The sequence below is a fragment of the Paenibacillus luteus genome (assembly GCF_006542765.1).
Taxonomy (GTDB): Bacteria; Bacillota; Bacilli; order Paenibacillales; family Paenibacillaceae; genus Pristimantibacillus; species Pristimantibacillus luteus.
On record NZ_SKCD01000011.1, the window covers coordinates 667,290 to 782,632 of the forward strand.

Consider the following 115,343-nt stretch of genomic DNA (forward strand, 5'->3'; position numbering starts at 1 on the left):
TGATCCTAACCTGTCAGGGTTAATTGCCTTCATCGTTTCCTCTGTTAATAGAACCGTCACACCCAGTTTAGCAGAGGCCTTCTCCAAATCCAGCGTTAACTGTACATGATTGGATACTACACTGCCCTCCATCCGCTGTTCTTCACCAATAATCCCTAACATAACATCACCAGAATGAATGGCTATGCCAATATCGATCGGTTCTTCCTGGTTACGTATTCGCTCTGCATTATAGGTTTCTAACGTTAAGCGAAGTTGAAGCGCTGCTCTCAGTGCCGCACTGGTCTCATTCGGGAACATGGTAAGCATTCCTGGACCGAGGTATCGACTAGTGAAACCGGCATGTTCACGTATGATCGGCCCAAATTGCTTGAGAAATGAATTTATGAACTGAAAATTCTGCTCTGTAGTTAATTTTGCAGAGAATTCATTGAACTGACGCATGTTACATACCATGATCGTCATTCTGCGATTTTGCTGTTCACCAAGCTTAATTTGTGTCATATTTGTTTTTCCCAATACTTTTAGAAATTGCTGTGGTACAAAACGGAAGTAAGAATTGCTAAGCTTAGTCATTTCATTAATATATTGCTTAATTGAACTTGCCATCATGTTAAAGCGTTCACCTAGCTCCTCAACCTCATCACGTGTTCGAATCTCTACCTTGACATCCCATTCTCCGCTGGCAATAAGATTCACATTAGAACGAAGCGTTCGTATGGAGGACAGCAGGTATGCCGTCATGATCGTAATCACAATTAATAGAACGATACCAATTAATACAAATATTTGAATAACGTCTGATAAAATGCTCATCGTGCTTTTCTTAATTCCAATCATATCTTTGCCTGTTTCGTAAATCCCGATAATATCTCCGTTGGAATTATAGAGCGGCCCTAGCGCATACATCCATTCTCCGCCAGAATCTTCCCACTCACCCAGTATGATTTCACCTTTCTCAAGCACTAAACGGTTCTCGTCATTGAGTTCGAAAGGCTGAAACATAGTTACACTATCGTCATCATCCATAACAATATAGAGTTCACCGTCAATATAGCGGTAGATTGTATTATACAAACCATCACGATCAGCACCTGCACGAGAAAACACTTCGTTTACTCTTTGCTTAATCGTTATGTAATCCTCACTTTTATAATCTAATGGTGAGTTTAATTTTTCTAAGTAATCGCCATCTACTAGATATTTGCCATTGCCTGCAAGCAGCTTCAACTGCTTATAGGTATCATCCTTCATTTCTAGGGCGAATGAGGAGTATACCGAATAGGATAAGCCCCCCATTGAAATAAGAACAACAGGCAATATAACGGCTAATTGCTTTAATAATAAAAACATCTTGCGTTTCATGATATCCACATAGATAAAGCGTGTAGTGTAAACAACCACCGCGATAAGTACCAATAGAAGCAGCCAATAACCGATCCGTTGTGCAATCACTAGATAGCTATAACGATAGGAGTCTTGTACATCAACAATGGCACCTTTCGTGTTAAGTTGGATCACCTGATCGGAAGTGGAAACCATAATATGATCTTTGTCGATTGAAATATGGGTAAAATCAGACCATTCTATCTCAGGTGAGCGCTCAACAAGCATATGAAGTGTCAGTACATCTTCAACTGGATTCCCATCAACAGAAGTATTCACTCTCTTAATCGCACCATCATGATAATCAATAAAATAAAGATTAACATCATCCGCTGTCACAATTCCGACCGGGAAATTAAACTGCCCCTCCAGCGATTGCGGGTACAGCTTAGCGATCTCGCCATTTGTTACAGCAAACAGGAGCCCTCTCTTTGATGTGAAATAAAATTGTGATTCCTGATTTCCCGTTAATTCATTTAAATAGCGGTCCTTCGGCAGTTCGACCGTTGACATCGTTTCTGGCGTTGCAGTCGCAATTGAGTTCCCATCAAGCAAAAGCTTCAATAAGGAAGCTGAGCCTTCCTCTTTCCGGAAAAAAAACAGCTCATTGTCTTCGATAGATAGTGATTGTAGTTTACCGACACGAAGCAATTGATCCTGTTCTTTATAATCAATATTATAAAGAATGCGAGACTTAGAGCCATCTGCAGATATTTGGACAATTTGCTCTCCCGACACTTTCAAACCATAAGAATCCAGGACAGTAATTATAGCGTATGCATTGCCCTGACTATCGGCTGCGATAGAGTTAAATAACTGTACCGTATCGGCTTGGGTATTTTTGCTGCTGATATAAGAATAAACCATTTTCCCGTCTTTATTGACTTTATGGATAACCTTCTTGGAATCTGTAATTGTATATAATGATCCGTCTGTATCCGTCGTTATGCGAGAGATATTAGAGTAAGCTTCTTCTGTCTTAAAAGGCTGTAGTGTCCATGAATCTCTCATGACGATCAATAAGATCACTGCAATCATGATCAAGCTAAACAACATCACAAACTTCGATCTCAACATAATCTCTCCATTCGACTCCCGGGTTTTCATTCACATTAAGAAATATATGGATTTTGTATATCTTCATATATTTTACTATAAAAATGTCGTCTTGTGTCTGATCACGAGATATTTATTGCCGTATATTAGCAAGAATAGTAGAATTAAATCAATTCGTGTATGAAGGGTGATAATAATCGGACAAATCGTTTGTGCAGGCGCGAATTTACAATGCAGCTTCGGGGTAGCACCCAGTGTATTAATGGTGTTACCCATGAATCGAGTGATGACCGCATTGCCCATTGCTAATATTATGGATAATAAGCCTATGATGAATATTCTTCCATTTGGTATGTGCAATTCACTAGCTAATCCTATGGTTGCAGCTGCAACAGCAGCAGCATTAGGCGTATTGACTCCTATGCCCTGCATACCTGTAACGTCTGCTCCATGGTTTCCCGGTTCCCCCACCGTTATGGTTGCGAATATGCCAGCCTTGAATAATACTTCCAAATGCTTATGTAATTGGGGCGGAACGATTCAAGTCATGAATCCAGGCCAAATGACCATCCAGGTTCCATAGTCAACCACTGTCAGTTCCGTATTTGGTGCTGCAGCCAGAATCAATGATCCTACAAAGGAGTCGTGTTTCTTGATCGAGAAAATCGTCAAACCTTTTATTGCTCCAATTCAACGTAAAATATTAATGCCTCTCAAAAGGGCGAAAAACTGGCCAAAGCTGCTTGCAAAATGGTTGAAGAAAAAGTTTAAGGATATTTTGGGCCAAAAGGAAATCACTAAAGCGAGCTACATTCCAATTGGAAATTATTACGTTTCAAAAAAACTCATTGTGATCATCATCTTAGTCCTGCTCATTTGTTACTTCTTTCTATTCATTCGCCCTCCTAAATTCATAAATAAGCTATTTAATCGCAAACCTGCTATTTCCGTTACTACAAATGGAACTGCACCAAGCTACTCTGGAGCGGCAAAGCTGTTCGATGAAAATAAGGTTTTGCTCTATGAAGGGGATTTAGTGGGCGGTCTATATGAGGGGAAAGGGAAGCTCTATCAAGCGGTTGGAGTTTTATTGTATGAAGGTGACTTTGTCGGTGGGCAATACGCAGGCAACGGCAAACTGTTCAGCAAGGAAGGATTACTGCTCTATGAAGGTGCCTTTGTGGATGGCAAATACGATGGAGCCGGCAAGCTCTACACTGAGGATGGTACGCTTCTGGAGCAAGGGACATTTTTGCAAGGCGTACTTATTCAAGGAAGTCAATATCAGTCGGATGGCACTCTGAAATATACCGGTGCTTTAGCTGGTAATGTTTACGAAGGAGAAGGCACTCTTTATTATCCGAATGGCAAAATGCAATATCAAGGCGGCTTCAAAACTGGCGTTTCTCATGGACAAGGACGCTTATTTACCAATAATGAGGAGCTTATCTACGAAGGCGGCTTTGCAAATGGTGTTTATGCGGGCGAAGGCACACGATATGAGGGTGCTAATATTATCGTTTATCAAGGACAGTTTCTTGCCGGAAACTACAACGGTGTGGGCAAGAAACTATTTAAGAATAACTTTATCGAATACGAAGGTGAATACAGTAACGGAAAGCGTTCAGGAACAGGAACCGAATACTTTGAATCTGGCAGCGTGAAATATAAAGGCGAGTTCTTATCAGATCGTTATCATGGCACTGGCACTCTGTTTGACGTAAACGGCAATATGATCTACAGTGGCGGCTTTCTAAGCAATGAATATCACGGAAATGGCGAGCGCTACAATGTTGAGGGATTGCTTGAATACAAGGGATTCTTCGTTCGAGGATTGTTAAATGGGATTGCCACCTGGTTCAAGGATGGTACTCAACCCATCTATATTGGTTATTTCAAGTCGGGCAAGCTCGATCTCACCGCTTATATGGAATTATCCTCAATAGGACGCGAAGAGCTACTTGGCAAACCTACAGGAACAGAGTTGATATATGACACTTTACCAGAGGACCTTTTTGATACGATAGATAGCGGAGCCGAAGTCTTGGAAGATACGAATTTAGAAGGCACTAATACAGGAGATACTTCCTTAGATGGAGCAACTGTAGAGGAGATAGCGCCTGACTTAGAAGCCACTCCACGAAGCGGCACTTTAAATCTTCGTTATCAGGAGTTGGGATTGATGTTTGTTTCTAGAATGGAAGACACCAGCTCTGAGTTTGCCGAGCTGATAGAAATTCATGTGAATAGCAGCAAAGTTCTCGACACACTATTCAAACAGCTAGAAGATCAACTCTCAACTGAACCAGCAAGCATCAAAAAAACAAACAGTGAGCTAGATCGTATTTACACCTGGAATAATTTTGTTTATACCCTTACGGTAAATCAGAATAACGAAGTTCAGTCAGCCATAATAACAAGGACGGGATAACTCCCGTCCTTGTTTTTTTACTGCCTATGCTGTTGTGGTTGCTGCGCTGTTTATTCCATTTTCAAGCTCTTCTAAGGCAAGCTGACCAGAACCGTTGTCCTCGAGCGCCTTCACTGCCCACCAGCGAATGCGAATGCGAATACGCTCTGTTTTTTGATGAACCCGTATGCCGATCCGGAATGTACCCTTCTTCGAGTCCTGTATGAAGCCAATCGAAATATTGGGATAATTCGAAGTAAACTCACTGCCAGCGAAAACATCCTGCGCACCTGAATAAATAAGATTGCTGCGTTTCCACATTTCTGGAACCGGAATGTCGGAGGTTTCCTGCTCATCGGAAATACCCGCGGTCAAGAAAACAGCTGCGCCGATACCTAATCCATGCTCAATTTCTTCAGAGTAGAAGTTCTTCTGACGACGTTGATACCACTTCTTCAGTTCTTGAGGGACGATCGAAATTTCCGTAATTCCAGCTGATACCTGTTGCTCTGGCGGTAACGGGGCCTCAGGACCAAGCAAAGAGATAAACTCCTGCTTAATATCCGGAAAAGGAGAAACAGGCGCGAGAACCGATTCTTTCACTTCTGAATAGGCAGTAGCATTCTTGTGGCTAATATCATCTTTCTCTGCAGCGGAGATCAGCTTATAGAGCATCGTAGGATTAATGACGTAATCGTTGAATGGCAGCGAGTCTACACTATCAATGACATAACTTGCACCCATTTGCAGCAGATTGATCTTCGCAAGATACAAACATGGTTCAACGGGAGTTTCAATCGCACGGTCCAGGGAGCGAGAATAGAAAGTATCTAGAATCCGCTCCTGTGCAGGCTCTTCACTTACTTCGATCGTTTGCTTGATATGTGATAGTTCATAAATCAACTTATCGCCGATGACTAGTCTTGCCGTTCCTGCTTTAGCTGCAATGGAGGCATTTTGTTTAGATTCTCCTACTGCTAACGGCAGCGCCCGCAAACGGATCGATTTCAAATAGCTCGTGGCCGCGCCGTCCGTAGGCTCAGAGAAAATGAGCTTTTCGTCTCCCTCTACCGATTCTGCTTGCACCATCTCCAGTTCATATTCAAACGAAATATGAGGAGTCTGCAGCGTCTTCTCTATGCTAAGCTTCAGCTCAAAGCTTTGGCCGGGTTCAATATAACGTGGCACGCTCTGCAGCACGCGTACTTGACCATCGTCGTACCAGATCGATGTATCCTCAATTAAATAATCATATTCCTGCAACGCAGGTGCTGGTGGCTGCTCACGAACGAACAAGCGATAGCTTTCCAAAATACGATTATGCTCGCTTACATCCTCACTGCCGCCTGAGGCCCCAGCTACGGTATGTACCGGCTCTTTGCCCTTTTCATTATACTCCAGACATAGGTACACATTTTTGGCATAATCATTATTCAGAAAACCATCGACATTAGAGAGCTTAACGGTTAGAGGCGAAGGAACGATGATCTCGCGTCCCATTTGGTCCAGCGCCGCTCCGGTTTCGATTGAGATGGATTTATCATCAACAGCAACGACTTGCAAACCGGCAATAACACCGCTTCCGAACAACAAACGATTCGTTAATCGACGTTTATCAGAGAAATAAGTCTGCTCTGACATAAAATCTCTAACGGTTAATAGCTTCCCATAAAAGTACCGATTGCGTTCAAATGGTATATACCTCGATCTATTCATCCTAATTTCCTCCCTATTCTCACTACTCCAAACGAGAATCCAAGCCTAGTCTTGTATGTTGGTCGATCCGATTATCTTGCCCTACATCGATGGTAATGGTATGATGCGGCATCGATGACCGTCCGTCCAAATGAAGCAGGGTTGGCTCAGACAATACCGTATTCATACCGAGATAGGAGTGCAGGTCCATGTATACCCAAGGTTGTAAAATAATCAACTTACACGTTGCAAAAACGGGTTTATAAGCTTCAATAAGCTGCTGCAGCGTCACTCTTCTCATTTCTGTATCCGCGTGCTCAGCCTTTACGAGCACATTGAAGACATGAGGATCCGCCGCATATAGTCGATCAGCTACTTCACCTAATTCCGGATTTTCCTTGAGCGGCTTAACCTGCTCATATTCCAGAATAATCGGCTTCTCTCCCGTATAGATCGAAATTAACGTCTCCATCGCAAATTTCGTTCCGCGTAAGTTGTATAAGGTTGGCGCTACCTTCAACAGCTGCCTTAATTGCTCCTCAGACCAATAATCCTCTGCGTTAATGCCAAGCCAGCCTAACAACCAACGCAGCGATGACCCCGAAGCGTTATTTGCTTCAAGTGTACGTGTGACCTGTCCAATCTTATGATCGGTATCCTCAATCATGGTCTGGAAAATACTCAAATAACGAGCCAAGAAGTCCTTTGAGCGTTCATCCCGCTGATAGATCGACGGGAGGTATTCTAAGTACGAGCTTCTTGGAAAATGGATCTCCAAGCTCTGAATTACCGGGGCATGCGGGGCTGAACCAATCAATTCGATAAACAGCCATAGATATCGGCCTTTTGTTTGAATCAAAAGCGCATCCTGCGGATCCTTGAGAGGCTTAGACCATAATGGAGATAAGGATGCGAGCTTCGTTTCTGGCGGAATTTCCTCGTTCGAAACATATTCATCGAGATCGACATGGTCCTGATCCATAAAAACCTCGCGTTGATCCGAGGCATAATAGCGGATATTGATTTGAGTATCATTTTGCTGATTCGCTTCAAGCACCAGCTTATGCCATTCCATCTCATATACACCGCTATCCAAGCCATCGCTAAGCCATACCCCCATTCGAGAGCCAAAGGCTTTCCAAATGGCGGTTTCAGATATAGGCTCGATCTTGTAAACGCTTCGTTGTTCCGAATTCCAGATATATAGGCACTGCTTGCCAGGAAACAATGCATTGCCGCTTGCGCCGCTTGCGAAGCCTCTTTTCACAATCTCGCCGCTTTGCAGCACTGCAATGAGAGAGAAGCCTTCACGGGTACGAAGCAAGCCCCAGAACGTATCCAATCCACTGTAGCATAGAGAGACCAATTCCTCTGCTATTGGGTCAAGCGGTAACGAGAATGGCGTGACCACGTTCGTTAACAAATTTAAAATCATGATCCGCTGCGTCTTTTTATCGAGCAGCCAGCACTGCTGCTGGCTCCCAAGTGTCAATTGGTAGCGATGATGTTGACGAGCTGCTCCCTCTTCATCAGCTAGCTCCGTTCCATCTCCAAACCAGGGAAGCGGTATACGTACCGTCGGAAGTCCTGCGGGGTCAAACCTAAGCAGCTGCACCTCACGCTCCTGCCCAATCGTACCAATAACCAGCAATCCATCATCGTTATCTGCAATGATTGCTTCCGCATGAAAGATCTCACCGTACCAATCCTTTGTTGACCACCTGATTTGCGCCCGATCGAGTGACATTGCCTGAATGACGCTACTTGGTCCATCAAGAATCACAACTACTGAATTACCAGTAATAGCTATTAATGTTGGGTGAAGCTCATCACTAGTTTCAAGCTGTATAATATCCTCCACATGCGTACTGGCTAAGTCCTTTCGCCATATCATCCCTGCGTTATCCAACATAAACCATCTTCCATTTGGATCGACCACTGTATCGATAAGCTCTCCGGAAATTTGCGGGTGAGTGAGCTCAAAACGATTCAAATGACGATATACTTTTTCACGTACAATGGTTAGACCATCCTTCATGCCTTCAAGCTGATACGAAGTACCTCGTCTCCAGTCGGGAGGCTTGCGAAATGAGAAAAATTTAGGATTACTCATATCTCATTAACCTCCTATCCATTCGAAATGATGAATTCAATATCGTGATCGCCCGAGATGGCAAGCCCATTTGGCGGAATTCGAATATCCCCGCCTTCTTCATGATTCACATTTCTGCCTTCTGCCTTGAGCCATACGTCTTGAATATATTGGACACCCGGAACACGGTGGACGATGTCATATACGTCACTTTTATAAATCGATTTACCAAACTCCCAACCCGTGGCTGCATCATCGCCATATGGCTGCAGCCACTTGCTTAGCATCTGCTTCACATCATGCTCTCTACCCTCATAGCGAGGGTGGACGACAATGATCGCTCTCACCGTTACTCTTATATATTCCGGCGGTATAACATGAAGTGTCGTCGTGAGCAGGCGATAAGGCTCAAGATGTGTCCGTATGGTTTGAATCATGCCAATACTTGGACGCGGCAAAGGCTTACGGCTATAAGGCACAATCACTAATGAAAGATGACCAAACGCGCGTTCCTTGGGATAATTTTTGATTGAAGTGTTATATCCAGGAATCGCTTTGACCCGAACAGTGCGCAGCCCTGGTATTTCCATTGCTCGCTTCTCCATATCCTCAGCTGTAATCCCGCACTTCGGATCGACGACGCTCAGCTTCGCTCGATGCATGGCTTCATTCAGTGTTTCTGCCTCCGCACCCCCATATGCGGGATACAGGTTCGTCACATGCAGAGGATAATTGAAAAAATCAAACTCATGAATCATATCCTCTTTAACATTGCCTGCAACGCCCGTTCCTGTGCGGTAACTAATAATCCTAATATTAGGAACGGGGGAAGCCGGCGGAGCCACGCCATGTACACCATCTGAGAAACGAATAACTCCCTCTGCCTCGTCAATGACATAATGATGGCAATCTGCGGTTGACTCATCGAAATCCCAGACTCGTTCCCAGTCATACCAGACCATGGCACTCTGGTCCTCTGCCAGCCAGCCTACCTGGATACGAAGCATATCAGGTAGAAGCTGTTGAATAGGAAGAAGAAACTCTTGTCCAGAAATACCTGTTCCCGTACCCAGATAGATATGTTCATCAAAGCCCTGTGACAAAGCAATCACCCGTATGCTTTGCTTGCCTAAAGGCAGCTTAACATGAGCTTGAAAGGTTACAAGCACTCGATCAACAATAAGCTCCGCCTTATAATCAGACTCCAGCACATCTCTCCAGCCACCCGCAATTCCAGCTTGCTTAAACTGAACCGTGAGCCTTCCTTGTTGAAACAGCGCATGTTCAAGCTCAATATGCGGAGCTGCCGCTGCTTCAGCCGGAATGGCCGTTGGTGCCTCCTCTAGTCCATCAAAACATTCCGAAATACATAAACTCTGTCCCTGTTTCGCGAATACCTCATTCCACACGAGTCGCCGAATCCGAGGAGGATCATTGTATTCCCCAGCTCTCAGTACCGCTCTAATTTTCCGTACGGGCATCGCCCCTTGCGGAATCGTGAACAGAATAGGGCCACTCTGATGCATGCCATAGGTCTCATCGCGTTCTAGCATGACTGGAATCCAGCTTCCTGAAGGGCTTTCTTCTCCGTCTTGCTCTTGCCAATAGCTCCATTCCACCTTGCCCGAAGGAGTAAAATGCTTATATCTGGCAGGTATTCGATGCTCGGGATTTTGATCTTCTAATTCAATCCATAGCGATAAGGGCATAGAATGAGGCAACCCTTTTAATAAAGTGATAACTATACTCGCCCCGATATCACCATTCTCACCGAATGGAAAGATGGTGACGCGGCCCGAGGTCATATCGTCATCGACGATAACGAAATCTCCGTCAATCTTATGTAATGAAACCTGCTGCTCCGAGTCAGGCAAGACAGAAACAGCGCGTACCGTTTCGAAAGGAAGCTCACCCACGCGCAGTAAGGTACCAAATGGGATGAGAATTGGCTCGGATGCTCCCGAAAAACTTAATGACGTTGTAGATGGCACACGATCCTTTGGCGTTTCGCCCAACAGCTTTAGAAATTTGCGATCATGATTCAACGTTAAACGATCCAATTGAAACTGCTGCATTTCAATATGCCAAGCCAGCATTTCTAGTAGAGTAATCCCTGGATCATGCGCATTTTCATCGGTCCAATCAGGAAATATGCCGGGAATAAGGTCACGCGCTTCACGAACAAGCTGTTCGAAGTTCCGGTCGTCTAGGTTCGGTAAGGGTAACATGGCTCTTCAGCTCCCTTCTATTTGTGCAACTCTACTATCAAGCGATGCTGTCCAGGCACGACAACGCTATGAGGTAAATCTACTATTTTTTCCGGATTCCACTCGACCCGTTCTCCATTTTCAACCTTATATACATCCAATGATAATTGTGGAATATGTACGACAGGTCCTACGGATTTCAAAAGAGCGTAGAACATCGAATGGTGCACAATCTGACCGATATTCCAGCCTTTTCCATCCGCGTTTCCCGTTAATGTATCCAAAAATTGATTCAATTTGCGTGTCAGCTCTCGTTCTACAGGTACAACATCATCCATATTTCTAACCCATACCGTTGCTTGTATGCCAATTTCAAGCAAGGCGGGCTCCATAACCTGCAAATTACCGAAGAAGGCGATATTAGAGGCCGTTTTCTCGAGTAGACTTGCTTCGACCTGACGCTTAAGCTCTTGAAAATGTGCGCCATTCCCTATCCCCGATTTTGGCAGAACGACAATAGAGAGTGTACCTATTTCCTTCTCTAGTTTTACATTCAAATTAGGCAAGCATTTAACCTTAGCCACATTAGGATGTGCTTCACGTGTCAGCCATTCGAAATCCTCAGCAATGACAGCGCGATTGCGATGAGTAAAGCGTTTCGGACCACGGACAATGGCTTCTTCCATCGTTCCTGCATCACAGCCACCTGCAGCAGCATATAAATTGGTAACCCCTTCAATAAATGCAATGGAGCTTTGCAGCGTATTAATCGCACCTGCAGGCACATTGCCCCGTTTGCCGCCGCCGCTAGTATAGGTCACACGCACGAGATCCACGCCTGTACGCGGCAGCGCTTTGCCTAATTTGCCATTGCCGAAGCTTAATCTGCCTGTTGCATGATCTATCATGTAATGCCGGTCTGAAGATCCTGAGCGCAAAAATTGCTCTACACGCCGATAACAAACCCATACACGTAAAATTTCTTGCTCTGAATCTTCCATAATATTCAATTTAATCCCTGTTTCTTGTAATAGCTCAATCTCATTAAGTGTTAAATGCTCGGTCTCATCGACCCATACTTCCTCTTCAAGCACGGGAGTGGAAGCAAGTACATAATATTCTGAGGTTTGTTCTTGAGCTGTATCATAAAATTCCATCTTTCGAGGCAGCTCGTGAACAATCGTGTGCTGTTGAACAGCTAACGTCGTATTTAATGCCAAATGCAGTACCCTTGGCATAATCATCGATTCCGAATCCAGATTATAACGGCCATCGCGGTTAACCGCACGAATCCAATATCTTTTCTTGCCAAAGTAAATATCATGCGCAAAATCCTGTGGACCAACAAACTGTATATCACCGCTTCGAGTAAAGCCATTCGTATCATCAGCTACTGCTAAGGGTGCCCAGATGGACGTGCCTCCGACACTCTTTAAATACTCCCACTCGATAAAAGGAACATCACTTGCCGTCACCTGACGCTGCTTCAATACGACGTATAAATTAATCGGTCCACGCTGAGGAGGAATGTCAAATCCGAGCCATACCGCAGGCGCTTGGCCTCCAAGGGATAGGAACGGTCGAAAAGGCATGCCGCCTGAATTAATTTCGTTGGTACGATCCTTCAAATCCAAATTGTTTATTGTTAATAGCTTCTGTGGCGAAAATAAAGGTTGCTCATAGCCAAAGCGAATGCGCAGTCGATGAATCGCTGGCGCATAGTAGATGGCATTCGGAGAATAAGCATTATTAATTTGAACGATTCGACCACGAATCCAGTAATTCTCCTCTGCATTGACGACAATTTCCTCTATATCCTCTGGACATACAAAGGTTAGCTCCCGTTTAGCGATTCCATCCCATGGTTTATCGAACATTTTTCTTGCTTCTGGATCGATGGGCAGCATCGCCCATGAACGGCCATTCCAATATTCCCATTGAATGCTTGCTATCGTGACTACATCAGGGATATCAACCTTATCCACGATCTCACGCTTCATCACAGGCTTCCAATTAATGGCTCTAGGCATATCCGGATACAGACGATGCTGTAGAAACTCGGCATCAAAGCTCAGCTTAAGCTTTGCGCCTCTTTTCGAAAAGGCTTCTTTGTTAGATACATAGAACAAGCCGTATTGAGCGAAGAAATCACCGAATGGCTCGCAGCCATTCTCCGCATTCAATTGAATATCGTTGAAATATAATCGATCAGGTATAATCCCATCATCGTCTGTTGCTGCTGCAAATTCACTCTTGATTAGCATTCGCTCGAATTGTACCTTGCCAAGCTCCGAAGCACTCGACTGCTCAGCTAACGTAAACGCTCGACAGCGTATCCAATACCCTAATGAATCGTGATACTCAAACGGGTCCATCCGCTTATGGTTAAGCTTAATAAGACGAATGACTGAGCCTTGCCCATACACACGATCGAACGCATGCCAGGATCCGTCGCTATAATACTCCCATTGCACCTTTTCAATGTCTGAGAGCCATTTTACCGTCTCCATAGCTGCCCCTTCATGCTGTGCATGAAAAAAAGTGAATTCGAAAAAAGCAGGATGCTCAATTAAAAAAAGAAAATTATGCTGGATATAAAAGGTGTGCTCCTGTAAATTTTCTCCCTCATCACCAAACAGTGCATAGCCCTGTCCATTGCCAGAAAGCGAAGAACCATCCGCACTGAGGATGACAATTCGATCTCGTTTCGGGCTAATCGCTAATATTTCAAGCAGATTTGCAGTTGTCAATAATATGGTACGAGCCGTCTCGAATCGAATAGGCTCCGTCTCTCCCGCTATATCGGCCGCTAGCTGAATTCCTTTTTCCACTAGGACTGGCTCCGGTGTACCTTCGACCAATTTAAACGTAACCTGGGCCATTGCCGGTCTTGCAGGCGCAAGCTCAACATTGAAATGGTTCAAGAAAGCTAAAAAGCTTTTGTAAGGGACTTGATTTAAACGCTTAATATTCCCCTCAAGCAAATGAGTGAACATCAAAGAAAGGGCTGTACCCGGATCTGGTTCCTCGGGCCGAAACCGCCACTCAGAGGTATAGTAGGGAGCTATCTTCTTAATCTCTTCAATTAATTGTGCTTGGGTTCTATCATCAATTATTGGGGAATGGTTTCTTGGTTCCATCCCAGAGCCATGGTTAATCATTGATCTCTCTCCGATGGTTTAATTTGATCCTTCATATAAATAGAAGGGATAAACCTGATTAAATAGGTTGTTCGTTGTTCTAACCTCATACTGTACATGAATCAGCAGCTTCTGCTCATTCGCTTGATCACGTTCCACGGTAACCTCTACCTCATGCACACGAGACTCCCACATGCGTATGGATTCTTCTACTTCTGATTCGATTAAACGTAATGTCGTGTCATCATTACCTTCGAACAAATACCGATCAATCCCACAGCCATACTCTGGGCGCATAATTCGTTCACCCTTAGCCGTCCAAATGATGATTTTTATGGCTTCTGCAATATCTTCCTCGTATTGCGAATGCTTAATGCGGCCTGTAAGCTCATCCACTTCGATTGGAAACTTCCAGCCACGGCCCAAAAATTCCTTAGACATAGCAAGTCCTCCGAACCTACTTCATTAATTAATTTTTACGATGGATCCTTTAATCGTAATTAGCCCATCGGATTTAAGATTCAAAGCTGCTGATGCCTTAAGATCGAGTGTTGCAGCTGCTTCGATTGCAATTTGAGTAGATTTCAACTTAATGGCTTTACTGCTTTCAATGGTGGCGTCTCCCTTATTGTTGATGACAATTTTGGTCGTACCACTTTTCACTTCTATTTCATTGCTGGAGCCGCCCTTTATTGTAATGATTGTTTGACCATTTTGCTCCTGCAGCTTAATCGTATCGTCCTTCTCCGAAATCTCCAGCTTTTGCCCTTTTTTGGTCTTCATCGTAATCTTGCCGTTCCCATCCGTATCATCAAACATCATCTCATGCCCAGCTCTTGACGTAATTTTACGGATATTATTTTTTTCATCCTTGCCAGAGGGCGGTGGTCCTTGTTTGTTCCACAAGCTGCCAATCACGATCGGTTCACGAATATCTCCCATTTGAAAAGCAACCAGCACTTCATCGCCTACCTCTGGCAAAAATAAAGTACCACGCCCGCCACCAGCCATTAATGTTGTCATTCGTGCCCAGTCGAGGGCATTCTTATCGTCAAGGATCGGAATTTTCACCTTTACGCGTCCCAAGTTTTCCGGGTCTTTATTGTCCGTAACAATCCCCACGTATACACCATGAACGAGCCCTAGCAATCGGTCATTCATCGAATTAAGTGATTCAAACATTTCATTCATGTCTACACCGCATTTCCCTGCACCCTGAACTGGGTTGTATAACCAGATTCGTCTATCGTATGGGTGGCGCTTTTTATATAATAAGGCTGGTTTAAACGTTTACCGAGTCCATCTAGCTTGATATATCTTCCAGCACGAATCTCAGGAAGCCCCAGACATTCCGCATTGCCAGAAAGCAGTCTCATTGCCCGTTCGTCCATCGCTGCTTCAGCCTTTTCTTTTGCATCTTGAGTATCTTCTGCATTTAAATATAGAAATTCCTCGAAATCGCCTAATGGTTTAAGCAAATCGGGACCTGTCTTCGAATTTGAACCAATTTTACTGACAGAAGTAGAGGAAGCCTCGATAATCTGTTGATTTTTTGCATCCCAGCTTTTTACTGTAACCTTAGTCACCTGATCTGAGATGTTCTGTTCTAGATTAAAATGCATTAAATGCTTTCCCCATGACAGTGTCATCAACGGAGTCTTATTTACGTTCTTCTTTCGAAAATACAATGTTTTGCCTACAATATAAAATTCATAGTTTAAGCTTTGGGCTAAATCTTGCAAAAATTGATAGTCATTTCCCGGTTTTTTTGGAAAGCTTGGTATAACCTTTGTCGTTGCATCGATGACGAAGCTGTTTGCTCCATATTTTTGTCCGAGCTCTTTTACAACGTCTGATATTTTTTTGTTAGACCATGTTTTCGCATTGCGGCCCCTCATCATTTTGAAAGATAAATCCATTCCTGTTACTTTTAACTTTGGTGCTTCTCCCCTTAGAAACTCTATATCAACGGAAGTAATGTAGCCAAAAAACATAGGAGTCATCCGATCGGTATAGCCCATATGAACCTCAATCGAAGTTCCAAGCACTAATAACTGATCCAGCCATTGAAAGTCTCTGCTAATCAAGTTATAAGCATTAACGATCGTAAAGGTGATTGTATCCGATTCTTGTGAGGTTGTAGTATCAACGGATAACGAATGGATCGCCATGCCCTCGCGTACTGCATCCTTATCATTGATAAGCAGCTTAAAGCCCGGTGCAATAAACTTCCGATATTTCGTTTCAAGCTCATCGAAGGTATGCTTTTCAGTTCCTAATTTCAAATTGCTCATGGTCGATATCACTCACCTTATCCATACAAGCGTGGAATCTTAATCACTGTCCCCGATTCAAGCCGTTTTGGATTCTCGATGCCGTTGGCACGAGCAATTTCCCTCCACATTCCCGGATCCTCGTATTCCTCCGCAGCAATATGCCACAATTGATCTCCTTGCTTGATCATTCGTTGCTTGGTGCGGTCGGCAGATTGACGAGGAATATGCTTAAATTGCTCTGTGATGCTCTGAACTGCTTTGAATGTAACATTCAATGTAGCTCGTACCGGAATTCCTGAATCAAGAAACATGGTATACTTCTGGGACACCTTCTCAACAACGCCCTTAAACTGCAAGGTTCCCCATACAAATTTACATAGTGGCGGCGCGTGCAAATCCTTATCCACATCCAGTAAGCCAGCTATTTGAATCGTATGTTTTCTAACATCCGTTCTTTTCTCATAGGAATCAAAAAACAAATCCATATTCAACGTCGTAGCTTCACCACTAATAAATTGTGCGATTGGCTGAGATAATCCTGGAATCGTCTGCCAAGAATATTGATTCGAGGATTCCATGACATACTCGTTCGGATTAAACAATACATCTATACGTTCTGTATTAGGTCCATAATGGACCAAGATCATTGCTTTCTTAAGTGCCACCTTTAATCTCACCTCTATCTATATAAAAATAGGACTAGTGCCCTCTTCGCTGCTGTTCCAATCGAATGCGGCTCGAAAAATCCCTATACATTTGATCCGTTAATCGTTTCATATCCAAGCTTGGCTTGGACCATTGTACCTTCGCCTGATTCAGATCGCTTTCAACCGTTCTAATCGCTGACTCCAAGCTTTTGATGATTTCCTTCTCCGGTGCCTCTTTGGGTGCCGGCTTTATCACTACCTCAAGAGGGACAGCCTTCATGGGCTGCATCTCCTTGGTGAGAAGGGTCGATCTAACCTTTAGCCAATCCATTTCGCGCCGCGCCGTGGGAGATGCTTCACCTCTCTCAACAAGCTGATACCGTTGCAAATTAACCAACGCTTTATGATTCTTATTTATTTGGCTGAGGACCTGTGTATGATTCGTTGAACTCGTAATATTTTTTGTAATCCGCTCATTTATTTGATTCGTTATAAGAATTGAGTTGATCCTATTCGTCTCGTTATTCGTACGACTCACAACATGGCTCACTTGATTAGTCACATTACGTTGTCGATGCACCACATTCGCTACTTGGTGCTTATCATTCGGTTGATTCAGCTCTTTTTTTTGATTCGATATATCCGTTTGATTCGTTGTATGTGTATGAATAATCGTACGATTACGATTCGTTAATCGAATTTGATTCGTCAAACGTGCTTCATTCGTTACGTCATTCGTCCGATTCACGATATGGCTGATCTGGTTCGTCTCATTCCGTAGTCGACGCACAACATTCGCTACTTGCCTATTTTCATTCGTTCGTTTCAGCTCAATAGACTGATTCTGGTTATGTTTCTGATTCGATGTTTCTATTTGATTCATCTTAAACGTTTGATTCGTTATACGATGTTGGTTTATCACTCGTGCTTTATTTGTCACGGTATAGGTAACATTATTCATCCGATTGAGGACTTTGCTGATTTGGTTCGTCTCAATCCGTAGTCGACGCACCACATTCGCTACCTGTCTCGTCTCATTCGTTCGAATCAGCTCATTAGACTGATTCTGCTCATTCTTTTGATTCGTTGTTTTTGTTTGATTCGTCTTAACCTTTCGGTTCGTTATACGCACATGATTCGTTAAACGAGCTTCATTCATTACGTTATTCGTCCGGTTCAGGACATTGCTAATCTGGTTCGTCTCATTCCGTAGTCGACGCACCACATTCGCTACTTGTCTCGTTTCATTCGTTCGGTTCAGCTCATTGGACTGATTCTGGTCATTTTTTTGATTCGTTGTTTCTGTTTGATTGGTTGGTCCTATTAGATTCGACTGACGGATTTGATTTGATATACGATGTTGGTTCATCACTCGTGCTTTATTCGTCACGGTATACGTCACGTTATTCATCCGATTCACAACAAGGCTCTCTTGGTTCGTCTCGCTCAGTTGTCGACGCACCACATTCGCTACCTGTCTCGTCTCATTCGTTCGATTCAGATCACTAGATTGAGTATGGTCATTTTTTTGATTTGTTGGTTCTATGTGATTTGTTGGTTCTATGACATTCGTCTGGCGAGTTTGATTCGTGATACGATGTTGGTTTAATACTCGAGCTTTATTCGTCACGGTAAAAGTCACGTTATTTACCCGATTGAGAACATTGCTGATTTGGTGCGTCTCATTCCGTAGTCGACGTACCACATTCGCTACTAGTCTCGTCTCATTCGTTCGATTCAGCTCGATAGTCTCATTCTGGTCATTCTTTCTATTCATTGGATATGTATAATCCGTTTTAACCGCTCGGTTCGTTATGCGTACATAATTCGTCAATCTAGCTTCATTCGTTACGTCATTCGTCCGATTCAATATATTACTGATCTGATTCGTCTCGTTCCGTAGTCGACGCACCACATTTGCTACTTGCCTAATCTCATTCGTTCGATTCAGCTCAATAGACTGATTCTGGTTAGTCTCCTGATTCGTTGTTTCTGTGTGATTCATCTTAAGCGTTTTTTTCGTTATACGATGTTGGTTTATCACTCGTGCTTTATTCGTAACGGTATAGGTCACGTTATTCGTCTGGTTGAGGACATTGCTGATCTGATTCGTCTCGTTTCGTAGTCGACGCACCACATTCGCTATCTGTCTCGTTTCATTCGTTTGATTCAGCTCATTAGTCTGATTCTGATCAGCCTTATGATTCGTTGTTTCTGTTTGATTCGACTTAATCGTTCGGTTCGTTATACGCACATGATTCGTCAATCGAACTTCATTCGTCATGCTATTCGACTGATTCACAACATGGTTTACTTGGTTCGTCTCATTGCGTTGTCGACGCACCACATTCGAAACCTGCCTCTTCTCATTCGTTTGATTCTGGTCAATAGGAAGATTCTGGTCAATCTTTTGATTCGTTGTTTCAATTAGATTCGTTTTACGAGATGGATCAGTTTGATTTGTTTTGCTAGATGAATTTATTATTCGATGCTGATTCAACACTCGTGCTTTATTAGTCACAGTATACGTCACGTTATTCGTCCGATTCACAACTTCGCTTACTTGGTTCGCCTCATTGCGTTTTCGACGCACCATATTCGCTATCTGTCCAGCCTGATTCGATTGTTTCAGCTCATTAGTCTGATACTGGTCATTCTTTATATTCTTTGTATTTGTTGTTTCTGTTTCTATTGGATTTGTCTTAATCGTTCGGTTCGTAATACTTACATGATTCGTCAAATGAACTTCATCTGCCACGTTATTCGTTCGATTCACAACATTACTCACCTGATTCGTCTCATTACGCTGACGACGTATCACATTTGCTACCTGACGCTTCTCTCTGCTTTCAACTAGCACATGCGTCTGATTTGTCGTACGGTTTTGATTCGTTAATCGAACTTCATTCGCCACGCTATTCGTCCGATTCACAATATTGCTCACATGATTCGTCTCATTTAGCTGACGACGTACCACATTAGCTACCTGACGCTTCTCGCTGCCTTCTTGAACCTCAAGCACTTGCTGTGATGTCAAATTTCGACGCTTCACATTCCGATTTTCTTCAAGCATACTTGGAAGACTAGAATGCTGGATCCTCTCCAGCGTTCTTGTACTTTCTACGAAATTAGCATGTCGCCTAATGCTCTCAGGAACGTTTAAAGCCTTCTGCACCTTCTGCCTTTGTGGCAATCGGGAGGGGGAGGGGGATTCTGAACTAATTAACGTAGGCGATAAGCCTGCTAACGGCAGCTTTTGCATCTTAGCAAATTGTTGTTTTACAGTCTGAAGCGTGTTTATGATTGCTTGCAGATGTAAGGGTACGCGAATACGATTGATCGGAATTACAATACCTTGCTTCGCGGATCGTAGATCCACCTGTGAAAGCGCTGGAATCCTCACAGGAACGCCCATTTGCAACGCTTTATCTGCTTGCACTCTCCTACTTGGAAGCAATGGCTCCGCTTGTTTGCTTCCTTCTTTCAACAGCACCGTTATCTGTCTATCCTGACGGATCATCGACGTTGAAATAGCCCCATTGATTCGTTGAAAATCCGAATTTAAATGAATGATCCGATTCATTTGGGTATGAATATAGGTCAATTTAACGTGCAACGGCATCACTGGATACGTTCGTGAAATCGATATTTGAATGGGACGATCTCTGAATGCAGCTTTCCGAGCACGAGACGACTCCACATGCACCATACCGCTCCGATTAGTGGATTGCCCAACAACCCATCCATATTTCATCGATAAACGATCTGCAAAAGTGCCGTCTGTCAACCGAATCGACTTTAATGGATTAGATGATTTCATTGCGTTGGCAACCCCCTTACCTACTTATCAAGTATGCTATTACAACATTTTAAAGCCATTATGTGTTAACTCTATTTGCTCCACAGCAACTTCACTAGCCGTTGCATTCATCTCAGGGCCCGTCCACTTAGTTGGGTAAGCATCATAGAAATTCCAACGTCGAAATTCCTGATCGCGCTCATTATACAAAATAATGGAGCCGCTTTTCCGCACGATTTTGCCCTCAATGACATCGTAATACCAATTCCATAGCTCATTCGACAGGGTCATCCCCCGCTTTAACGAAAGAGGTACCAGCTTAGTTCGAGTAGGTAAACGATGAACATATTGATTCAAACCGCCCTCTGCTACTTCTTCCACCTCTGTCTCGACACTAAGCCCACTTACCTCTGAGAATCCTGCGACCAGCATACCGTCGAGCTCAACCATAAAGCGATACGCCCCAACAACATATGGCCGTACTTGATCTGTTCGTTGATTCATGTGAGATCCCCCCTACTTAAATACATCGAAAGGATTGTGTCGATCTGGCTCGTCACTCATCTTTCGATTAATCTTCGAGATTTCCTCACACCACTTGCGGCGTTCGCGGTGCTCCATATCCATAATGACATCATGTGACCAGTGGAAGTAGTAAGCTATAAATCCGGTTTCTTCATAAAGACGACTCTCCGGATATAAGCTTAAGCCCCTTCCATCTCGGATAAAAAAGAGATATCCACCTCGTGTTCATGCTCACACTTAGGACAAATGGCTTTTACTGACAGCTTTTCTGTCTCATTGATCTCACGATAAAGGTTTTGCAAAAAAGCTAGATCCGCTGTAAAAAGCTTTTCTATCGTCTTGGTATCTACAGCACGCAGATCGCCTAGCTTAGTAATAACACGTGCTAATAAAATAATAGTCAGATAACCTGGATTTTGTTGTACGCGCTGATCTCTCATGGGTAGAATCTCATCAGCAGCCGTTGCCAATCTCATCGTACCTCTGCGATGCAAATTCCCATTTTCATCTACATATCCTCTAGGCAACTCAAACTCATATTCTGTTTTGAAAGACATGATGTCACTCCTCTTTACTTTATTTATTCCAAAAAAAGATAAGAAACGGACGAAGGAACAACGATAAATAACGTTGTTCCCCTGTCCTATTTATTATTGTGTACGAAGCATACCTTCATGAGCCAGCTCTAATAGCTCAATTGCGACTTCAGATGCAGTAGCATTAAAATCTGGTGCCGTGTATTTGGTTGGCCATGCTTCAATAACCTGCCAAGTCGCTACATCTTCGCCCTCTTCATCGATGGCAATAATAGTAACTGTTTTTCTCTCAACATTGCCTTCTACAACACAATCTTGGATCCACTCGAATAGATCCATCGTTTCAGTAGCGCCCCATTTCAAAGAAATGTTGCCATACTTAGCAAGACCAGGTAGTTTCCGTGGAGTAATAACATCCGTACCCTCTCTGTACTCAATAACATCAAGTGACGCATCAAAACCAGATACTTCGCTAAAGCCTGCTTGCTCAATGCCTTCTACCTCTACACGAAATCGAAACTTGCGATATGGATCATTACGTTCGCCTGCCATAATCTATACTTCCTCTCCCATCAATTAGATTAATTATTATTGTTCATTGGTTTTTTGAGTAATGCGGAAGACAACGAACTCAGCTGGCTTCACAGGTGCGATACCGACCATACAAATCAATCGACCATTATCAATATCATCTTGAGTCATGGTGTTACTGCTGATTTCGATATAGAACGCTTCACTTGGAGATGACCCTTGCAACGCGCCACCTCGCCATACACGAGTAAGGAATGCATCAATTGTGCGATGCACGCGAGCCCATAGACGCTCATCATTCGGCTCAAATACAACCCAGTTCGTGCCAGCCTTGATCGATTCCTCTACAAAAATAAAGAGACGACGAATATTAATATATTTCCAAAGCGCATTAGATGAAGTTGTTCTTGCTCCCCAGATTCGAATCCCTTGTCCAGAGAAGCTGCGGATCAAATTAACACCTTTCGGATTCAATATATCCTGCTCGCCCTTGTTATACTGAACATCAAGACCGGTTACGCCGCGTACTACCTCGTTCGCCGGTGCTTTCTCCACGCCGCGAGTACTGTCACTTCGTGCATACACGCCAGCTACGGAGCCAGATGGAGGAACAAAAATATTACGTTTCTCTAGCGGATCAAACACTTGAAGCCATGGATTGTACATTGCTGCATAGCTCGAGTCAAAAATATCACGATGCGTAAGTACGTCCTGCACCTTTGTTTTCTCTCTAGGAATATCTAGAATAGCAAATCGACTGCCTAGATTTTCACAATGTGCAACGAGTGCCAACTGAACAGCAGGTTCTGTAACCCCTGGAACAGAGATAATGCTTACTTGATCATTATCAACAAAGGCTTGAATTCCAGTACGTTTACCAGGACCGTTATCCTCACCAACATAATTGGAGACACTAATACCTTCAAGTGTTCCATCCGAACCACCAGCAAGTGAAACTGTATATTTGGCAATATCATCAAAGAGCGCAGCGACACTGCCTTCACCAGCAGCCTGAATCGTAATCAATGATGAGCGTGAAGCTGCTTTGTCAACATAATTTGCCGATAGTGGATTGAATGAACAGTTTTCGAAGGTTTCCGCCTCGTCTCCATAGGAAACATGTAGCGTAAATTCCGAAGTAGCAAGCACTTTCACTGGCAGCAATCCATTGTCCACAACTTTACCTTCAAGTGGGCTTTCAAGCTCAATCACTTGATCTCGAGCTTGAACAACTCGTCCAGTTACTTTGTTGCTTCCATTAAAAAATGTAACCTCATCGCCTTCTTGAAAGCCGTTACTATTTTTAACACGATATTTGCCTTCGCCAAGATCCTCAAAAATTTGTGTTTTTGCTTTGCTGGAAGGCACACAAGCGATTCTCATTTGATTAGCCCAAGCACCTGAATTTTTAGCAGAAATGTTGAAGAACTCGCCATCATTTGTGGCAACTGCAGCATCAGAAGGTGCAACCCTCATAATAAAAGCCTGTGAGCCGCCATTTACAAAAAACTGTTCAACAGCATAAGCCAAAAAGCGATAGGAGCCAAATTGATTATCTGATAAATAGCTACCATAATTGCGTTTGAAATCATTCATACTTGTAATAAGCGCCGGTAATCCTTCTACAGGACCACGCTCAGCAAGACCAATGAAGCCTGCTACACTCGTACTAACTCCCGACAGCGGTTGACCTGCACTATCAAATTCCTCCACATATACACCTGGTGAAAAATATTCAGCCATTTTGTTTACCCGACCTTCTTACAGGAAAGATCTCCAAGCATCGTTCCAGAAAATCGGTTCCTCCTTTCAGAATGTAAAATTATGCAAGATCGACTCATAGCATATGATTCGACCGCAGCAATTAAGATAACTAGCTTTGTTCTACCTTCAGATGACGTTCGCGAACTCGTGATACACTCTTCGTTCTCGTAGAATCCAAATAAACAGGACCTATCTTATAGCTGAGCGATAACTTATAGGGGAGGCTTGGAAACAAGCTTATCGCTGTTTCCAGTGGTATTTCTTCCTTCACGATTCGGTAAGCGCCATTCGTACCTGCCAGCGAGCCTACCAAATCCTCCCCCTTAAGAATGTTATGATCATGAAGCACCTGCATCATTTTCCCCATGATTCGCTGCTCATCTATTGCTCGAGTCAGCACATCAGAGGCAGAATGTGCCGTAATGAGATAGGATAGATCTAGTGCGATTGGAGGATATCTCATCCGGTCGCCTTGATCAATCAAGTCATTGCTTCTAAAATCTGTATTCTCTTTAATTTCATATAAATAAAGGCTCAAATTCATATCACCCTTATCGCCGGGGTGAGCAAGCCCAACCCCATCCGTATGAGCGATTAATTCAGGAACCAGTTCCTCACGCAGCACCTTAACCAGTGACAACCCTATATCAGTAACAACAGAATAATCTGCCACTCATTTTACCCCTTCCAAAACTCGGCGTAAGGACCTAAACGGTCCTTGAGCAACAATTTACCTGTTTTCTTATACTCTTGAATAACACTTTCAATCATATGCTTCATAGCTAACGACGTTCCTTCACTCACAGCAAGATAGGCTGCAGTCAAGATAACGTTCTTTATCGATCCGCCAGCAAGCTCGAACGTTTGCGACAAGAAGGCATAATCAATTTCCTCAGATGGCACCTGCGATGGAATCGCTGAACGCCATAGCTGCTCCCTCTGCTCCGCATTTGGAAATGGATACTTGATAATAAATTGGATCCTTCTCGTAAAAGCATCATCCAAATTTTGCGCAAAATTAGTGGCAAGTATCGTCAGACCGTCGTATTCTTCCATCTTCTGAAGCAGAAACGAAGTTTCCATATTGGCATATTTATCATGAGCGTCCTTGACCTCAGATCGTTTGCCAAAAAGGGCATCCGCTTCATCAAAGAACAAAATAGCACCACTTAACTTCGCTTGATCAAAAATATCACTCAAATTTTTCTCAGTCTCGCCAATGTACTTGCTTACAACTCTAGACAGATCTACCCGATACAGCTCGGCTTCCATTTCCTTCGCCATAACTAAGGCAGACATCGTCTTGCCTGTTCCCGGAGGTCCAGTAAACATCATGCTGATGCCTCTGCCGTAAGGCAGTACTCGATCGAAGCCCCAATGATGCATGACCGTATGGCGATGCTTAATTCGGTTACATGCTTGCCGCAATAATTGCAGCGTATCATACGGAAGAATCAGATCCTCCCACCTAAATTTCGACTCTACCTTTGCGGCTTTGTTTTGCAGTTGATGATTTGTTAATTGATAAGCGGATTGGTGCAGAAGCTTAGAAGGAGAAGCAGCCGCTTGAGGCATGAATGACGCTGAATCTTGCCATTTCTCCAGCTTACGGGCCTCTTCAACGGTAGTGATCATTTGACCTGAGGTAAATCTGAACTTCCCGGCCAGCTGACTAACCTCATTAGTAGTTACTAACCAATGCTTCTGCGTTAACTGCTCCCATAACTTCTGGCTTTGTTCAAGATCGGGCATCGGGATAACGATATTCACCCATGTCGTATCCGGCATTCTGATCGGCGGTTTAACTAGCTCTTCGCTAAATAGAAATACGATACCCGTCCAATCTAGCAGCCTCTCAAACAACCATTGCTTTCGCCTATCATTCCCTGTCGTGAGGCTCTGAGTTGACTGCAGTGTATGTATTCGGTCAAAGGCTGGAATCGCATCTATAAGTGCAGCTTCCATTAGTACCTGATCGATGACCTGTCTAAATGCATCTTGTTGCTCCGGTGCATGCGATAGATCAAATTCCAAAAGAGGGCGATTTAATATTTTTGAAATATGTCTCGCATGAAACGTTTTACCGCTTCCAGTTGGACCTTGAAGTACCCATATTAAAGACGTCATACGAGAATCTCTATCGGTCATATACTTTTGCATATGGGTATGAATATCTTCATTGATAAGCAAAGAAGGCAGCTCCTGATGATTAGCACACGAATAGTTCTTTAGTGAAGCTAATGCTCCATCATAACGCCATTCAATACCTAATAAGAAGTAAATCAACCGCGGTTCGAGACGAATTGGCTCATTTAGCAGTGAGAAGTGTTTCAAATCATTTATATTGGTGTAAGAATTGAAGAAGCCCTTCATATAGCTGTTCGAGCTTGTCATGATCTCATAAGCATATTTACGTTCAGCTAGCGTCGTACAGCATAATCGAAGCATCAGATCCAGTGTCAAATGTTGAATGGTCATATCATCCTGCAAATAGGCATACAGCTTTAGATACTTACGGTTGACATGTGGAGCAATTGCAACAATCAGCAACCGAATATCAAGCTCATTTAATCGAAAACCAGTTTTCAGCAAATCAATTGGCAATAAAGTATGCTCTTGTCTGCTCTTCTGCAATCTTGCAGCAACGCGTGTCTTAAGCTGATGCAGCAGCAGCTCCTGTTCAGCTGTATGCTGTAAGACTGGTTCATCCTTATCCAGTAAAGCTTTAGCTTCCGCCACACTGAAGTACATGCCTCGAAAAGCATCTACGGATACGGCTTCTTCCTCTGTAGAGAGCATGCGCTGCATCTCAAATTCAAGTAGGACATCGAGAATAATAAGCTCGTCTAGTAAATAGTCTTTGGGATGCTCATATGCATCAACCATTGAGGTCAAATGAAGTATATTATCCATCTTATTGAATCCCACTTATCTTCATCTGGTTCTTCGGGATCATCACACCCCACTTCTCAATTAATCATTTAATTCTTTCATCTTTCATTTTCACATGATGCCTCGAGTTTCGCAACCTTTTTTGTATATTTTTAGCTAATATTGTCGTTATGTGCTAAGTATTTAATTATCATCATAGCAATATCGTCAGATTGTGCGTAATAATTAGAGAATAAAAGCACTTCTTGACGCAATGTCTCCGTAATAATCGCAGGAGATTTATCCGTTATGTGCTGCAAAGTTTGGCGCAATCGTTCGGTACCAAACCATTCCCCATTTGCATTTTCCGCTTCCGTTATTCCATCGGTATACAATACTATCGAATCGCCTGAATGGAGCTGAATCTCGCAATCTTTATACTCCGTATCTGAGAAAATACCAATCGGCAAGCTCTTCACACCATGTAATTCACTAATCTTATCCCCAGATAGTACATAAGGCGTACAATGCCCACCGTCACAATAGCTCATCTTTCCGGTTTTTGTATTCAGTATCGCAAGGAAAATGGTAGCAAACATCGTTGAATCCTCCGTACTTATCTCACGATTGATCTGCCCAATAATGGTCGCGGGAGAATGATTCCCGCTTGCTTTGGCCTTAATCCAAATCATAAGTCCAGACATAAACAACGCAGCAGGCATTCCCTTATCCGATACATCACCTAAGCAAACGAGCAACCGATTCTCATCCAGCTGAATAAAATGATAGAAATCCCCGCCGACCTCCCGTGCCGGAATGAGGCATGCATTTAAATCGATTTCCGCAGTCCTTAGTACTTCACCTGGGAGAAAACTGTGCTGAATTTCCTTCGCAATTTTCATTTCGCTTTCCATACGCTCTTTCACTGCGGTCGTTATACGTAAATTTTCCATCGATTCAAGCAGTGCTTCATAAAGAAGCATATTTTCAAGTGCAATCGCCGCTGGTGAAGAGATCATCTCTAACAAACGAAGATCCTGTCCGTTGAATGCTCGTTTCCCCTTTTTATTGATCACCTGCAGTACACCTAACGTTTTACCATTGGAGCGTACAGGTACACAGATCATATTGCGTGTTGGAATTTTCACTTTGGCTGATACTCGATTCGACCATCGCTCATCCTTGCTAACATCGGCAATGAGCACGGATTCACCAGTTGAAGCAACCAATCCAGCAATGCCTTCCCCAGCTTTCAGTCGAATCTGTTTAATCTCGTCATTCTTTTCTCCCGTTGCCACTTCAAAATATAATTCTTTCGTTTTTTCATCGACTAAAATAATAGATGTGCCTTCAGCGTGGAGAGTACGAGCCGTTGTTGCCATAATAATCTCCAGCAGCTCCTTTCGCTTAATGGTCGAGCTCAAACGCAAACCTATATCCATTAAGGTAGTTGTTCTACTCCGCTCTAAGTTCAACTTCCAAATAACAGCCAGAGCATAACTTAAAGCAGCGCCAAGCAATGCGATCGCTATTATGATGAACACTGTACCACTCCTCTTAAAACGTGCAGACTATGCTCGAATGAATTGCAATGCTTCTTCTCGCGCAGGGAAGATTTCAAAGATTGTGGAAAACCCTGAAATTTGAAATACTTCCTGCACATTCGCATTCAGTTTGCATAGTGCAATTTTACCGGCAATCGCTCTCGTTTTTTTCACAGAAAGCAGCATCACTCTAAGACCGGCACTGCTTATATACTCTAGCTCGCTCATATCAAATACGAATTGCTTCATCCCCTGACCAAGCAGCTCCAGAAAGCGTTGTTCAACTTCCCCCATCGTCGTTCCATCCAGTCTACCTGATAGGCTGATGATACTGATTTCATCTTGTTGCTCGACATTAATCATCATTAAAGCTCACACCTTCCATTTTGGTTCTCTCACTACATTCTTTTATAAAGCTTCAAATGATTGCATTCATCAATTCTTTGATAAGTGCAGCAGTCCATAAGCTCTTTCATCAAGTAAATGCCTAGACCGCCAATCTCTCGCTCTTCAGCAGATAGAGCAACATTAGGCGTTTCCTGTCGTAATGGATCAAAGGCTGGCGCATAATCAATAAAATAGATTAAAATCTCATCATCATCGCTGTTATAAGAAATCTGAAAGTGAATTTCTGACGAAGATTGCTTTTCCTTTGAAAGCTTCTGATAGCCATGGGTGATTATATTTATGAACCATTCTTCACACACAAGCTGCAGTTGCAGCATTACTTCCTGTGAAATCTGCTGCTCATCGCAAAATAAAGCGATATGTTGCCTTAATTGATTCCAGTGCAGCAAGTCCGATGAAACGGTGACAAAATGTCTCCTCATGATCATCACAACTCCTATCCGAGCTTAAGCAGCATATGCTCGAGTGATCTTAATCGCTGACTGATGGAGCGCAGCAGGCCTATTCCAATATCTGGATACAAACGCACTAATCGCGCCGCTTCCACACCTTCAATTTCTAGCACTCTTGCATCATCGAACAGCACTTCTGCCGATACGAGTGATGGAAGATCATCAAATAGTCCGGCTTCGCCAATCGTTTGCTTAGAACCTAAAATCCCAATCGTTCCTTCTGTACCATCCTCATTCTTGCCGCTGACTTCCACATGGCCTTCAATAATAATGACAATCGCTTGGCTCGCCTCACCCTGCTTTATTAAAAATTCACCATCATGATATATTTTTTCATGTGCAATGCTAGCTACTCTTCCTAATTCCTCAATGGAAATCTCTTGGAACAACGAAACCTGCTTCAAGAACACAATCTTATCCAAAGCGCTTAAATACTCCCAATTATTCATTAACAGCGCTCCTCCTTCCACCGCTCCTGATTTGACTGCTAATGCTTGAAGCCAGGGGTCCGTCACTTCCCCCTCAAAGCTCTCGATGCTTTGCTTTCGGGTACCTTTCCCCTCTGTATGGGATCGTTCACGATAAAACGCAAGCAGCGTCGAATCCAGCTTTGAATTACCCAAGCCCTCCGACAGAATTTCCAAGCCATGATCGCGGATTTCTTCATCGGGGTCCTCTACCGCACGTCGCAGCTGCGGGATCGAACGCTCATCACCAAAGCGAATCATAATTGTCCAAATCGTATCCAATATATACGCCGTCATTTCCTCAACCCTTGATTTTGCTAATCCCGTCCATTCTTGCTTGTTCATCGCTTCAATTCGTGCTGTTACCGCATGACTTGCAGATAACGCTTGAAGCCTCTGTATACAAGAGGGCACGACGATTTCCCTAATCTCTTGGTCCGAGCCAATGGCATTGGCTACCGAAACCGCCGTCCGCCAAATCTCATCATTAGGTGAGGATATAAACCGAACCAATTCAGGCATGCCCGCAGCTCCACCCTCGATTAATGCTTCCTCAATAGCGAGCCGAAGCTCCTTGTCAGCACCAACGAGCAGTTCCATTAAGCTGGAAACAACCTCGCTGCCGCCCATTTTCCCCATCGCGCTTACCGCATTAAGCTTAACGATTGTTGTCTGAGACAGCAGGCACATCATGACATCAAAATACAAGCTCTGCAGCTTGCGTTCTCCGATAATTTGCGAAGCAAGAACCGCCGATTCCATACCCTCTCCCAGCATTCTACGCAAATCATCAAGCAATACTGAGCTTTCCTCCATGCTTCTCCACGCTTCCGCTTGAACGAGCATACTCTCGTCTGTGCGTGCTGCTTCCATTGAATTATCTAAGCTTGCTGCTGCAGCACTGTTAGTTGCAAATAACTGACGATAAGCAATCGCTCGTACGTTCTCATTACGATCCTGCAGCAGCTCTTCCATCGTTTCCGAAGCCAATTCCCGCCATCCATCCGGATGGATGGCGGCTATCCCAAGCGCACGCCGTTCATCGGTATGCAGCTTGACATATTCCCATAACGACTTGCTAAAAACATGGTCTGGCTGGCTCGACAAAAGCTCAAGCGTAAACCGCTGTACAGTCTCATCTGATTGCTTCAATTGTTCCATTAAAGAACGCCGTACCCGATCATGCTTCATAGATTCTAGAAATTCACTCAAAAAGTCCTTTGCGGCATCTGTACTGACCTCCAAAAAACGAACGAGCTCTTTAATATACAAGTGACGAGCTCCCCATGCTAGCATAACTAGCGCCACAGCTAAACAGGTTCCGATCACGGCTTGCCACGTCAAGGAAATACCGACTTCCGAATGCAGCATAGATACTAGAGATCCAAGCAAAATCCCCGCTGAAGCGGCAATCCCCTGAGCCGTATAACGAAAGCCATCACGATGCTGAATCGGCAGCATTTTGAAAAAGAATTGATAGCTTGGTTCAGCAAAATAATAGAGCAGCAAATAAATTAGACTATAACCAATTGAAACAACAACAAGAGCCATCTCACTGCTTACTAGAAAGCTAACGAACAGAAAACAGCCCAGAAAAATAATCGTAATAGCGAAAATGGTATTGCTCGCGCCTAACCAGTCCATTAGCCTCGTTGCAAAAAGCTGCAAGAGAAGCGCTGCACAGAATAGAATAATAACCATCAAACCATAGAAGGAGGTTAATTCTGCCTCCGTGGCAAATACCTCCTGTGCGGATGTGAAATATTGATATTCGATCAGAAAGTACACCGCTGGCATTAAGGTCATAATCCCAATGACCGTTAACAAAAACGGCGAGCGAAGCGTTTGCTTCAAATAATACAACGAGGAGACGGTATCCTTCACTTCATTTTCACCGCTTTTGTTAAACGTCAACGGCAGCAAATACTGCTTAATCGAGCGCCAAAAATTAGGCAAGCCTAGCATCAATAAAACGGCTGCAAGCATATAAAGCAGTTCTGGTCCAAGCAGTGGCGCTAACGTGCTCGATATTACGCCTGCAATGATACCGCCAACAATGGCCGCCAAAACGAAGATTGGCATGACCCGCTTCGCCTGCTGTGTAGGGCATAAATCGAAGGCTGTACTCCACATCAGCAAGGTTTGCTGTCGAACGACAAAATTCGAGGCTAAAAACAATAGGATATAAAATCCAATCCACTGAATTCCTGCAAAACGAAAAATAAGCAGAACAATCCCATTAAGCAGCCCTATTGAAATAAAAAAACTATAGAGCCCCAGCATAAATTTAGGCTTAGCAATTCGCTGTGAAAAAAATGAAAGAAGCCATCCCTCCAAAGGGAGAAGAATCGCTTCTATCAAATACATCATGGGCAAATACTGCGTACCTATGCGACTATTGAAAATAGCCATAAACGACGTGTAATTGATCATCTCGGAAATACCCGCAAGAAAAAACACGGTTCCCATGACCCATACCTTCCGCCTATCTTCGTATCTTAATTGAAATAATGTTTGTATGCCTGTCAGCACTCGCAGTTCCACCTTGTAGTCAATTATTGAGACGAGCGTAATTGATGTGCGATCATTTCCTGAGTCGGTGTAGGCTTTTGGGCCGATAAGCCCAGTTTCTCCATTAATTGAATAAATGCTTTCTCTTTTTTTGTAACTCCTCGTTCAAAAATAAGAGAAACCATAATGGTAAGTAAGTAAACGTAGCATTGCCTTGTGGAAGAATAGCCATAAGCTTTAAGCTGTCGTTTACGAGCTTCCTCACGAGCCTTAGGAGGAAGGCTCACATCTAATTTCAAAAAACGATCGACAATGAGCTCGGGGGTTCCAACGGCTGATACCGATTTTTCTTTTGAATTCACGCTCGGTATAGCTTTGATTCCGAACAGTAGCCAATTTAACTGTTCATGGTCATCCAGCATTTTTTTAATATCAATTTCGGCATTCGCTTGCTTCTCCTCGCCACGGCCCAGCAGCTCCAATCCTGAAGCAAAGAAATCTCCATCTTCCTCAAGCGCCAACTCTTCTTCTTGCTCTAATTCAGTTTCTTCCTGATCTAGATAATGCTCTACTGACAGCTCGTCAGTGATGTCCAGCTTGACCTTCTCAGCTTCATTCAGCGCCGAAAGCATTTTCCCCCAATCCACCCATTTTTTCAATAATATCGTTATCGACATCGTTTTCGTAAAATCAGCAAACAGAAGCTTACGGCGATTCATCATTTTGTGAATGGCAATCTTCTTCTGTGGGATAGACAGCATCTCAAATCTTCTCATCAGCTGTGCCTTGCCTTGCTTATTCGCTTTATAATTAAGCCACAACACAATATCTTTATAAGGTGTGAGCAATCCCGTTACATCAACGGTTCCCACAGCTGCCTGAGCACCTGACTCATTCGCTGTTCCCTCTAATTCCGGCTCATCAGGCTCTAGTCTTACGCCTTCAACATTAGTTACGCCAGCAAGCAGACGCTCCCAATTCATTGGAGCATCCATTAAAGCCTCTAATCGTTCCATAGAGCCTGCCATCTCTAGCAATACAGCTTGCCTCTGAGCTGGAGATAACATTTCAAACTGTCTCCATAGTACTTGCTGATGTTCTTGAATGGCTTCTCTCTCCAGCCATTTGATTAGCCTCTCATAAGATGTTTTCACACCCTTGGATGCCTCGGTTGAAGCTTGCTTGCCATGAAGGGCATGTACCATTTTCCCAGTTGCTTGATTGCCATAGCTCTGCTGCAAAGACATCGCCCTCGTCCTTGTCCCATGCTGCCCATCACTTATATGTTGTTCTTTTATTGACGACTGCTGCCTCAATGCTTCTCGAGATTGATTTGCTTGTGCTGGAATTTTCATCTTGCGTCCCAGTGCCATAACATTCACCTATAAGTCAGTCCATCGACTAACATCCTCAGACAGAAGTAAAAACGAATAAACGGATAAAATATTCCTAAGACAATAATTCTACCAAAATCGACCTTTTCCTTCTTATCTAGTCATAAAAGCCTAAGAATCTACGATTTGCAACAAAAAACTTACAAGTATTTCCGCCTCATGTATAATAGAAAAGACTATTATTATGACTAATGAATCATATTATTCCTGCCGGGAGGATCAGTTATGTTTTTTTCCAAATCCAAAGCGAATAATGAACAAGGAAAAGATAATGCGGCAGCACCAAAGGCCAGTCAACAGCAGGCGCCTGCTACTGCCGTATCGACTAATACAAGTACTACAGCTACGATGCAGCAATCCATCGGCAACCAAGCGGTAGCCCAGCGTGCACAGCAAACTGCCCCTACTGCTCAAACAAGTACTTCAGCTCCAGAAGAACAAGAAATAGCTTATGTTGATCAGCAACAGATAGATAATCTTTATTCCGAAAAGCTATACGAACCTATTAAGTTAGCTGTACTTTTGAAATTTGGCGTAGGTCGTGGAGAATGGAGACGCTCCGATGAACTCAATGCATTTCGACAAAAACTCAAGGATGCAGCTAGAGCCCAAGCCAACGATGATATTACCAATGAAATCTCTAACCACCAAGAGTTGCAAAGCAAAAGCAAGATCAGCCAAGCCTATACTGGCATGATTGCAAATAAGGAAGCTCATTCTTTAGCTAAGGGCTCCGTAAACTCCATTATGGAAAAAGAAGCTTTGAAAATTGTACAATCAACTCTTCCTGCAGATCCAACGAAGCAAAAATTAAAACTAGCCGCGCACAGTGCTGCAAAACAGCTCTCTAGTGCCAAACAAGTGAAAACGGACAAAATACGAAAAGCCGCACTAACCGGCGCTCAGACGAAAGCGCTTGAGATACTAAAGCAAACTGAAAGCATGGCCGTAAATGAAGCACGCACCATTGTAAAGGGCGGTAGTCTACTCGGAAAACCTGCCCCAACCAAAGATCTTAGTACAGATGTGAGAACACAGGTTACGGATGATAAAATTGCAGATAAAGCAATCAAGCAGGCAATAGAAAGCGACTCACTGAACAGCGGCCTTGTGAAAATTGGCAGCTTCGTTGATCTGGCAGTACCCAACGACGGAGATTCAGGAGCTTTTGAATTTGAGTTAAAAATCCCACTTGGCCAATCGGGAGGTTACGCCATTATTAGCTTTGGAGCTGAAGCTGAGCGTGACGATGGCAATTTGACTGTTAGCGCACAGATTGGCTTTGGCGTCGGTGTTAAAACACTTGGCTTGGATGCTAATTTCCAGTTAGGCCTTTATCTTGAGGCGCAAGCCGGCAATTCAACCTCTGTCATGAATCTAATTTCCTACGGCATGTATCGTCAAATGAATAGTGTTGCACCTAGTGCAGCTGAAAGCATTTGGGGCCAAGGAGGCAAATCAGGTAAGACTGAATTAGAAGAAGCAGAGTTATGGGCATCCGCCATAGAAGCCCAGGATATGGAAGGCGAAAATTTTGTTGACGTCGGCACATACAAGAAGCTTTCTGCAGAATTTGAAGCAGGTATCGTTGGGGTGTCTCTCAGTGCCGGCAAGAAAAATTTGACCCACTTCGATAAAGAAACCATCATTGAAAAAACCTTAGACAGTTTTGGAGAAAATACGAAGATCGATCAATTAAAAGAAAAAGCACAAAGTTTAGCTAAACTTGAACAGAGGAAGGTATATGAGGCCAGCGGTGAGGTTGAGTTGGATTTGGGCTTTGGAAGTCTTAGTCTTTCGGCCGAAGGCTCTCATACCCGTTTTGGCGGAAAACCACTAAACCTTGAGATATCGATAGGTGCATCTATTCCATTCCAATACGGCGAAGAATCAGCTAAATGGGTATCCTATATGAGTAAAATAGGAACACCTGCTCTTGGTTTGCTAACGAACATAAGCAATGCACTTACCCGAGACAAGAATAATAATACACCTGCTGCAAATGGTGGTGCTGCAACGGAAGCTCACAACACAGATGTTCGGGATACGGGGACTAAAATGGATGTGGGCAGCGATGCTATGGTCCTCCTTCCACAATTTGATGGAATCGGTAATTCACTAGCTAAGCAAATTCAAGAAGTCGATGTTGATACGGGAGAAATAGAGAACAAGATTGTAAGCTCCTCCACTACAGAACTCACATTGAATTTTGAAAAAGAATGGGATAGCGCTGGAGTAGCAGGCGACTGGAAACTAGCAGTGGAGCTTGGTCAAACCAAAAGTTTCGAGGTTGATGCTGGAATTGTTAAATTTTCAGTAGAAAAAACAAAAAGACTGGCTGAATTCGGAAGAGAAAAGAAGGATGGCGTTAAGCAATTCACCGGCGGAATCCTAGGCCGCTAGTATCAGAAGCTGAAAGGAGCTAACTGAAACCATGAGTATAAATAAAATAGATGATCATTCTAGTATCAAAACCAATATTCCTATCCTCTTCTCTTCCTGGAATGGGGCAACGGTGACCGTTACAGTTACACGATTGAAATACCAGCATGAACAAGAAGCAAGCTGCATCATTACTTTCACAGTTCCTGCTGATTTGATGAAACAGCTGGTTGAACAGCAATGGTTTAATCTACTGCCATATGCCATAATTTCGCAAGTGCGATTTAATGAAAAAGATAATATCGAGGTTCGCGCAATACTGTCTCCAGCGATCTCCAATCAAATTGCTGCTAGAAACGGTGACGTGGAAACGATACTTGCTGCGCTGCTGCCTGATGCGATATCCGGAACGCAAATAGCCGACCTTGCCAAATCAGAATATTGGTTTGTCCTTGATGCCAAACAATCTGTCAGCCTACCTCCTGTGTTAGGACAATCCGGCATGCTTCGCCAAGGATTTAAGACCATATGGACCGAAAGGCTGATAAACAAAGGAACGCCTTCAGATCAAGTGGAAATAACTGCCGAAATTGACCTAACCTCACAAGTCGAAGCTTTCTTGCAAGCTAATAGCCTAAAATACGAATATTTTAGTGATCGTATTATTCGTCTTCAATTTAACAGCCCTGAAGGCGGTACTTGGATTGGCTTAATACGTATCGAGCCTGAGGATGATCTTCTTGTGCTCTACTCCGTCTTTCCTGAACAAATTCCTGCTCTATTGCGTCAAGGCATTTCCCTTCAGCTTATGGGAGAGAATTACGATTTGTTGAATGGTGCCTTCGAGTTGGATCAAGAAGATGGTGAACTTCGCTTTCGTTCTTCCTTGATCTGCACGACGGGCTGGAATGAATCCAACTTCACCATGCTTCTAAACGACCAAATACAAAAGATGGAACACTACCTGCCTATCGTTAATCAAATCATTCATGAAAACTAACTAAATAGCCGTTTAAGCAAAGCAAGCCCTTTCCATATAAGAATGCACCCCTAAGGTACCATCCGTTCCCATTTGGGATTTTCCGGTGTCTACTGTTAGGGGTGCATTTCACATTTGGCCATTGAGCTTTTAATTTAAGCAGCTATTCTCTTAATTCGGTGAGTACATCGTGTCCTTATCAAAATAATATCGCTTGAAATTGTTTATATGGCTGAAATAATACCGTGAGACTCTAATCACGCGTTTGATGTTCAAGTCCTTTTTATACCAAATGGATTTGAGCACTTTTTTCTGCTTGTACAATTTATTAATTTCATCGGATAATCCCTGTTCCGTTACATATTTTCCTAATACGACTTTCGGAACATTTGTCCAAAGGGCTGTTTTATCACTGTATACGCAGTCTTCGTCTTTGCCGTAGACAACATTATCGATCAACGCAGCAATCATGTTAAGTCCTGCTGCCCTAACAAAAAAACTGCTTCTGCCAAGTCGCGGATTAATTTCGAACAACATATACTTGCCTGTTCTAAAGTCATATTTCATATCGATATTGGAAAAACCGACATAGCCGATTTCTTCAAGAAATGCCTTTACCTTCTGATAAATGTCCATATCAAAACGACTAATAATCGCAGCGTAATTGCCAAGTGTTTTCGGCGCATATTCCTCAAGCACCGGCTGGCCGAGACACATCATTTTCACTTTTCCGTTGTCGTCCGAGTAGCTATTAATGACTCGCATCGAGCTATCTCCACCAGGAATAAATTCTTGTATGATTAACTTTCCTTTATAATCGGAAGCATTCATGTTTTCGACCATCGTTAAATACTCATCCTTGGTGTTAAAGAAAAACACCTTCTTTTTGCCTTCAAAATGACAATGCAAGTATTCGTAGGCATTGCTATTTTCCGGTTTTACGACGATGGGATATTGAAAATCCATTTGCTCCAACGCTCTTTCGCGCTCATGCGGCTCGGAAACAATCGTTTTGGGATAATCGAGTCCATGTTTTTCGCATAGTTTATAGAATTTATCTTTCGTATCAAACGTATCCAGCAAAGTCTCGGAAATAAAATGATTCGCGATGAGTCCTTTGAATTTGCTGTAATGCCGCGACAACATGCCAGCATAGTAGTCCGAGCAAGGAATGACGACAAGTTTTCTGTTCGGAGCGCTGTGTTTTTCTAATATGGAGAGCAGAGCACTTGGGAATACGTTCTCATTGTCAAAACGATCGATTTGAATAAGATCAAACAATTTGCTGTTCATGGTTGGGATTAACAGCCGGCTGCATAGCAGCAGCGGCTTGATATGGTATTTTTCATTAATAAGCCTTACATTTCCATATGCATTTTCATCGCTGCCAAGTATAATCGGTAAAAAATCGTAACTATTCATGTGATCTCCTCGTTTAACCAATTCTATATTCATTCTTCTTATTATATCAAAAAATACAGATGATCGTATGGAAAGACTCCCTTCTTTTTTATTTTTCGACATTATTGCATGATAAGTCACCAAAGAAGCGCTAAATTAGCCATCAAAAAACCACCTGGAACGGTGGCTCACGATTTATGGATTGTTCTAATCATGACTTCAGGAATGAGCAGCATAGATGCCAATGGTATAGCTGTCAGCGTAACCCAAACCCAAACCTAATATCCGTTCACTAATAAAAGTGATAAACCGATATTAAGATGTTCGATTTCCTATTAATTTGGATGCTGGCAAAATACCAGCTTTGGCGATTCCGCTCATATGATTCCCATCAACGGTAACTTCAAATTTCAAATTTAAGCGCATCAGCTTCGTAATTCGAAGCGACCAGGCAAGCTTATTGTTTGTATTCGAATAACTGTTCCACTGCATGTACAATACGCCGGCCAAGCTCGCGTTCCACCAAGTGTAAGGAAACATCGAGTCCAGATGTTACGCCGCCGCCTGTCACCAGATTTCCATCATCTACCACGCGCGCCAGGATCGGCACAGCTCCAGTTGCACCAAGCAAATCCATTAACCGCCGCATACCGTGGCGACAACGACGTCCTTAAGCGCGAGTGCTTGTCCAAACAAAGCTGTTAATGGTGTATTCATACCTCTACTCAAAATAGCAGGAATCGAATCAACGCCATCTCCATCCACTTCACCTGCTGCTCCGGGCACGAGGATAATGCCCGGAACTGCCGGGTTCAGATACTCGGTCGCTACAATTTTCAACCCGCTAATACCGCTAGTTACATGTCTCGGCCTTTCTGCGGTAACTAGCTCTACGCTTACTGCGTCTTCGACGTACATTGAAGTGGCGTGAAAAACCTCGAGATCCGTTTGTTCCAACCGAAAAAATGGTAAACTAAATACGAAAGTGGGATAGTATGAACGGATTAAAAACGATACTCGTTGTAGACGATGATTTAAGTATTGTTGAACTATTGAGGGACTTTTTAGAAAATGATCATTTTCATGTGATCACCGCCTGTGACACCTCTGTAGCATGGGCATTGTTTCAAAATATCTTGTATATTGCATCGTTCTTGACATCATGATGCCGGGGCAGGACGGATTTGACTTATGTCGACGGATTCGGAAAGAGAGCAACGTTCCGATCCTTTTCTTAAGTGCTCGCAGCGATGATGTGGACAAGATTAGAGGGCTGACTCCTGCGTCCAATCAAGAAATTTACCGGTCTAACCCGAAGTCCCACAGCTCTATTTCATCAAACTCTGAAAGATTTTCTGTCTTAGAGAATGGCCGTATCATGGGAAAGTTCGTCGTTTATATGCCAGAGTCAAAAACAGTTCCGTTCATTTCCATGATTTTTGGTTTGTTTTTGGCATTCTTTATTATTGGTATCGAAATGCGCAGACTTCTTCTCAAGCCACTCGAGAGGATGAGCCTCGCCGCAAGGCAAATTGCAGCAGGAGATTGGGATGTGCAATTACCCGAATCCCGAATTTCAGAAATCGCCAAGGTACGCGATGGATTTGAAGTTATGGTGAACGGCCTTCAAACCTCTAATCAGAAGCAAATGCAGCTGGAGATAGAGCGACGCTTCTTCATTGCGGCTGTCGCACATGATCTGCGGACGCCTTTGTTTGCATTGCGAGGTTACTTGGAAGGGCTGGAACAAGGCATTGCACAATCGCCAGAGAAAACATCAAAATATTTGACCGTTTGCAAGGAAAAGTCGGCACAATTGGACCGGCTCGTCGAGGACCTCTTCACATTTACGAAGATGGAGTATTTGGAGGAGGAACTGCACAACAAGACCCTTGATCTAACATTCGTCATCCAGAAGTCGATTGACAGTCTAAATCTGTTAGCTAGACTAAAGCACATCTTAATATCCTCACATCTAGCTGTCGATTGCATGGTTAGCGGCGACAAGCATTTATTGGAACGCGCCATCAATAATTTGTTGGAGAATGCCGTTAGACATACGCCTTCCAATGGTGATATTGAAGTTCAATGCTATAAAGATGGCAGTAAGGTCATGGTTACGATACGTGATACAGGGCCAGGTTTCACTTCGGAAGAGCTGCAGCGCGTGTTTGAGCCTTTATACTGTGGCGAAATATCCAGAAATCGATTAACCGGTGGCAGTGGACTTGGATTGACGATTTCACAAAAAATTATTAGGTTTCATAAGGGCGAGCTTACAGCTAAAAACCATTCGGATGGCGGGGCTATACTGTCTGCATGGATACCTGCATCCTAATTTTAATATAAAAGCGAACTTAGACCAGGAGGATATGAATCACATGAAAAATTTCCATATTGCCATACCTACTCCATTTCAAGAAAATGAGAGCTTATATTTGGAGGGATTCGAGCCAATCGTCCATTCGTTGAGTGAAAAACAGATCGATGCTTTGCTAGTTTCAGGCTCCACCGGGGAACAACATTCAATGAGCATTGAAGAACGACTGGAGATCATAGACTATTTTAATCAGAAACAGTTCTTAGGTGTCGAATTCATTTTTGGAGTGGCCTCCGTAAGAACCCGAGATGCTGTAAAATTAATTCAAGCGCTTGAAAATTCTGTTTTTGATATCGTCATGATCGGATTTCCGCCCTACATTAAACCAACCCAGCAAGAGGCTATCCTCTATGTTGATGAGCTGCTTAAGCATACGACTAAAGATATCATTCTTTACAATAATCCATCCCGAACAGGCTTTGATCTGAGCCCGGAAGCTTTGCATGATTTATTAAATAGACATAATAATATATTAGGTTTTAAAGAAGCCGGAGACGTTCATCGCCATAAAGATACGATTTTTCCCAACTCGTTTGTTCGGTTCGCCGCAGGTGATCTAAATCTAGTCTCCAATATATCCATAGACGGTTGTAATGGCTTGTCCAGTATGGTGGGAAATGTGTTCCCCCAGCAAATAAAACAAACCTTTGATGCTCTTCTCGAAAACAGACCCGTAAACACTGAAGAACTCGATCAGATGGTTGCTACGGTTACAAACGGTCAGACTTTAGTGAATATAAAAAAATATTATAACCAATTGGGAATGGGAACTGGAGGCTGCCGTTCCCCTCTAGGGACTGAATGATAATCAGACGCGGTCAGTAACCAAACTCTGACAATATCAACTTTGTTTTTTCTAAGAAAATTGTAAAGTGCCCTCTTTTCCTGCTCGTTATAAGATTAAGCTGATTGGAACCAAAATGAAGCGGTACAGGAGTTTATTCCCGTACCGCTTCTTCTCATCCTATACCGCTAGCCTATGGCGTTACCCTGATAGAATCCAGCAGCATGTATGTGCCCGATTTCTTCACGGCCTTGAGCGTATGGCTGCCATTCGACAGGCCTGTCGCCTTATAAACGACCTGATTGGTCAGCCGCGTCGGATTGGCTGTGTTGACCGTGGTCTGTAGCACATTATCCAAATAGATGTCCACGTTGCCTTGCGAAACGTCCTTCTCCGTAATCAATTCCACACCTGTTCCGGTGAAGGCGAATTGAAAGTAGTCGTTATTCGTCTGGGTGAAGTGGACGTCGTTGTTGAAGTCACCGAACCCGCGGTTGCCGTTCAGCGACCATGAGCCCGTATAGCTAATGCTGGCATCGGTATTGTTGTACTGTTTCTGATTGCTCTTGAACCGCAACAGATCAAGCAGCATGTACGTGCCCGATTTCTTAACGACTTTGATGGTATGCGAGCCGCTTGCAAGTCCGTTGATGCTATACACAGTTTGCGCGGCTAACCGCGTGGCGTTGTAGGTGTTGACAGTTTGCTTGAAGACGTTGTCGATGTAGATGTCGATGTTGCCTTGGGAAGCCTCCTTCTCGGTGACGAGGTCGATTCCCGTTCCGTTAAACGTGTATTGGAAATAATCGTTGTTCGTCTGCGTGTAGTGGACGTCATCTTGATAATCGCCGTAGCCTCTGGCGCTGCTCGTCGTCCACGTACCCGTGAACGATACTCCGGGATCGGTATCGTTCACGAGAATTGGCGAGGGCACGCTGAATTGCAATTTGTCGACTAGCATGTAAGTGCCCGATTTCTTGACGGCTTTCAAGGTATGGGGACCGTTGGCGAGACCGGTGATGCTATAGACGGTCTGCTGCGCCTGGCGGGTCGTGTTATAGGTATTAACCGTTTGTTTGAAGACGTTGTCCACGTAAATGTCGATATTGCCCTGAGAGGAATCTTTCTCCGTAATGAGATCAATGCCCGTGCCTTGAAAAGTGTATTCGAACGCGTCGTTATTCGTCTGCGTGTAGTGGACGTCGTCCCCATAGTCTCCAAAGCCCCGGCTGTGACTGCGCTGCCACGCCCCCGTGTATTTAATGCCGGTGTCGTCGTTGTTGGCGGTCACGGAGCCGCCCGTAGCCGTGACTTTGAGCAGCCTCGAAGCATGCGCAGGCAAATTGACTGAGCTATAACCGGTATTGAACGACCCTAGATCGCTATGAGTCCACAAATCCCGGACGGACGCGGCGCCGTTCAGGCCGATGTCGCTCCAGTTCACATTAACCGTCGCGGCGGCACTGCCTAGATTAAACAAGCCCACAGTATACGTGCCATCTCCGTTATTGGCGTACCACGCCTGTTGATTCGAGGCGGTGGATACCGGATGGGCCGGCCTGCCCGCTTGATTTACGGCAATAACTTCGTCATTCGTCAGCAAGGAGAGTCCGAAAGCGTCCAAATTGGTTAAGTCGTTGCCCGTGTAGAGCTGCGCCGATGACATCGCCCATAATGACATGGCGGTTCGCCGTTCGTCCTGCGTCATACCGTCCATGGAGCCGTTCCCGACGTTGAGAGAATCGAAGTCGTTCCAGCCGCCGGGTCCGGCATCGCGCCACCAAATCGCTGCCTTCGGGAACAATCTATCGATGTTCGCCCAAGCCGTCAGGGCGGTGTTGGTGCAATAGCATTCAACGTCCCAATCCACACGCCAGCCGTTGGCATATTGCTTCCACGTGTCGACGTAATTGTGGTCCAGCGCCCAAGAAAGCTCGAACCAAATGTTGTGCGCGCTCAGCGCCTGCGACCAAGCGGCGACGTCGCCTCGCGCGTCAATTGAAGTGTCGTTATGACCGGAACCCGGTGTGACGCTGTCGAATTTCACGAAGTCGACGCCCCAATCAGCGAAAAGGTCGGCGATCGAATTAATGTAGCTCTGCGCGCACGGGTTTCCGAAATTGATCTTGTAGCCCAAATTCCAGTAGTCTGCCGTCCTCAGCGGCTGGGCGACGATGTCCTGCATCGAACATCCGGCTGCGCCGTAGATCGGCAGATCGTCGTTATATGCCTGCGGAGAAATGCCCGGAATCATATAGAGTCCAAACTTTTGGCCGTTCGCATGCACGTAATCGATTAGCGCCGTAAAGCCTCCCGGATACAGCGTGGTGCTCGGAACCGGCCTGCCATAGCCGTCGATGCCGCCGTTCCAGCCCGCGTCGATATTAATGTAATTGTAGCCGTACGACTGCAGTTTCGTATGCATAGCGTCGGACTGCGCCTTGATCTGCGTTTCGTTGATCCAAGTGGGATTGCCCGAGTACACTTGCATACTATAGCTGCTCCAGCCCATGAGAGGCTTAAGCGCAAGCCCGTTGTTGGCCGCGTTCGCGGTCTGTTTCCCTGGGATCACGAAGCCCGCGAACGCCAGCCATAATGCAAATGCGAGATAGCCAGTTCTTCTTAATGCCGTCTTCATCAATTCATCTCCTTTGTAGTGGACATGCGCGAAATCAAGAGTGAGCGCCGCGGGCGCGGAATGGTAGTAATACAGCCTGTGTCATGGTAGCGCTTTCTTTGATTCGATCATAGCGGGTTGCAGAAGCCGCGAACAAGGTACAGTTAAGCGCTTTCAGGTACAACTTTCCATTTCCACGAGAAATTCGACCTTTTAGGCGGGATGTGTCGGACGAGATCATAGATGCATTTCATCACTGGGACTACGACATTTACTCATTTCCCGGTCTTATAACTCGTTCTAGTCGTACTTGATGCTGCGATGCTCTGCTATCGCTGAACGTGCCAAATAACGACTAATATACTTGGCCGCTCCTCACCATTTCCCCTTTCTTTAATTTCAATAGAACTATCCAAAATTATCAATTTTTCATAATATCCTAATCAATAAAAAAAACCACCAAAAAGGTGGACAGCACTCTACTAGAGTTCAAAAGTTTAAATGGGAGTGCTGTCCTCTAGGTTAAAGAAAAATGGAGCTGCTGCTACGATTGACAATATGTTTTCACAAAAGTTACCCGTTAACTTTAACAAAGATTTAATCTATATTTTTTCTTGTTGTTCATATGTTTCCTTCAGTCGTTTTATATCCGCTTTAGGAGGAAGACCAAACATACGAGAGTATTCACGACTAAACTGGGATGCACTTTCATAACCCACCCGATATGCAACCTCAGTGGCATCCGCTGACTCCATTAGCAATAGGTTCCGGGCTTCTTGCATCCGAAGCTGCTTTTGAAATTGAAGGGGGCTCATGGCAGTGGTTTCTTTAAAATGTCTGTGAAACGAAGAAATGCTCATACTAGCGAGATCAGCTAGTTCTTCAATTTTTAATGGTTGATCATAATGTCCGATGATTTGGTCGATTGCCTCCTTGATGCGGTAGCTGTTGCTGCCTTCCATTGCAATTTGTGCAAGTGCAGCTCCATACTGACCTTGAAGGAGTCTATAAATGATCTCTTTCTTATGGATGGGAGCAAGAAACGGAATATCTTGTGGCGAGTCGAGCAATTGAACCAAGCGAAGTACGGCATCTAATATTGATAATTCGATCTCCGCGACAAACATAGCTCGTGAAGCATTATCCTTTAAATTTGTATGGAGCTTAGCGTCTTTTAAAACCTCTAAAATTTCATTTTGGCTAAACTCAAACTTTAAGCTTAAATATGGAGCATCTGGCGTTGCCTTAATAACCTGCCCGATCACCGGAAGGTTCATGGATGTTATTAGGTAATTGGATGGGCCATATATTAGTCGTTCCTCCGCTAGATAGAGTTCCTTTAGCCCATGAGCAACAAAACAAAAGGATGGATTAAATACTTTGTAGGCTGGTTCATCTATCTTGTCTGTACGGATTAGAAACAGAGAAGGAATCGTTGTCTGCCATACACCTGATTGTTTGCAATGACGCTTAATCAATCTGGTGAGGTTATCCTGTTGAGTCATTATTTCTTCTAACATAGGCCACTCCTTGTTGCTTTTATTTGTTTTATTATAGCCATTAGTTTGCTAATAAGGAATGCCGATGAGAGGATTAGGCAATCATTTAAGACGAATTAGATATCCGTTTTATATTCAGAAAAGCATAATAAAGTCATCCCAAAAAATATTGCTGTTAAATCCTCGTTTTTTGGGGGGTGGGAAAATACAGAAGTATGAATGCGATGTCCTATTGATAAGTAAGTGCTTAGAATAAACATTACTTTTGTAAAGCTCATGATTATGAATAAGCGCAAAACGAGTTACGAATAATTATAAATAACTGGAGGGTTTTAGATGCAAAAGGTAGTGTTAAACAATGGTGTTGAGATGCCTATACTCGGCTTTGGTGTATTTCAGATTGCTGATCAAATGGAGTGTGAACAAAGCGTTTATGACGCTATAACGGCAGGCTATCGGCTGATTGATACAGCTGCCTCCTATTTAAATGAAGAAGCTGTTGGCAGAGCAATTAAACGAAGTGGCGTAGCAAGAGAAGAATTATTTATCACTACGAAACTTTGGGTTCAGGATGCTGGTTATGAACATACAAAAAGAGCATTCGAAAAATCGCTGGAAAGACTGCAACTGGATTATTTGGACTTGTATTTAATTCATCAGCCATTTGGTGATGTTTACGGCTCATGGCGTGCCATGGAGGAATTAAATCGTCAAGGTAAGATTAGGGCGATTGGCGTGAGCAATTTCCACTCGGACCGTCTTATCGATTTGATCATTCATAATGAAATCGTTCCTGCCGTAAATCAGGTTGAAACCCACCCTTTCAACCAGCAAATCGAAAGTGCAAAATTCATGCAAGAGAACCATGTCCAAATCCAATCCTGGGCACCTTTTGCTGAAGGGAAAAATAATTTGTTCCAAAATGAGATATTGGCATCCATAGCTGAAAAGTATAATAAATCCGTTGCTCAGGTCGTTTTACGTTGGTTGACACAAAGAGAAGTCGTTGTAATTCCGAAGTCTGTTAGGAAAGATAGAATTACTGAAAACTTTAATATCTTTGATTTTGAATTAGGGAAAGAGGATTTGGATACCATTACTACATTAGATACGAATCAGAGCTTGTTCTTTTCACATCGAGATCCTGAAATGGTGAAATGGATTGGTACACGTAAACTTGATATTTAATCATTACGATTATGAGGCTGCAGCGACAAACTAGCTGCAGCCTCTTGCCATTCAATTAGCACAATCAGCCCGTGCGTATTATGCCATCAACTTAATGGAGCCTTATACGGTAGTAAATGAATACTAAAATAGCCACCTCGAAAGGTGACTAGGAAAACTTGTCTTAGAGCGGAAATCGATCAGAATTGAAACGCTTCACCTAATTTTCATTTTACTTTATTTGCTTCCGCGTACTGCTTGTCATTTACAGGCTCAAACCATTCGGTTTCTGGTTTGCTTGGGTCACCTGTCGCTGCTAAATGAACAAACCATGAGTCATCTGCAGCACCATGCCAATGTTTCACCCCGGCTGGAATGGTTACCACGTCCCCTGCTTTTAAGCGTTTTGCGGGTTCATCTTCTGATTGATAGTAACCTTCACCCGCAGTAACAAACAATAATTGTCCTCCTGCATGAGAATGCCAGTTATTACGGCAGCCTGGTTCAAAAGTTACGTTCCCGACGACATTGGGTCCAGATGTGAGCATTTTTAAATAACTTTTTCCAACGAAAAATTGAGAATATGGGTTTGGTTCTCCTACATCAAATAAAATGGTTTCTTTCATGTCATTGATAATCATAAGCGTTGTCCTCCCTTAGTCCTTATAAATTTCTTTTGTGATTCCGTTCGCTTTCTCCTTAAGCATGTGGCCTTGTCTCTATGTGATGAGTTCACTATAAACCTTAAAGTGCACTTCAACGCAAGAGGGAAATCCTAAATGTCTATTTGGTGTTTTTATACAGATAGACATGTATTATGCCCTTGTTCAATTCAACTTTCCTGCCAGTTAACTCAACGAGCCTGCCGTTCTATGCCGTCAGGCAGATGAATGATAATGTTATTCTTCAATCTTAAACCATGGACCAGAAGCTTGAATGATGCTCCAAAGTTTTTCCGGAATCTCAAGCTCATTCACCTTGGAGGCTTTTATAACCGTTTGGATTTCAGACTCTTGTCCATTTTGAACCTTTTCAACCCAGTCTGGATCTGTAATTAACGAGTGTCCAATCACAGCTAGGTTAAGATTTTTATCCAATGCTTTAGCAACATCATCCGGCGTTACCATAGAACCCGCCGCCATTACTGGCACCCGGCTATTTACTTGTTCAACGATCAACTCAAGATACGTCTTTTCATCTTGGCTATCGACTGGCTTTGAAGAAAGAGCATCAGTTAGTGAAGCATGAACATAATCAACACCCGCTTCAATCAGTCGGTCAATCAGTACGTAGGTATCCTTCATTCTTAAACCGCCTTCTTGATGTTCGTCAGGAGAAAATCGGTAGCCGAAAATAAACGGTTTTGTAGTATGTTTTTTAATGATGGTTTTCATTTCCTTAATAACTTCCATTGGGAAACGCAAACGGTTTTCTAGTGATCCTCCCCATTGATCCTCACGTCTGTTGAAAAAAGGAGAAAAAAAGTTTTGTAGTAAAAATCCATGCGCACCATGAATTTCAACGCCATCAAACCCTGCTTCAATGGCTCGTCTTGTTGTTTCTCCAAACGCATGAATTACTTCCAATATTTCATCGTGCGAAAGTTCCCTTGGCAAAACGGAAGGAGCAAATCCAGTAGCTTCCGTCTCTACAGCGCTGGAACTTACTACATCTCCATTTGGTGTAAGATGCGGCAGTGCTTTGTTTCCTGCGTGAAAAATTTGAAGGACTACAGGGGCTCCTCCGCTTTTCGCGGCATCTGCCAATTTTCGTAAACTTGGAGTAAATTTATCATCATAAGCTGCAAATTCATTCGTAAAACCTATACCATTAGGTTGGACATGCGTGCATCCTGTTATAACCAAGCCTACGCCTTTAACTCTTCTTGTGTAGTATTCCACTTCAGCATCTGAAATCGTGTAATCGTCATTACTGGCCCAAGTGGTCATAGGGGACATAACAACTCTATTTCTAAGGGTCATTCCACTTTTGAATGTGAAGGATTCAAACATGTTGCTATATTTTGTATACATCTTCTAACCTCTTTCTAATTATCATTTATGAATTGTAGTAATTGTTGTCTTAAGTTAACCCGTTTATTCGCTTTTCTAAAGGGATCAACCAAAAAAACCTCTATTCTTTGTTTAATAAATGGGAATGACAAAGGAGATTACCAGTTGATGAGTGCTCGCTACATTGGTACAATGACATCATAAAGTATTCGAGTAACTCGAAGTCAATAGCAAGGAGGTTCGAATTTTTGAATCAGACAGAACATAAACCAAAATATACAATAAAAGATGTATCTGAAATAACAGGCCTGACTAAACATACGATCCGTTACTATGATGGCCAACAATTAATACCTTTCGTTTCGAGAGACGGCAGAAACAATCGCTTATTCTCTGACCATGATTTGGATTGGTTGCGAATGGTTCATTCCTTTCGTATTTCAGGATTGCCGATTTCAGAAGTCAAATATTACATTGCTATGTGTTTACAAGGTGATGAGACGATTCCTGAAAGGGCTGAGCTTGTTGCAAAACAAGAAAATGAACTAGAAATGAAGATTCGTGAGTATAACCTTCAATTAATGCACATAAAAGAGAAGAAGGCTTACTACGAAAGTGTCTTGGCTGGTCAATTGGAAGATACCTGGAATCCAGTCAACAATAACCCTGAATGTGGGGAAAAATACGTTATACCGGAACTTATCAAATCAGCATCAAAAATTCATGATTGACCTCAGAAAATAGTCTACGACTTCGAGTACACTCGAAGTCAATTTTTTTGTCTATTTAATTTTGACGGATAGTGCACTAACCAGCCAGTTCGTATTATGAGTTTAAGTTCAATTGAGTCAAATTCCTTTGATGATGAGCAACAAGAAAGGCCGCAAGCACCAATAAAAGTGCTTGCGGCCCAACCTTCTAAGATTTAATTAATCACACTTCAAACCGCATCGCCAGCCTGCTGGCTAGTTCATCATCGGAGAGCGGATTACGGTGTGTATTCTCCAAATAAATATATTTCTCGGTTTCCGGCATCAAAAACTCCTTATACCAGAGAAAGAAATCGGGACTGTCGCCATGCATACGGAGCCAGCGACGAAGCGTGTCCATGTTTTGTACCGTACTTGATATATTCGTAAGCCAGTCCGCGTTAAAAAAGTGAGCCCATTTCCCATGCTCAGCTGCACGTAAAACGGCGAGACCTTTTTCATATTTCCACATCGCTTGAGATGCATAGACGAACGCTAGCGGATGGTTACCCTCCCGATAAGCGGCATAAGCTTTTCCCAGTCTGTCGAAGCCCTCGCATCCTGACAGGTGAAGCTCTACATGCAGTTGCAAGTGATCCTTAAGCCGAAGGCGATCCTCTTCCGCAAATCCAAGGAGCAAACTTTCAATCCGCTCGTTTAATTCGACCCATCCTGGAATCGCATCGGCGCACTTCTTGCTGAACCACTCCACCTGTTTGGAGAAATCAACCTCGCCCGTCGCCCATAACAAACGTTCAAGAGGCTTATGCTCGCCTAAGCCTTGAAGCCAATGTCCCACGATTTTACGGGCCGGATGGTGATAAAACTCATCTCCAGCCCGGTCGTCTATGTGTGGACCGTATGGAATGGTATGGTTCGCGTAATCACGGTATAAGTCAGCGATTTGAAGCGTACCGGACGGATACATTCGTCTTACAAACGAATGAAGATGCTCCTCGACATCCACTTTCCCGCTCGACCAGAGCTCGCTCAGTATACTCAGTGTATAAATATGCGGACGGATATTGCCGCTATTGACGAGCACATAACCGTTTGCCCCTACCCGGTACGCCTCCTCAACTTCTTCTTTGATCAGATCGGCCGAAGCAGGAAACATGGTCAAATGGTTAGAAGCCTGAAGGTCATGGAACGTGACATGATAATAAATGCCATGCTTGCCTTTATCCGCAAGCCCCGGTAAAGACGGAATTCGCAGGTTCTCGTTTCCGTTGCGACGGGAAACCATTTTTCCGTATCCGTTGTCCGCCCAGATTTTAATAATCTCGTCCGGAATTTGAATATGTCCAGCTTTGTACAGCTCTGCGATCTCCCCATAGAATGCTACGCAGCATTTCGGATCAGCTACTTTGCTGCGAACCATCTCGTACTGCCTGATAACCACGCGGCTAATCATAGCGCCCCGCTTCTCCGGCGTGTCAAACGCTGGGTCCTGTGCCCAGAATGGCTGGTCACCCTGCCCCCGAAACGAGAGTACCCATACGATGTTGCGATCCTTTTGCTTCTCAATCGCTTCCTCCCATAATGCTTCGAACAGCTCGGGATTTTCTTGATAGCTTGCCTTCTGGCCGGGATAGGCTCTGAGGAACATCTCTGCTCCCAGCGGCTCGGCATGATGATGCGTCACCCATAATCCCATTTCCTCAGCTAGATCGGCATGAATGCCTTGTTTGGGCAAATCAGTACCAGGTATGACCATGTTCCCTCCGCAGCGCAGCAGCGCTTCGAAGACGGGCTCCCATATGTCGCGGGTCGGCGGATATTGTTCCTTCCATCCGATCAAGCACACCTCATCGTTAACGAACCAGCCGCGGAAACGAACGCATGGTTCAGGCGAATCATAATCAACAGCAGAAATTTCGATGTGAATACGTCGCTCCGGCGGGATATCCGCCCAGAACCAGAACGGATCTACACCGAGATGCCGCTCGCTGAACGCAAGCATGCCGTATACTAATCCAAGATCGTCAGGCGCAGCAATGTGAAGCACCGTTCTGGCTCCGTCCTTGACGAAGCGGAAGCAATAGGATTCCGGTATATCCGGGCACCTGTCCTCGGGCACGGTATAACGGAAAATCACGTCGGCCGGCTCCGCATCTCCCCCCGCAACAATCGAAGATTGACCAAAAATTTGCTCGTGATCCCTTTTTACCATTCTCCACGCATGCCGAATAGGGGACGACGGATTCAACGGCAACTGGTAAACTGAATTGCTGTCAATAATAAAAGTCAACGTCAGTACCCTCCTTTTACATTAAAAGTAAACCTATACATACAACAGCCTGTCTTGGCTAAATACCGCTTTAAGACACACGATCGCATAAAGCCGTTTCATCAGCCGTACGTATCGGCATCCGGATTTCCAGCTACCTCCGTACTCTTACGGCTGACGAACAATGTCTCTACGTATTCCTCAGTCCAAGTAGCCTGCGGTATAAATTGTTCTGAGTTGCAATAATGCAGCAATGAATAGAGCAGTTGCTGCGCTTCGGGACGATCCTGTTGGCTCCATAAATCAATGGAGCAAATCATCAGATTTCCATTGCCTACCTTCGCTTCGAAGAGGATTCCCAGCTTCTGCTGTCTTGCCACATTATCGATTACTTGAACGATAGGTCGATAATCCGGTCCCGCCTCGTCCAGTACGATGGCTCGGGAATTTTTCATCAGATGCCACCATTGCCACTCCGCGTGCGATGAAGTTGGGAAATCTGATAATGAGGGATGAGCAGGATCACAAAGAATGCCCAGCGTCCCTGGCGGATCATATTTCTTAAACATCGGATAACACCAGAAATCAGGGATAAACGTTCCTTTGGGTCCATGTCCGAACGAAGCGTGTGCTGATGGAATTAGCAGCACATTCCTTCCTTGCTGCAGCGCATTTAGTGTCCATATATCGAAAGCGTCCGAGACGAAGACACCCGTTGGGATTTGCACTTCATGTCTGTCGGGATACACCCAAAGCGCGTATTCATTACAGTATGAAGTCCCTTCGATAGAAACCCGCAGAACCCACTTCTCGGCATTCTTGGTAGGCGGGACACGCAATTCTATGGTTCCTGCTACCCCAACTTCCCCTTGCGAGATCACGACGTTCGGAAAACGACCACCCGTGACGTGTCCCTCATTCTCGCTTTTGATCGACCATTTCACTGTATGATCCGCTAGCGTAGTTGGACCGTAATTAGCCACCTCAATCCGTGCTTCAATTCGTTCGCCTTCTGTCCACACATAGCTCTTTAACCGTACCAACGGAACAACTTCGCTGCAAAAGCGTTTCCACTCCTCAGGCTCGATGATTCCCTTCGTATCCATAAAAGAATCCAATATGCCGACGAACGCACCGCCTTGGCCTGGAAAATCCTGCAAGTCCAAAAGTTGGAAACCAGCCATACCCGGTGTCCTCAATACCGCTTCTATTTCCTCTCGATAACATAGGCAAGCGAGCTTTCCGGAGGCAGCTTGGAAATCACCAGCTTGAACTAGTAGGCCCGATTCAACTGCTTGATCTCGAAAACGAGCGAGAAGTCCAGGTTCCAATACCCCACTGTACTTGCTAATCTCTGCGAAGCTCGGATGAATTTGAAATTGCCCTACTTCATGCCCGATAACCGGAAAAGGAAGATGTGAAATTTCTTCCTGATAGTCTTTCCTGCTAGATGGCGGACTGTTGTTAATAAAACCTCGCGTCGAATGAGGGGTCGCTCCACGTACATGTTTTCCACCGTAGCTGGATTTCTTAACATTCCATGTTCCCTCTGTCCAAAATGTCGTCCAATAATCGGAATTGCGTGGCGCTTGAGCTTGAATGAAGAAGTTATTCGAGCCGATTGCGTAAAGCTTGCTAGGATCATAATGACGAGTTTCCTCGACGAGAAGCTCCATACGATTGAGCGAACCTGCCAATTCATTTCCCCAAGCAAACATGACAAATGACGGGTGACTTCCATATGCACTAAGAATCCGAAACGCTTCGTCCGTGAAATATTGCCATTCGTCATCGTCCTCAAATGCTGTGCCCGGATTCCAAAGCGGAAGCTCCGGCTGAAGGTATATGCCAAGATGGTCAGCAGCCTCGAAAGCAGCTTCCGGCGGACACCAAGAATGGAAGCGATAATGATTAATACCATATGATTTTGCCGTTCGGAATACATCCATCCATGACTCAACATCCATAGGAGCGTACCCAGTTAACGGAAACACGCATGCATCGTGTTTGCCGCGAAGCATCGTCTTCTTGCCATTGACCTCAAATTGCGTTCCCTTTACGAGAAAGGTACGTATGCCGAATGGATAAGTCTGCGCATCAGCAACGCTTTTCCCCCCTAAGCTTCCCTCCAACGTAAGATGGAGACAGTATAACGCAGGATCGAATTCGTCCCATAATCGCAACCGTTGATCTGCTTGAATTGTGAATTCCACTTCTGTTTCCACGGTATCTTTAGGCATAGTAAAAGAAATCGAATGCTCCTCGACTTGCAGATTTCCGTTGATATCCATTATTTGAATCCTGATTTGACCCGCAGCGTCGGTGCCTGCCGTTTTGCGCAATAGAACCTTCCCAATAACCGTTCCATCTGTTTGTGCATGCAAACGTACATGCTCCATATGGATGGGATCAACAGCAATCAATTCTATCTCGCCTAAAATACCGTTCCAGTTCGTCTGTGTATGGTCGGTTGCCATATGTGAATTGCTTATGCTGCTCCACGCCATGACTCCGGAGCGATTGTCCACGGTTACAGTAATGACATGTTTTCCTGGTCCTATAAAATGACTAATATCATACACTTGTGCCGTCGACAAGGAGTTGGAAGTTCCAACCAGTGTACCGTCGATCCTCAGCTCTGTTTCGCGCGTCCGCTCCATTCTGAGTAAAATCGATTTACCTAACCAACCATCAGGAATAATGACCGTCTGCTCATAACGCGCCCGCCCCTCGTATGCATGTCTCCGGGTCAGACGATCCGTGGAAACTTCCGGCGTCGGTCCTAAGCCTTGCTCGTCAAGCGTTCCGGGGAGCACAATTTGTGTTTGGAATGTGCCGACGTTTTCACCCCAGCTATCCAACGAGACATTCCATATGCCATTCAGAGATATTTTTTCACGCAAGCTGTTTTCCATCATGATCAACCTTTCAACCCCGTTGTGCTAATGCCTTCCACGATGTAACGTTGGAAAACAAAAAAGACGAGAATAGGTGGAATCAAAGAAAGAGTAGCCATCGCGAACATTGCCGACCAATCTGTACCTGAGCTTGGGTCAGCGAACAGCCTTAAAGCAACGCTAACCGTATACAGCTGAGGCTTTCCTAGATAGATCAACGCACCAAAGAAATTATCCCATGACCAATAAAATTCGAAAATGGCGGCCGTCACCAATGCCGGCTTAATGAGCGGGAGAATGATCCGAGAGAAGATTCCAAATCTACTGCAGCCGTCAATCTTTGCCGCTTCGTCAAGCTCATACGGTAATGTACGTATAAACTGCATAAGTAAAAAGACAAAAAAAGCAGACCCGAAGAAGGACGGAACGATTAGCGGAAGAAATGTATTCACCCAACCCATTTGATGAAAGATGATATATTGCGGAATTTGAACAATCTGTCCTGGCAGCAATAACGTCAGCATGACGGTGCCGAACCAGAAACCTTTAAACTTGAATTTCACTCTAGCAAATCCGTATGCGACCAGCGAACATGAAATGATGGTTCCTAGTACGGCTGTACATACGATGATTATTGTATTTGTAAAAAAAGTCCCGAACGTAATCCCTGCGAACCCTCTCCAACCGTTTGAATAATTGGAGAAATTCCAAACTTCTGGAATAAGGGAGTGCGCACTAACGAATACTTGAGAACTGTCCTTAAACGAGCTCGCTACCATCCATACGATTGGATACAGAGAAGCAACGCCGATTACGATACACATGAATTGAATCGTTAGCTTCCCCCATGAAAATGTAGATTGTCTTATCATAGCCTTTATCCTTTCGACTCGTAATGAACCCATGCAGATGACGATTTAAATACCAATGCTGTTAAGATGGCCACGATCACCAGTAAGAAGCAAGAAAGCGCAGCCGCATAACCCATGTTAAGAAACTCAAATCCTTGTCGGTATACATGGAGCTGATAAAATAAGGTGCGATCCAGCGGACCGCCGTCCGTTATGATTAAGCCTTGTGTAAATGTCATAAATCCGCCAATGATCTGCATGACGAGATTGAACAAGATAACCGGTGTCAGGAGCGGAACGGTAATTTTGATAAAACGTTGAAAGGCATTCGCTCCATCTACTACCGCTGCCTCATAATAGGATTCCGGAATGTTTTTAAGTCCTGCCAGAAAAATAATCATTGGAGAACCAAACTGCCAAATCGCCATCAGAATAAGCGACCATAAAGCGGTATCGGGATGCGCGATCCACGAAACGTTCGGCCGAAATCCGAATACCGCCTCAATAAGCGCGTTAACGGCTCCGTTTAATCCAAACAGTTGCCCCCACATGACAGCAACCGCTACGCTTCCCCCAATAATCGAAGGGATGTAAAACGCGGTTCGATATAGACCAACATTTTTAATTTTCATATTTAGCAGTAATGCAATCAATAACGCAAAGATAAGACGAAGAGGTATAGCCGTTAGAACGTAGACGAAAGTTACTTTTAGACTGGTCAAAAACTTGTCATCTGCTGTGAACATGTGAATGAAATTATCTAACCCTGACCATTTAGGAGAGGATAAGAGATCATAATCAGTAAAGGTAAAGTAAAACAAGCAAGCGAACGGGATCGCCGTAAATGCGACAAAACCAATAATCCAAGGCAAAATAAACAGGTAACCCGCCCCATTCTCATTGCCGCTCGACCTTCTAATTTGTTGTGCCATCATTGTCACCATACCCATCTACGGCCGATTCCTTGAATGAATCCCAAGAAATCGGCCGCTGTGTTTATTATTGCTTATTTTTTGCGACGATTCCCGCGGCATCCTTCTGAAGTTTCGCATAAGCATCTTGAATCGAAATCTGATCAAACATGATTTGCTGCTCCATATCGATCATTAAGGCATCGATTTCCGTAGCACCCGCAGGCGCAGGAGGATCGAGCGGACCACTGTGCTCGGCAACGATATCCATGTATTCAACAACAGCCTTCATTTCAGGCTCAAATTGTTCTGCCAAAGAAGCACGAACTTCGCTCGTAATCGGCATGCCGCGATTCGCGTTCAGCACTTTGTTCGCTTCGATATCATTTACAAAGTAACTAATGAACTTAGCCGCAGCCTCTTTATTGGCGGATTTAGAAGAGATGGAGAAGTGTAAGCCCGGGCGTACATCCATCGCTTGATCTGAATTTGGACCAGGCATAAGAAGCATTTTAAGCGGTCTTTTAGCCGCTTTCACTATTCCAGGATATTGATTCGTGTAGGCGACCATAACAGCCGATTGGCCTTTTACGAGAAACGACTCCTCCGGATTTTTCACCGACAATGAGGCGTCCATTTTCGGAATTAGTCCCTCTTTCGCCCATTCTTTTCTGTAGGTAAAGAAATCCGTATATACTTTCTCGTCGAAGCCGATTCCCGTTCCTTCGGCGTTCACCGTCTGACCAAACTGACGAGCGTAATACGGGAACGCAAAAGCTATATTGAACAGATCGTCTGCGCCATAGGAACCCGTAACTTCCTTCAATTTTTTCAAGTCTGCATAAAGCTCTTCCCAACTGGAATATCCCGTTTCCGGTACGGTAAGACCAGCTTTTTCATAGGCAGCTGGATCTACAATCAAGGTCCTCGCGTTGACTCCAAGCGGAATACCATATATTTTGCCATCAGTCGCTTTCCCGCCAGATAGCGTGCTTTCTCCAATATTGGATACGTCGATAATTCCGCTCTCAATGTACGCATCCAGTGGTTCTACCAATCCTTTATCCATAAACTGATTGGCATCGCTAGCGCCTACATAAAACTGAAAAATATCAGGCATATTGTTGGAAGCGGCAAGCAAGGTCAGCTTCTGATAGTAACCATCAAAGCCTTGATATTCGGGTGAAAAGGTTACTCCCGGGTTCGCTTCGCTGTACATATTTAGAACCTTGGACGTAATGTCATGGCGGTCTTGGTTGCCCCACCAAATGACACGGAGATCCGTCGCTTTGCTGCCATTATTTCCTGTATCTTTTACTGTCGATGCCGGTTTTCCATTCGAATTACCATCCGAACATCCCGCAAGGGCAAGTATACAGGCTAGAGCCAAAAGCATCATTCCTGAAAAGCGTTTGTTCATTTTTTTTCGCGCCCCTCTGTTTAAATTATTATGATCGATGAACGGATTTGCATTTCCAGGCCTGGACATACACGAATCGCTCTACTTATAAAATACATCCTACGAACCATCCGCGATATGGAAAAAATAGAGGTTATTCTTGAAAAAATTCTAGCATTATTTCTTCATCCCTAATCATTACATGTTGTTTTTGTTTGAGCCTATATACTCCGTAGGCGTCATTCCTGTATATTTTTTGAACACCTTGCTGAAATATTGGGCATCTTCGGGATAACCCGCCATTACGGCAATATCATATACTCTTAGCTCGTTTTCCTGCTTCATATATCGCTTCGCAAATTCCATTCGCAAATGCACAAGATAATTCGAAAATTTGCTCTCCGTCTTTTTTGCGAATAACTTCCCAAGGTAGTCCACATTGACATACAGAAGTTCGTTTGCAATCCACTTTAAGGACAAATCTGGGTTGCTTAAGTTTTCATCAACAATGCGCAGGACAGATTCAATTAAATCATTTTGCTTCTTCACGACTAGTCCTGAATTGCGCTTAGCAAGCTCAACTGCTATTTCCTCGAGATAATGAAAAGCACCGCGCAACGACGGCATCGCATACAGATCCGGAACCTTCGAGACGAACTCGTCCAAACCTTCCTCCGATTGTCGAATCGCTGTCAGAAAGAGATCTAGGCAAAAGTTTTTGGCCTCTTTCATATCAAAAAAGTCCAGTTCAAAGCAGCCAACAGCATGTGTGATCGTTTCCTTAACCATCTCAAGGTTGCCAGATCGTACGGCTATTGCCAATTGCTCCGTCAATATAGCTGAATCAAAAGGAAAATTCTGTTTGGCTATCAATACATCCTGTGGCGTTACAATATATCCTTCCTGAAACGTAGTCCCGAAGCTTAAACAATATTTCACGCTTTCGTACATGCTCCGAATGTTGTAGAAACCGCCTTCTTCGCTAATTGACGCAATCAGCTCAAGCTTGTAATAGGTCTTGTAGACGGACTGAACCTCTTTGACCTTCTCGGAAATAGGTAAAAAACCATCTGCGCTAACGAGCAGTAGAATTTGATCATGAACAATCGTCGTCAAATACACCCCTTCCTTCTCGAATACTTCTTCCGCAATATTTTTAAGTGCAAACTTTTGAAAATACTCAGTCGTTTCTTGAAAGGTAAACAGCACCAATTTGAACATTTGTTGCCGGATCATGAACAAATCCATAAAATAATCGCAGTCGTGCTTATTGTAAATACCGGTCAAAACCATGTCTCTCAGCAACTGATCCTTCACATGAGGCAGCACCTTGCTGAAATGACTTTGCAGCCGTTCATAGAACTGCTGTTTGTCTGCTCTTTCTTTCAGTTCCGCAACAACTTGCTTCAGCACCTCCAAGATCTTCACCTCGTTGGATGGCTTCAAAAGATAATGCTTTACGCCATGCGTCATCGCTACACTTGTATAGTCATAGTCTCCATACCCAGACAAGACAATGTATTCCGTCTGTGGAGACTCTTCTTTCAGCAATTCAATTAAACGCAGTCCATCCATAATGGGCATTCGGATATCGGTGATGACAATATCTGCTGGGGCCAGCCTGAAACGCTGGAGCGCATCCTCCCCATTGCTCGCAGTGCCAAGCAATTCAAAACCGTGTTGTTCCCAAACAATTAATTTGGCAATACTATCCCTTGCAAGTTTTTCGTCGTCAACGATAAGCACTTTATACATGGTTGCCTTCCCCTTTCGGTAGCGTAATACGAACCCGCGTACCCACCAAGAGGGTACTCTCGATCTCAAAATCGAAACGCTCGCCATAAATACTCTGCAATCGGTCATGAATATTTTTCAGACCGATTCCCGTTCCTTTTGCTTCAATGTTAAATTTTCTCAGTGCTTCTAAGTATGCCTTGTCCATCCCTGGACCATTATCAGAAATAAGGAAGGTCAACTGCTCGTGAGCTTCGTCCTTTTCCACTTTTATTGCAATTCTGCATACGTCCGCCATTTGGTCAACGGCGTGATGAATTGCGTTTTCGACAATCGGCTGCAGTGTGAACTTCGGAATCAGGCATTCCAAAGCATCTTCTGGAACATCTACATCGAATTCGATTCTCTCCGCGTAACGTACCTTCTGAATATACATGTAACCTTCTATCAGCTCGAGTTCCTCTCGAATGGTAACCATGGTCCGTTTATCTTCAATGGAAACTCGGAAAATTCGGCTTAACGACTCCACCATCGTTGAAATGACTTCGTCATTATTCACTCGTGCCATCCAATTAATAGAGCTTAGTGTATTATAAAGAAAATGCGGATTGATTTGCGCTTGTAAAGCACGGTATTCCGTGTCTTTTATCACAATTTGTTTTTTATAATTTTCGTCAATAAGCTGTTCAATATTTCGAATCATATTCTGAAATCTTTTGTGTAGATAGCCGATCTCATCCATTCGCGGCATGGAGTTTGTCTCAAGAGAGGATACACTCCAATCACCTTTCTCCACATTCCGCATTTGCTGTGTTAGTGAAACGATTGGCTTGGTCAGCGTTCGCGCGAACATATAGCTGATTGCGGAAGCGACGACTACCAGAATGGCTACAATAGTGACGATGGTGTTTCGCACTGCCTTCCTCTTTTGAAAAATATCGTTATAAGGGATCAGGCTAATATATTTCCAACCTGTTGAGGAAGATCGCGTATACGCTAAGAAATACGTTTCCCCATCAAAGTTATGCAGCAAAAACCCATGATCACCTTGAAAAGGGACGGTTTCGATAGCAATGTCCTTGAATTCTTCTCCACTGGGACGATGCAGCAGCACACCCGAATTCGCAATCACAAATAATTCAGCAGCTTGGTCCATCGATGGCCGGAAATGTCGTTCGACTAATCCTTGGAAATCAACCCGAAATATGAGGGTGCCCAGCGGCTCCAGAATCGGGTCAAAAATAGAACGGATTTCTCTGGCCGAAATCAGCTCATTTTCCGATTCAAGCCATACCCCTGCTCCCTCGCGGAGATGTGCTTTGCCAACAATACCCTGAATTTGCTCCTCGTCATTCGTTACGTTATTTTGACCGACAAAAAAGTTATACCCTTCATTATTTAAAAAACGGATGGAAGCGATGCTCTTTTCCGTTAACATGTACTGAAGAACTTTACTTTTAAAATCAGTCATTCTGCGTACCCGCTCATATGACGATAGGACTCCGCGTATATTGATTAATTGTTCTTGAATCCGTGAATCCAGAGCCATATTCATGGACAGCTTCTCGATATTCCCGATCTCATTCTCAATCCCCGAGACGGACAAATTCATAGCGCGCGAGGCATGATCATACAGCATTTCATCATAGGTTTTAAAGGATATTGTCATGGCCACAACAAAACCAGTACACACAACAATGGTAAGCAGCAGCATAATCCCAATTAATTTATGCTTGATTTTCATGCGGTTTATCATCTTTATCATGTCATCTTCCTCCGAATCTTCATAAACCTAAATGAAATAAGTTCGTCATTCCTCCTTCATTTTGCTGATTCCCCATCGTAACTATACGTTAATTCGAACAAAACCGATAACGCTTTCATTCAATCATTTGTCTGTCTATTTGGTTTTCCTAGTATGATGTCGCTATCTGAAACTTGTCAACAATAATCCTCGTTTGCCTTCAGTATTCGCACGCCTTCACTGTCGTTGTATTGATAACTAAATACATCAAAAAAGCTTTCAGCTGTGATGTGCTGAAAGCTTTTTTTACTAATCATTTATGTCGTTCGTTGCGAGCTTGATATTAAAATGATATGTTTATACTATAATGTAAATTTTCCAGCTACGAGAGCTAAGCTTAGAACGTTACAATTACTTTACCTTGCGAATGGCCAGTAGAGACTTTAGCCAATGCCTTGTTGATGTCATTAAAATGATAAACGGAGTCTATTGAGGGCTTGATGTTTTTTTCTTCAACAAGATTAGTAACCTGTTGTAACTGACTTCCATTGGCCTGCACAAATATAAAACGATATTCAATTTGATGCTTGCGTGCCAAAGAATCGATGCGGTACCCAACTATGCCAAACAATAGTCTTTTCCATAATGGAAAATTTCGTTCAACCGCAAAGTGATAATTTGGTGAAGCTTTCAAGGATACTAGTTTCCCTTGGGGTTTTAAAATACTCATTTCGGCCTTAATCTCTACGGTTCCCAAGGTGTCGATCACATAATCAATATCAGATAGAACGTCAGCATAGCTTTCTTCTTTATAATTGACGAATTGGTCTGCGCCAATCGACACGGTGCGTGATCTGCCTCTTTCGCTCCCACTTGTGATGACATACATCCCCATTGATTTGGCAATAGGAATTGCCATTGCACCAAAGCCTCCCGTTCCACCAGGAATGAACAGCTTTTTATTAGGCTGAGCATGAAGCATATCATGTAAAGCTTGATATGCCGTCAAAGCAGTGAGCGGTACTGCCGCTGCTTCAGTAAACGACAGATTTTCAGGCATAATGGCTATTGCCTCTTCCTTCACCGCTGCATATTCAGCAAAAGCTCCAATTTGGTTTATGGGCAATCGCGTATAAACGTGATCACCAACACTGAAATTCACTACCTCTTTTCCTACGGCTTCAATAACGCCTGATAGTTCATTTCCTAAAGTTAATGGGAATTCATAATCAGAAATCATCCGAACACTGCCATTTATAATTAGTATATCTAATGGATTTACTCCCGCAGCTTTTACATTAATAAGAACCTCTTTGTCATTGATTAACGGTATTGCCGTCTCATTCAGTTCCAGTTGAACTTTTTTTGAATACTTTTGTAATTGCGCTGCTCTCATGCTTAACCCTCTTTCTATGAATAATCAGTGCTCGCGTAAGATGAATGGCGTACAATTTAAAATTGCACGCCATTTTCTCCTATAGCTATTGTTACCTTTCATGAGAAGACAATTCGTTCATCGTAGGGTAATCCGTATAACCTTTGCTTCCCTGTCCAAAGAATGGTGTAGGATTCGCTTCATTCAATGGTGCACCTTGTCGAAGGCGTTCCACTCCTTTTCAAATGATATGTCCTGTCAATCGCATACATATTACAGCCCTTCAAAGATTGGATAGATTTGTCCTCTCAAATTGAAATCATAGTTCTGGTCTACGATTCCTACCACTTCGTTGCTATCAAAAAGATCCAGCATAAAGCCCGCCATTTGCTGAGCGGTATGATACTTAGGTAAGTTGGCTGAGTAATCAAAATCTTCAACATCGATTGATTTTTTCACAAATTCAGTTTCCGTGATTGCTGGTGCTAGAATTTTAGCCTTTGTTTTCGCGCCTTTCAGTTCGAGTTCTTTTGCAAGCCCTTCTGTGAAGGCACTCACATAATATTTAGATGCAGAGTAAGCAACACTACCGACAGCAATGACATATCCAAGTGCTGATGATACGTTAATTAATTGCGTACCTTCTACGTCAGCATAATCTCGAACATATAGTGTTGAAAGGATGGTCAAGGATTCAATGTTAACACGTAACATCGTTTCGACTTTTTCCAGATTCTGCTCAGCTACGAAGGAACCTTCACCAAGCCCTGCATTATTTACCCATGTCTCAATTTGATATTCCTTTAAATCGTTATACAATGAGTAGACTTGTTCCGTAACGGACAGGTCGTTTGTACGAATCACAACATCTAGATCAGGATGGTTATTTTGGATCGTCGATTTAAGCTCTTCTAATTTGTCCAATCTTCTGGCTACCAAAATCAAATTTTTCCCACGTGCAGCAAACGCTAATGCTGTCTCATATCCAATGCCGGAACTTGCTCCTGTGATTACGGTGTACTTCATATTACTCTCTCCTCCAAAAAATCAGAATTATTTGTGTAAAAATTTTAGAACGATCGTTCTAAATTGGATGAAAAAAAGATAGCTCTGACTTGCTTTTACTATATCATTTCTAGAACGATCGGTAAAGAATAATTTTATTAGGATCACATCCTACCTATACGTAGTAAATGATCCCTTTATCTATTGTTCGCCTTTTTTTATAGTATTTAAAAATGACACTGGTTGTAACTTCGGTCAGTCTATTACAGCCAGCGTCGTATCAACAATATCCTTTAGCTTTTGTTGATCCGTCGTGGTCTTAACCAATATGCGTAGTCCCAACCAAGCATTCATTAAAAAGTGAGACATAACCTTAGCTTCAAGGTTAGCCCTGATTTCACCGGTTTGTTGCCCTTCCTGAAGAAGTTGAGTCAAAAACACTTCAGTCTTGAAATAACTATTCTCGACCAAGGATGCAACATCCGGATCCAATACGCCCAATTCAACACCTGAATTCACTAGTAAACAACCCAGAGGTTCTCCTTCATTTCTCAAAGTAAGTTCAAACATTGCCCGGATTATTACCTTGACCGGCTTTTGCTTTTCAATGAGGAATCTCATTTTTTGGCTTTGCTTTGCTTCATACCGTTCGAGAGCTTTCATAAACAAAGCATGTTTATCCCCAAATGTATCATAGATACTTCTCCGATGAATGCCCATGAAATCAACTAATTCCTGCATTGACGTTTTCTCATACCCTTGTGTCCAAAACAATTGTATTGCTTTATCCAATACTTCATTAACTTCAAATTCTTTGGATCTTGCCATAGTCATCACCTCAGACAATCATTATACATTGAAGTGAACGATCAGCAAACCGAATGTGTAAAAACAATCTGATCAGGAAGATCCGTATTGTTGGGTTACCCAAAAAGATACCTTTGGACCGTTTACGATGCATCGCCCCATTAACCAGCATTTCTAAAATCTAGTGGTAGTGTCAAGAAAAATTTAAAATTCCCCTCTATATGATTGAGCTTTAAGGATCCTCCATGTAACTCAATGATGTTTCTAGCTATAGAAAGACCTAATCCTGCTCCAGTCTGAATGCCTTCTGTACTGCGAGCATGGTCCACTTTATAAAAACGGTCAAACAACTTCATTTCTTGTTCCGGTGTGAGTGGTTTCCCTTTATTTTCGATCGTAATCATAATGTTTGATTCGTTCGAATTTATGTTAATACTAACGGTTCCTGGCTTGACTGAGTATTTAAGTGCATTCATAAGCAAATTATCAATGGCTCTGGCGATTTTTTCACTGTCCACAAATGTGTATAAGGGGAAACCCCCTATTTTTTTAACAATACTTATTTCGTTTTCTTGTGCAATAGGCTCAAATTCAAAGAGCAATTGTTCAAGGAGTTTATTAACATCCACATTTTTAAGCTCTAAGCTTGTTTCATTTGAAGTAAGTCTGGTGTACTCAAATAAATCATCCAGCATGCTCTTTAAATGAACAGCTTTATTATAAGTGTTTTGTAGAAATCTTTTATATTCATCTTTCGATTGAAATAAATCGTTTCTTAATAGTTCAATGTAGCCAATGATACTAGTAAGAGGCGTCCGCAAGTCATGTGATATACCCGTTATCAATTCCATTTTGGATTTTTCGGCTTCCCGTTCTTTATTAATCTGTTGCTGCAGACGTTCTGCCATCAAATTGATGTTCAACGCAACTCTGCCGAGTTCATCTTTTCGAACGACTGAAACCCGGTAATCTAAATCTCCTGTAGCAATAATTTGAATTCCTCGCTCCAATGTAATTAGATCAGCTACTATCCGTTGTGTCAAAACAAAAAAGGTTAAAACAAAGAAACCTGTAAATATCGGAATCGTTAGATGTCCCATCATATTATTCAAACTCTGATCAATAAGGTAAACACTATAGTGAACGATCTGTGAAAGAATAATGGCAATAAAGAAACTAAATACAGAATTCATGATGATATTAATCTGAATTTTACTTGTTCTTTTGTTAACCCTTTTAATCAATTTTATAGCCAACTCCCCATACGGTTTTAATATATTGAGGTGCTCTTGGTACTTCTTCTATCTTCTCTCTTAAGTTACGGATATGTACCATCACTGTATTATCTGAATAACCATAAGGTTCTTTCCATACGCTTTCATAAATTTTTTCTGAGCTAAATACTTGTCCAAGGTGACTTGCTAGCAATTCTAAAATGTCAAACTCAATTGGAGTTAGCGCGATATCGTTTTCCCTCAACTTTACGGAATGTTTACCTTTATCGATAATGAGGTCTTTGATATGGATAACCATTTGGATATCTTGTTTACTTTTCATCATACTTCTCCGAAACTGAGCCTTGACTCTTGCGAGTAATTCCATGGGATTAAAAGGCTTAATCATGTAATCGTCTGCACCTATCGTAAGGCCAGTAATCTTGTCCATGTCCTCCTGTTTAGCCGAAAGCATAATGATCGGAACGTCTGAGAACTCCCTTATTTTAAGACAAGTGTGGATACCATCTAATTTCGGCATCATGACATCCAATATGACCAATTGGACTGAATTTGTTTGAATTGCCTGTAACGCTTCTATTCCATTTGTTGCTTCACATACAGAATACCCTTCATTGCGAAGATATACATGCAGAATATCTCGAATCTCTGAATCATCGTCTACAACAAGGACTGTATTCATGAATAATCACTCCCTGCTTTATTGTTATCTTTGAGCACTTTACGACAAGTATAAACGAAAGCTGGCGGGAAATTGAAGGGGACAAGCCCAATATTTTCTACTACGAACTTATCGGATAAGCGTTTTTTCATCTGAAGCGAATATTGAAAGGCAACGAACAGTCCTCCGGGTTTTAAGGCCTGATAAACTTGGTCAAGCAATATTTCTCTTATATCCTGTTTAAAATTAAAAAAAGGCAATCCACTAATAATACAGTCTAATTGTTCTATACCATCACCATTTATAATTTCAACTAATTGACAGGCATTAGGATGACAGTTGAAGTGAGGATAGTCTTTTTTTAAATTCCTCCTCATCGTTTCATCCATTTCAAACAAGAAAACTTTCGTGTTTTTTAGGGAATGTTTCTCGATTGCACCTGTGATTGCTCCTGTACCAGAGCCAAGTTCCGCCACAGTACGTACTTTGTCCCACGAAATAGCATTAACCATTTTGCCTGCCAAAAACCGGGAACTCGGAACTATGCTGCCAACCTGTTTAGGCTGTTGAATAAAACTTTGCATAAACTGTATATAATGATTCATACTCACTGATTACACCTCATTTTATTTTGCTTATTTTGATTGATTTCATTCACTATCTATCATTCAGAAAATTTTCTGGGTAAAAATCCCGATAACAAAAAAAGTCGCAGTCCACAATAAAGCGCTGGAATAAGATATGAGAGCAAACGTTTTAAACTTCACATTTCCAAGACCCACAAGCATAGGCATGATATACCTGACTATTGGCAAAAAAAATCCAATCACCATTGCCCAGTTCCCGTGCTGCTGTAAGATAGATTGAGCCTTTTGAAAGTGACGATTCCTAGTTAATTTTCCATTGAAATGATTTCCAAATATTTTTCCTAGAAAATAAGATACGGTTACCGCTATTAGCAGTCCCAATAATATAACTGAATAAGTAATCCAAGGATTTAAAGTACCCTTGCTGCTCAAAAAGGCGCCAGTTAGTATCGTTATTTCGTTTGGTACAGGGATACCGAAAGGACCAAGGGAAAAGGCAACAAAAAACATAAAATATCCATATTGATCAACTAATTGCATAATAGTATGACTGAACATGTTGATCCTCCTCATTTCGAATTCATAGATGAAGAATACCAGTTAAATCTAAGCTCCCTATGAGGATTTTTCTAAAGAAATTCTGAAGAAAGGTTGCTGTGAATGAAAAAAAGCACTTCTAAATCAGGAAAATAAACCTGATTTGAAAGTGCTTCAAAAGTAATGTTAATAAAGCATGTTTTTGAGATGGACTAGCCAAGGAATTCCTCCAACAATAGCGTGCAATCGTTTTTTGAAATCCACGTCGTCTGTCAGAGTAATCAAATCTCTTTCATATACATGTTCTGATCCTGCAATCGAATCAGCACTTTGCCAAAACGTCCGCCTTCCTGGATGACTACTTTACCGGATGGATAGGCTTGCTCCAAATAGTCAGCAATTATTTTCCGATTCCGCTCATCTATAGGAAGACGACGATGTCCAAGCCAAGTTATCGCTTCCTGCAACGCCGCTTCCCTGGAGACTTCCTTCGTTTTCGTTTCCCTTGTGATTAGCGTTTCGTATGCATAACCTTTAAGATACAGTAGCTGCAGCAAGTACCCCATTTCTGAATGTTGCGCATGGAAGGGCTTACCGGTGACGAGCGGCCAGATTTCATTCACTAGGCTGTGTTCCGCAGGACTTACCGGCATACTGATATAACAAAACTTTCGAGCACAATGGAGTAGCTTCTCTACGCTATCCCAATTGTGAATGATTGGGCACATCGAGGCAAAGACGAGATCGAATTCCTGATTCCAGCCTTTCGTCTGCAAGTCAATACCTTCAAACGGTTCGCGTACAATCTTCATCTGGCCATCATCGAACTTCGAGATATTTTCTTCCAATAATTCGACCAGCGGGGGAGAAGTCTCTACGGCGGTTACACGGGCCCCTCGCTCCGCAAACGGCACTGAGAAAACGCCCGATGCGGCGCCAATATCCAGCACAGAGGTGTTTTCGAACTGAACCCCTTGTCCTTCAAGCCAGTTCATAATTCGTTTGGTTCGTTTTCTTCCATCTTCGCTAAACGATTGTTCGTTGAAGATCTTGGCCTTATGGTCAAAAGATCTGGTAGGATCGATTCCATTCATTTTCATCTTATTGAGCTTCAGAACGGACTCGTCTTTCCACGCTTTTTCCCATATGGCTGCATTAAAAAAATCGTTCATGTGTATTCCCACGCTTTCCTTATGGTTTTTGGATTCTCCTAAACGAACGACCTGATTCATCCTTCCGCCTGTTCATGCTCCGGCGATTTCCCTTTACGGAGGAACAAACCGAGAATGAGCGCACCGAGCGCAATGACAACGCCGACCCAAAAAGCGCTATTTATGCCATTTGCAAGCGCTTTGACTATTTCCCCTGGAGAATGCGGGTCAATCGATCCACTCAAGTAATGTTTCTGTCCATTGGACATGATACTGATGTACAAGGCAGTGCCGATCGCACCGGCTACCTGCAACAGCGTGTTTAAGATCGCCGTCCCATGCGGGTACAGATGGCGCGGCAACTGGTTGAGCCCAGCCGTCTGTGCAGGCATCATCACTAGCGCGACACCGATCATCATCGCGATGTACACAGAGACTAGAAAACCGGTACTCGAAGTTTCGTCGAATCGGGTTAACAGCCACAACGAAACAACCACAATGATAAGCCCGGGGATGACAAGTACGCGCAGTCCGAATTTATCGAACAGCTTTCCAGCGACCGGAGCCATGATCCCGTTCACTATTCCTCCGGGAAGCAAGATCAAACCAGATTTGAACGCCGTCATCAGCAGTACTCCCTGCATAAACAACGGAAGCATGATCGCCGTCGAGAAAAACGTCATCATAAGCATGACGAGCAGCACTGCGACAAGCGAAAATAACGGATATCGGAATGCCCGTAAATCCATGATGGGCTCTTTTAACAACAGTTGCCGCCAGACGAACAGGATCAAGGCGGAACCGCTCGCCACAATCGTCCAGATCACCTCCGGCTCTGACCAACCGTTTACCCCAGCCTTGCTGAACCCATAAACGATTCCCCCGAAGCCGATCGTCGACAACAAGATGGATAAGAGATCTACTCGCGGTTTGGTGACTTCCGACACATTCTTCAAGACAGCCGCTCCTATAATAATGGAAAGCACCGCAAATGGTATTACAAGGTAAAACAGCCAGCGCCATGATAGCCCGTCAACGATTAAACCTGATATAGTGGGACCAATCGCCGGCGCGAACATGATAACGAGTCCGAACATCCCCATCGCGCCTCCCCGCTTTTCAGGAGGATACATAACCAGAATGGTGTTCATTGTAAGCGGCATCAGCATGCCGGTACCTATCGCCTGAATAATCCGCCCGACCAGCAACACGCCGAATTCCGGTGCAAGCGCTGAGGTGACCGTACCGACGAAGAACAAACTCATCGCCGAAAGAAACATTTGCCGAGTCGTGAACCATTGCTGCAATACCGCGGTCACCGGAATAAGCACGCCTACGACGAGCATGTAGGCGGTAGCCAGCCACTGAGCCGTCGCTGCAGACACGCCAAACGATTTCATCAATTCGGGAAGGGCATTGCCCATTAGCGTCTCGTTCAATGCGGCGACGAACATACCGATAATCAGAGCAAACATGATTGGACCACGCTTCATATTATTTAAATCGATCATTTGTTTCTCCCCCAAGCTACTGCATTTAGTTCACCAGTGATGACCGCGGCGGCAAATGCACCGTTCGAAGCCGCAGCAATGGCCTGATGCATTCGCGATGCTGCATCTCCGGCACTAAATACACCAGGAATGTTCGTTTTTCCGAATTGATCGACGACGATTCCCCCCCATTCCGTAATCTCGCAACCGATCATTTGCGGCAAATCTGATCCTGTAACCAGATCCGGTTTGAAAAAGATCCCTGTGCATGGAATAGTCGTCCCGTCTTCAAGAATGACTTCCCGAACAATCCCTCCGCTAGAGTCAATTTGAATGATTGGCGAGTCGAATAGAGGCACTTGATTCCGCTGGAATTCCTCCCGCTCGGCATCAGTCAGTTCATCAGGTCCATTCGTGCAGACGGTAAAACGATTCGTCCATCCGGATAGGAGTGGAGCAAGGTGCATAAGCGTTGTTCCCTTATTAATGATGACAAGCGGCTGATCCCTTAATTCCCAGCCATCGCAAAATGGGCAGACGAAAGCGCTCTTCCCGTATACTTCCGCCAGTCCCGGAATAGTAGGAGGTAGATCCTTCATGCCAACGGTAAACAATATTTTCTTGCTTACAAAAGTTTGTCCTTGCTCCGTCTCGATTTGAAACCAGCCGTCGGTTCCCACGATCGACACCGCACTATCCGTAACGAATGATACGGCAGGATAGGCGCTGATCTCTTCCTTTGCAATTCTCCGAAAGTCGCTTGGACTGATCCCATCGCGGGTAAGAAACCCGTGAACCTCGCGTGTCACAGCGTTGCGGGGACGGCCTGCATCGATCACCGCAACTGTTTTCCTTGCCCTCCCAAGTACCAGTGCAGCGTTCAGCCCAGCCGGTCCGCCACCAATAATTGCCACATCGAGAAACTGTTTATCCATTTTAATTTCACCCTCCATAGGTCTTTAATATCCGTAATTAAAACAAAAAAACACTAGTTTTCTATTTTATATGGATCTACAATATCCATAATTAGAATACAAGAAGTTCATCACTTCTTGTTTACCTCGTGACTGCAACGCTTGTACGCCTCATCCAATACCGACTGAATCGTATGTTCTCGCAAGTATTGGTGCAAATGCTGTTCAGCGCCATACATAACTTTCTCAACTAAACATTCGTTTTTCCCCTGATGTTTCTGTTCCCGTTGTGCAGCCCCCTCTTTCGCTAACAACTGGTGCTGCCGCGAACTCGAATTCGAACATTCGAATAACTGCTGCCTTCCTTCAATCACTTGAATCACATCTAAGAACGTAATCTGATCTGCCGGTCGTGCAAGCTCGTAACCACCGTTCACCCCTGGCGCAGCACGTACGATTCCATCCTGCCTCAACTTGGACATGATTTTGGATAAATAGCTTTCCGAAACATTAAGTGCCCCAGATAATCCCTTGATCCCGACGTTGTTGCAACGCTCCGATTGTCCCAGATGAATTAAAGCGTGTAGGGCGTAATCTGTACTTTTGGAGAACTGCAAATATAAAACCTCCCTTCTCAATATCACCACTATTACAGACCTTCGTTATCCATAATATCTGATTTAATAATAAAATGCAATGACATTCTTGATTATAGCTTCACTTCAAATCGTGGACGAATCTGAAAATCACAGCAGCAGTGGTCGTCTCACTCTCCTTATATTGAAAAAGTGAAAATTCATGCAATGATTCATGTTATCACAGAGGATGAGTTTCCACGAATTTGCCCACTATATAATCCAATATTATGATGTCGTGAAACGCTTTCCACCACAAATTCAGAATAGCCCCTTTTTATAAACAAAAATAGCCTCCACCCGCCATGGTACAGAAGTGATTCAGCTATTTTCGAATACATTCTCGGTTTGGCTCCGCCAAAACGAATGGCGCTCAATTCAATTAAAAAAAGCCACATTTAAAGGTGGATAGCACTCAAAAAGAGTGCAAAAGTATAGATAGGCTTGGAGAGTCCTTATCTTGTAGTTTTTTTGAAACTAGCCTTTGACTGCTCCTGCTGTCAATCCGCTTACTATAGATTTCTGAGCAATTCCAAAAAAGAGGTATATCGGGATCACTGAAACGATTGCCGATGCATTAGTCTAGTAGAACGTTAAAATCATTCCAAGTCCACATCATTTGCAGCTACCTAACAAGCACAAAAAAAGAGCCGCTCAAATGAGCGGCCCTTGCTAGTCTTTCGTGGATGATGAAATTCCCCCGTCACCGGAATGGAAGGCCGGGGCAAACTCTTTTATTTATTTGCCAAGAATGCTGCAACCTCCGCCAGACGCGTAGCGAAGCCCCATTCATTGTCGTACCAAGTCGCGACGGATAGGAGCTCTCCTTCCACGTGGGTGAGCGGCAGATCGATGATTGATGTATGCGGATCGCCTATGATTCGCGACGAGGCCCATTCGCCCTCAAGTACATCCATGACACCTTTTAGGTCGCCTTCTCGCGAGGCACGGCGGAACATATCATTCACTTCCTGCACCGTGCACGGCTTCTCCGTGATCAGATTTAACTCGGCGATACTGCCCGTGCGGGTCGGTATGCGGTAGGCCTTCCCCGTAATCTTCAGGTCCGGCCAGATGAACTTAAGCGCCTTGGCCGCGCCTGACGATGACGGAATGATGTTCTCGGCCGCCGCCCAGGAGTCCCTGCGGTCGCGCATCGGCTGATCCGTCAACGATTGCGTATTGGTATAAGAATGGACCGTGGAGAACAGTCCGTATTTGATCCCGTAGTTTTCTTTGACCAGCTTGACGACGGCCGCGAGGGCGTTAGTCGTACAGCTAGCCATGCTGATGATCCGGTGCTTGTCGGGATCGAAGCTGTCAAGGTTGATCCCCTTCAGCAGCACGGCATCACAATCATCGAGGGTTTTGCTCGGACCGCTGATAAGGACGCGCTTCGCGCCGCGATCCAGATGCACCTCAGCGACGGAACGGACGACAGCGCGACCCGTGCAATCGACGACGAGGTCCACGCCGAGCGCTTTCCAGTCCGGCACTTCCTGCGAGGAATTGATATAGAGAATCTCACGTCCGCCGATGACCAATGCTCCCTCTTGGGCGGATACGTCCTCATGCCAACGCTTATAGTTGGAATCCACTTCGAATAGCGCGGCAAGCGTGCCCTCCTCCTTGATATCCGATACCGAAACCGGAACGAAGAGCTTGTCTTGAAGCGCGACGCGCAGCAGTACTCTGCCGATGCGGCCAAAACCGAAAATCGCAATTTTACCCATATTTCTCAGCCTCCATTTGAATAATGTTGTCGACGGGTATAGTGTACACTATTTCTTTGCCCGAATTCCAACGTTGGCCTTAAACTTACTTTCTACGTAATTCATCCCGTGCAAGGGCATGCTCAGCTTTTGACAAAGTGAAGTTGCAACAATAAAAATAGCACTAAGCCTTGATTGTTTTGGTCATAATGATATCCCTTTGTTCTTCATCCCTCTTATAGAAAGAGTCGACTCCTGTCTATGCCATCTTTCCCTTACATAAATTCTTTCGATTTCAAACGAAGTATGGCCCATTTTTCATTCCAATGAGCTATTCGATATTTCTTGTTCTAATTATTTGAAGTTAAATGCTTTTTCCAAGTAAGTATTTATTTTCCCACAATACTCCAGTACCATTCTGCATTTCCCTGATTTTTTGCTGCAGGTTGAAAATCGTACCCACTTCACTTTCAGAGAATAATCTAAACTATCGGTCGTATTAAAGTTCCATAAACTCTAATTTTAATTTTAACCATCCCATAAACGTAAGTTCGCCCTAAACAATAAGCTGACATAGTCAGAAGAAACCCTATGGTTATGCCCTTAGACATTACCGAACTCATGCGTAAATTGACTTAGGATACACTTCAATGACTATCGTTGAATTAATCTACTGAAAATGACGGTTCACTTCATGCTGCTGGCCCTCACTTCAAGTACTAAATTAACTCACCTTTTAATAAAGATACCAAAATTAATCGGCATTAACTTTCTCCCAAATTAACTGGGGAATTAGATCTAACCAGCGAATCATTTTTATTTCAGGGTCCATTTTAACATTACCCATGCTAACTTCCTGGTTGAAAATAAAGTAATCAGGCTCTCTATTCTTATTATTCACTAGCCTAAAGTCATACCAACCCGTTTCATAACTATTGTGAATAACTACATATTGATTTTCCGGTATATTTACAAATACTATTTCCGTAACATCCGGTAATCGATCTTCTGAGGTGAAGATAATAAATTCATCATTCGCTGATAATATTTGATGTAGATTAAACAGGTTTACCTTAAAACATAACTCTTGCACTAATGTGTATCTAGTAATATTCATATTTTAACGTTAATGGAATATCTATATTTGCATGTATCGTTGATCAAAATTATACCATCTCTTACATTTGATTAGTCCAATGTACTTCATATTTAGTGAAGTTTACCAGGTTCCATTTAAACCATAATTTTTTTCATTTTTCAAAAAAAATCAGAAAATATGTTTATTCCAAAATCAAACAAAAAGAATGAAAATTTTGATGGAGTCCTTAGTGAGGAGAAATTCACTCTAGATAGGAAGAAATACATGAAATCAGATAAACAAATTCAAATGTAGAAAAATCGAGGTACCTTTTCTCAAAAAAACCACCCAAAAGGGTGGCCTGCACTCATGATGGGCACTATTGGATTAGGAAAGGAGTGGAGAGTCCTATCCTGAATCTGTAGGTCTAAGTATACATTATATATCAAGCTGCAAAAGGGGTTTTCGGCCTTACTTACCCTAGTGCTTAATAGGTAAACCCATCTTGCAATGTTCACGATTCTAATCTACATTACTTTTGTTCTAAAAGTTCTTTATTAATGCATACATCTCACTCACGTACCGCCTAGAACACGTATCCATATGCTCAACATCAGCCGAGTCATTCAATAGCAAGTTAATTTGTCTTGGATATCAAATACAAGAAATATGGAGTGCTCAGGATCGTGATTACAATACCGGTCGGCACATCGGCTCCAAAGCTGACTGTGCGCGTAATGGTATCGGCCAGCAAAACAACGACAGCACCGATCAAGCACGATGCAGGCAACACCCATTTGTGGTTTATTCCCACCAGTCTGCGTGCCATATGTGGTGCAATCAGGCCGATAAAGAAGAAATTTCCACCAAGCGATACACTTCCTGACGCCAGAGCAATCGCAGCGATCGCAAGGAGCAGAAACTCCCGCTTGACCGACACACCGAGGCCCGTCGCCACCTGATGTCCAAAATACAGCGAATCAAGCAATCGCGATTTATAAAAAATATATAGGGAAAACACAAAAATCCACGGTGCCAATATCATCAGATAGCGCCATTCAGTTCCCCATAAACTTCCTGCACTCCAGCGCAGCACAAAATTCAACTGATTTTCATCTAACTTGAGCGTCAGAAACAGGCTTGCCGCGCCAAACCCGCTGCCGAGCGCCACCCCAGTCAAGATCAGACTCGTTGGGGAGCTTGGTCGTCGGCGCCGATAAGCGAGCAGAAAGATGAGTGCTGCCGATGTCAGCCCACCAACAAAGGATAATACTGGCATTGCAAAAGCAGCAGACATTCCTTGCGTCGAAAACACCACGATGTATAACAGTACAAAAAGACCAGAACCAGCGCTTATCCCCAGTGTGCCAGGGCTTGCCATATCATTTCGCAACAACGTCTGCATTACGCACCCGGCCAAACTCATACCGATACCTACTAGTATGGCGAGAATGATTCGAGGCAATCGGAAATCCATCACAACGGTCTGTTGACGATCTGTCCCGCCACCTAGCATAACCTTAAGCACTTCGAGCGGAGTTAAGCTGATTTTCCCGGAATTGATGCTCATTACGGCAAGTACAAGCAGCATCGCCGTTAAGCACACAAGTACATAAATCGCCCGCCGCTTTCTTCTTATTACAACCGTCATTCCATTTTCCCCCTTTGCGTACGAACGAGGTAGAGGAAGTACGGCACGCCAACCACGCCAAAAATAATGCCAAGCGGGGTTTCAAACGGCTTGTTGATTATGCGGCCAATCAGATCTGCCGATACGGTTAGGAGAGCGCCATAGACGGCAGATGCGGGAATAATGTAACGATAATCGACGCCGACCCAGTATCGTACCATATGCGGCACGATTAAGCCGACAAAACCAACCGGTCCGATTACGATAACTGCCAGTCCAGTTAACAATAGTACGATAATTGTAGCGGCTCCTTGGACAACGCGGGGACGCAGTCCAATACCGCTGGCAACTTCTTCCCCAAGGCTTAAGATTGTAATTGACGGAGATAAGGCAAGAGCAGCCAGCAAGCCAACTGCAAAAGCAGGCGATATGATTAGCAGTTCATTCCATTTGGCTCCCGCTGCACTGCCAGATGTCCAGTATACCAACGACTGTCCAATATTATAGCGGATCGCCACATACTGACTGAATGCACCAAATAGCATCGATATCGAGATACCGGCCAGCACCAGCCGCTGCGGCGTTATCCCTCTCTTCCCCAGCGAGGCAATATAGTAGGTCATAAAGGTAGCTATTCCTGCACCTAGAAAAGCGAACAGCATACGTTCGCCATAAGTGCTGCTAGGTATGAAAGCCATACAGATGGCGATGGATAACGTTGATCCTGCACTAATGCCCATTAGTCCGGAGTCAGCTAGCGGATTACGAGTCGTGCCCTGCATCACAGCTCCACAGATAGCCAAGCTGCAGCCTGCAATCAAGCTAGCCAGCGTCCGCGGTAATCGTAAAGTTTGGACGATCTGGTGATCTATAACATCCGAATCATAATGAAAGACAGCATTCCAGGCAATGATCAAGCGCATATCGGCTGCACCAAAGGTAATTGACAATGCCATTATTAGTATTAGCAGAACCAAACCTATAATGATACAGATTGCGAAACTACCCGACCACTTTCTACGTTCTCTCTCGGGATTTTCAACTTGCATGTGCAATAGTTCCTTTCCAAATCAGGACTACTTTTTTGCGATCGGCAGTTCTAACAGCGTGTCTACAAAAGTATCCAATGAAATCGTACGGCTAGCATAATCATAGTCATTTAAAGTGTCAGTAGTTGAATAGAACGTAATGTTTTCTCCCATTACCGCTGGGATCGTGTTCCATATATCAACCGAGGAAAGTTTCTTTTCAAGCTCTTCTACATTTGGTTCAAAATTCGTATAGGCTATAATATCTGCCTCGTTCAAGTATTTACTAATCACTTCTAATGAAATTGGCGCATAAAAACCTTCCGATTTTGGATTTTCTCTGTTGAAAAATTCTTTTTCAACAATCTCAGGAGCTTTCATACCCAGATCTTCATAGATAATTCCTCTAGTTTTATCTCCTTGTAATCCCGGAGTACCTTCTTCAACACCTTGCAAAAATACGATTTTCTTATCATAAAGGCCGGCATCCACAAGACGTTGCTTTGCGGCTTCGACTTTTGTCGTATAGTCAGTAATAAATTTCCCAGCCTGTTCAGGCATTCCGAATACCTCTCCGAAGAAAGTCATCCTCTCCTCTAATGTAGACATTTCATTATAAAAAATCGTAGGCGCTATTTTACTCAATTGCTCAAGCGAAGAGGAGGACCAAGTAGGAGAGCCAATAATTAAATCAGGCTCAAGGGCCATAATGCCTTCCAAATCATCACCCGGAACAACCTTAGCATCTGCGACGAAATGTCCCCATTGTTGTCTCCATTCATCTGGCCGCATTGATGGATCACCATATTTATCGACGCCAACTACCGTTTTTTCAAACGGCAATATATCTCCAACATTATTACCCACTAAATAGACGATACGCTGCGGATTAGCAGGTACCTCCACATCCCCATGCTCTGTTTTCACAATACGTGTCTGAGCCACATCCTCTGCCCCTTTTTCTTGTGGAATAGCTGTTTCTTGATTTTGCGATTGGGCAGGCGCCGAATTTGGCGTGGCTGGAGCATTCGACGAACACGCCGATAATAATAGCATCAAGCTCATCGCAGCTGCCAGAATAATTTCCTTGCTTCTTGTCTGCACAAACATGTTTAACTCCCCGTCTCTCTTAGAATGGACTACTCTGTCTAGTCCTCTCTCATTGTAGTGACGTTGATAATTGTTATCAATATCATTTTTGGTAATGTTATCAATCATTTTTCTTCTATATTCGCTTGGCGTCATTTGAAAATATTTTTTAAACATCCGGTTCAAATTCAGTTCGTCTGTAAAGCCGCAGCCAATAGCAACTTCCTGTATCGATACGCTTGAACTCTGCAAGTAACGTTTAGCTGAATCCAATCGGCTCTCATTCAAATATTCTTGCAAGCTTTTATGTTCTCGCTTCCTAAACAACTTGCCAAGCAAACTTCTGCTAATTGGCAGCATTTCTGAAAGTAATTGAATGGATACTTGCTCGGTATAATGTTGATCCAAATATTGCTTGGCAAGTTCCACATAATCAGGCTCAAAGTAACGGATATTTCCCTCTTCCAACTCCTTGTATATCTCATAGATAAGTTGATATAGAGTAGCTTTTGCATAAAATTGATTTAGTGCGGACACTTGATTCCAGCGCTCATACATGCTCTGAAACTTTTCTATGAAGAAAATGGGGTTTGACGGTGAAAACCCAAAAACCTGTATAAATGGGTTGATGTTCTCTAATAAGCGATAAATGTCTCTTTTGTAAAAAGGCGCCGTTTCGGCTTTATATATCACCATATACATCCCCAGGCTTGTGCCAGTAGGGTGAATCGATAGCTCTGTTCCCTTTCCTCCATGAAAAATACCAAATCGTCCAGACTGGTAGGAGGTATGATTGAGTTTTATGCTTGCTGGCCCACCCTGGGTATAAACAAACATATTGGTCGGCATCCTGTAATTTTGCAATGGGGTGTCTGGATGAAGCATTTGGTAACGAACATCTATTAGTGATATGGATGAGCGTGCCCATATCCGTACGGCAAGATTAATCATCTCTTTTGTAAAATGGTTAGTAAATTCCGGATCTTGTGGCACCAGTGTTCTCTCCTTTAATCGTCGTCATATTTTCAGCGTATACTAGTTGATTATGATAATCAATATCAAATAAAATTGATTCATTTGGACACTTTTAATGTCATGTAAAATCCGCTCACTTTGCTTCCTACATGATTCGTCGTAAGGCATTTGGAAAAAACGTACATTCGTCACACTTCCATTTGTTTTGATTGCTCGGTTTCAAGAATGAAACTCCCAGAACTCGACTGGCGCGCCTAACGTACAGCCTGCGAAACAGGCCAGCATGGCGCCTTCCAACTTATCCTTATTGATCGCCATATCAAGCGAATCCCACAGTCTTCTTGGCTCATACCTACGAAGTGATTGAATGGCCAAAGTTCATTCGGCTCCCTGGAACAGAAAGTTGCTGCATGAAAAACGAAACGGTATCCTGCAGGTTGCAAGATACCGTTTCGTTGGTGTGTTTAGTTGCCGTTATATGCAGTGTTCAGTGCTTCAACAACCGCTTCTCCGCCTAGCTTCTTGAATTTTGTTACATACTCGTCATAGGCTGACAACGGCAGCGCTCCTGTTATCATTTTCAGGAAATATTCGTTGCGCAGATCAATCAGCTCCTGATTCGTCTTGTCGACCAATTCGACCGGCGGAACAAGATTTACCACGTTTTCGTGTTTAGCTGTTTTATTTACAGCCTCGAAGTAAGGCGCAAATCCCTTCTGCTCAAGGCGCTGCAATCCAAGCTCAATCGTGTCGAACATATTGTAATATACGCGGTAACGGATATTCTCCTGCTCAAGAAGCGCGACAATCTTGCTGTCCTTCAACTCGTAATGCGTGCCTTCGAGGCCGAACGAGATCAAATTGATGATTTCGTCATTCGTTACTTTGTTCAGGAATTGCATCACTTCCTGGGCATGTTTACTCGCCTTCGGAATCATAAAATATTTGGCAGTTGTGGAGTTGCGGGAGAATCCTGCGGCACCGTTATCGCCAACCGGTGGCGCCATAAATACCATCTCTGCACCAGGCTTCTTCTCCGCCAACGCTTTGCTGATCGATGGCTCTTCGTACCAGCCCACCGTACTCATAGCCGCTTGTCCGCTAACCAGTTTTTCCTTCAAATTTTCGGATTTCGATACAATCGATTCTTGATCGATCAGCCCTTCTGCATACAGTTTGTTGGCGAATGCCAGGAACTCCTTAGCGGCAGGCAATAGCGGCGTATACACTACCTTGCCATCCTGCTGGACATAATCAACCGGCGGATAGAACATGCTTGCGATGGCATCCAGGGAGGATAATCCTTGCGCCAAATTGGCGGCGTACGGAATGATCGACGGGTCCTTCGCCTTCAATGCCTTTAGAGCTTGGTAAAACTCCTCTTGCGTCTTGATCTCGCCAACACCAGCTGCCGCAAGCAGATCTTTCCTTGCGAGCAGTCCGTTGACTGCACTGGAGAAATTGACCGTGCGGACCGCGTAAATTTGGTCTTCGAAGGTAGCCGACTTCCATTGTTCCTCCGTCAATGTGCTCTTAATATCGGGTCCGTCGGATTCGAGCAGATCGTTCAGTGGCGTCAGCAAACCTTGCTGCACGAAGTTTCCGAAAATCCCTTTGTTACTCAAGATGATCAGATCCGGCGTGTCTCCGGAAGCCATAAGCACGTTCAGCTTCTGCCTGGCCACTTCAGGGTCCTTCGGCATCAGCTCCCATTGAATATCGAATCCGGTCCGCTCGCGAAGCTCATTAATAATGACGTTGTTATTCACATCGGAACCTGCCGGAAATTCCTCCATATTGTTCTCGCCGAGAATACGAAGCGTTACCTTCTCCTTCGGCGCTTTCGTCGCCGCTGTTGTTGGAGCCACCGATCCGTCCGCTACCTTGCCATTGCCAGCATTGTTTGTATTGCCGCAAGCTGCCAATGCACTTGCTGTCAGCATCAGTAGAAGCAGGACAATACCCATTTTCTTTGTTTTTTTGTTCATACCCATCCCTTTTGACCTCCCACAATTTTTTTGTTTGCTATAGTCAGCCTTTGACGGCGCCAAGCACCATACCTTTGACAAAGAAACGCTGCAAGAACGGATACACGATCACGATTGGTAGTGTAGCCGCTACAACCGTTGCACCTCGAATCGCTTCCTGCGGCACGTCGGCGCTCGACAGCATATCGATATTGCTCGTTGCATCCGACACGCTCATCAGCATCTCTCTCAGAAACACTTGCAGAGGCAAACGTCCACTATCGTTAATGTACATTAACGCATCGAAGTAGCTATTCCAATATTCAACCGCGCAGAAGAGCGCTATAGTGGCGATAACCGGATACGCGAGTGGAATCATAATCTGGAACAAAATGCGTAGGTTGCCCGCGCCATCCATCTTTGCAGATTCCTCCAGGCTGTCAGGTATGCCGAAGAAGTACAGCCTCACAATAATCATGTTAAATGGACTGACAAGTGACGGTAAAATAAGCGCCCATAATGAATTCAACAAACCGAGTTCTTTTACAATCAGATACGTAGGAATAATACCCGCACTGAAGAGCATGGTAAATACGTACAGCATCATAATCGCCTTGGCACCTCGCAGCCTTGAACGTGACAAGGCGTACCCGGTGAATATCGTCAGCAGCACGTTGAGAATTGTACCCAACACCGTGATGATAACCGAATTTTGGAAGGATACCAGAAATCTCTTGCTATTCAACACAACCTCATATGCGTCCACATTGAAGTTGATTGGCCACAAGAACACGTCTCCTGCCAGTATGCTCGCTTCATCGCTGAACGACTTGGCCACAAGATTCACGACGGGAATGAGACAGATCAGAATGACGAGCAGCAACAAAATGTAGTTCATAACGGAGAACGCGGTTTCTCCTTTGGTTTGCAGCTTAGTGTTCATTTATGCAGTCTCCCCTACCATAAGCTTCTCTCGCCGAATTTCTTGCTTAACTTGTTGGCACCGAATATCAATGCCATGCCAATCAAGGATTGGAAGAGACCAATCGCCGTCGTGAAGCTGTATTTCATCTGACCAAGCCCAATCCGGTATACATATGTTCCGATAACATCGCCTACACTGTATACGAAAGGACTGTATAACATCAGCACCTGCTCTAGGTCGTTGCCAAGTGCCGTTCCGATGCGCAGCATAATAATGAAGACAATTACACTGCGAATGCCTGGCAAGGTGATATGCCAGATCTGTCTCATCTTGCCCGCTCCGTCGATCTTGGCCGCCTCGAACAGCTGCGGATCAACGGCCAGAATCGCCGAAAGATAAATAATGGAGGACCATCCGGTTTCCTTCCAGGCTGACGAAGCCACAAGCACTCCCCGAAAAAACCGCTCGTCCGCGATCATCATGATATGACTCATACCAAAGAAAGCGAATACATTTTTGAGAATACCCGTTTGTGGCGACAGCACATTTATGAACACCGCGCTAATGATGACCCATGACAAGAAATGTGGCAAGTAAGTAATCGTCTGCGCAAACCGCTTGAACATTAGATTCCGCACTTCATTAATCATTAGCGCCAGCAGAATAGGCAACGGGAATTGAAAGACCAGCTTGTAGAAATTGATAAGCAATGTATTCTCCAGCACGCTGTAGAACTTGGGGGCCCTGAATAATTCCTCGAAATGCTTGAACCCTGCCCACGGGCTTCCCCATATGCCGCTGATCAGATTAAAGTCCTTGAAGGCGATCACCACGCCGTACATCGGTAAATATTTGAAGAGCAGCAATGCGGCCAAGCCTGGCAGCAATAGCAGGTACAGCACATAATCTCTCTTCAGATCCAGCAGCCACCGCGCGCGCGTGTGATGCGCTCTCTTCTGTGTTAACTCTACTTTCTCCATCCTCTGCATACCGCAACATCACCTCTTTCGTATGTCCGTTATCTACTTCCTATTGTTATTGTAAGAGTTCTGTGGAAGAACGGAAACGGGACAGAGTTACGGTTAGGTGGCTGTTATTACGCATTTGCAAGCGGTTACAAGGTTGTGGCATTTAACGCTTTATGATTTACAGCACAGTTTCAACGAACAATAACGTATCGATATGTTGATTTAGATTCAAAACATTCAAGACCATCGTCAATGCCTCTATACGAGTTATATCACGGATCATTCATTTAACTATGTATCCACTTTCAGTAGATTAAAGGGAAAGAGAAAAGCCCTGTTAACAGGGCTCCTCTACAATTTGGTAATCATTTCATAGATCCAGGACCTTCTCTGTATCCAATATAAGCAGAAGTCTTACAGATGTCCCCTGCCCTTCCCTACTACGTATTCTGACCCCACTGCCTTCTCCAAAATAAAGCTTGAGCCGCTCATGCACATTCCTAACGCCGTATCCTGCGCCGCCCTCCTGGAGCAGCGAAGACATTTGCTCCGTGCTCATACCGGCCCCAGTATCCGTAATGTAGAATACGATGGCATGCTTGCGAAGCAGCCCGCGCACGCGAATTCTCCCTTGCCTGGAAGCGCTTTTATTAATGCCATGCAAAATCGCATTTTCCACAATCGGCTGCAGGATCAGCTTTATGATCTCTTTGTGTAGTATCGCGGAGTCCACTTTTGTCTCGTATCGGAGCTTGCCACTGAATCTGGTCTCTTGTATCGCCACATAAGCCTGAACATGCTCCAACTCCTTCTCCACGCTAAGTCTTGCATGCCCTTTGTTCAAGCTGATCCGATAAAACTTGGATAAATTCGTAACGATTCTAGCAATCTCCGGTGCATTGGAGGAGAGGGACATCCATTTCACCGTATCCAGCGTATTGTAGAGAAAGTGGGAGTTGATTCGTCCTTCCAGCACCTTCAGCTCCTCCTGCTGCTGCTTTCGGGTCATCGCATATACCTCTCCTATAAGCGACTGGATCTGTATGGACATATTATTGAAGCTTTGTTGCAGCACAGCAATTTCGTCCTGGCCGCTAACATCCACCACCTTGCCAAATTGCCCTCGCTCCAAATCCTTCATCTTGTGAATCAGATGGGAGAGCCTGCTCGTAATCCGGTTCGACAACAAATAGGCAAGTCCGATGCCAAGAGCAATTAGCGAAACGGATAGGAGCAGAATATACAAACCAAGCAGCGAGTTTTTATCTGTAATGCGCAGAGAGGGAATAAGCACAACCAGCTGCCAATCCAGATCTTCCATCGGTTGTACAAGATGTAAATAACGTTCGCCGTGTATTCGAACGCTCGTATAAGCATGCCGCTCTCCGATTTCGTCGCCCAAGGCGGCTTGAAGCTCGTCCGAATCCATTGGGATACTATCCATGCCCTGCGAATAGGAGGCGATCATCTCTTGACGGTTCATTAATACAGCCTGATAAGGCAGGTTTAGACTCATATCGCGCAATACGGCGTTAATCGTCTCCTGATCCACGTCAATTGCAATCAGTCCCAGTAAATTACGAACATTTTTTAAATCCTTGATCGTTCGGTAGAGTGATACCGTCTCCTTAACGCCAATGCCGGGATAGGTCGTGCCCGGGCTGTAAACCCATTCCATCGATCGTTTCTTGGATGAAAGTCTCGTATTCCAATCCTCCAGCATGCGGGGTTCAATGCTCAAAATATTGATGCCCTCCATAGCGTACATTGGATTACTTGCAACCATAAGCCGGATACGGAATATGGTGCGATTTTTCTCCGAATTTTCCAATATCTCAATGATGGTGTTGTAATCGTCAATAACCTCGCCTACCGACAGCTTCTCCTGCTGTGATTTGCGAAGCAGCTTCTGCAACGTTTCGTTCGCATACACCATCTCGGAAATATTCTCGATTTCGTCCAAACGGTACGAAATATTAATTGTCGTCTGACGAAGCGCCTCCAGGTAGGCGTGACTGGTCTGCTCACTAATGATCGCCGACGATTTCTGATAAGAGAAGAAGCCGATGCATACCGATGGAATAAATACCATCAATACAAAAGAAATCAACATTTTATTGCGCAGCTTCATCCTTGAATCGATGAGGAGAAATCTGCCAAGCAGCATCTTCATCCATATCGCTCCCTATATTCGCTTGGACTCAAACCAAACTCCCGCTTGAACAGCTTCGTAAAATATTTGCTGTCCTTATAGCCAATCCGCTCTGAAATATCGTGAATCAGGAGCCGATTGTCATCCAGCAGCATACGCTTCGCTTCCTCAAGTCTAACTTCAGTCATATAGGCATTGATCGTCATCCCCGTATCCTTCTTGAACAGATTGGCCAAATAATTTGGAGAAAGATGCACGTGCTCTGCAATCTGCGCCAGTGTAAGCTCCTCGCCGAAGGAGCTGCGGATATAACCTTTGACCAGCCGGACGACGCTGCGTTGATCCGCCCTGCTGTTAATCGCTTCCATAATTTTCATGATGGCGTCATTGAAAATCCGAATTAACGCGTGCTGCTCGCGGGTTGCCCCGATCTCCTCCAGTGCTCTCGATGCTTGCGCCGAGGGTTCCAAGAGCACAGCAAAATGCCGGTTCGCTTGCGCGAGAAACATGCTGAAAAATGCTTGCAGATAATCCGGCTTGGCCTGATCGAAGCGACGGACAAGCCCGGTATATGCCTGAAGTCCCTCTTTAAGTGCCTCCTGATCGCCCCGCTCCAGCGCATCCAGCATCACCGCCTCGCATGTTGCCATCTCAGAGAGAATCCATTCTTTCTTATCGCTCGCATCCGACTGATAAGCGACTGTAATGGCGCTCTCACCACTTTCCTTCGCATCAATAAATGAAATCCTCGCTTGCTGGAAGGAATGATGCAGCTCTTCCGGCCGCTCAGCCGCCGAACCGATACCGACGGTTGCCCCCGTATCTGCCAGCCAGGCCTGAACGCTGGCGTCTTCGAGCCAATCTCCACCGGCTATGACGCCGCCGATAGCGCCTTGATCCATAGGGAATATCGCCAATACTCCCTCAAGCGCCCGCAATTCGCCCTCCCGCAACATGCTGCCTTCGATATATGCGGCACGGCAGCCCGGATCGAAGGAGAGATGCTCCCCGGCATAATCGGAATAAATGGATATTTCCTCGGCAGAGAGCGGCCTATGGCACAGCTCATGGAGCAACCTTTCCCGCACGAGCTGCCGCGATCGATCCGCCTTCTCCTCCAACCCGGCGAGATGTTCGGCCTGCCGCCGATCCGAATCGCATGCTTCCACCACCTTCCGTAGCACGTCCTCCAGCTCCTCGGTATGAAACGGCTTCAGCAAATAATCGACAACCTGCAGCTTAAGCGCTGATCTGACGTATTCGATATCCTCATGTCCGCTTATAATGATTACACGAATCAACTTGTCCGTAAGCTCCTGTCGCATTCTGCGTACAAATTCGATGCCGTCCATCTCCGCCATCACAACGTCCGTAATAATAATGTCCGGTTTCATACGCAACGCAAGCTCCAATCCGATTCGGCCGTTCTCAGCTTCCTCCATCTCGTCGATGCCATATGACTGCCAATCCAGACAATGTCGCATCCCATTACGGATAACCTCTTCATCCTCTACCAGCAATAACGAATACATAATTGCCCACCCTTCCGTTGTCAGGAGCGTTCACATTCAGCATACTCGATCCGTAATTCGATTTCAGCTAAAAGTTGGGGCGAGCCGAGCAGAAAACCTTCCCCTGACAATAAGGAGAAGGTTTTCTGCTCGGCTCATGCGATTACAAGAAATAATATTTGCTCAAGTCTTTGCCCGCAAGCGCATAGCGCTTGAAATGCTGGTAATGCGCATTGTACAGCTGTCCGTTCTTTGATGGAGAATAGGTCAAATAAAGCTGTTTACGGCTATTCTCCGAAGTATTTGCTCCGCTCTGATGCGGCGTGAAGGAATGGAAGATGATGACGTCGCCGGGATTCGTTTCGACAATCTCGCCTTTCAGCGGATCAATCTCGGCGATTTCGTCCGCGTTCATATTGCGCAGCTCGCCCGGCTTCGAACGGAATCGGTCATGATAGCCAGGGAACAGTTCCAATCCGCCGTTCTCTACCGTCGCGCCGTCGATGGCAATCATGACGCTGATCAGCCCTTCGATCGGAAAGCCTTGCCACCACGCGGAGTCTTGATGCATGCTGTAGCCGTTCGCTCCCGGCAGCTTAAAGATCAGCTTATCTTTGAACAGCAGTGGCTCATCCATATAGATGTCGCGCAGCGGCGAGAGGATCCGTTCATCCTTCACCAGCTCTGCGAACAATGGCGATATATCATGTACCGGATCCATTCTTTCAATCTTTACATCTCCATTCGCGTAGCTCTTGTAGCCGGCGCGCACATTGCCGCGATCCATGAACCGCTCCGTCGTCAGTAGTTTGTCGCATTCCGCTTGCAGAACGCGTGCTTCTTCCTCGCTGAATACGTTGCGAAGCACCAGATAACCTTGCTCGTTATAACTTTTCACTTGCTCGTCGGATAACAGCTTAATATTGCTCATTTTCATTTCCCCTTCACTTTTTTTTTGCGATCAACTTCTTAATATCTATATTAAACGCCTTTATTTACTTTTGACATGCACACCCTTATACTAATTCATATACTTTTTTGCCTATTTCCCATGAGAGGGGATCACTACTTGCAGACGTTGGAAATCAAGAGAAGCTACATCAGCGGAGTGCGTACGGAATTTAAGATGGAGGAAGATCAATACCGGAACTGGGTCATGCTTGCCGCGTTGTCGGGACGTTTCGCCTTCGCGATGGAACAGGGGATCGGAGACGAAGAAAAGGACGGCAATGGCGGGGGGAATCTGCCTAAGGACGACGCGATCAAGGAAGCCTTGCTCAAGGGGAGCGCTCCCAAGAGCAGCCGACCCAAGGATAGCCCCTTCGACGAAGCTGGCTACGGCGAGCTTGTCCTCTGTCCGCCCGGCATGAAGCTGAAACGGAGAGTGGTGGAGCCTCTCTCCTTCTTGTTCATCGAGTTCGCAACCGATCAGGCATTGCCGCACGGTAAGCTGGCCGTTCGGGACTTGCAGCGGCTGGAATCCACCTATCGTTATATGCGCACCGCATGCGCGCGTTCAGAGGAAGGCAAAGGCAAGGACTATATCCGACACTTCGTCGACGACCTGCTCGCCATTTTGTCACTGGAGCTGGCGTCCTCCGCAGACAGAAGCCGCAAGACGAAGCAGGACCCTGTCATCGCCAGAGTATTGTCGTATTTGGAGCAACACGCCTTGGAGTATGGCTGGAATATAAGCCAGTTGGCCGACGAACTGGGCATTGGTCCCTCGCATTTGACGAGACGGTTCCAGCAGTCTTACAACCAATCTCCAATCGAATATGTAACCTCTCTTCGGCTGCAGAAGGCGAGATCTCTGCTGGTCGAAACCGACGATACGCTAGATCAAATTGCTGAGCAATGCGGGTATCAGAACGCCTTTTATTTCAGCCGCATGTTCAAAAGCAAATGCAAAATCAATCCCTCCGAATATCGCAGAAATCATCGTTTCTGATGATTAGCGGCTATAATTAGGTAGGAGACATAGCGATTGATTATTAAATATTAAATTCAAAGGATGGTTATTTATTATGATTGAATCTTATGGATTTCTTCATACAGAACAGCAGGAGAATTTATGCATAATCCATTCCATTGGCGTTCAAAAAGTAACTAATGTATCCAGCTATGACTTTTTCGGCTTAAAAAGAGATAGAATAGGATTTCTTTTCCAATACACGTTATCCGGCCGCGGCTTTCTGGAGATACAGGGCACTCGAATAGCCGTACCTCGCAACAGTGCCTTCCTCGTTAATATCCCGAGCGAACATCGTTATTTTTACGAATCGAGTGTAGATGAAGAGCCTTGGGAGTTCATCTGGCTTCGGTTTAGCGGGGTGACAGCAGCCCCAACTTGGAGTCAGTTATGCGCGAAAGGTCATGTCCAGCAAATGGATCCGAATACTCGACCCATCCAGCTGCTCTGGAAATTGTTTATGAGCGTCAAACAGCAACATCTCGATCACCCCGTCGATCAATCGATACGTGTTTACGAATGGCTCCTTACACTTTGGGACCAACAAGTGCGAACCGAAAGCTCAGCGGTTGCCATGGGTGGGCATAACTTTAACAACGCGCTCCGTTATATGAGAGATCATCTTAGCAATCCGATCACTCTTCAGGAAATTGCTGGCACCGAACAGTTGTCCAAGCATCATTTCTGCAAGGCTTTTCATAAAAAAATGGGCGCTTCTCCTATTAATTATCTCAATAAAATACGCGTGGAGGAAGCCGCTAATCTATTGACGGGAACACGCTACTCCGTTACGGAAATTGCTAAATTGACCGGTTTTGAAGACCCTGGTTACTTTACTAAAGTGTTTAAAAAAATCATTGGCCTTACCCCCACGGAATATCGGAATGGAACCCGAGAGCCTCTCGTCTCGGTATTGCGTATTTTGCAGTAAGAAAACCAAAACCATCACAATTTTTTACCACTTCAATACGAAATATCGTTCTATTGAACTCAAATTCCAATTTTACTATACTTACTTTATCCAAATATTACCCAAAAATATTATGAATGGAGGGATAACCGACATGATTCAAGAAACTGTCCATGGTTGCTATTTTCGATACCACGACGACATTCTATCGATTGGCAACCGTTTCATTGAACGCAAATGGTTACTAACTACCAAAGGTGTTTTTCCATTATCGTTACTAGATTTACAAATAAATACAGAGTGGCTTGATCAGAACTCCCTACGTTTTAATCCTTCTTATACTCACACAGGTTTGAATGTTGGAACAACAGAGTTCACGGCTTATCAACTTGTGCATAGCTTTGACAATGAAGGCGATCCGTCCCTTACTAGCTTGAAAGTCATTATCTCCTCATCTTGCGGCCCCGTCGCTATCAAGTGGATTCTTCGAATTGGTGCAAATACCCCATTAATTAGACAATCTTTATTTTACCGTGCTGCTGATAGGTTCATAGGTATTCCCTTCTCGGATTCGCCCGCTTCAACGCCGGTCGCATCCGAAGCGACAACCCATCACGGAGTTCAAGCCCCAACAGATTATATTGATTATCTCCCACTTGATTCTCTTCATTGCCGTTGGAAAGCGGTTACACTCCGGGATGTAACCGATACTTATAACAATCTGGTCTCTCTAGAGGAAGGGCTGCTGTACACCAACTATGAGCGGATCAAGCTTTCAGGAAATTTTTTGACAGTACAGAACACGATTACGAAGGACGGACTTCTGATTATCAAGGAAAGTCCAACCTCCCTTGCACATTTGCAATATGACGGTGAAGATTACGGTTTAGCTGAGAAGCGGTTATGGGTAACCTCCTCCGGTGTTGCCGAGAGCGATCTCCATTCTGGGGAATGGGTCGAGTGCTATGGCACGACAGTCGGTGTCTTTCACGGCAGTGAGCTGGAGCAGCTTCGCTTGATTCATAGCTACTATAATTACATCAAGGAAGGACCTAAGGAGAATGAGCGAATGCTCATGAGCAATACTTGGGGAGACCGTTCACGCGATGGTCGCATTACAGAATCATTCATATTACAGGAGCTAGAACGGGCAAGCACGCTTGGCATTACACATGTTCAGATTGATGACGGTTGGCAAAAAGGGATTACTTCCAACTCGGTGATTTCCGGGGGAAGCTGGGCCGATTATTACTCACGAGACGCTGACTTTTGGAATGTCCATATTGAACGATTTCCTAACGGTCTCGAACCTATCGTCCAGCGTGCTAAAGAGCTTAATATCCAGCTGGGACTTTGGTTTTCCCCAGATTCAACCCAAGATTTTCAGCATTGGCAGAAGGACCTCGATGCTATGCTTAGCTTGTGGAGAAATTATGAAATTTGCTACTTCAAATTAGACGGGATTTCGATTAAAAGTAAGCTAGGCGAATCCCGTTTTCTGAACATCATAAATGAAATAAGAAAAGTGTCATCCCGAAACGTCCACTTTAACCTAGATACAACAAACGGTAAGCGCCAAGGTTATTTGTATCATACCTCCGTTGGATCCTTGTTTCTGGAAAACCGCTATACCGATTTTCAGAGCTACTATCCCCACTGGACATTACGAAACACTTGGATGTTATGCCCTTATGTACCCGCAAGCCAATTGCAAATTGAATTCCTCAATACGGAACGAAATGCCGAACGATATGGTCAGGATCCCTTATCGCCCCAGTCCTGTGGCATAGCCTATTCATTCGCGATCACTCTATTTACTAACCCTCTCGCGTGGATGGAATTGTCCGGACTCTCCGAAAGTCAACTCGAGATCTTGCAACCTTTGATTCGCATTTTTCATGACATTAAAACAGATATCAGTCACTCTCACGTGCTGCCGATTGGAGAAGAACCAAGCGGAACCGGATGGACTGGATTTCAGAGTATGGTCAATCCAAAGGAAGGATATTTGCTTGTATTTCGAGAATGGACTCCCGAACATGCTGGCTCGTTTAAACTGTGGGACTGCCAGACTACTCCTTTGACATTGAGATGCCTCGTCCGTTCCGAGGGCCGTGAGCGGCTTGTGTTCCCAGATGAAGAATGGATGCTCACTCCATCTTCAGCGGGAGAAATCAATATCAGCTTGAACCAACCACTAAGCTTTGCACTATATCGCTATACATTTAACCTTTAACTCATAAAGGCTCCAACCTCCTTCTCTGAATCTGTGATACAATGTAGATTCGGAAGTGAGATTGGAGCCTTAATTGAGCTCTTTAAACAAGCTAGAATAACGATTAACCCCTACCTTCGGCATTTCAATAACAAGCCGGATATCGTGCTTCAAGTTAACGTCTCTATCATCAGCCGCTTCATGGATAGAACTTCTAAAAGTAGAAGCCAACAGCATAAAAAAGCTGCTTCTCAGGTCATATTTAACCTTTGAAGCAGCCTCATTCATATGATAATAATCAACCCTTCAGATCAACTACGATTTACCTCACAATCAATCATCACATGGATCGTATCGCCTTTATGTTCGTTGCGCAATTGAAATGCACGGTCTACCTCGGTTAGCGGAACGATATGGGTGACCATTTCTTCCGTATTCACGAGTCCATCCAGTACAAGCCTGAGCCCTTCGTCGAAATAACGTCTGTTGTCGATATCCCGTTTTGGTTCGGTTGATAGAATGTCCAGCCTTTTCTTGTGAACCTTAAAAAAATCAACTGGTTTACGGCAAGTACCGATGCAGCCATACATCACAATTTTCCCATTCTGCGCAGTTGCATCAATGGCATCCACCATTCCTTCACCCTCCAGAAGACAAGGGATGACGACATCAAATCCATCTGGAAATTCCTTCCTAAGCGTATCCATTGTAGCTGCATGCTCGTGGGGAATTTTATACGTATGCGTAGCACCATATTTTCGCGCAAGCGCCAGCTTCTCGTCGAATAAATCCGTCACCACTAGGTTGCGTGGGCTGTATAATCTCATCACTTGTGTCATGATGAGGCCGCTCACTCCTTGACCGGTTATCAATACATTTTTATGAGGGGAAATATCGGCAAGCTCAGCAGCATGGATAATCCCTGGCAGCACTTCGATCAGGGATCCCTCGATTAAGGGTAAATCCTTGGGCAGCACCTTGACCGAGAACGGTTCACAGCATACATATTCGGCAAACGCGCCCCAAACATAACGCAGTGCTACGTGATCTCCTTGTTTTAAGCCGATAACATTGCTGCCTACTTTATCAATTACACCAGCGACCTCATGTCCAAGACGGGTCGGATACGAGATAAACTCAGGTTCGCGAGCACCTCGAAACACTTCGACATCGCTGCCACAAATTCCCACCCATTTAACTTTGACTCGTACTTCACCTTCTTTGGGCTCTGGGATCAACGCCCTTCGGAGGCTAATCTTCCCAATCTCGTCCATAACCGCACAAACTTGGATTTGTGGGCCATCTTCATCAACTAGTTCCATCGGAGGAACTGACATTTTTCGTACCATATAAATACCCCTTTCTGGAATATGGGCTTCAAATGAATATTCTAGCGGAGAATCCGTTAAGTCATTAACGCCAGCTGCTCTTTACTCACTCCATGCTGGATTCCTTCCCCGTTAAAGTAACGATGCATATCCTCCACTAATGATCTGCCTATTCTTTTCCGGGAAGAAGGGTTCACACCGGCAATATGCGGCCTGACCAATACATTAGGCAATCGACGCAGCTCACTATCCATTGGTAATGGTTCTTGTTCAAATACGTCCAGTGCAGCGAAAAAGCGATTCGTTCTTAGCTCCTCAATCAGTGCCTGCTCATTAATCACGCTTCCTCGAGAGGTATTAATGAACAAACAACCATCTTGGATGAAGCGAAGCTCCTCTCGTCCGATCATCTGGTACGTTTCAGGTATCTTCGGTAGATGGAGCGATAATATTTGTGCACGTGTAAATACCTCATGAAGGGACATTAATTCCACACCGAGGTCCTTAGCTTTTTCTTGTTTCATGTAAGGATCATAGCCGATGAACTGCAATTGGAACGGCTGCAATAGCCGGATCACCTCTTGAGCCACCATGCCGAGGGCAATAAACCCTACCGTCTTCCCACGAAGCTCATCCGCCTCCATCGCTGGAGTCATCCAGCTTACATTCCCCCGCATCGCATCATCCACTAGCTTAATCCGATGTCCAGTAGCCAATATCATAGCTAATATGGACTCAGCTACCGATTCTGCGATGGCATGACCTCCTGATATTACCTTTATACCTCTATCGTAAGCTTCAGGAGTTATTATATTTTTAACCGAACCCGCCATATGTGCAATCAGCTCAAGCTTAGGTGCTGAGTTCAAAATCTCTTGTGAAATCGGTGAACTGCCCCATGTTGAGATGCAAATGGAGGCATCAGCGAGGTGACGTCTCAGCTCATCTGGAGTAAATGACCGCTCAAATGGATTGAGAACCAATTCACCCAACAGCTTTAAGTTCTCCAACACATCCGGCTCCAAAAAAGCAGCCAATTCGTTTCTTGGTATTTGTACGACTATTTTTCTAGTTATAGGTCCTCAGCTCACTTTCTCTCACAGAACCTACTTCATCCAACCGAACCACCCGATTAGTCGCTATGGACTCGAAGCAGGCATCCATGATATGCATTACCCCAAGCACTTCGTGTCCCGCCGCAAGTGGCTGGCGATTCTCCAACAGGGAATCGATGAACTCTTCCAACTGCCAAGTAAAGTTCGAAGCATGCTTGCTCGGATATTCCACTTTTTCTCCGTTGTCAAACAGCTCATTCTCATCTTTAAGATGCAATACGCCTTTCGTTCCGGTCAAATAGCGTACATAAACGCTATCCTGTGTCGTCCAGATTCGTTTGCCGCCAAGCCCCTCTTCATCACCTGGAACTCTTCCAGCATTAAAGGACATCAAGATGTTGGCCATCCGGTTCCTGGAAAACCTCAGAGAGATCGCTACCTCATCCTCCCCTTCCCAATTCGGGTTATGGGAATAGCCTTGCGCATATACCGTTTCCGGCAGTTCACCGTATGCCCAAACGATATAATCTAGGATATGACTGCCCCAAAGAGGAATAATAAAGCCTCCGATGTGCTTAACATCCTTCCACCAATCCACGGCCGGTTTATCAATATAAGCCAGCAGCATGGCATGAATCGTAAATAACTCACCAATCTCGCCATTGCTGATTTTTTCGATAGACTTCATGACGGGACCGAAAAATCTTCGACTCTGCCCTACCATTAAAGTCACATTGTTCTGCTTGGCGGCTTCAACCATCTGTTCACCTTCAACGCGGTTCATCGCCATCGGCTTTTCGATAAGTACATGCTTGCCTGCCTCCATAGCTTTGATCGCATATGGTGCATGTAAATCGTGTGGCAGCAAAAGCAGGAAAGCATCAATTTCAGGATCCTGCAATGCTTCTTCAAAAGAATCGTAAATTCTCGCTCCCTCCCACCCTTCCACTGCCTGGGCAGCTTTATCCGGGTTTCGGGATACAATTGCTTTTAAGGTTACTTTATCTCTCAGTTCTTGGATCGCCGGTAAATGTGAGCTTGATACCCGCCCTAACCCTACGACTCCTAAACGCACTTTAGCCGCCACTCTACTCCCACCCTTTACTTTTCATTTATTAATTTTGAAAGAGTGATTTCGCGTAACGGATATCCTCACGAATAAGTCGGTCTGCTTCAGCCTCTGCTGTGTATTCTGCCGTCAGACAGATGACACCTTCGTACTTTCGTTTCTTCAAATATTCGGCAACACGCTCCCAAGAAGCCATCCCTTGTCGCCCAGATGTAAAATGGCGATTCCATTGCGCTTGTTCTGCCTCCGGTCCGTTAGTGCGCGTATAGAATGCATTTTTAAGATTAACCATACAGAGATAAGACCAGACAATATCAAGACCAAATTCAGGCTGCTGCCCTGCCAAAGCATCATGTGCACAATCCCAGACAGCTCCGACATAAGCAGAATTCAAACCTTTCATTAGCTGCAACAGACCCGTAGAATCCGTTATGAAATCACCATAATGCTGTTGGATGCCAACCTTCACTCCGTATTTCTCACAGAGTGGAATTACCTTTTCGAGATTCATCCGAAGCCTTTCTACCGATTGATGGTATCCCTCTTCATGTGAAATGTCAGGCATAACCCGAATCGTTGAAATTCCTGCCTCTGCGCAAGCCGAAAAAATCCGTTCTTCCATTTGACTAGCAACACTAAAAATCTTTAAGCCATGATCGGCAAAATAGGATGCGAGCTTCGGCAAACCTTTTTCGGCATCGACAGGCTCCAATTGATACCCTTCACGCAAAGGAAACTCAACTCCGTCAAAACCACTTTCTTTGACAAACTTAACTAGCTGTTGGACGGATATCGTTCTCCATGGTTTTGTGAACACTGAAAATTGTACAGGTAATTGTGACATCTCTTCTTCCCCACTCCTCTTCTATTCAAAAGTTCAATTTATCTGCTTTCATTCTGAGCCTTTTCAGACCTGACATGATATTCCCTATACGATTCAAGCTTGAATTCCGATACTATTCTCTCCATTGGCCATTCTTTGTCATTTGATTCGATTGTGAATATATTTTCCTGAGAGAAGCTTTCGATCGTTACTTTGCGTCCTAAACAGCCTTGTACCTCTAGCAGCTTGTCATACTGATTGTCTATATGAAAAATCTGTTTATCAAGATCGATTGTTTTTGAAGACCAGCCTGCCCATTTGGAAGTAGAGGCCATAACTTTACCGGTTTTGTCTATCATTTTTGAATGGTTAGATCTAACTGAGGATATTACATAATAAGCATGCAGCCATGCATAAGCTTCAAGCGGGAACCCTCCATCGTAGGCAGAGAGCCACACTACAAGCTCAGCACCCATTGCGCTCAACCTGCTCCATATTTCCGGATATCCGATATCATAGCAAATGGCAATGCCTATCTTACCAAAATCCGTCTCAAACACAGGCATTTCTTTCCCCGGTGTTATTCCATCTCTTTTCATTTCACCATCAGTCGGATAATATTTACAATACCTTCCGGCTAGGTTACCGTTTCTATCGAACAACCAAGCAACAATGTACTTCTTAGAATCAATCCATTCATGAACACTAGCGATAATGTAACTATTGAGTTTTTTTGCTTGCACTGAAAGAGCCTGATAGGTTAGCTTTGTCATTTCCTTAGAGCTTTCATTATTATTATCGTTTCCTGATAGTAGAAACACCTCGGGAAAGCAAATTAGATCCGGCTGCAGGCTTGAAAATGAATCCAGCATGTTCAGTGCTCTTTGAAGATTTTGTTCCATCGAAGAGCCCCTTATTAATTCTTCGTTGAAACAGGTAGTAATTACATTTGCTTTTCTTGGCAAAAAAAAGCTCCTTTCCGAAAACTTTGTATTGGAATCGCTTTCATATATACCCATGCAATAAATATAACAAACGAAGAAAACCTTGAAAACGGGATAAGGCTACGATTAAGTGGCTAGTCTTACGTTGTAATCTCAGGCAAAGTATACATGGATGTCACCGTCCTTGGGGTTTACGGCAAAGCGATTAAATCGAAGATTATTCAGATTGAGATAGACGAAAAATCAATAAACTCCAAATAGTGTAAAAAACGGAGCTTCGCAAAAAGTTCGCAAGCTCCGTTTACATAGATTTTAATACATGTACAGATTACTTCGTCACACGGACAATCATCACATCGCTTGAGACCGCCCCTGCATAGTTGATAAGCTCTGCTCGATACTCATAGGTACCGATACCTCGATTCGTTAAGATTGTTATTGCAGTTTGGGCATTTGGCTCTCCATTCGTAAGTTCTTGTGAATCAATGAGGATACTGTTCTCATATAAGTTATATGTGTCTCCATTCGTCCCCCACCATAGATTCATACTTACTTTAAAGCTTCCGTCACCATCCCAGTTGTCGTTGGCAAGTACCGGCTTGGCAGGTGCGGCTTGGGTTACTGTGACTATGTGCGTATCACTCTTGGTAGTACCGAATGCGTTAGTCAGCTCTACATAGTATCGATAGGTACCGTTTGGTTTGCTGCTTATCGCAGTTGTCACCATTTGGGCATTTGGTGTATGATCCGCCAGGGTTCTCGTATCGATTAATACATCATTTTCATAAAGCTTGTAAATTCGGGCATTTTCTCCGTACCATAGATTCATCGTTATATTATATTTACCGTCTTGCATCCCGTTATCATAACCATTATCATCAAAAATTGTCGGTTTTCCCGGTTTGGCTTTACTTTTGGATATTAAATTATCAACTACAGCCGTAGCTGAACCATGATGGCCAGCGGCATCCATGAACGTAAAGGTAAATTGGCCATTATAGTAGAATATGTAGCTGCTTGAACCTCCATTATTTGTAATTGTAACTGGCTCACTCATTGATATTGTGGCTACTACATCCTGTGTGGATGTCATGCTGTAAGATACTGTTGCAGTAGGTGCCACTTTATCGAACATAAAGGTTGTCGAATGCAGTTCCTCGCTAATGCCCGCGTTATCAGTGGCGCGGTATTGTACCTTGTTGACACCCTCCTGATCCAATGTGAAGGGTTCCGTATAAACATTCCACTCTTCATCGTTCACCCGATACTCTATCTTGGCTACGCCTGATAGCCTATCCGACGCCGCCAATGCTACCGTGACATCCGAGGTGTACCAGCCGTTGCTTCCGTTCGGTTCTGCAGGGCTTACTGCCGCAATAGTCAAAGGCGGACTGTTGTCTACCAGGATGGCGACGCTGGACTCTGACGTTTTTGTCACATGTTTGATGCTCACTGTAAGCTGCACTGTACCTTCTCCTGCTGCAGTTGCCGTTACTAACCCTTGCGCATCTACAGTAGCTAGCGCACTGTCGCTCTTATAAGTAGCGACCACTTCGCTAAGGTCTGCCTGTGTTCCATCGTTCAATATGCCTGAGACAGTCAAGATTGCTTGATCTCCATTCCTCAGGATTGTCTTATTTACACCAAGCACAACATGATCCAGTTGAACCACTTTCACTTGCAGCTGGTTTTTCACTCCTGTATTGTCTAATGCTGTGGCTGTTACAAGGACAGTGCCGGTATCTAGACCAGTCAACACACCAGTTGTCGGATCAATCTCCGCTTTTCCTGTTCCATTCACTACACTCCAGACAACAGATTTATTCACAGCATTAGTTGGCATGACAATCGCATTCATAGTAAGCGTGCCGTCTTTCAACACGCTGGCATTAGGATTCCCATTGACCGTTATACTTTCAACCGGTACGTAGGGTCCTGTGCGCACAAATCGTATGCCATCTGCTAGAATAAAGTTGCTCGTATGGAATCTATTGGTTATTATGACACTTCCCGTTGAGCCCTGCATAAACGGGAAGCTCCCTATTTTGTTCCATTTGGCACTGTTCTGAGATTGATCCACAATTACCTCTTCAGAGCCTGTTGCATTAAGGATTGTGAATGGTGCATCAGTAGTTCCGGTTGTACGATGGTGCCATTCATACACATCGTACATGCCGGTTTGTGGTATGTTTGGGGTGTAGGTAGCAGTCGAGCTGCCGCTTTTGGTTGTATTGACTGCAAAATTTCCATTGTAAGCGGTTGAGTTGCTTCCCGTATTCGACCATGAAGAGCCGGAGAATGTCACACCAACAGTATCCTTGTTGTCCATAATAATTTCCACGTTATCCGGTACGAGGGTAAAAGCCACGTTATCAAACAAAACTTTACCTACTCCAGATAAAATACCGATCTTGATGGTAATGTCCATTTTCTGGGAAACGACGAAACTCTTCGCATAATAAGCATACTGACTCGTTAGAACGACAGGTTGCATTTGATGATCGCTTACTCCGTCCCACACACTCAGTTCAGGCTGAACTTCCGCCCCTCCATCAAGCTTCTTGATATAGGCAGACAGAGTATAGGTTCCTGGCTCCAAGACAGTGAACTTCTGAGACAGACCGGTTCGACCGCCCGTTACCCCCACCGAATTAAATTCAGCAGCGAATTCTCCTTGATATGGATTTGTTTGATTCACATAAGCATTCGTGCCATAGACGCCTGTTCCCATGCTCCAGTTATCGAAAGTCGTCGAGACTGGCCCGTCAAGCGGGTCCCCCGTTACGCTCTCGAAATTACCATTCGAGAATATCGGCGGTAAATTACCTGTCCGTACAAATTTGATGCCGTCTGCAAGCATAAAGTTTTCGGATTTGAAGCCGTTAGTAAGTACAACGCTTCCTGTGGAGCCTATATTAAACGGGTAACTTCCAATTTTATTCCATCTCCCTCCGAAGGAGTACGATTGATTCACCTCCACCTGTGTCATACCACCTGCATGATTGATCGTGAACGGAGCAGTCGTAGTTGAGCTTGTCGGATGGTGCCACTCGTACACATCATACATGCCCGCCAGGGGAATCGATGGGGTGTACGTTACGCTGGCTTTGCCATCCTTGCTTGTATTAAGCGCGAAGTTGCCCTTGTTTGCAGCAGTATTGTTCCTTGTGTTGTCCCAAGCATTGCTTGTTGTACTACTGGTAAACTTCACACCCACCGTATCCGAATTGTCCATCACAATTTCCACATTATCCGGCACGAGCTCGAATGATACGTTGTCAAACACCACTTTCCCAACGCCCGATAAAATCCCAATATTAACCGTAATGCTCATCGTCTGCGATACGGTAAATGCTTTGGCATAATAAGCATATTGGTCAGTAAGAGTCACTGGAGCAAGCTGATGGTCAGTGTTCCCTGCCCAAATGTTCAGCTCAGGTTGAACGTCTGCTCCTCCGCTTAGCTTCTTGATATTAGCGGCAAGTACATAGGTTCCCGGCTTCGTGACAGTAAACGTCTGGTTCATAAACGTCCGATTTCCCGGCGCTCCCGTTGAATCGAACTCCACGGCATTCACACCCTGGAATGGGCTTGTTTTGTTCACATAAGCATGCGTCCCATATACTCCAGCGGACATAACCCAGTTATCGATGGTGACAGCCGCCGCCCCCCCGAGTGAATCGCCTGACAACTTCTCAAAGCCGCCATTACGAATCGTTGTAAGCACCAAATCACCAGTTACACTGTTAATTTGGAGTGGCTCATTGCTGACAATAAAGATCGTATCTTTTTTTAGAATATCGCCATCAGTTGAAACCGGAATAACATTCCCGTAGTTATCTTCCACGCTAACAATTTTATCTGCATTCTGAATGTTGATATTAAACGATTGACTATCCGCTGACAAGACGCTAAGGTAGTTGCCGTCTGTACGATGCATATAGTGATTGACCGTAAGGAATGTTTCATTGGAAAATCCAGTATACGATCCGATGTACTGATCCACCTTACGAATGTGATTTTGCATAACAGCGATCGTTTGGAACAATTCCGTAGGAGACTGTGAATGACGTGTAACGAACGTGTCTTCCGCCGGAATACCCATATTAAAATATCTTGTGGCACCATTCGCGAGGAAATCCATATACCGTTCAACGGTTCCATACAATTTTGCAGGAATGGTCGGATGGGTCTCATTAAACGGAAAAAATTCAGTTTGCCACAGTTTCAAATCTGGATAATCGCTCTTGGCTTGATTAAAGGCAGGGAGAATATCGTCTTTAATAGATTTCGTTCCGCCGTAGCCATGTATGTTATAAATATCATAGTATCCAACATACGGCTCATTCAATGCGTCTACGGCCATCTGACGGTCAGCCGATGTACCCGAAACATCGGTGAATCCGCTTGTTGTGACATATAACTCCAGTTCATTGCCCGTTTCCACTTTATACTCCGACTTTACCTTTTGTGCTTGCTCATGAGCTATCTTTAGCATCAAGAAATATTCTTCCTTCGTGCCTGAGAAGGCGGCTGCTTTGTATGGTGGATGGAAGTTAACCTCATTGACGATCTCGTAGTACTTGACTTTGCCCGCGTAGCGTTTCATGGTCTCGTATACGTAGTTGGTCCAATCTTCTCCAGTGCCAGGAACTCCATCCTGATATTGAATATCCTTGGAAACCCAGCGTTCTGCCTTGTATTGAAATGCAGGCATCTCAAAACCAACCGCAGGAAGGGCGCTAACTGGCGGACGCGTAGATGCCCAGTCAGAAGGGTATCCCAGAACCGCCAGCACATCCATGTCCGTTGCATTAGCAGCACTTACATATTGATCAGCGTGCTCCCAAGTAAAGTGCCCCTTGGTGGGCTCGATTTTATGCCAGAGGAATACGGTGGCATCTTCCCACGCACGAGTAGCGCTTGTGTTGATTTTGCTCCAAGGCGACATATCGTAGCTGTAGCTAGAATGAGTACCATAATAATCCGCGTATGTTCCGTCGGTGACGCTAGTATCGTTGGCGGGTACTTTAGAAATTCCGCTCCTATATACGATTGCATCCGACAGGCTAGAGCTAACGGTCGTCTCCAAATACCAGAAGCCTACCTGATTATTCAGCTGCGGAAGGGTCAACTCCTCTACACGGTAAGTGCCATCGGCCGGTATGATAACTTCCTTCACTTCGGTAAAAGCAGTATTCCCGTAAGGATCAGTAGCCTTAATACTCACAGAGTAAGTCTTGGATGTATCCCCATAATTCACTGTCATTATCGGATAGACAGCTGCTTCATTTTTGTAGAATACCTGCTTTTCATTGCGAAAAATCGGTTTAACAACGCTGTATGCTGAAGAGGTTTGCCATGGCGTATTAAATTTCTCTGATTGAATATCCTGACCCAGCTCAATGTTGGCAAGCAGCGATGTATCCGTTCCCCTCGCAAATGCGGTCGTGCTTTGCTCCAGCTCATTCGCCTCGAGCGCCTTGGTAGATATTCTCACATTGGAGATGTTGTAGGGGGAACCTCTCTCCACCTTGAACTCATAGGGCATGAATTTCTCCATCACCGGATCCAACGATGTTGATACACGTTGCAATTGGACACCGTTCTTGTAGATGGCGACATAACCTCCGGGACCCATTTTCCAAGAAAATGCGAGGTTAAACGATTCGCCAACCGTATAATTGAGCACGCTGGACTCGGCTTTAACTCTAGCCTCATTAGTCCCATTACCGTTCCTGACGAAAAAGATAAGCGGCTGATCATAAGTCAAACCCGTCGGTTTCGTAATCGACGGTGGAATATGAGCATTGATCAGCGTATTACCCGGTCCTCCCTGCTCGGGTATGAGTTGGAATAGAAAGTCATACTCGTTGCCGAACTCCGCATGCGGCTTGTCGATACGTGTAGTCAACTCAATCGTCCCTTCACTCGGGTTGACTATTCCCGGCGCGAAATCACGGTACCATGTTTCGTTCTCAGTGAAATAGTCCATATCTCCAGCAGTTGCTTCAGCTGTGAGTACCTTATTTGCCGTGAAACTGACTGGCAACAATGCGACTGCCAGCAATAGGCATAACATGATTTTGAGTAACTGACCTCTTCCGGCATGAATCGGAGTCATTCTGATCTTCATTCAAATCCCTCCATTAATTTAATTATTTGTTCTACAGTAAAGCGGATGACAACCTAGACACCGACCACCGAAACCCCTCCAGACATCACATTTTCCGTTTTTTTGAAATCGCTTTCAATTTAACAGTTTTAATATAATCAATAAAAAAAGTCCCGGAAACGGGACAGGATTACGATTAGGTGGTTAAAGCTACGCTGATAGGACATTTGCTTACTTGTTCAATAAAAATAGACGGACTATTGTTCCTTTTCCCAAGCTGCTTCGAAATTTCACACTACTTCCGATGCCATAGTATAGCTGCAGCCGTTGATTCACATTCTGAACGCTATATCCAGAACCTGCAACAAGGAGAAAAGTCTCCCATGTTGAATTATTCAAACCAGCGCGCGCATCCGAGATGTACAAGACAATTCCGTCTTTGCGCTGCAACCCTCCAATCAAAATTCTCCCCTGCCTGCTCTTAGTTTTATTAATCCCATGTAATATAGCATTCTCAACGATAGGCTGCAGAATTAGTCTGATAATCTCCTTGCAGCGAGGTTCGGCCCCTTAATAATGGAGTCTATCTGCTTAAATTCCCCGTTAGCATTCCTCTAAAACGAATAATATGGACTTTGCACAAAAAAGAGCGCATCTGTAACATGGGAGTTGGTAACGGGTTGCAGCCCAAAACTCTCACCATCAGGAGGTCGCTCATCTATGAAGTTTAAAGCTCCGAATAAACAAAATCAACTCATTGAAAACATCAGCGTTCATCATCTGGTCATCGGCGTAGATATTACTCAGGAAGTTCATGTTGCCGAGCTGTGAGTTTTCGAGGAAGCTAATTCGGGTTTAAAGTAAACTTTCGACGCTTTGCCTAGACGATTTTTCGATAGCATAAGAGAACACTCCTGTTAATTTCTTGACTCTTATGTATTTGACAAACCGCAAGGAAATCCTGTTAGTTAATTATGCTGTCGCAGAAAAAAAAGCTACCTCGATAGGTAGCTAGAACTCACATGGAGTCCAAAAATATAGATAGGAGTGGAGAGTCCTATACTGAACCTGTAGCTTTTTAGATATTTGTTTTCACATTTCCTTTAGAACCTGAAGCAGTAAAAATTGGTTGAAAATTATTCTCTCCATCGTTTCGTAACTAATTCCAGGCTTCCCATAGATCACTTCAGCAAGTCCATCCCCGTAATGATCGAAACGTTTACTTCGTAGAAAGCTGTGGAATTTTCATGTGACTGCTATGTCCTGGAGACAGCTTTGCCTCTGGATCGATGTAGGTCATGGCGTTGTTAACAGCCGTCGGGGCCTCCCCGAATCCGACTGCAATCAATTTCACCTTTCCTGGATATTTTGTTATGTCTCCCGCTGCAAAAAAACCAGCTATATTCGTTTGCATTCGGCTGTCTACAACAACAGCGTTTTGTTCCAAAGCAATTCCCCATTCCGCAATTGGTCCAAGAGAAGATACAAAACCGAAATTTACGATAACGGCATCCACCTCTATGTTCTCTACGATTCCTGAATGGCAGTGTTGAAGCTGCACTTGCTGAATGTGATCCTCACCATCCAGAGACATTAATTCCCACGGCGTTCGAATATCAATTGTTGAGTTTCTAAGCCGTTCTACGCTATGCTCATGAGCACGAAATTTATCCCGACGATGGACTAAAGTTACCTGTTCAGCAATTGATTCCAGCATTAATGCCCAATCGACTGCCGAGTCCCCTCCCCCACTTATTAATACTTTCTTCCCTTTGAATTTTTTAAGATCGTTAACAAAATAGTAAAGATTCTCTTTCTCGAAGCGCTCCACATTAGGAAGCTCAACCCGTCGAGGCTGGAAAGCTCCTGCTCCCCCGGTTAGAATAACCGCTTTGGCATAATGCTCACCTTTATCTGTCACCACTTGAAACAGCTGCTCTTCAAGCTTGGTAACCCGAAGTACTTGCTCGTTCAGATAAATATCAATGGGGAACGGCTTGATTTGCTCCACTAAACGATCAATTAGCTCTTGAGCAGTAACTTTCGGAAATCCTGGAATATCGTATATATACTTCTCCGGGTATAATGCTGCTAGCTGGCCTCCCAACTGCGGCATGCTTTCAATCAGCTTAACGCTCGCTTTACGCATACCGCCATAGAAGCAAGCAAATAAACCCACCGGCCCTCCGCCAATGACGAGAAGATCTGTTATATTGCTCATCTTATTTTCCCTTTCCATTTGACAGCTAACGTAATCTACTCCCATACAGAAATGAATTCCCTTGCCGAGAGCTCAGTTGCCCCGTTCCTTGGTCTCCCCTTGCATAGCAAAGACTCCCAAGGAACAGGCAACTGCACACTAGCGTCTCTTTGTTATTTCTGTGTATACCATTCATTCACTGCATCGATTGCAGCCTTTCCACCCTTAGCATCGAACTCCTTTGTAAATTTGTCGAACTCCGACAAATCACGCTTACCCATAATAAATTTCATCGCGTTTTCTTCAGCGAAATTACGTAACTCTGGGAATTTCGAATCGAACGCTTCAATGGATGGGGCGTAGTTCGTTTCCTCACGTGATTTTTTGAATGCAAGCTGAGGCTCATAATACGGCAACAAGTTTTTGGCTTTAAGTCTTGCATCAATGCCGAAATCCGTATCTCCTAAGCCGTACATCGAGCGCCAGGCAATTTTGTCGCTCTGTTCCTTCGACTGCGTGTATTCCCCATTCGCTTCTGTGTAATCCTCATCCTTAATACCGTAATTGAGCAAGATATCCGTTTCCTGCTTATACAAGAAGTTTAGATACTGTGCTGCGCCAAGCTTGTTTTTTGCTTGCTTTGGAATCACAATGTACTGCGTGGAAATCGAAGCATCTTGAATCCCTGATTGTCCATTTATTCCAACTGGAGGAGCGATAAACTGAACGGATCCGCCATCCTTCTTTTCCTGCAATGCTTTATCAACGTCAATGCCAGAGGAGAAATACAAGGTATTAAATACAGCTGTTCCGTTTATCAGCTTATCTTTGCTATCTTTATTGACCGCAAATTCCGGATCAAGCAATCCTTCATCAAACCACTTTTTGAGTGTGGTTATAAATTCCTTGTATTCCGGCTGTATCCAGGAAAATTTCAATTCTCCGTCTTTTACGACTGTAGGTGTGGATACGCCAAAGGCAGCGGCGAACGGGAAAAAGCCATCAAAGAAAGAGCCCGCACTTGAAGTTGCCATCGTTAGCGGCGTAATATTTTTCTTCTCTTTAATCGTCTTCATTGTCAAATAAAACTCTTCGATCGTTGTTGGGGTATTCAAGTTCAATTCCTTCAAAATATCTGCGCGAGCGATAAGACCATTACTTACCTTTAATGCATTTCGATAAGGAATTGCATAAAGCTTTCCATCATACCTCAAAGCATCTAACGATTCATTGGTCGCCATTGTAGACAAATTTGGAATTTCATTTGCAATTAAATCATCGAGAGGCTCGAGCGCACCTTGTTTGGCCAATTTGAAATAGTCTGATTTGCCAGCTACCATTATCAAATCGGGCACATCACCAGAAGCAAAGACAATAGAAATTTTTTGCGATGGATTTTCATTTGGCAGTGACTCATATTGTATATTAAAGCCTGAATTCTCCCTAAGTTTATTAATTATCTTATTATTATTCATAGTGTCTGAACCTTTGAATTGCTCCATTACGCCGTGATAAAGCCTTGTAATTTTCAAATCCTTTAGTGCTTTGGCTTCTTCCCCACCCTCACTCGTTGCAGCTGTCTTTTCTGATCCATTCTGACCCGCTTCCTTACTTGTGCTGCACCCCGAAATAGCAAGGAAACACAACACTAAGCTAATACTAATGGCCACTGTTTTTCTAAAATGCATGATTACGCCCCCCTAATTAATTATTCATATGAAAGTCCGGATTAGGAATGGATTATCCCTTGACCGCACCTAACATAACACCTTTTACAAAATATTTTTGGATGAAGGGATATACACAAAGGATAGGAAATACGACACAGATGATTGCGGCAGCCGTCGTAGACTCTGGCGTGAGCTCACTTAAAACGCCACCCGTCGTCATGTCTCCTGTCTTGGAATTCGTCACGATCTGCATGAGAAATACTTGCAGTGGCATCAGACTTCGATCTGTGATATACATCATGGCCTGGAAGAAGCTATTCCAGTAACCAACGGCATAAAACATCGCGATCGTTGCAATAGTCGGTATAGATAAAGGTAGATAGATCCAAGCTAGGACCCGTAAGTTAGAAGCCCCATCCATTATCGCTGACTCTTCCAAAGCCTCAGGCAGGCTTAAAAAATAGTTGCGGATCAGGATTAAATTGAACGGTGCCAAGGCCATTGGCAGCATAATTGACCAGAGTGTATTCAACAATTCGAGCTGCTTCACAACCAGATAAGTAGGAATTAGACCACCGCTGAAAAACATCGTGATGACAAAGAATAGCATAAACCCTCTTTTAGAAGGAAAGTTTTTTCTAGAGAGCGCAAAGGCAGCCAATGTGGTGACAGCCATGCTGATTGCCGTTCCAACTACGGTAATAATCATAGAATTCCAGAATGAAATGTAAAACTGTTTATACGAGAGTACATATTCATAAGAAGCCAAGTTAAAGCCTTTCGGCCATAGCCAAATCTCTTTCGCTAGAAGATACGTTTCGCTGCTTAATGATTTTGCTACGATATGAATCAAAGGTACAACGGTTGCTATGGAAAGCAACGATAATAGAATCACGTTTACATAATTAAATATGGATTCTTTCCGAATTATTTTCATCATAAGCCCTCTACTTTCTATTCCTTAGAAAATTCCTTCTTCCCCCATTCTCCTTGCAAAAACATTAGCCAGAACGAGAAGGACACAGCCAATGACTGACTTGAATAATCCAGCAGCAGTAGTTAGACCAAATTGCATAGAGCCTAAGCCCACTCGAAACACATACGTATCAATAATATCTGCCACATCATAGACAGTTGGGTTATACATAACGAGTACCTGTTCGAAACCTGCATCTAAGATATAACCGATCCGAAGCAAGAGAATAATGATAATGGTCGACTTTAAACCAGGAAGCGAAATATGCCAAATTTGACGAAAACGATTGGCCCCGTCCACGGTAGCCGCTTGATAGAGCTCATCATTAATTCCCAGCAATGCAGCGAGATAAATAATCGCACCCCAACCCGCTTCTTTCCATATATCTGAGCCTACGAGAATCCAGCGGAAAATTCCTTCATCCGACATGAAAAAGATCGGTTGGAAGCCTAACATTTCGATGATTCTATTAATGATACCGCTGCTGGGAGACAGCATATCAATGGCGAGGCCGCCAATAATGACCCATGAAATAAAGTGAGGCAGATAAGTAATCGTCTGTACCATTCGTTTGAACTTGTCGAGTTTGAGCTCATTCAGAAGCAAAGCTAGAATAATGGGAATAGGAAATCCTACGAGCAGCTTCATCAAGCTGATGATAACGGTATTTCTCACAACTCTTGGGAATTCATCAAACGAAAATAATTCACGAAAATATTGAAATCCTACCCACTCGCTCCCCCACACACCTTCCATGAAATTGTAATCCTTGAAGGCAATGATGACGCCATACATCGGTATATATTTAAAGAGGAGGATGAGGATAACTGCAGGCAATAACATAAGATACAAATCCCAATACTTTAGAAGCTTCAATGACCTCCCTTTGGTTAGTTTCACTTCCCTGGTTACTACCGTAGAGTTTGTTTTCATCGTTTGTAATCTCCTTAGCTATCATGCTCTTTCTTGATTTAACTATAGCTTTTCAGGAAATGAAAAAGTAGACTAATCCTTCTACTTTAATGACAACAAATTCTACGTTTTGAAAATGCAAAAAAAGACACCAACCGTTCATGTTGAATGTCTTTTTTTAATTAACAAGCTATCACTTGTTCATTTCACTCGGCTTGATTCCCCAGTACTTCTGAAAGCTTCGCGAGAAGTAGTTCCCGTTCTTATACCCGACTTGTTCTGCTACTTCATACACTTTGCTCCCCGCTGCCAGCAGCTCCTTCGCCTTTTCCATACGCAGTTTTAGCACGCTATCCGAAAAAGTACTGCCAGTCACCTCCTTAAAGATCCTGCTTGCATAGGCATAGTTCATGTACATCTTCTCAGCTACAAAATATAAGCTTAGCTCTTCTTCATATAAATGTCGTTCAACGAAGGCTAAAATTTCACTAACCGTAATATGCGTTCCCGATTTTCGGCGCTCGCTAATCGACCTGCTAATCCGCGTCATCATGCGATGCAACCATTCCATCAGCTGTTCCTTAGCTAGCAACTGATTAAAATTTATAAAATCTGTGTAATCCTCGGCAAGTGTTTCTCGTAAACTCCACCCACGGGAATTGACAATTCTCGTCAACAAGGACGTAATGCGAAGCAGCATCTCTCTCGCATTAACAATGGTATGGTTCGGCGAGAAGCCGATGTCCATTAGCTTGCTGATGAGCTCCGACCGCTTGCTCTCATTGCCCGTTTCCACAGCTATTTCGATCTCCTTCTCCAGATCATTCATATTCAACCAAACGGTCTTAGAAGGGGCATCGTTACGATATGGAATGACGGTTTCATTACCAAGCACGATGCGTTCCTGCAATGCCATTCTACTCTGCTTATAGGCAATTGGCAGCAGTGCTTGATCCTCCACACAGGTACCAATACCCGCGCTGGCTGTTAGCTTCAAACAGGATTTAACCGTGCTCAGCAGCCTGCCGAGGTGCTGATTGACTTTGAGTTGAAATCCTGACACCTCTACACCCGAAGGGGCAAAGAAGATAATTGCTGTCAATCCGTCATCATCATGTATAACGATACCGTCCATATCTTCCATGACATCCCGTGTAATGTTAAAGAGAGAATACTGAATTAACGGGCGCTCCCCTGAATGGAAACGGATATCGGTTTCCGCAATCGGATCCATATCGAGCGTGACAGGCAAATAGATGTTGCCTGCTAGAGAGAAGCCGATCTCCTGACTGCGTTTCTCTATCTCCCACGTAGACAAACGCCCGTTCAACCAATTTTTATAAAAGGATTGTTTAAGATGCGGCAGATGCTCAATCCATCTCTGCTTCAGAAGTACGATGTTATGAATGGCGTTCAGTTCCTGTTCACGTAGCTGTTTGGCTCTTAACACCGTTTCCAGTACGAGCTCATTTTCCGCTGGCTTCACTAGATATTTAACGACTCCATAATCGATGCTGTCACGTGCATATTCGAAATGGTCAAAGCCCGTTAAAATGATGACCTTAACATGAGGATATTCACTCTTCAGCTCCTTTGCAAGCTCAAGACCACTCATATCGGGCATATGAATATCTGTAATGAGGATATCAATACATTCCTTCTCTACAGCCATGATCGCTTCCCTGCCGTTTGCGACAGCTCCAGCAATTTCAATGTCATAATCTTCCCATGAAATGCCATAGGCAATCCGCTCTCTGACTTGAAATTCATCTTCAACGACGAGCAGCTTCATGTTCTTCTTCCTCCTCTCGAATAGGAATGATTAAGGTGACCTTTGTTCCGAGTCCCTCTTCACTTTCAATCTGGACGTCTGCTTCTTCTCCATAGTAGAGCTTCATTCTCGATTTCACATTTTTCATGCCAAAAAATTGAACCGAAGGGCTTTCTTGCGGCACGCGATACAGCTTACTTGTCAGTATGCTAAGCTCACGTTGGATTTGTTTCAGCAAAGTATCTGGTATTCCCAAACCAGTATCCTCTACTTCAATGAATAAAAAATGTTGATGAACTCTGGAGCGAATGCGCAGCTCGCCCTCGAACGGACATTTCTCAAGTCCATGAATAATGGCGTTTTCCACTACGGGCTGCAGCAGCAGCTTGAGTACAGGAATGGCCTCAGAACCTTTCTCCAAATCAATCTCTACTGAAAAATGTTCTGTTCGCATCTGTTGGACACGTATGTAATACAGCAAATGCTGCATCGTTTCCTCTAATGTAAAATGATTCTGTCCTTTTCCCAGGCTTACTCTAAAAAATTTGGCCAAATTTAAGACCATTTCACTAATTTCCTTCATTCTGAATTTGACAGCAACCGAATAGATCGAATCTAGCGTATTATAAAGAAAATGCGGATTAATCTGAGATTGCAGCAAGCTAAACTCCGACTTCGCTAAACGCAGTTCCTTCTCATAATCCTCCTCGATCATGATTCTCTGGGACTCCGCCATCTGATTAAAACCGTTCATCACGAGTCCGAATTCATCTCTTCGATCATGTCTGATTCGATAGTTCAGATTTCCCTTGCCAACGAATTTGAAAGCGCTTGATAATTGACGCAAAGGCTTTAAAATTTGAATATAAATCAACCAGGCTGTCCACATGGCAAGAAGGATGCTAAGTAGAATAGTCAGATAGGTAAAGAGCTGCAGCCGATGCGATTGCTTGAATATCTCATCCTTTGGCTGCTCCAATTGAATAGACCACGCACCGCTAGTCTCTTTCATAGTGAACATATCAGAAGCATAGGCTTGCTTAGCTGCAGGATTCGTTTCCAGAATGAGTCTGTTATTATAAAATAAAGAAATGTTCATTCGTTCAGTCGTTTGGAGATGTTGAATCATATTATGAAGCGACGATTTATTTACAGCAAAAATCAACGCATTCGGCTCAGGATTATCTCTTAAAACGTCTAGCAGTCGAATATAGTATATATTAGACTCTCTTAAATAGTAGTTTTGATCCCCGCTTGAATCCTCATTAGGAATATAAATGACCAGAGAACCAATTCCTTGAACGACTTGCTGGAACCAGCCTTCTTCACTTACCTGAGGCCATCTGAGTGCCCCCAGCGCTGTAGAAACGCCGTTCCCACTCGCTCCATGTACAATATACGCCTCCTGAATGGCACCGTTAATATTGACAAGAGAGCTTAGCTGTTGCATAACGGTATGAATATCATATAAATGAGCAGGGTTAAGCGGATCATCAATATCTCTAAAGATGTTTACGATATTAGGATTGGAGCTAATCAGCAGCGTTTGCTGATCCATCGTATTCGCTATTTGCTCCATATAGGCAAGTGACGTCAGGAGTGCACCTTTCGTCCGGTCACTAATTTGCACATTCATAATGCCTTGCGAATAATTGTTTGCAAATAGACTTACACCGACCAGCGGAATGAGAATAAGCAAAAAAGTTAAGGTAAGCTTGAGTTGTAAGGAAATCGCACCCCGTGTTCTTTTCACGGTTGTTCCTTCCTCTCTATGTCCAAATTTCGTTGCAAAGCTCTCCAGCTACCTGGTGGCCTGCCATAAAATTTGCTGAAAGCATGCGTGAATGAATAGGAATCGGAATAACCTAGCATGGAAGAAACCTCACTAATCATAAAATGTGAGGAAAGCAGCTCGGCTGCTTTTTCCATTCGTAATCGGTGCAAATACTGGGCAGGAGATACTCCCATTGTCTCCGAAAACATCTTCGAGAAATAAGTGCGATGAAGAGCTAAGTAATCAGCAACATCACGAACGGTAATATGTTCCATATAGTACGTGTCCATAAAAGCAACGCTTTTAGGAATCCAGTTCTCTTTGCCATTCTGGTTCTTTTCGGACAGGTCCGTTGAAATCATCAGACCGAATATGCGATATAGGAGTGAACAAATTTCATTATGCCTTTTTAAATCATATTTTTGAGGAAGAAATAGCTGTCGAAACGTGGTCTCAAGCTCCTTAGTCATTATCCGTACAAGGTAAGGTGATGCCTTACTAAAGCCGGCCGCGGCAAAGAGCTCCGGTGCCTGCGGTCCGTCTATGGAAATCCATATCATCTGTAGATGACTCTCACTCGGAGCTAACCGGTAACGAAACGTACTGCCCGGAACCATCGCAAACACATCGCCTTTAGACAACACAATGTGTTCTTTGTCAAAGGTAAACTCTACCTTACCTTCCATAATAAAATGCATATTATAATACTCTAGAATCATTGGCCCTGAATGATAGCTAGGCTTAGCAATATTTCGACCAAGTCGGAGCGGCCAGATGCCTCCTTTTTTTGCGAATTCGTCAGGGACGAATAGCTTTGATTCAAAAAATTCCTTTGCCGTTTCTTGCATGCCGATCACCATCCTTTCATTATTCACTTCTATTGTAGCAAATGATTAAGAGGCTTGAACATCACGTATAAGCGAAATAAAAACCTCTCTCTTTGGCAGCTGCTACTGGCCCATCTGAGAGAGGTCTTCATTGTCTTACATATGAATTAAGATAAGATCATTATCAATGGAGACACCGAACTTCTCCACCGTGACTTCATACGTTTTGGTGCGCATCACCGCATCCGTGATCATGCAGCCTGTTGGAATATCAAACTCCCACTGATGCCAAGGGCAGCGTACAATTTCACCCTCTCTATCGAACTGAAAATCACCTGGTCCATCGGAAGTGACGTAGGCACTGACTATTCCTTTGCACAGCTCCGCTCCCTGATGCGGACAAATATTTCGCAGCGCATGAAAGGCTCCGTTGATATTATAGATGCCGACACTGCGTCCCCCGACCTCAACAATCTTATGAGTGCCAGGAGGAATCTCCCCTACCGTCCCTACGATGTGCTGCGAGCTTTGCTTCATTTTGTTTCCTCCGATTTACGAGGAGGCAAGCCATAAAGCTTCGCTGCATTCTGGTAGTAGATGCTGTCCCATAGCTCCGGCTCCAATTTCGGCAATGCTTGACTAGGTGAATCATAATCCCAATGCGGATAATCACTGCAAAACATGAGCGTTTCCTTGGCATAGATGCTTTCTAATAAATGATCGAAGATCTGACGATTCGGTGTCTCCTCGAACGGCTGTGTGGTCACGCGAACATGCTCTCGGAAATATTCGCTAGGCTTCTTGCGAACCCAAGGTGTCTGCACCCGCAGCCCTTTCCATTCTTGATCGAGCTTCCATAGGAATGGGGCAAGCCACAACACGCCAGCTTCCTGTAAGACGATCTTCAATGTTGGAAATCGCTCGAACACCCCATCGAAGATAAAGCTTGCCAAATGTGCACCCATTACCGCGGGACGTGCACATCTTTGCTCAATGTAGTGGGTGACATACCCTGCCCCTGTATGCGGGCTATTAATACCTTCCCCTTCTAATCCAACATGGATGGTGAAGGGAAGATTATGACGGACGCAAGCTTCATATATCGGATCATAATACCTGTTTCCATAAGGTATGGTAGAACCGCTGGAAACAACAACCTGAACCATATCCGATCGGCCACCGACCCGATCAATCTCTTGCGCAGCAAGGCTTGGCGCTTGCTTCGAGATAAATACAGAGCCTCTCAGCCTGCTATCTCGCGATAGCCAATGTTCGATTGTATATTCATTAATCGCCCGGCACATGGCAGCCGCGTAATCATAATTGGGAATCGCATGCACTGCATAGCCCTCTCCAGTAAGAATGCCATACTCGACATTGTAGCGATCAAGATGCTGTTTCTGCATCAATTCCAGATCACTTCCGGCATTGCCGCCGCCTTCGGGATACGCGTCAGCCATTCGGCCGCCTACACCTCCATTAAAGTGCATGCCTCCCGGCAGCGCAGGACCATATTGCTTCACAAGCTCTTGATACGCTCGCGGCAAATAAGGTTTTATTGCATCCAGCCCCGTTCCCTGATGAATGTCGCAGTCAATAATGGATCGTTTCAGCTTCGGACGTTTGTCCGCTGGTAACTGTGTGTTGGTATTCGAAGTCTGCATATCTTTTGTCCCTCCAGCAATTCACATTAGATAGCAGGATGTGAGGTCGTAGCTACGATCCATCCTTGCTCCTTGACCTTAATGTTACGTTTCCAGCGGACAAACAACAATGTTGTCGTGTCTTGTATCATTTGCGATTTTGTAAGGTGGCTACATTCTCCTAGGGAATCGCTCTAACAAAAACATCATCAAAATCAGCCTGCGCAAAATGTGTATATACGCCAATTTCCCCTGTTGGC

General features: G+C 44.1%; 85 protein-coding genes and 2 pseudogenes (2 of these 87 cut by a window edge). 12 read left to right on the forward strand and 75 right to left on the reverse strand.

What is annotated here, in order from left to right; translation table 11 throughout:
• A protein-coding gene (locus tag E0496_RS10940) for an adenylate/guanylate cyclase domain-containing protein (RefSeq protein WP_241674713.1) crosses the window boundary here: on the reverse strand, positions 1-2,424 show its 5' portion. 297 nt of this gene lie to the left of the window's left edge; only the first 2,424 of its 2,721 coding nucleotides appear in the window; it begins with the start codon at positions 2,422-2,424; its stop codon lies beyond the left edge, outside the window.
• Positions 2,425-2,629: 205 nt separating this feature from the next.
• Here E0496_RS10940 and E0496_RS10945 point away from each other — a divergent pair, with 205 nt between their 5' ends.
• Positions 2,630-3,025, forward strand: a complete 396-nt coding sequence (locus tag E0496_RS10945) for a DUF4280 domain-containing protein (RefSeq protein WP_277755842.1) — start codon at positions 2,630-2,632, stop codon at positions 3,023-3,025.
• Between the two features lie 69 nt (positions 3,026-3,094).
• A complete protein-coding gene (locus tag E0496_RS10950; RefSeq protein WP_141501580.1) occupies positions 3,095-4,873 on the forward strand; it encodes an MORN repeat-containing protein in 1,779 nt (592 codons plus the stop codon).
• 24 nt (positions 4,874-4,897) lie between these two features.
• Here E0496_RS10950 and E0496_RS10955 read toward each other — a convergent pair whose 3' ends face one another.
• From E0496_RS10955 to E0496_RS11055, 21 genes are all read right to left on the reverse strand, one after another.
• Entirely contained in the window at positions 4,898-6,568 is a 1,671-nt protein-coding gene (locus E0496_RS10955; RefSeq protein WP_141501581.1) for a hypothetical protein, read from the reverse strand.
• 22 nt (positions 6,569-6,590) lie between these two features.
• Positions 6,591-8,660 carry a phage tail protein gene (locus E0496_RS10960; RefSeq protein WP_141501582.1) on the reverse strand — a complete coding sequence of 690 codons (2,070 nt, stop codon included), beginning with the start codon at positions 8,658-8,660 and terminating at the stop codon, positions 6,591-6,593.
• Between the two features lie 14 nt (positions 8,661-8,674).
• Complete coding sequence (locus E0496_RS10965; RefSeq protein WP_141501583.1) at positions 8,675-10,867, reverse strand: putative baseplate assembly protein; 2,193 nt, start codon at positions 10,865-10,867, stop codon at positions 8,675-8,677.
• 17 nt (positions 10,868-10,884) lie between these two features.
• Entirely contained in the window at positions 10,885-14,007 is a 3,123-nt protein-coding gene (locus E0496_RS10970; protein WP_141501584.1) for a baseplate J/gp47 family protein, read from the reverse strand.
• 18 nt (positions 14,008-14,025) lie between these two features.
• A complete protein-coding gene (locus tag E0496_RS10975) occupies positions 14,026-14,427 on the reverse strand; it encodes a GPW/gp25 family protein (protein WP_141501585.1) in 402 nt (133 codons plus the stop codon).
• Between the two features lie 24 nt (positions 14,428-14,451).
• Entirely contained in the window at positions 14,452-15,147 is a 696-nt protein-coding gene (locus E0496_RS10980; protein WP_241674686.1) for a phage baseplate assembly protein V, read from the reverse strand.
• 32 nt (positions 15,148-15,179) lie between these two features.
• Positions 15,180-16,280 (reverse strand): phage late control D family protein, encoded by a 1,101-nt coding sequence (locus tag E0496_RS10985; RefSeq protein ID WP_141501586.1) that lies wholly within the window; start codon positions 16,278-16,280, stop codon positions 15,180-15,182.
• Positions 16,281-16,297: 17 nt separating this feature from the next.
• Positions 16,298-16,927: a CIS tube protein gene (locus E0496_RS10990; RefSeq protein WP_141501587.1), complete on the reverse strand. Its 630-nt coding sequence runs from the start codon at positions 16,925-16,927 to the stop codon at positions 16,298-16,300.
• Positions 16,928-16,961: 34 nt separating this feature from the next.
• Positions 16,962-20,729, reverse strand: coding sequence for a hypothetical protein (locus tag E0496_RS10995; RefSeq protein WP_141501588.1), 3,768 nt, complete (start codon positions 20,727-20,729; stop codon positions 16,962-16,964).
• Positions 20,730-20,768: 39 nt separating this feature from the next.
• Entirely contained in the window at positions 20,769-21,212 is a 444-nt protein-coding gene (locus E0496_RS11000; protein WP_141501589.1) for a phage tail protein, read from the reverse strand.
• A 12-nt stretch (positions 21,213-21,224) separates the two neighbouring features.
• Positions 21,225-21,434 carry a DUF6760 family protein gene (locus E0496_RS37065; protein WP_140000278.1) on the reverse strand — a complete coding sequence of 70 codons (210 nt, stop codon included), beginning with the start codon at positions 21,432-21,434 and terminating at the stop codon, positions 21,225-21,227.
• Complete coding sequence (locus E0496_RS11010) at positions 21,413-21,790, reverse strand: phage tail assembly protein (protein ID WP_139999749.1); 378 nt, start codon at positions 21,788-21,790, stop codon at positions 21,413-21,415. Before E0496_RS11010 ends, E0496_RS37065 begins: the two co-directional genes overlap by 22 nt.
• A 93-nt stretch (positions 21,791-21,883) precedes the next feature.
• A complete protein-coding gene (locus E0496_RS11015; RefSeq protein ID WP_141501590.1) occupies positions 21,884-22,321 on the reverse strand; it encodes a phage tail protein in 438 nt (145 codons plus the stop codon).
• Positions 22,322-22,357: 36 nt separating this feature from the next.
• Entirely contained in the window at positions 22,358-24,043 is a 1,686-nt protein-coding gene (locus E0496_RS11020) for a phage tail sheath family protein (protein WP_141501591.1), read from the reverse strand.
• Between the two features lie 130 nt (positions 24,044-24,173).
• Complete coding sequence (locus E0496_RS11025; RefSeq protein WP_141501592.1) at positions 24,174-24,737, reverse strand: Pvc16 family protein; 564 nt, start codon at positions 24,735-24,737, stop codon at positions 24,174-24,176.
• Positions 24,738-24,742: 5 nt separating this feature from the next.
• Complete coding sequence (locus E0496_RS11030; protein WP_141501593.1) at positions 24,743-26,977, reverse strand: AAA family ATPase; 2,235 nt, start codon at positions 26,975-26,977, stop codon at positions 24,743-24,745.
• Positions 26,978-27,108: 131 nt separating this feature from the next.
• Positions 27,109-28,479, reverse strand: coding sequence for a PP2C family protein-serine/threonine phosphatase (locus E0496_RS11035; RefSeq protein ID WP_141501594.1), 1,371 nt, complete (start codon positions 28,477-28,479; stop codon positions 27,109-27,111).
• Positions 28,480-28,506: 27 nt separating this feature from the next.
• Complete coding sequence (locus E0496_RS11040; RefSeq protein ID WP_141501595.1) at positions 28,507-28,845, reverse strand: STAS domain-containing protein; 339 nt, start codon at positions 28,843-28,845, stop codon at positions 28,507-28,509.
• Between the two features lie 32 nt (positions 28,846-28,877).
• A complete protein-coding gene (locus E0496_RS11045; RefSeq protein WP_161601370.1) occupies positions 28,878-29,309 on the reverse strand; it encodes an ATP-binding protein in 432 nt (143 codons plus the stop codon).
• A gap of 14 nt (positions 29,310-29,323) precedes the next feature.
• On the reverse strand, positions 29,324-32,275 hold the full coding sequence (locus tag E0496_RS11050) for a cyclic nucleotide-binding domain-containing protein (protein ID WP_141501597.1): 2,952 nt from the start codon (positions 32,273-32,275) through the stop codon (positions 29,324-29,326).
• 86 nt (positions 32,276-32,361) lie between these two features.
• Entirely contained in the window at positions 32,362-33,564 is a 1,203-nt protein-coding gene (locus tag E0496_RS11055; protein ID WP_141501598.1) for a hypothetical protein, read from the reverse strand.
• Positions 33,565-33,936: 372 nt separating this feature from the next.
• Here E0496_RS11055 and E0496_RS11060 point away from each other — a divergent pair, with 372 nt between their 5' ends.
• Together E0496_RS11060 and E0496_RS11065 are read left to right on the forward strand one after the other, a co-directional pair.
• A complete protein-coding gene (locus tag E0496_RS11060; protein ID WP_141501600.1) occupies positions 33,937-36,114 on the forward strand; it encodes a hypothetical protein in 2,178 nt (725 codons plus the stop codon).
• 31 nt (positions 36,115-36,145) lie between these two features.
• Complete coding sequence (locus E0496_RS11065; RefSeq protein WP_141501602.1) at positions 36,146-37,093, forward strand: type III secretion system chaperone family protein; 948 nt, start codon at positions 36,146-36,148, stop codon at positions 37,091-37,093.
• Positions 37,094-37,243: 150 nt separating this feature from the next.
• On the opposite strand, the gene E0496_RS11070 is transcribed toward E0496_RS11065, so the two are convergent.
• Positions 37,244-38,494, reverse strand: a complete 1,251-nt coding sequence (locus E0496_RS11070) for a carboxylate--amine ligase (RefSeq protein ID WP_161601371.1) — start codon at positions 38,492-38,494, stop codon at positions 37,244-37,246.
• Between the two features lie 294 nt (positions 38,495-38,788).
• Positions 38,789-39,430, reverse strand: a pseudogene (locus tag E0496_RS11075) (type 1 glutamine amidotransferase family protein).
• Between the two features lie 38 nt (positions 39,431-39,468).
• Here E0496_RS11075 and E0496_RS37165 point away from each other — a divergent pair.
• The 3 genes and pseudogenes from E0496_RS37165 to E0496_RS11085 form a co-directional block, all read left to right on the forward strand.
• Positions 39,469-39,782 (forward strand): annotated as a pseudogene (locus tag E0496_RS37165) (response regulator); the annotation flags it as partial.
• A gap of 69 nt (positions 39,783-39,851) precedes the next feature.
• Positions 39,852-40,811 carry a sensor histidine kinase gene (locus E0496_RS11080; RefSeq protein WP_421923677.1) on the forward strand — a complete coding sequence of 320 codons (960 nt, stop codon included), beginning with the start codon at positions 39,852-39,854 and terminating at the stop codon, positions 40,809-40,811.
• A 43-nt stretch (positions 40,812-40,854) separates the two neighbouring features.
• Positions 40,855-41,658: a dihydrodipicolinate synthase family protein gene (locus tag E0496_RS11085; RefSeq protein WP_141501606.1), complete on the forward strand. Its 804-nt coding sequence runs from the start codon at positions 40,855-40,857 to the stop codon at positions 41,656-41,658.
• Between the two features lie 172 nt (positions 41,659-41,830).
• On the opposite strand, the gene E0496_RS11090 is transcribed toward E0496_RS11085, so the two are convergent.
• Together E0496_RS11090 and E0496_RS11095 are read right to left on the reverse strand one after the other, a co-directional pair.
• Positions 41,831-44,275 carry a glycoside hydrolase family 27 protein gene (locus E0496_RS11090; RefSeq protein WP_141501608.1) on the reverse strand — a complete coding sequence of 815 codons (2,445 nt, stop codon included), beginning with the start codon at positions 44,273-44,275 and terminating at the stop codon, positions 41,831-41,833.
• A gap of 581 nt (positions 44,276-44,856) precedes the next feature.
• Complete coding sequence (locus E0496_RS11095) at positions 44,857-45,774, reverse strand: AraC family transcriptional regulator (protein ID WP_141501610.1); 918 nt, start codon at positions 45,772-45,774, stop codon at positions 44,857-44,859.
• 315 nt (positions 45,775-46,089) lie between these two features.
• Here E0496_RS11095 and E0496_RS11100 point away from each other — a divergent pair, with 315 nt between their 5' ends.
• Positions 46,090-46,941: an aldo/keto reductase gene (locus E0496_RS11100; protein WP_141501612.1), complete on the forward strand. Its 852-nt coding sequence runs from the start codon at positions 46,090-46,092 to the stop codon at positions 46,939-46,941.
• A 206-nt stretch (positions 46,942-47,147) separates the two neighbouring features.
• On the opposite strand, the gene E0496_RS11105 is transcribed toward E0496_RS11100, so the two are convergent.
• Together E0496_RS11105 and E0496_RS11110 are read right to left on the reverse strand one after the other, a co-directional pair.
• The gene (locus E0496_RS11105; RefSeq protein WP_206669747.1) at positions 47,148-47,555 is read right to left on the reverse strand and encodes a cupin domain-containing protein; all 408 of its coding nucleotides are present in this window, start codon (positions 47,553-47,555) and stop codon (positions 47,148-47,150) included.
• Positions 47,556-47,819: 264 nt separating this feature from the next.
• Positions 47,820-48,953 carry an NADH-dependent flavin oxidoreductase gene (locus E0496_RS11110; protein ID WP_141501616.1) on the reverse strand — a complete coding sequence of 378 codons (1,134 nt, stop codon included), beginning with the start codon at positions 48,951-48,953 and terminating at the stop codon, positions 47,820-47,822.
• A 227-nt stretch (positions 48,954-49,180) separates the two neighbouring features.
• On the opposite strand from E0496_RS11110, the gene E0496_RS11115 reads away from it, so the two are divergent.
• Positions 49,181-49,663 carry a MerR family transcriptional regulator gene (locus E0496_RS11115; protein WP_161601372.1) on the forward strand — a complete coding sequence of 161 codons (483 nt, stop codon included), beginning with the start codon at positions 49,181-49,183 and terminating at the stop codon, positions 49,661-49,663.
• A 202-nt stretch (positions 49,664-49,865) separates the two neighbouring features.
• Here E0496_RS11115 and E0496_RS11120 read toward each other — a convergent pair whose 3' ends face one another.
• The 30 genes from E0496_RS11120 to E0496_RS11265 all read right to left on the reverse strand — a co-directional run bounded on the left by E0496_RS11120 (position 49,866) and on the right by E0496_RS11265 (position 87,810).
• On the reverse strand, positions 49,866-51,932 hold the full coding sequence (locus E0496_RS11120) for a glycosyl hydrolase 115 family protein (protein WP_241674687.1): 2,067 nt from the start codon (positions 51,930-51,932) through the stop codon (positions 49,866-49,868).
• 101 nt (positions 51,933-52,033) lie between these two features.
• A complete protein-coding gene (locus E0496_RS11125; RefSeq protein ID WP_141501620.1) occupies positions 52,034-54,829 on the reverse strand; it encodes a glycoside hydrolase family 2 TIM barrel-domain containing protein in 2,796 nt (931 codons plus the stop codon).
• A gap of 2 nt (positions 54,830-54,831) precedes the next feature.
• A complete protein-coding gene (locus E0496_RS11130; RefSeq protein ID WP_241674693.1) occupies positions 54,832-55,680 on the reverse strand; it encodes a carbohydrate ABC transporter permease in 849 nt (282 codons plus the stop codon).
• A gap of 5 nt (positions 55,681-55,685) precedes the next feature.
• The gene (locus E0496_RS11135; RefSeq protein WP_421923642.1) at positions 55,686-56,591 is read right to left on the reverse strand and encodes a carbohydrate ABC transporter permease; all 906 of its coding nucleotides are present in this window, start codon (positions 56,589-56,591) and stop codon (positions 55,686-55,688) included.
• 67 nt (positions 56,592-56,658) lie between these two features.
• Complete coding sequence (locus E0496_RS11140) at positions 56,659-57,990, reverse strand: ABC transporter substrate-binding protein (protein ID WP_161601374.1); 1,332 nt, start codon at positions 57,988-57,990, stop codon at positions 56,659-56,661.
• Between the two features lie 177 nt (positions 57,991-58,167).
• Positions 58,168-59,724, reverse strand: coding sequence for a response regulator transcription factor (locus E0496_RS11145; RefSeq protein WP_161601375.1), 1,557 nt, complete (start codon positions 59,722-59,724; stop codon positions 58,168-58,170).
• Positions 59,717-61,468, reverse strand: coding sequence for a sensor histidine kinase (locus E0496_RS11150; protein WP_141501628.1), 1,752 nt, complete (start codon positions 61,466-61,468; stop codon positions 59,717-59,719). The genes E0496_RS11145 and E0496_RS11150 overlap by 8 nt, the downstream gene beginning before the upstream one ends.
• A 376-nt stretch (positions 61,469-61,844) precedes the next feature.
• Positions 61,845-62,843, reverse strand: coding sequence for an NADP-dependent oxidoreductase (locus tag E0496_RS11155; protein WP_141501630.1), 999 nt, complete (start codon positions 62,841-62,843; stop codon positions 61,845-61,847).
• 252 nt (positions 62,844-63,095) lie between these two features.
• Entirely contained in the window at positions 63,096-63,848 is a 753-nt protein-coding gene (locus E0496_RS11165) for an SDR family NAD(P)-dependent oxidoreductase (RefSeq protein ID WP_141501631.1), read from the reverse strand.
• 234 nt (positions 63,849-64,082) lie between these two features.
• Positions 64,083-64,655, reverse strand: a complete 573-nt coding sequence (locus E0496_RS11170) for a TetR/AcrR family transcriptional regulator (protein ID WP_141501634.1) — start codon at positions 64,653-64,655, stop codon at positions 64,083-64,085.
• Between the two features lie 140 nt (positions 64,656-64,795).
• On the reverse strand, positions 64,796-65,878 hold the full coding sequence (locus E0496_RS11175; RefSeq protein WP_421923646.1) for a sensor histidine kinase: 1,083 nt from the start codon (positions 65,876-65,878) through the stop codon (positions 64,796-64,798).
• Positions 65,871-66,551, reverse strand: coding sequence for a response regulator transcription factor (locus tag E0496_RS11180; protein WP_141501636.1), 681 nt, complete (start codon positions 66,549-66,551; stop codon positions 65,871-65,873). The genes E0496_RS11175 and E0496_RS11180 overlap by 8 nt, the downstream gene beginning before the upstream one ends.
• Complete coding sequence (locus E0496_RS11185; RefSeq protein WP_421923649.1) at positions 66,548-67,141, reverse strand: class I SAM-dependent methyltransferase; 594 nt, start codon at positions 67,139-67,141, stop codon at positions 66,548-66,550. The genes E0496_RS11180 and E0496_RS11185 overlap by 4 nt, the downstream gene beginning before the upstream one ends.
• A 57-nt stretch (positions 67,142-67,198) precedes the next feature.
• Positions 67,199-67,675, reverse strand: a complete 477-nt coding sequence (locus tag E0496_RS11190) for a DedA family protein (protein ID WP_141501638.1) — start codon at positions 67,673-67,675, stop codon at positions 67,199-67,201.
• 260 nt (positions 67,676-67,935) lie between these two features.
• Positions 67,936-68,826, reverse strand: coding sequence for a class I SAM-dependent methyltransferase (locus E0496_RS11195; protein WP_141501809.1), 891 nt, complete (start codon positions 68,824-68,826; stop codon positions 67,936-67,938).
• A gap of 56 nt (positions 68,827-68,882) precedes the next feature.
• Positions 68,883-70,316 (reverse strand): MDR family MFS transporter, encoded by a 1,434-nt coding sequence (locus E0496_RS11200; protein ID WP_141501640.1) that lies wholly within the window; start codon positions 70,314-70,316, stop codon positions 68,883-68,885.
• Positions 70,313-71,230 carry an NAD(P)/FAD-dependent oxidoreductase gene (locus tag E0496_RS11205; protein ID WP_141501641.1) on the reverse strand — a complete coding sequence of 306 codons (918 nt, stop codon included), beginning with the start codon at positions 71,228-71,230 and terminating at the stop codon, positions 70,313-70,315. Before E0496_RS11205 ends, E0496_RS11200 begins: the two co-directional genes overlap by 4 nt.
• A 110-nt stretch (positions 71,231-71,340) precedes the next feature.
• Positions 71,341-71,826: an RrF2 family transcriptional regulator gene (locus tag E0496_RS11210; RefSeq protein WP_141501643.1), complete on the reverse strand. Its 486-nt coding sequence runs from the start codon at positions 71,824-71,826 to the stop codon at positions 71,341-71,343.
• A 752-nt stretch (positions 71,827-72,578) separates the two neighbouring features.
• Positions 72,579-73,577, reverse strand: coding sequence for a type I glyceraldehyde-3-phosphate dehydrogenase (locus E0496_RS11215; protein ID WP_141501645.1), 999 nt, complete (start codon positions 73,575-73,577; stop codon positions 72,579-72,581).
• A gap of 733 nt (positions 73,578-74,310) precedes the next feature.
• Entirely contained in the window at positions 74,311-74,673 is a 363-nt protein-coding gene (locus E0496_RS36135) for a hypothetical protein (RefSeq protein ID WP_206669743.1), read from the reverse strand.
• 598 nt (positions 74,674-75,271) lie between these two features.
• Positions 75,272-76,285, reverse strand: a complete 1,014-nt coding sequence (locus E0496_RS11220) for a FecCD family ABC transporter permease (protein WP_141501646.1) — start codon at positions 76,283-76,285, stop codon at positions 75,272-75,274.
• Positions 76,282-77,313, reverse strand: a complete 1,032-nt coding sequence (locus E0496_RS11225) for a FecCD family ABC transporter permease (protein ID WP_141501648.1) — start codon at positions 77,311-77,313, stop codon at positions 76,282-76,284. The genes E0496_RS11220 and E0496_RS11225 overlap by 4 nt, the downstream gene beginning before the upstream one ends.
• 27 nt (positions 77,314-77,340) lie before the next feature.
• Positions 77,341-79,374, reverse strand: coding sequence for an AraC family transcriptional regulator (locus tag E0496_RS11230; protein WP_141501649.1), 2,034 nt, complete (start codon positions 79,372-79,374; stop codon positions 77,341-77,343).
• A 201-nt stretch (positions 79,375-79,575) separates the two neighbouring features.
• Positions 79,576-79,731, reverse strand: a complete 156-nt coding sequence (locus E0496_RS35550) for an ADP-ribosylglycohydrolase family protein (RefSeq protein ID WP_141501651.1) — start codon at positions 79,729-79,731, stop codon at positions 79,576-79,578.
• Positions 79,732-79,820: 89 nt separating this feature from the next.
• Positions 79,821-81,350, reverse strand: a complete 1,530-nt coding sequence (locus E0496_RS11240; RefSeq protein ID WP_141501654.1) for an extracellular solute-binding protein — start codon at positions 81,348-81,350, stop codon at positions 79,821-79,823.
• Between the two features lie 37 nt (positions 81,351-81,387).
• On the reverse strand, positions 81,388-82,266 hold the full coding sequence (locus E0496_RS11245) for a carbohydrate ABC transporter permease (RefSeq protein WP_141501656.1): 879 nt from the start codon (positions 82,264-82,266) through the stop codon (positions 81,388-81,390).
• A gap of 14 nt (positions 82,267-82,280) precedes the next feature.
• Positions 82,281-83,228 (reverse strand): ABC transporter permease, encoded by a 948-nt coding sequence (locus E0496_RS11250; RefSeq protein ID WP_141501811.1) that lies wholly within the window; start codon positions 83,226-83,228, stop codon positions 82,281-82,283.
• 358 nt (positions 83,229-83,586) lie between these two features.
• Entirely contained in the window at positions 83,587-85,389 is a 1,803-nt protein-coding gene (locus E0496_RS11255; protein WP_141501658.1) for a cache domain-containing sensor histidine kinase, read from the reverse strand.
• Complete coding sequence (locus E0496_RS11260; RefSeq protein ID WP_141501659.1) at positions 85,386-86,900, reverse strand: response regulator; 1,515 nt, start codon at positions 86,898-86,900, stop codon at positions 85,386-85,388. The genes E0496_RS11255 and E0496_RS11260 overlap by 4 nt, the downstream gene beginning before the upstream one ends.
• A gap of 142 nt (positions 86,901-87,042) precedes the next feature.
• Positions 87,043-87,810, reverse strand: a complete 768-nt coding sequence (locus E0496_RS11265) for a phytanoyl-CoA dioxygenase family protein (RefSeq protein WP_161601376.1) — start codon at positions 87,808-87,810, stop codon at positions 87,043-87,045.
• Positions 87,811-87,948: 138 nt separating this feature from the next.
• Between E0496_RS11265 and E0496_RS11270 the strand changes: the two genes are divergently transcribed.
• From E0496_RS11270 to E0496_RS11280, 3 genes are all read left to right on the forward strand, one after another.
• A complete protein-coding gene (locus E0496_RS11270) occupies positions 87,949-88,830 on the forward strand; it encodes a helix-turn-helix domain-containing protein (protein WP_161601377.1) in 882 nt (293 codons plus the stop codon).
• Positions 88,831-88,906: 76 nt separating this feature from the next.
• Entirely contained in the window at positions 88,907-89,782 is an 876-nt protein-coding gene (locus E0496_RS11275; protein ID WP_141501665.1) for an AraC family transcriptional regulator, read from the forward strand.
• Between the two features lie 133 nt (positions 89,783-89,915).
• A complete protein-coding gene (locus E0496_RS11280) occupies positions 89,916-91,997 on the forward strand; it encodes an alpha-galactosidase (RefSeq protein WP_161601378.1) in 2,082 nt (693 codons plus the stop codon).
• A gap of 69 nt (positions 91,998-92,066) precedes the next feature.
• Here the strand turns inward: E0496_RS11280 and E0496_RS36140 are convergent, their stop codons facing one another.
• From E0496_RS36140 to E0496_RS11360, 17 genes are all read right to left on the reverse strand, one after another.
• On the reverse strand, positions 92,067-92,264 hold the full coding sequence (locus tag E0496_RS36140) for a hypothetical protein (RefSeq protein WP_206669744.1): 198 nt from the start codon (positions 92,262-92,264) through the stop codon (positions 92,067-92,069).
• A gap of 23 nt (positions 92,265-92,287) precedes the next feature.
• Positions 92,288-93,325, reverse strand: a complete 1,038-nt coding sequence (locus E0496_RS11285; RefSeq protein WP_141501669.1) for a zinc-dependent alcohol dehydrogenase — start codon at positions 93,323-93,325, stop codon at positions 92,288-92,290.
• 56 nt (positions 93,326-93,381) lie between these two features.
• Positions 93,382-94,314, reverse strand: a complete 933-nt coding sequence (locus tag E0496_RS11290) for a hydroxyacid dehydrogenase (RefSeq protein ID WP_161601379.1) — start codon at positions 94,312-94,314, stop codon at positions 93,382-93,384.
• Between the two features lie 58 nt (positions 94,315-94,372).
• Positions 94,373-95,446: a Gfo/Idh/MocA family protein gene (locus E0496_RS11295; protein ID WP_141501674.1), complete on the reverse strand. Its 1,074-nt coding sequence runs from the start codon at positions 95,444-95,446 to the stop codon at positions 94,373-94,375.
• 28 nt (positions 95,447-95,474) lie between these two features.
• Complete coding sequence (locus tag E0496_RS11300; RefSeq protein ID WP_141501676.1) at positions 95,475-96,272, reverse strand: sugar phosphate isomerase/epimerase family protein; 798 nt, start codon at positions 96,270-96,272, stop codon at positions 95,475-95,477.
• Positions 96,273-96,310: 38 nt separating this feature from the next.
• The gene (locus E0496_RS11305; RefSeq protein WP_161601380.1) at positions 96,311-97,216 is read right to left on the reverse strand and encodes a carbon-nitrogen hydrolase family protein; all 906 of its coding nucleotides are present in this window, start codon (positions 97,214-97,216) and stop codon (positions 96,311-96,313) included.
• 307 nt (positions 97,217-97,523) lie between these two features.
• Complete coding sequence (locus tag E0496_RS11310; RefSeq protein ID WP_141501680.1) at positions 97,524-103,331, reverse strand: golvesin C-terminal-like domain-containing protein; 5,808 nt, start codon at positions 103,329-103,331, stop codon at positions 97,524-97,526.
• A 1,198-nt stretch (positions 103,332-104,529) separates the two neighbouring features.
• Complete coding sequence (locus tag E0496_RS11315) at positions 104,530-105,549, reverse strand: NAD(P)/FAD-dependent oxidoreductase (RefSeq protein ID WP_241674695.1); 1,020 nt, start codon at positions 105,547-105,549, stop codon at positions 104,530-104,532.
• A gap of 134 nt (positions 105,550-105,683) precedes the next feature.
• Positions 105,684-107,198 carry an extracellular solute-binding protein gene (locus tag E0496_RS11320; RefSeq protein ID WP_141501684.1) on the reverse strand — a complete coding sequence of 505 codons (1,515 nt, stop codon included), beginning with the start codon at positions 107,196-107,198 and terminating at the stop codon, positions 105,684-105,686.
• A 52-nt stretch (positions 107,199-107,250) separates the two neighbouring features.
• On the reverse strand, positions 107,251-108,117 hold the full coding sequence (locus tag E0496_RS11325; RefSeq protein ID WP_141501813.1) for a carbohydrate ABC transporter permease: 867 nt from the start codon (positions 108,115-108,117) through the stop codon (positions 107,251-107,253).
• A gap of 24 nt (positions 108,118-108,141) precedes the next feature.
• Positions 108,142-109,089: an ABC transporter permease gene (locus tag E0496_RS11330; RefSeq protein WP_141501686.1), complete on the reverse strand. Its 948-nt coding sequence runs from the start codon at positions 109,087-109,089 to the stop codon at positions 108,142-108,144.
• A gap of 172 nt (positions 109,090-109,261) precedes the next feature.
• Positions 109,262-110,860, reverse strand: coding sequence for a response regulator transcription factor (locus E0496_RS11335; RefSeq protein WP_141501688.1), 1,599 nt, complete (start codon positions 110,858-110,860; stop codon positions 109,262-109,264).
• Positions 110,841-112,592 (reverse strand): sensor histidine kinase, encoded by a 1,752-nt coding sequence (locus tag E0496_RS11340; protein ID WP_141501690.1) that lies wholly within the window; start codon positions 112,590-112,592, stop codon positions 110,841-110,843. The genes E0496_RS11335 and E0496_RS11340 overlap by 20 nt, the downstream gene beginning before the upstream one ends.
• The gene (locus E0496_RS11345) at positions 112,589-113,461 is read right to left on the reverse strand and encodes a helix-turn-helix domain-containing protein (RefSeq protein WP_161601381.1); all 873 of its coding nucleotides are present in this window, start codon (positions 113,459-113,461) and stop codon (positions 112,589-112,591) included. Before E0496_RS11345 ends, E0496_RS11340 begins: the two co-directional genes overlap by 4 nt.
• A 135-nt stretch (positions 113,462-113,596) precedes the next feature.
• On the reverse strand, positions 113,597-113,977 hold the full coding sequence (locus E0496_RS11350; RefSeq protein WP_141501694.1) for a Rieske (2Fe-2S) protein: 381 nt from the start codon (positions 113,975-113,977) through the stop codon (positions 113,597-113,599).
• Positions 113,974-115,104, reverse strand: coding sequence for an amidohydrolase family protein (locus E0496_RS11355; RefSeq protein ID WP_141501696.1), 1,131 nt, complete (start codon positions 115,102-115,104; stop codon positions 113,974-113,976). The genes E0496_RS11350 and E0496_RS11355 overlap by 4 nt, the downstream gene beginning before the upstream one ends.
• A gap of 160 nt (positions 115,105-115,264) precedes the next feature.
• Positions 115,265-115,343, reverse strand: the end of a protein-coding gene (locus E0496_RS11360) for a fibronectin type III domain-containing protein (protein WP_141501697.1). It continues 3,050 nt past the right edge of the window; 79 of the gene's 3,129 nt are visible here — the last part of the coding sequence; its start codon lies off the right edge, out of view; its stop codon occupies positions 115,265-115,267.

Excerpts from the sequence above, each read along its gene's own strand:
- E0496_RS10955 (WP_141501581.1), bottom strand. The coding sequence starts at position 6,568 with ATGAATAGATCGAGGTATATACCATTTGAACGCAATCGGTACTTTTAT.
- E0496_RS10960 (WP_141501582.1), bottom strand. The coding sequence starts at position 8,660 with ATGAGTAATCCTAAATTTTTCTCATTTCGCAAGCCTCCCGACTGGAGA.
- E0496_RS10965 (WP_141501583.1), bottom strand. The coding sequence starts at position 10,867 with ATGTTACCCTTACCGAACCTAGACGACCGGAACTTCGAACAGCTTGTT.
- E0496_RS10970 (WP_141501584.1), bottom strand. The coding sequence starts at position 14,007 with ATGATTAACCATGGCTCTGGGATGGAACCAAGAAACCATTCCCCAATA.
- E0496_RS10975 (WP_141501585.1), bottom strand. The coding sequence starts at position 14,427 with ATGTCTAAGGAATTTTTGGGCCGTGGCTGGAAGTTTCCAATCGAAGTG.
- E0496_RS10980 (WP_241674686.1), bottom strand. The coding sequence starts at position 15,147 with ATGAATGACCGATTGCTAGGGCTCGTTCATGGTGTATACGTGGGGATT.
- E0496_RS10985 (WP_141501586.1), bottom strand. The coding sequence starts at position 16,280 with ATGAGCAATTTGAAATTAGGAACTGAAAAGCATACCTTCGATGAGCTT.
- E0496_RS10995 (WP_141501588.1), bottom strand. The coding sequence starts at position 20,729 with ATGAAATCATCTAATCCATTAAAGTCGATTCGGTTGACAGACGGCACT.
- E0496_RS11000 (WP_141501589.1), bottom strand. The coding sequence starts at position 21,212 with ATGAATCAACGAACAGATCAAGTACGGCCATATGTTGTTGGGGCGTAT.
- E0496_RS11010 (WP_139999749.1), bottom strand. The coding sequence starts at position 21,790 with ATGTCTTTCAAAACAGAATATGAGTTTGAGTTGCCTAGAGGATATGTA.
- E0496_RS11015 (WP_141501590.1), bottom strand. The coding sequence starts at position 22,321 with ATGGCAGGCGAACGTAATGATCCATATCGCAAGTTTCGATTTCGTGTA.
- E0496_RS11020 (WP_141501591.1), bottom strand. The coding sequence starts at position 24,043 with ATGGCTGAATATTTTTCACCAGGTGTATATGTGGAGGAATTTGATAGT.
- E0496_RS11030 (WP_141501593.1), bottom strand. The coding sequence starts at position 26,977 with ATGGATAATATACTTCATTTGACCTCAATGGTTGATGCATATGAGCAT.
- E0496_RS11040 (WP_141501595.1), bottom strand. The coding sequence starts at position 28,845 with ATGATGATTAATGTCGAGCAACAAGATGAAATCAGTATCATCAGCCTA.
- E0496_RS11045 (WP_161601370.1), bottom strand. The coding sequence starts at position 29,309 with ATGAGGAGACATTTTGTCACCGTTTCATCGGACTTGCTGCACTGGAAT.
- E0496_RS11050 (WP_141501597.1), bottom strand. The coding sequence starts at position 32,275 with ATGGGAACCGTGTTTTTTCTTGCGGGTATTTCCGAGATGATCAATTAC.
- E0496_RS11055 (WP_141501598.1), bottom strand. The coding sequence starts at position 33,564 with ATGTCTTTGCAGCAGAGCTATGGCAATCAAGCAACTGGGAAAATGGTA.
- E0496_RS11060 (WP_141501600.1), top strand. The coding sequence starts at position 33,937 with ATGTTTTTTTCCAAATCCAAAGCGAATAATGAACAAGGAAAAGATAAT.
- E0496_RS11065 (WP_141501602.1), top strand. The coding sequence starts at position 36,146 with ATGAGTATAAATAAAATAGATGATCATTCTAGTATCAAAACCAATATT.
- E0496_RS11070 (WP_161601371.1), bottom strand. The coding sequence starts at position 38,494 with ATGAATAGTTACGATTTTTTACCGATTATACTTGGCAGCGATGAAAAT.
- E0496_RS11080 (WP_421923677.1), top strand. The coding sequence starts at position 39,852 with ATGGGAAAGTTCGTCGTTTATATGCCAGAGTCAAAAACAGTTCCGTTC.
- E0496_RS11085 (WP_141501606.1), top strand. The coding sequence starts at position 40,855 with ATGAAAAATTTCCATATTGCCATACCTACTCCATTTCAAGAAAATGAG.
- E0496_RS11090 (WP_141501608.1), bottom strand. The coding sequence starts at position 44,275 with ATGAAGACGGCATTAAGAAGAACTGGCTATCTCGCATTTGCATTATGG.
- E0496_RS11095 (WP_141501610.1), bottom strand. The coding sequence starts at position 45,774 with ATGTTAGAAGAAATAATGACTCAACAGGATAACCTCACCAGATTGATT.
- E0496_RS11100 (WP_141501612.1), top strand. The coding sequence starts at position 46,090 with ATGCAAAAGGTAGTGTTAAACAATGGTGTTGAGATGCCTATACTCGGC.
- E0496_RS11110 (WP_141501616.1), bottom strand. The coding sequence starts at position 48,953 with ATGTATACAAAATATAGCAACATGTTTGAATCCTTCACATTCAAAAGT.
- E0496_RS11125 (WP_141501620.1), bottom strand. The coding sequence starts at position 54,829 with ATGATGGAAAACAGCTTGCGTGAAAAAATATCTCTGAATGGCATATGG.
- E0496_RS11130 (WP_241674693.1), bottom strand. The coding sequence starts at position 55,680 with ATGATAAGACAATCTACATTTTCATGGGGGAAGCTAACGATTCAATTC.
- E0496_RS11135 (WP_421923642.1), bottom strand. The coding sequence starts at position 56,591 with ATGGCACAACAAATTAGAAGGTCGAGCGGCAATGAGAATGGGGCGGGT.
- E0496_RS11140 (WP_161601374.1), bottom strand. The coding sequence starts at position 57,990 with ATGAACAAACGCTTTTCAGGAATGATGCTTTTGGCTCTAGCCTGTATA.
- E0496_RS11145 (WP_161601375.1), bottom strand. The coding sequence starts at position 59,724 with ATGTATAAAGTGCTTATCGTTGACGACGAAAAACTTGCAAGGGATAGT.
- E0496_RS11150 (WP_141501628.1), bottom strand. The coding sequence starts at position 61,468 with ATGATAAAGATGATAAACCGCATGAAAATCAAGCATAAATTAATTGGG.
- E0496_RS11155 (WP_141501630.1), bottom strand. The coding sequence starts at position 62,843 with ATGAGAGCAGCGCAATTACAAAAGTATTCAAAAAAAGTTCAACTGGAA.
- E0496_RS11165 (WP_141501631.1), bottom strand. The coding sequence starts at position 63,848 with ATGAAGTACACCGTAATCACAGGAGCAAGTTCCGGCATTGGATATGAG.
- E0496_RS11170 (WP_141501634.1), bottom strand. The coding sequence starts at position 64,655 with ATGGCAAGATCCAAAGAATTTGAAGTTAATGAAGTATTGGATAAAGCA.
- E0496_RS11180 (WP_141501636.1), bottom strand. The coding sequence starts at position 66,551 with ATGAATACAGTCCTTGTTGTAGACGATGATTCAGAGATTCGAGATATT.
- E0496_RS11190 (WP_141501638.1), bottom strand. The coding sequence starts at position 67,675 with ATGTTCAGTCATACTATTATGCAATTAGTTGATCAATATGGATATTTT.
- E0496_RS11195 (WP_141501809.1), bottom strand. The coding sequence starts at position 68,826 with ATGAACGATTTTTTTAATGCAGCCATATGGGAAAAAGCGTGGAAAGAC.
- E0496_RS11200 (WP_141501640.1), bottom strand. The coding sequence starts at position 70,316 with ATGATCGATTTAAATAATATGAAGCGTGGTCCAATCATGTTTGCTCTG.
- E0496_RS11205 (WP_141501641.1), bottom strand. The coding sequence starts at position 71,230 with ATGGATAAACAGTTTCTCGATGTGGCAATTATTGGTGGCGGACCGGCT.
- E0496_RS11215 (WP_141501645.1), bottom strand. The coding sequence starts at position 73,577 with ATGGGTAAAATTGCGATTTTCGGTTTTGGCCGCATCGGCAGAGTACTG.
- E0496_RS36135 (WP_206669743.1), bottom strand. The coding sequence starts at position 74,673 with ATGAATATTACTAGATACACATTAGTGCAAGAGTTATGTTTTAAGGTA.
- E0496_RS11220 (WP_141501646.1), bottom strand. The coding sequence starts at position 76,285 with ATGACGGTTGTAATAAGAAGAAAGCGGCGGGCGATTTATGTACTTGTG.
- E0496_RS11225 (WP_141501648.1), bottom strand. The coding sequence starts at position 77,313 with ATGCAAGTTGAAAATCCCGAGAGAGAACGTAGAAAGTGGTCGGGTAGT.
- E0496_RS11240 (WP_141501654.1), bottom strand. The coding sequence starts at position 81,350 with ATGGGTATGAACAAAAAAACAAAGAAAATGGGTATTGTCCTGCTTCTA.
- E0496_RS11245 (WP_141501656.1), bottom strand. The coding sequence starts at position 82,266 with ATGAACACTAAGCTGCAAACCAAAGGAGAAACCGCGTTCTCCGTTATG.
- E0496_RS11250 (WP_141501811.1), bottom strand. The coding sequence starts at position 83,228 with ATGGAGAAAGTAGAGTTAACACAGAAGAGAGCGCATCACACGCGCGCG.
- E0496_RS11255 (WP_141501658.1), bottom strand. The coding sequence starts at position 85,389 with ATGAAGATGCTGCTTGGCAGATTTCTCCTCATCGATTCAAGGATGAAG.
- E0496_RS11260 (WP_141501659.1), bottom strand. The coding sequence starts at position 86,900 with ATGTATTCGTTATTGCTGGTAGAGGATGAAGAGGTTATCCGTAATGGG.
- E0496_RS11265 (WP_161601376.1), bottom strand. The coding sequence starts at position 87,810 with ATGAGCAATATTAAGCTGTTATCCGACGAGCAAGTGAAAAGTTATAAC.
- E0496_RS11275 (WP_141501665.1), top strand. The coding sequence starts at position 88,907 with ATGATTGAATCTTATGGATTTCTTCATACAGAACAGCAGGAGAATTTA.
- E0496_RS11280 (WP_161601378.1), top strand. The coding sequence starts at position 89,916 with ATGATTCAAGAAACTGTCCATGGTTGCTATTTTCGATACCACGACGAC.
- E0496_RS36140 (WP_206669744.1), bottom strand. The coding sequence starts at position 92,264 with ATGAATGAGGCTGCTTCAAAGGTTAAATATGACCTGAGAAGCAGCTTT.
- E0496_RS11285 (WP_141501669.1), bottom strand. The coding sequence starts at position 93,325 with ATGGTACGAAAAATGTCAGTTCCTCCGATGGAACTAGTTGATGAAGAT.
- E0496_RS11300 (WP_141501676.1), bottom strand. The coding sequence starts at position 96,272 with ATGTCACAATTACCTGTACAATTTTCAGTGTTCACAAAACCATGGAGA.
- E0496_RS11310 (WP_141501680.1), bottom strand. The coding sequence starts at position 103,331 with ATGAAGATCAGAATGACTCCGATTCATGCCGGAAGAGGTCAGTTACTC.
- E0496_RS11315 (WP_241674695.1), bottom strand. The coding sequence starts at position 105,549 with ATGGAAAGGGAAAATAAGATGAGCAATATAACAGATCTTCTCGTCATT.
- E0496_RS11320 (WP_141501684.1), bottom strand. The coding sequence starts at position 107,198 with ATGCATTTTAGAAAAACAGTGGCCATTAGTATTAGCTTAGTGTTGTGT.
- E0496_RS11325 (WP_141501813.1), bottom strand. The coding sequence starts at position 108,117 with ATGAAAATAATTCGGAAAGAATCCATATTTAATTATGTAAACGTGATT.
- E0496_RS11330 (WP_141501686.1), bottom strand. The coding sequence starts at position 109,089 with ATGAAAACAAACTCTACGGTAGTAACCAGGGAAGTGAAACTAACCAAA.
- E0496_RS11335 (WP_141501688.1), bottom strand. The coding sequence starts at position 110,860 with ATGAAGCTGCTCGTCGTTGAAGATGAATTTCAAGTCAGAGAGCGGATT.
- E0496_RS11345 (WP_161601381.1), bottom strand. The coding sequence starts at position 113,461 with ATGCAAGAAACGGCAAAGGAATTTTTTGAATCAAAGCTATTCGTCCCT.
- E0496_RS11350 (WP_141501694.1), bottom strand. The coding sequence starts at position 113,977 with ATGAAGCAAAGCTCGCAGCACATCGTAGGGACGGTAGGGGAGATTCCT.
- E0496_RS11355 (WP_141501696.1), bottom strand. The coding sequence starts at position 115,104 with ATGCAGACTTCGAATACCAACACACAGTTACCAGCGGACAAACGTCCG.